Origin of the sequence: Streptomyces sp. NPDC046862 (assembly GCF_040704615.1) — a bacterium.
In the GTDB taxonomy this organism is placed as follows: domain Bacteria; phylum Actinomycetota; class Actinomycetes; order Streptomycetales; family Streptomycetaceae; genus Streptomyces.
The window spans coordinates 1-113358 of the sequence record NZ_JBEYXP010000015.1 but is presented as its reverse complement, the minus strand read 5'-3'; the positions used below and the strand labels follow the sequence as shown (position 1 = coordinate 113358).

General features: G+C 68.5%; 103 protein-coding genes and 17 pseudogenes (1 of these 120 only partly in view). 68 read left to right on the top strand and 52 right to left on the bottom strand.

Translation table 11 applies throughout. The annotated features are described in order from the left end of the window. A pseudogene (locus AB0959_RS18840) lies at nt 1-307 on the bottom strand (GAF and ANTAR domain-containing protein) (its annotated part extends 72 nt beyond the left edge of the window); the annotation flags it as partial. Nucleotides 308-774: 467 nt separating this feature from the next. Between AB0959_RS18840 and AB0959_RS18835 the strand changes: the two are divergent. Beyond that, entirely contained in the window at nt 775-1308 is a 534-nt protein-coding gene (locus AB0959_RS18835; protein WP_366827522.1) for a GNAT family N-acetyltransferase, read from the top strand. A 403-nt stretch (nt 1309-1711) separates the two neighbouring features. On the opposite strand, the gene AB0959_RS18830 is transcribed toward AB0959_RS18835, so the two are convergent. The 3 genes from AB0959_RS18830 to AB0959_RS18820 form a co-directional block, all read right to left on the bottom strand. Beyond that, a complete protein-coding gene (locus AB0959_RS18830; protein ID WP_366827521.1) occupies nt 1712-2548 on the bottom strand; it encodes an undecaprenyl-diphosphate phosphatase in 837 nt (278 codons plus the stop codon). Nucleotides 2549-2656: 108 nt separating this feature from the next. Further along, nucleotides 2657-3874, bottom strand: coding sequence for a glycosyltransferase family 4 protein (locus AB0959_RS18825; protein WP_366827520.1), 1218 nt, complete (start codon nt 3872-3874; stop codon nt 2657-2659). After that, entirely contained in the window at nt 3871-4506 is a 636-nt protein-coding gene (locus AB0959_RS18820) for a DedA family protein (RefSeq protein WP_366827598.1), read from the bottom strand. The genes AB0959_RS18825 and AB0959_RS18820 overlap by 4 nt, the downstream gene beginning before the upstream one ends. A gap of 156 nt (nt 4507-4662) precedes the next feature. Here AB0959_RS18820 and AB0959_RS18815 point away from each other — a divergent pair, with 156 nt between their 5' ends. Next, complete coding sequence (locus AB0959_RS18815) at nt 4663-5040, top strand: BlaI/MecI/CopY family transcriptional regulator (protein WP_366827519.1); 378 nt, start codon at nt 4663-4665, stop codon at nt 5038-5040. Nucleotides 5041-5055: 15 nt separating this feature from the next. Then, entirely contained in the window at nt 5056-5991 is a 936-nt protein-coding gene (locus AB0959_RS18810) for a M56 family metallopeptidase (RefSeq protein ID WP_366827518.1), read from the top strand. Between the two features lie 26 nt (nt 5992-6017). On the opposite strand, the gene AB0959_RS18805 is transcribed toward AB0959_RS18810, so the two are convergent. Next, entirely contained in the window at nt 6018-6818 is an 801-nt protein-coding gene (locus tag AB0959_RS18805; RefSeq protein WP_366827517.1) for a DUF2127 domain-containing protein, read from the bottom strand. Nucleotides 6819-6910: 92 nt separating this feature from the next. Between AB0959_RS18805 and AB0959_RS18800 the strand changes: the two are divergent. After that, nucleotides 6911-7144 (top strand): annotated as a pseudogene (locus tag AB0959_RS18800) (DUF6207 family protein); the annotation flags it as partial. Nucleotides 7145-7189: 45 nt separating this feature from the next. Here the strand turns inward: AB0959_RS18800 and AB0959_RS18795 are convergent. Next, a complete protein-coding gene (locus AB0959_RS18795) occupies nt 7190-8473 on the bottom strand; it encodes an MFS transporter (RefSeq protein ID WP_366827516.1) in 1284 nt (427 codons plus the stop codon). 479 nt (nt 8474-8952) lie between these two features. Between AB0959_RS18795 and AB0959_RS18790 the strand changes: the two are divergent. Next, nucleotides 8953-9306 (top strand): annotated as a pseudogene (locus AB0959_RS18790) (Fe-Mn family superoxide dismutase); the annotation flags it as partial. A gap of 147 nt (nt 9307-9453) precedes the next feature. Here AB0959_RS18790 and AB0959_RS18785 read toward each other — a convergent pair. After that, the gene (locus AB0959_RS18785; protein ID WP_366827515.1) at nt 9454-9903 is read right to left on the bottom strand and encodes a GNAT family N-acetyltransferase; all 450 of its coding nucleotides are present in this window, start codon (nt 9901-9903) and stop codon (nt 9454-9456) included. A gap of 189 nt (nt 9904-10092) precedes the next feature. On the opposite strand from AB0959_RS18785, the gene AB0959_RS18780 reads away from it, so the two are divergent. The 3 genes from AB0959_RS18780 (at nt 10093) to AB0959_RS18770 (ending at nt 14147) form a co-directional block, all read left to right on the top strand. Beyond that, the gene (locus AB0959_RS18780; RefSeq protein WP_366827514.1) at nt 10093-11103 is read left to right on the top strand and encodes an aminoglycoside phosphotransferase family protein; all 1011 of its coding nucleotides are present in this window, start codon (nt 10093-10095) and stop codon (nt 11101-11103) included. Between the two features lie 5 nt (nt 11104-11108). Then, complete coding sequence (locus tag AB0959_RS18775) at nt 11109-12503, top strand: MATE family efflux transporter (RefSeq protein WP_366827513.1); 1395 nt, start codon at nt 11109-11111, stop codon at nt 12501-12503. Between the two features lie 1260 nt (nt 12504-13763). Continuing rightward, complete coding sequence (locus tag AB0959_RS18770; protein WP_366827512.1) at nt 13764-14147, top strand: hypothetical protein; 384 nt, start codon at nt 13764-13766, stop codon at nt 14145-14147. A gap of 450 nt (nt 14148-14597) precedes the next feature. Here AB0959_RS18770 and AB0959_RS18765 read toward each other — a convergent pair. Next, a pseudogene (locus tag AB0959_RS18765) lies at nt 14598-15048 on the bottom strand (TetR/AcrR family transcriptional regulator); the annotation flags it as partial. A 151-nt stretch (nt 15049-15199) separates the two neighbouring features. Between AB0959_RS18765 and AB0959_RS18760 the strand changes: the two are divergent. The 3 genes from AB0959_RS18760 (at nt 15200) to AB0959_RS18750 (ending at nt 17494) form a co-directional block, all read left to right on the top strand. Further along, entirely contained in the window at nt 15200-16171 is a 972-nt protein-coding gene (locus AB0959_RS18760; RefSeq protein ID WP_366827511.1) for a chlorophyllase, read from the top strand. A gap of 189 nt (nt 16172-16360) precedes the next feature. Continuing rightward, nucleotides 16361-16747, top strand: a complete 387-nt coding sequence (locus AB0959_RS18755) for a CPCC family cysteine-rich protein (RefSeq protein ID WP_366827510.1) — start codon at nt 16361-16363, stop codon at nt 16745-16747. Nucleotides 16748-17104: 357 nt separating this feature from the next. Continuing rightward, nucleotides 17105-17494 (top strand): hypothetical protein, encoded by a 390-nt coding sequence (locus AB0959_RS18750; protein ID WP_366827509.1) that lies wholly within the window; start codon nt 17105-17107, stop codon nt 17492-17494. A gap of 30 nt (nt 17495-17524) precedes the next feature. Here AB0959_RS18750 and AB0959_RS18745 read toward each other — a convergent pair. Then, a pseudogene (locus AB0959_RS18745) lies at nt 17525-18010 on the bottom strand (TetR family transcriptional regulator C-terminal domain-containing protein); the annotation flags it as partial. 376 nt (nt 18011-18386) lie between these two features. Between AB0959_RS18745 and AB0959_RS18740 the strand changes: the two are divergent. Beyond that, nucleotides 18387-18560: pseudogene (locus AB0959_RS18740) on the top strand (ISL3 family transposase); the annotation flags it as partial. A gap of 89 nt (nt 18561-18649) precedes the next feature. Here AB0959_RS18740 and AB0959_RS18735 read toward each other — a convergent pair. Further along, nucleotides 18650-19027 (bottom strand): VOC family protein, encoded by a 378-nt coding sequence (locus AB0959_RS18735; RefSeq protein ID WP_366827508.1) that lies wholly within the window; start codon nt 19025-19027, stop codon nt 18650-18652. A 266-nt stretch (nt 19028-19293) separates the two neighbouring features. Between AB0959_RS18735 and AB0959_RS18730 the strand changes: the two are divergent. After that, a pseudogene (locus tag AB0959_RS18730) lies at nt 19294-19415 on the top strand (IS5/IS1182 family transposase); the annotation flags it as partial. Here the strand turns inward: AB0959_RS18730 and AB0959_RS18725 are convergent. Further along, nucleotides 19414-19617 carry a hypothetical protein gene (locus tag AB0959_RS18725; RefSeq protein WP_366827605.1) on the bottom strand — a complete coding sequence of 68 codons (204 nt, stop codon included), beginning with the start codon at nt 19615-19617 and terminating at the stop codon, nt 19414-19416. The pseudogene AB0959_RS18730 and the gene AB0959_RS18725 sit on opposite strands and share 2 nt — an antisense overlap. Before the next feature lie 277 nt (nt 19618-19894). Beyond that, the gene (locus AB0959_RS18720) at nt 19895-21034 is read right to left on the bottom strand and encodes a lipase (RefSeq protein WP_366827507.1); all 1140 of its coding nucleotides are present in this window, start codon (nt 21032-21034) and stop codon (nt 19895-19897) included. A 323-nt stretch (nt 21035-21357) separates the two neighbouring features. Here AB0959_RS18720 and AB0959_RS18715 point away from each other — a divergent pair. Beyond that, nucleotides 21358-21765: pseudogene (locus tag AB0959_RS18715) on the top strand (hypothetical protein). A 248-nt stretch (nt 21766-22013) separates the two neighbouring features. Then, entirely contained in the window at nt 22014-22241 is a 228-nt protein-coding gene (locus AB0959_RS18710; RefSeq protein WP_366827506.1) for a hypothetical protein, read from the top strand. Between the two features lie 46 nt (nt 22242-22287). Here the strand turns inward: AB0959_RS18710 and AB0959_RS18705 are convergent, their stop codons facing one another. Continuing rightward, on the bottom strand, nt 22288-22416 hold the full coding sequence (locus AB0959_RS18705) for a hypothetical protein (RefSeq protein ID WP_366827505.1): 129 nt from the start codon (nt 22414-22416) through the stop codon (nt 22288-22290). 378 nt (nt 22417-22794) lie between these two features. Here AB0959_RS18705 and AB0959_RS18700 point away from each other — a divergent pair, with 378 nt between their 5' ends. The 5 genes from AB0959_RS18700 to AB0959_RS18680 all read left to right on the top strand — a co-directional run bounded on the left by AB0959_RS18700 (nt 22795) and on the right by AB0959_RS18680 (nt 28283). Continuing rightward, nucleotides 22795-23721 carry an ABC transporter ATP-binding protein gene (locus AB0959_RS18700; RefSeq protein WP_366827504.1) on the top strand — a complete coding sequence of 309 codons (927 nt, stop codon included), beginning with the start codon at nt 22795-22797 and terminating at the stop codon, nt 23719-23721. Then, entirely contained in the window at nt 23721-24542 is an 822-nt protein-coding gene (locus tag AB0959_RS18695; RefSeq protein ID WP_366827503.1) for an ABC transporter permease, read from the top strand. The genes AB0959_RS18700 and AB0959_RS18695 overlap by 1 nt, the downstream gene beginning before the upstream one ends. 15 nt (nt 24543-24557) lie before the next feature. Continuing rightward, entirely contained in the window at nt 24558-25895 is a 1338-nt protein-coding gene (locus tag AB0959_RS18690) for a histidine kinase (protein ID WP_366827502.1), read from the top strand. Nucleotides 25896-25900: 5 nt separating this feature from the next. Continuing rightward, on the top strand, nt 25901-26575 hold the full coding sequence (locus tag AB0959_RS18685; protein ID WP_366827501.1) for a response regulator transcription factor: 675 nt from the start codon (nt 25901-25903) through the stop codon (nt 26573-26575). 85 nt (nt 26576-26660) lie between these two features. After that, nucleotides 26661-28283: a CocE/NonD family hydrolase gene (locus AB0959_RS18680; RefSeq protein ID WP_366827500.1), complete on the top strand. Its 1623-nt coding sequence runs from the start codon at nt 26661-26663 to the stop codon at nt 28281-28283. A 7-nt stretch (nt 28284-28290) separates the two neighbouring features. Here AB0959_RS18680 and AB0959_RS18675 read toward each other — a convergent pair whose 3' ends face one another. Then, nucleotides 28291-29721, bottom strand: a complete 1431-nt coding sequence (locus AB0959_RS18675) for an alpha/beta hydrolase domain-containing protein (protein WP_366827499.1) — start codon at nt 29719-29721, stop codon at nt 28291-28293. Nucleotides 29722-29811: 90 nt separating this feature from the next. On the opposite strand from AB0959_RS18675, the gene AB0959_RS18670 reads away from it, so the two are divergent. The 4 genes from AB0959_RS18670 (at nt 29812) to AB0959_RS18655 (ending at nt 32825) form a co-directional block, all read left to right on the top strand. Beyond that, nucleotides 29812-30468, top strand: a complete 657-nt coding sequence (locus tag AB0959_RS18670) for a response regulator transcription factor (protein WP_366827498.1) — start codon at nt 29812-29814, stop codon at nt 30466-30468. Between the two features lie 80 nt (nt 30469-30548). Next, entirely contained in the window at nt 30549-31628 is a 1080-nt protein-coding gene (locus AB0959_RS18665) for a HAMP domain-containing sensor histidine kinase (RefSeq protein WP_366827497.1), read from the top strand. A 134-nt stretch (nt 31629-31762) separates the two neighbouring features. Further along, nucleotides 31763-31945, top strand: coding sequence for a hypothetical protein (locus tag AB0959_RS18660; RefSeq protein WP_366827496.1), 183 nt, complete (start codon nt 31763-31765; stop codon nt 31943-31945). Between the two features lie 79 nt (nt 31946-32024). After that, the gene (locus AB0959_RS18655; RefSeq protein ID WP_366827495.1) at nt 32025-32825 is read left to right on the top strand and encodes a hypothetical protein; all 801 of its coding nucleotides are present in this window, start codon (nt 32025-32027) and stop codon (nt 32823-32825) included. A 103-nt stretch (nt 32826-32928) separates the two neighbouring features. On the opposite strand, the pseudogene AB0959_RS18650 reads toward AB0959_RS18655, so the two are convergent. From AB0959_RS18650 to AB0959_RS18620, 7 genes and pseudogenes are all read right to left on the bottom strand, one after another. After that, nucleotides 32929-33057: pseudogene (locus tag AB0959_RS18650) on the bottom strand (acyl-CoA dehydrogenase); the annotation flags it as partial. Between the two features lie 45 nt (nt 33058-33102). Further along, a pseudogene (locus AB0959_RS18645) lies at nt 33103-33480 on the bottom strand (LLM class flavin-dependent oxidoreductase); the annotation flags it as partial. A gap of 19 nt (nt 33481-33499) precedes the next feature. Next, entirely contained in the window at nt 33500-34057 is a 558-nt protein-coding gene (locus tag AB0959_RS18640; RefSeq protein WP_366827494.1) for a cupin domain-containing protein, read from the bottom strand. Nucleotides 34058-34094: 37 nt separating this feature from the next. Continuing rightward, nucleotides 34095-34880 carry an SDR family oxidoreductase gene (locus AB0959_RS18635; RefSeq protein ID WP_366827493.1) on the bottom strand — a complete coding sequence of 262 codons (786 nt, stop codon included), beginning with the start codon at nt 34878-34880 and terminating at the stop codon, nt 34095-34097. Between the two features lie 54 nt (nt 34881-34934). Then, nucleotides 34935-35615: a GntR family transcriptional regulator gene (locus AB0959_RS18630; protein ID WP_366827492.1), complete on the bottom strand. Its 681-nt coding sequence runs from the start codon at nt 35613-35615 to the stop codon at nt 34935-34937. After that, nucleotides 35615-36289, bottom strand: a complete 675-nt coding sequence (locus tag AB0959_RS18625; RefSeq protein WP_366827491.1) for a polysaccharide deacetylase family protein — start codon at nt 36287-36289, stop codon at nt 35615-35617. Before AB0959_RS18625 ends, AB0959_RS18630 begins: the two co-directional genes overlap by 1 nt. Continuing rightward, nucleotides 36286-36879, bottom strand: coding sequence for a VOC family protein (locus tag AB0959_RS18620; RefSeq protein ID WP_366827490.1), 594 nt, complete (start codon nt 36877-36879; stop codon nt 36286-36288). The genes AB0959_RS18625 and AB0959_RS18620 overlap by 4 nt, the downstream gene beginning before the upstream one ends. Nucleotides 36880-37029: 150 nt before the next feature. Between AB0959_RS18620 and AB0959_RS18615 the strand changes: the two genes are divergently transcribed. Genes AB0959_RS18615 through AB0959_RS18605 form a run of 3 tightly spaced genes read left to right on the top strand, consistent with a single transcriptional unit; the run spans nt 37030 to nt 40006 of the window. Further along, nucleotides 37030-37932 (top strand): LysR substrate-binding domain-containing protein, encoded by a 903-nt coding sequence (locus AB0959_RS18615; RefSeq protein WP_366827489.1) that lies wholly within the window; start codon nt 37030-37032, stop codon nt 37930-37932. Continuing rightward, nucleotides 37929-38870, top strand: coding sequence for a fumarylacetoacetate hydrolase family protein (locus AB0959_RS18610; protein ID WP_366827488.1), 942 nt, complete (start codon nt 37929-37931; stop codon nt 38868-38870). Before AB0959_RS18615 ends, AB0959_RS18610 begins: the two co-directional genes overlap by 4 nt. 29 nt (nt 38871-38899) lie before the next feature. Beyond that, on the top strand, nt 38900-40006 hold the full coding sequence (locus AB0959_RS18605) for an LLM class flavin-dependent oxidoreductase (RefSeq protein ID WP_366827487.1): 1107 nt from the start codon (nt 38900-38902) through the stop codon (nt 40004-40006). Nucleotides 40007-40087: 81 nt separating this feature from the next. On the opposite strand, the gene AB0959_RS18600 is transcribed toward AB0959_RS18605, so the two are convergent. The 3 genes from AB0959_RS18600 to AB0959_RS18590 are packed head-to-tail and all read right to left on the bottom strand — an operon-like array spanning nt 40088 to nt 41749. Continuing rightward, nucleotides 40088-40873 carry a hypothetical protein gene (locus tag AB0959_RS18600; protein ID WP_366827486.1) on the bottom strand — a complete coding sequence of 262 codons (786 nt, stop codon included), beginning with the start codon at nt 40871-40873 and terminating at the stop codon, nt 40088-40090. Beyond that, entirely contained in the window at nt 40870-41580 is a 711-nt protein-coding gene (locus AB0959_RS18595) for a hypothetical protein (RefSeq protein WP_366827485.1), read from the bottom strand. Before AB0959_RS18595 ends, AB0959_RS18600 begins: the two co-directional genes overlap by 4 nt. 22 nt (nt 41581-41602) lie before the next feature. After that, nucleotides 41603-41749 (bottom strand): hypothetical protein, encoded by a 147-nt coding sequence (locus AB0959_RS18590; RefSeq protein ID WP_366827484.1) that lies wholly within the window; start codon nt 41747-41749, stop codon nt 41603-41605. Between the two features lie 354 nt (nt 41750-42103). Between AB0959_RS18590 and AB0959_RS18585 the strand changes: the two genes are divergently transcribed. The 3 genes from AB0959_RS18585 to AB0959_RS18575 all read left to right on the top strand — a co-directional run bounded on the left by AB0959_RS18585 (nt 42104) and on the right by AB0959_RS18575 (nt 44351). Then, a complete protein-coding gene (locus AB0959_RS18585) occupies nt 42104-42724 on the top strand; it encodes a TetR family transcriptional regulator (RefSeq protein ID WP_366827482.1) in 621 nt (206 codons plus the stop codon). Nucleotides 42725-42905: 181 nt separating this feature from the next. Continuing rightward, nucleotides 42906-43331, top strand: coding sequence for a pyridoxamine 5'-phosphate oxidase family protein (locus tag AB0959_RS18580; protein ID WP_366827481.1), 426 nt, complete (start codon nt 42906-42908; stop codon nt 43329-43331). 78 nt (nt 43332-43409) lie between these two features. Further along, on the top strand, nt 43410-44351 hold the full coding sequence (locus AB0959_RS18575) for an NAD(P)-dependent alcohol dehydrogenase (RefSeq protein WP_366827480.1): 942 nt from the start codon (nt 43410-43412) through the stop codon (nt 44349-44351). 138 nt (nt 44352-44489) lie between these two features. Here the strand turns inward: AB0959_RS18575 and AB0959_RS18570 are convergent, their stop codons facing one another. The 6 genes from AB0959_RS18570 to AB0959_RS18545 form a co-directional block, all read right to left on the bottom strand. Then, nucleotides 44490-45938 (bottom strand): aldehyde dehydrogenase family protein, encoded by a 1449-nt coding sequence (locus tag AB0959_RS18570; protein ID WP_366827479.1) that lies wholly within the window; start codon nt 45936-45938, stop codon nt 44490-44492. Between the two features lie 75 nt (nt 45939-46013). Next, entirely contained in the window at nt 46014-47624 is a 1611-nt protein-coding gene (locus AB0959_RS18565) for a thiamine pyrophosphate-binding protein (RefSeq protein WP_366827478.1), read from the bottom strand. A 264-nt stretch (nt 47625-47888) separates the two neighbouring features. After that, the gene (locus tag AB0959_RS18560) at nt 47889-49145 is read right to left on the bottom strand and encodes an MFS transporter (protein WP_366827477.1); all 1257 of its coding nucleotides are present in this window, start codon (nt 49143-49145) and stop codon (nt 47889-47891) included. A gap of 76 nt (nt 49146-49221) precedes the next feature. Then, nucleotides 49222-49452 (bottom strand): hypothetical protein, encoded by a 231-nt coding sequence (locus AB0959_RS18555; RefSeq protein WP_366827476.1) that lies wholly within the window; start codon nt 49450-49452, stop codon nt 49222-49224. A 530-nt stretch (nt 49453-49982) separates the two neighbouring features. Beyond that, nucleotides 49983-50786, bottom strand: coding sequence for an SDR family oxidoreductase (locus AB0959_RS18550; protein ID WP_366827475.1), 804 nt, complete (start codon nt 50784-50786; stop codon nt 49983-49985). A gap of 121 nt (nt 50787-50907) precedes the next feature. Then, nucleotides 50908-52347, bottom strand: coding sequence for an aminotransferase class V-fold PLP-dependent enzyme (locus tag AB0959_RS18545; RefSeq protein WP_366827474.1), 1440 nt, complete (start codon nt 52345-52347; stop codon nt 50908-50910). Nucleotides 52348-52513: 166 nt separating this feature from the next. Here AB0959_RS18545 and AB0959_RS18540 point away from each other — a divergent pair, with 166 nt between their 5' ends. Next, nucleotides 52514-53002, top strand: a complete 489-nt coding sequence (locus AB0959_RS18540) for an Lrp/AsnC family transcriptional regulator (RefSeq protein ID WP_366827473.1) — start codon at nt 52514-52516, stop codon at nt 53000-53002. 654 nt (nt 53003-53656) lie between these two features. Next, nucleotides 53657-54961, top strand: a complete 1305-nt coding sequence (locus AB0959_RS18535) for an aspartate aminotransferase family protein (protein WP_366827472.1) — start codon at nt 53657-53659, stop codon at nt 54959-54961. 78 nt (nt 54962-55039) lie between these two features. Here the strand turns inward: AB0959_RS18535 and AB0959_RS18530 are convergent, their stop codons facing one another. Next, nucleotides 55040-55228, bottom strand: a complete 189-nt coding sequence (locus tag AB0959_RS18530; RefSeq protein ID WP_366827471.1) for a hypothetical protein — start codon at nt 55226-55228, stop codon at nt 55040-55042. A 142-nt stretch (nt 55229-55370) separates the two neighbouring features. Here AB0959_RS18530 and AB0959_RS18525 point away from each other — a divergent pair, with 142 nt between their 5' ends. Continuing rightward, nucleotides 55371-56471: an NAD(P)-dependent alcohol dehydrogenase gene (locus AB0959_RS18525; protein WP_366827470.1), complete on the top strand. Its 1101-nt coding sequence runs from the start codon at nt 55371-55373 to the stop codon at nt 56469-56471. A gap of 426 nt (nt 56472-56897) precedes the next feature. Beyond that, nucleotides 56898-58064, top strand: coding sequence for a helix-turn-helix domain-containing protein (locus AB0959_RS18520; protein WP_366827469.1), 1167 nt, complete (start codon nt 56898-56900; stop codon nt 58062-58064). A gap of 34 nt (nt 58065-58098) precedes the next feature. Here AB0959_RS18520 and AB0959_RS18515 read toward each other — a convergent pair whose 3' ends face one another. The 4 genes from AB0959_RS18515 to AB0959_RS18500 form a co-directional block, all read right to left on the bottom strand. Continuing rightward, nucleotides 58099-58863, bottom strand: a complete 765-nt coding sequence (locus AB0959_RS18515) for an IclR family transcriptional regulator (protein WP_366827468.1) — start codon at nt 58861-58863, stop codon at nt 58099-58101. Between the two features lie 417 nt (nt 58864-59280). After that, nucleotides 59281-60114 (bottom strand): MBL fold metallo-hydrolase, encoded by an 834-nt coding sequence (locus AB0959_RS18510; protein ID WP_366827467.1) that lies wholly within the window; start codon nt 60112-60114, stop codon nt 59281-59283. A gap of 17 nt (nt 60115-60131) precedes the next feature. Continuing rightward, the gene (locus AB0959_RS18505; RefSeq protein WP_366827466.1) at nt 60132-60677 is read right to left on the bottom strand and encodes an ester cyclase; all 546 of its coding nucleotides are present in this window, start codon (nt 60675-60677) and stop codon (nt 60132-60134) included. Next, nucleotides 60677-61774, bottom strand: coding sequence for a hypothetical protein (locus tag AB0959_RS18500; protein WP_366827465.1), 1098 nt, complete (start codon nt 61772-61774; stop codon nt 60677-60679). The genes AB0959_RS18505 and AB0959_RS18500 overlap by 1 nt, the downstream gene beginning before the upstream one ends. A gap of 243 nt (nt 61775-62017) precedes the next feature. Between AB0959_RS18500 and AB0959_RS18495 the strand changes: the two genes are divergently transcribed. Further along, nucleotides 62018-62635 carry a TetR/AcrR family transcriptional regulator C-terminal domain-containing protein gene (locus AB0959_RS18495; protein ID WP_366827597.1) on the top strand — a complete coding sequence of 206 codons (618 nt, stop codon included), beginning with the start codon at nt 62018-62020 and terminating at the stop codon, nt 62633-62635. Between the two features lie 169 nt (nt 62636-62804). Here the strand turns inward: AB0959_RS18495 and AB0959_RS18490 are convergent, their stop codons facing one another. Then, nucleotides 62805-64262: an APC family permease gene (locus AB0959_RS18490; RefSeq protein ID WP_366827464.1), complete on the bottom strand. Its 1458-nt coding sequence runs from the start codon at nt 64260-64262 to the stop codon at nt 62805-62807. Nucleotides 64263-64383: 121 nt separating this feature from the next. Here AB0959_RS18490 and AB0959_RS18485 point away from each other — a divergent pair, with 121 nt between their 5' ends. Beyond that, the gene (locus AB0959_RS18485; protein ID WP_366827596.1) at nt 64384-64740 is read left to right on the top strand and encodes an IclR family transcriptional regulator C-terminal domain-containing protein; all 357 of its coding nucleotides are present in this window, start codon (nt 64384-64386) and stop codon (nt 64738-64740) included. A gap of 575 nt (nt 64741-65315) precedes the next feature. Here the strand turns inward: AB0959_RS18485 and AB0959_RS18480 are convergent. Next, the gene (locus AB0959_RS18480; RefSeq protein WP_366827595.1) at nt 65316-66173 is read right to left on the bottom strand and encodes a LysR substrate-binding domain-containing protein; all 858 of its coding nucleotides are present in this window, start codon (nt 66171-66173) and stop codon (nt 65316-65318) included. Here AB0959_RS18480 and AB0959_RS18475 point away from each other — a divergent pair. From AB0959_RS18475 to AB0959_RS18395, 17 genes and pseudogenes are all read left to right on the top strand, one after another. Continuing rightward, on the top strand, nt 66147-66281 hold the full coding sequence (locus AB0959_RS18475; RefSeq protein ID WP_366827603.1) for a hypothetical protein: 135 nt from the start codon (nt 66147-66149) through the stop codon (nt 66279-66281). The genes AB0959_RS18480 and AB0959_RS18475 overlap by 27 nt on opposite strands. Before the next feature lie 181 nt (nt 66282-66462). Continuing rightward, nucleotides 66463-66780: pseudogene (locus AB0959_RS18470) on the top strand (class II aldolase/adducin family protein); the annotation flags it as partial. 41 nt (nt 66781-66821) lie between these two features. Continuing rightward, nucleotides 66822-68144, top strand: coding sequence for an MFS transporter (locus tag AB0959_RS18465; RefSeq protein ID WP_366827463.1), 1323 nt, complete (start codon nt 66822-66824; stop codon nt 68142-68144). Beyond that, a complete protein-coding gene (locus AB0959_RS18460; protein ID WP_366827594.1) occupies nt 68141-69889 on the top strand; it encodes an FAD-dependent oxidoreductase in 1749 nt (582 codons plus the stop codon). Before AB0959_RS18465 ends, AB0959_RS18460 begins: the two co-directional genes overlap by 4 nt. Nucleotides 69890-70031: 142 nt before the next feature. Beyond that, nucleotides 70032-71465: a fumarylacetoacetate hydrolase family protein gene (locus AB0959_RS18455; protein WP_366827462.1), complete on the top strand. Its 1434-nt coding sequence runs from the start codon at nt 70032-70034 to the stop codon at nt 71463-71465. Continuing rightward, complete coding sequence (dapA, locus tag AB0959_RS18450) at nt 71462-72394, top strand: 4-hydroxy-tetrahydrodipicolinate synthase (RefSeq protein WP_366827461.1); 933 nt, start codon at nt 71462-71464, stop codon at nt 72392-72394. The genes AB0959_RS18455 and dapA overlap by 4 nt, the downstream gene beginning before the upstream one ends. Further along, the gene (gene hpaE / locus AB0959_RS18445; protein ID WP_366827460.1) at nt 72391-73884 is read left to right on the top strand and encodes a 5-carboxymethyl-2-hydroxymuconate semialdehyde dehydrogenase; all 1494 of its coding nucleotides are present in this window, start codon (nt 72391-72393) and stop codon (nt 73882-73884) included. The genes dapA and hpaE overlap by 4 nt, the downstream gene beginning before the upstream one ends. Beyond that, nucleotides 73881-74894, top strand: coding sequence for a 3,4-dihydroxyphenylacetate 2,3-dioxygenase (hpaD, locus tag AB0959_RS18440; protein ID WP_366827459.1), 1014 nt, complete (start codon nt 73881-73883; stop codon nt 74892-74894). The genes hpaE and hpaD overlap by 4 nt, the downstream gene beginning before the upstream one ends. A 195-nt stretch (nt 74895-75089) precedes the next feature. Beyond that, nucleotides 75090-76163 (top strand): histidinol-phosphate transaminase, encoded by a 1074-nt coding sequence (gene hisC / locus AB0959_RS18435; RefSeq protein ID WP_366827458.1) that lies wholly within the window; start codon nt 75090-75092, stop codon nt 76161-76163. Between the two features lie 93 nt (nt 76164-76256). Then, the gene (locus AB0959_RS18430; protein ID WP_366827457.1) at nt 76257-77357 is read left to right on the top strand and encodes an NAD(P)-dependent alcohol dehydrogenase; all 1101 of its coding nucleotides are present in this window, start codon (nt 76257-76259) and stop codon (nt 77355-77357) included. Between the two features lie 104 nt (nt 77358-77461). Further along, entirely contained in the window at nt 77462-78907 is a 1446-nt protein-coding gene (locus AB0959_RS18425; RefSeq protein ID WP_366827456.1) for an aldehyde dehydrogenase, read from the top strand. Nucleotides 78908-79228: 321 nt separating this feature from the next. Beyond that, entirely contained in the window at nt 79229-80656 is a 1428-nt protein-coding gene (locus AB0959_RS18420) for an amino acid permease (protein ID WP_366827455.1), read from the top strand. 169 nt (nt 80657-80825) lie between these two features. Then, entirely contained in the window at nt 80826-82337 is a 1512-nt protein-coding gene (locus AB0959_RS18415) for an aldehyde dehydrogenase family protein (RefSeq protein ID WP_366827454.1), read from the top strand. 216 nt (nt 82338-82553) lie between these two features. Continuing rightward, nucleotides 82554-82975, top strand: a pseudogene (locus tag AB0959_RS18410) (VOC family protein). A 701-nt stretch (nt 82976-83676) separates the two neighbouring features. Then, entirely contained in the window at nt 83677-84162 is a 486-nt protein-coding gene (locus AB0959_RS18405) for a DUF2975 domain-containing protein (RefSeq protein WP_366827453.1), read from the top strand. After that, nucleotides 84162-84251 (top strand): annotated as a pseudogene (locus tag AB0959_RS18400) (transcriptional regulator); the annotation flags it as partial. The gene AB0959_RS18405 and the pseudogene AB0959_RS18400, both read left to right, overlap by 1 nt. Before the next feature lie 81 nt (nt 84252-84332). Further along, nucleotides 84333-84461 (top strand): annotated as a pseudogene (locus AB0959_RS18395) (DUF6207 family protein); the annotation flags it as partial. Between the two features lie 254 nt (nt 84462-84715). On the opposite strand, the gene AB0959_RS18390 reads toward AB0959_RS18395, so the two are convergent. The 3 genes from AB0959_RS18390 to AB0959_RS18380 all read right to left on the bottom strand — a co-directional run bounded on the left by AB0959_RS18390 (nt 84716) and on the right by AB0959_RS18380 (nt 87669). Next, nucleotides 84716-85303, bottom strand: a complete 588-nt coding sequence (locus AB0959_RS18390) for a hypothetical protein (RefSeq protein WP_366827602.1) — start codon at nt 85301-85303, stop codon at nt 84716-84718. A gap of 184 nt (nt 85304-85487) precedes the next feature. Next, nucleotides 85488-86606: an acyl-CoA desaturase gene (locus tag AB0959_RS18385; RefSeq protein ID WP_366827452.1), complete on the bottom strand. Its 1119-nt coding sequence runs from the start codon at nt 86604-86606 to the stop codon at nt 85488-85490. Between the two features lie 7 nt (nt 86607-86613). Next, nucleotides 86614-87669 (bottom strand): ferredoxin reductase, encoded by a 1056-nt coding sequence (locus AB0959_RS18380; protein ID WP_366827451.1) that lies wholly within the window; start codon nt 87667-87669, stop codon nt 86614-86616. 86 nt (nt 87670-87755) lie between these two features. Between AB0959_RS18380 and AB0959_RS18375 the strand changes: the two genes are divergently transcribed. Then, nucleotides 87756-88895, top strand: a complete 1140-nt coding sequence (locus tag AB0959_RS18375) for a helix-turn-helix domain-containing protein (protein WP_366827450.1) — start codon at nt 87756-87758, stop codon at nt 88893-88895. Between the two features lie 563 nt (nt 88896-89458). Then, nucleotides 89459-89797: a thioredoxin domain-containing protein gene (locus tag AB0959_RS18370; RefSeq protein ID WP_366827449.1), complete on the top strand. Its 339-nt coding sequence runs from the start codon at nt 89459-89461 to the stop codon at nt 89795-89797. Nucleotides 89798-90089: 292 nt separating this feature from the next. Here the strand turns inward: AB0959_RS18370 and AB0959_RS18365 are convergent, their stop codons facing one another. After that, nucleotides 90090-91307, bottom strand: coding sequence for a Cmx/CmrA family chloramphenicol efflux MFS transporter (locus tag AB0959_RS18365; RefSeq protein WP_366827448.1), 1218 nt, complete (start codon nt 91305-91307; stop codon nt 90090-90092). A 153-nt stretch (nt 91308-91460) separates the two neighbouring features. On the opposite strand from AB0959_RS18365, the gene AB0959_RS18360 reads away from it, so the two are divergent. Further along, on the top strand, nt 91461-92357 hold the full coding sequence (locus AB0959_RS18360) for a helix-turn-helix transcriptional regulator (RefSeq protein WP_366827447.1): 897 nt from the start codon (nt 91461-91463) through the stop codon (nt 92355-92357). A 154-nt stretch (nt 92358-92511) separates the two neighbouring features. Here AB0959_RS18360 and AB0959_RS18355 read toward each other — a convergent pair. After that, nucleotides 92512-92754: pseudogene (locus AB0959_RS18355) on the bottom strand (IS5/IS1182 family transposase); the annotation flags it as partial. 293 nt (nt 92755-93047) lie between these two features. On the opposite strand from AB0959_RS18355, the gene AB0959_RS18350 reads away from it, so the two are divergent. The 8 genes and pseudogenes from AB0959_RS18350 (at nt 93048) to AB0959_RS18315 (ending at nt 100971) form a co-directional block, all read left to right on the top strand. Then, entirely contained in the window at nt 93048-93206 is a 159-nt protein-coding gene (locus AB0959_RS18350; RefSeq protein WP_366827446.1) for a hypothetical protein, read from the top strand. A gap of 278 nt (nt 93207-93484) precedes the next feature. Then, nucleotides 93485-94069, top strand: coding sequence for a hypothetical protein (locus AB0959_RS18345; RefSeq protein WP_366827445.1), 585 nt, complete (start codon nt 93485-93487; stop codon nt 94067-94069). A gap of 149 nt (nt 94070-94218) precedes the next feature. Then, a complete protein-coding gene (locus tag AB0959_RS18340; protein ID WP_366827444.1) occupies nt 94219-97767 on the top strand; it encodes a SpoIIE family protein phosphatase in 3549 nt (1182 codons plus the stop codon). A 154-nt stretch (nt 97768-97921) separates the two neighbouring features. Next, a pseudogene (locus AB0959_RS18335) lies at nt 97922-98146 on the top strand (ABC transporter ATP-binding protein); the annotation flags it as partial. A gap of 1073 nt (nt 98147-99219) precedes the next feature. After that, the gene (locus AB0959_RS18330; protein WP_366827443.1) at nt 99220-99375 is read left to right on the top strand and encodes a hypothetical protein; all 156 of its coding nucleotides are present in this window, start codon (nt 99220-99222) and stop codon (nt 99373-99375) included. Nucleotides 99376-99441: 66 nt separating this feature from the next. Continuing rightward, nucleotides 99442-99696, top strand: a complete 255-nt coding sequence (locus AB0959_RS18325) for a hypothetical protein (RefSeq protein ID WP_366827442.1) — start codon at nt 99442-99444, stop codon at nt 99694-99696. Further along, nucleotides 99693-100064: a fic family toxin-antitoxin system, toxin component gene (locus AB0959_RS18320; RefSeq protein ID WP_366827441.1), complete on the top strand. Its 372-nt coding sequence runs from the start codon at nt 99693-99695 to the stop codon at nt 100062-100064. The genes AB0959_RS18325 and AB0959_RS18320 overlap by 4 nt, the downstream gene beginning before the upstream one ends. A 171-nt stretch (nt 100065-100235) precedes the next feature. Continuing rightward, a pseudogene (locus tag AB0959_RS18315) lies at nt 100236-100971 on the top strand (A24 family peptidase). Between the two features lie 443 nt (nt 100972-101414). On the opposite strand, the gene AB0959_RS18310 reads toward AB0959_RS18315, so the two are convergent. Both AB0959_RS18310 and AB0959_RS18305 read right to left on the bottom strand, forming a co-directional pair. Then, entirely contained in the window at nt 101415-101858 is a 444-nt protein-coding gene (locus AB0959_RS18310) for an ATP-binding protein (protein ID WP_366827593.1), read from the bottom strand. A 5-nt stretch (nt 101859-101863) separates the two neighbouring features. After that, nucleotides 101864-102124: a hypothetical protein gene (locus AB0959_RS18305; protein WP_366827440.1), complete on the bottom strand. Its 261-nt coding sequence runs from the start codon at nt 102122-102124 to the stop codon at nt 101864-101866. Between AB0959_RS18305 and AB0959_RS18300 the strand changes: the two genes are divergently transcribed. Continuing rightward, nucleotides 102092-102337, top strand: a complete 246-nt coding sequence (locus tag AB0959_RS18300; RefSeq protein ID WP_366827601.1) for a hypothetical protein — start codon at nt 102092-102094, stop codon at nt 102335-102337. The two genes, AB0959_RS18305 and AB0959_RS18300, sit on opposite strands and share 33 nt — an antisense overlap. 455 nt (nt 102338-102792) lie before the next feature. Here the strand turns inward: AB0959_RS18300 and AB0959_RS18295 are convergent, their stop codons facing one another. The 6 genes from AB0959_RS18295 to AB0959_RS18270 all read right to left on the bottom strand — a co-directional run bounded on the left by AB0959_RS18295 (nt 102793) and on the right by AB0959_RS18270 (nt 109449). Next, on the bottom strand, nt 102793-106011 hold the full coding sequence (locus AB0959_RS18295; RefSeq protein WP_366827439.1) for a tetratricopeptide repeat protein: 3219 nt from the start codon (nt 106009-106011) through the stop codon (nt 102793-102795). 49 nt (nt 106012-106060) lie between these two features. Beyond that, on the bottom strand, nt 106061-106390 hold the full coding sequence (locus tag AB0959_RS18290; protein ID WP_366827438.1) for a trypco2 family protein: 330 nt from the start codon (nt 106388-106390) through the stop codon (nt 106061-106063). A gap of 252 nt (nt 106391-106642) precedes the next feature. After that, the gene (locus AB0959_RS18285; protein WP_366827437.1) at nt 106643-107107 is read right to left on the bottom strand and encodes an NUDIX domain-containing protein; all 465 of its coding nucleotides are present in this window, start codon (nt 107105-107107) and stop codon (nt 106643-106645) included. Between the two features lie 35 nt (nt 107108-107142). Then, complete coding sequence (locus AB0959_RS18280; RefSeq protein WP_366827436.1) at nt 107143-107946, bottom strand: site-specific integrase; 804 nt, start codon at nt 107944-107946, stop codon at nt 107143-107145. A gap of 89 nt (nt 107947-108035) precedes the next feature. Beyond that, a complete protein-coding gene (locus tag AB0959_RS18275) occupies nt 108036-108761 on the bottom strand; it encodes a hypothetical protein (RefSeq protein WP_366827434.1) in 726 nt (241 codons plus the stop codon). 295 nt (nt 108762-109056) lie between these two features. Continuing rightward, entirely contained in the window at nt 109057-109449 is a 393-nt protein-coding gene (locus tag AB0959_RS18270) for a nuclear transport factor 2 family protein (protein ID WP_366827592.1), read from the bottom strand. A 131-nt stretch (nt 109450-109580) separates the two neighbouring features. Between AB0959_RS18270 and AB0959_RS18265 the strand changes: the two genes are divergently transcribed. After that, nucleotides 109581-110156, top strand: a complete 576-nt coding sequence (locus AB0959_RS18265; RefSeq protein ID WP_366827433.1) for a PadR family transcriptional regulator — start codon at nt 109581-109583, stop codon at nt 110154-110156. Nucleotides 110157-110378: 222 nt separating this feature from the next. On the opposite strand, the gene AB0959_RS18260 is transcribed toward AB0959_RS18265, so the two are convergent. Further along, nucleotides 110379-110546 (bottom strand): peptidase inhibitor family I36 protein, encoded by a 168-nt coding sequence (locus AB0959_RS18260; RefSeq protein WP_366827432.1) that lies wholly within the window; start codon nt 110544-110546, stop codon nt 110379-110381. A 360-nt stretch (nt 110547-110906) separates the two neighbouring features. Between AB0959_RS18260 and AB0959_RS18255 the strand changes: the two genes are divergently transcribed. Both AB0959_RS18255 and AB0959_RS18250 read left to right on the top strand, forming a co-directional pair. Then, the gene (locus AB0959_RS18255; protein ID WP_366827431.1) at nt 110907-111485 is read left to right on the top strand and encodes a DUF1524 domain-containing protein; all 579 of its coding nucleotides are present in this window, start codon (nt 110907-110909) and stop codon (nt 111483-111485) included. Nucleotides 111486-111645: 160 nt separating this feature from the next. Beyond that, nucleotides 111646-112239: an isochorismatase family protein gene (locus AB0959_RS18250; protein ID WP_366827430.1), complete on the top strand. Its 594-nt coding sequence runs from the start codon at nt 111646-111648 to the stop codon at nt 112237-112239. A 332-nt stretch (nt 112240-112571) separates the two neighbouring features. Here AB0959_RS18250 and AB0959_RS18245 read toward each other — a convergent pair whose 3' ends face one another. Further along, nucleotides 112572-113132 (bottom strand): hypothetical protein, encoded by a 561-nt coding sequence (locus tag AB0959_RS18245; RefSeq protein ID WP_366827429.1) that lies wholly within the window; start codon nt 113130-113132, stop codon nt 112572-112574. Between the last annotated feature and the right edge of the window lie 226 nt (nt 113133-113358).

Genomic DNA, 113358 nt, shown 5'->3' with positions numbered 1-113358 from the left:
GATGCGGCGCAGCACGTTGAAGGTCTCGTCTTCGGTTCAGCCGGTGGCGTTCCATGAGGATGCCCATGGCCTCGCCGATGGCGTGCCGGGTCTGCATGGCGTGTTCGAGCTGGTCGATGGTGCGGGCATCAGCCAGGGCGACGGCGGCGTGGGAGGCGAGCAGCCAGCCGGCGGTCTCGATGCCCTTGCCGAAGGCTCCGGGGCGGCGTGCGTACAGGTTCAGCGCGCCGAAGTCGTCCTTGTCGGTGTAGAGCAGGACACCGGTCATGCTGCCCACGCCGAGCTTGCGGGCCTGAGCGGCGTACCGCTGCGAGGTCGGCTGGCCAGACGAGTGGACACCCGGGCGTACGACCTCTCTCCGCGGTGTCAGTTCTCATCGACATTCTGCGGCGATGAGAACGGAAAGTGCTGCCCAAAGCCCGGTCTGCGGCCCCTTTGGCCGTCCGCGAAGTCCCTGGTTCTTGCTAGCCATCAGGCAGACGTGCCCCCTGGTTGAGCCCGCAACCAAGTGAAGACGAAGAGCAGGCTGGGAATTCTCAAGGCTGTGACCGCGATTCCGTGAACGATCTTGGCGCTGCGGCAGGCTGCCGCCGAATCGGTCGTACCTCTCGACCGCACTGCCGAAGCGGCATGCCATCTGCCCGGCCGTCGGCCCGAAGTTTGATCCGTCACGGTGTGTGGTGCAGGCGACTTGATGCCGTGCGGTCCCGGAGCGACAGCACGGGCGAGCGCCGGATTACCTATGAGGCCTCTGCCTTCGGCAGGATGGGCGCCATGACCGAGATCCGCACACCCCGCCTGCTCCTCCGTCGCTGGCATGATGACGACCTCGCGCCTATGGCGGACATCAACGCGGACCCGCGAGTCATGCGCTGGATCGACGACGGCTCGGTGCGCGACCTGGACTACACGGCAGAGGCCATCGAGCAGTGGGAGGAGGAGTGGGACGAGGAGGGCTTCGGACTCTTCGCCGTCGAGCTGCTGGCCTCGGGCGAACTCGCAGGATTCACGGGTCTGTCCGTGCCCGAGTTCCTGCCGGAGGTACTGCCCGGCGTGGCCATCAGCTGGCGGCTCGGCTCACAGTTTTGGGGCCAGGGATACGCGTCCGAAGCCGCCCACGCCACGCTGGAGTTCGCGCTCCAGGACCGCGGCCTTGACCGCATCATCAGCATCAACCGGGTGGGTGACGACGCCTCCGAGAACGTCATCCGAAAGCTCGGCATGGTGCCCGAGCGAGAGGCGGCGCACCCGGTGTACGCCTATCCGCTGCGCTGTCACACCATCGACCTCACCGAGTTCCAGGCATGAACCGGCCGCGCCATCGATCATCACAAGACAGCCGACCACGGTCCATACGTCCCCGATTGATCGCCACGGAGCGGACACCCCGGCGAAGGATGTTGCATCTCGCCCCTGACCTGCGCCTTCACGGAACTGCGGCCAGAGCCATTTTCAAGGAGATTCAACAAGCCAGGCGCCTCCGATCTCGAACCTTCCAGCGCTGGCGGGTGAGCGGAGGTTCGACGGCGGGAAGCCGGTCAATGGCCGCAGTGGGAGACGTCCACCGCCTCGTCCCACCCAGGCCCAGGTGCGGCACCACGAAGGCGAGCTGCACCGCCGCGTAGGCGGTGGGAACCAACGAGCCAGGGGATTCGCCGTGCCGGGCGGCGCTGGGCAGCGAGGTCCGGCGGGGTGTGGGTGCACGGGTTGGTCATGCGGTGAGGACCCCGCTGCCGAGCAGGCCGAACAGCAGCACGCCGACAGCGATGCGGTAGGCGACGAAGGCGTTGAAGGAGTGCCGGGCGACGAACTTCAACAGCCAGGCGATGGAGGCGTAGGCGACGACGAAGGAGACGGCGGTTGCGACGACGAGCGGCGCGCCGCCGACCCCGGCGCCCGCGGCGTCCTTCAGTTCGTACAGCCCCGAGCCGGTGAGCGCGGGGATACCGAGGAAGAACGACAGGCGGGTGGCCGTGAGCCGGTCCAGGTCCAGGGCGAGTGCGGTGGACATCGTCGCGCCGGAGCGGGAGAAGCCGGGAAAGAGCAGCGCGAGGATCTGCGAGCTGCCGACGAGCATCGAGTCCTTGAAGCCGGTGTCGTCCTCGCCACGCTTGTGCCGGCCCGTCTGGTCGGCCGCCCACATCACACCAGAACCGGCGATCAGCGATCCGGCCACCACCCACAGGGAGGCGAGCGGCCCTTCGATGAGCGGTTTGGCCACCAGGCCCACCGCGACGATCGGGAGGGTGGCGGCTATGACCCACCAGGCGAACTTGTAGTCGTGGTGGTGGCGCTCCTCCCGGTTGACGATGCCGCGGCCCCAGGCGGAGACGATCCGCGCGATGTCCTTGAAGAAGTACACCAGTACCGCGGCGATCGCGCCGACCTGGATCACGGCGGTGAAGCCGACCACCGAGGTGTCGTCGACCGGGATGCCCATCAGCCCCTCGGTGATCTTCAAGTGGCCTGTGGAGGAGACCGGGAGGAACTCCGTGAGACCTTCGACGATTCCGAGAACGGCGGCTTGGCCGACGCTGATGACACTCATCTGGGTCCGTTTCCGCGTGAGTGGATACCTGCTGGGGGCGAGTGTTGGTGTGGGTGGACGCGTCGACGCAGATGGCCCGACTGGCCGTTGACCGAAGTGCGTGCGGGGTCAGCGGCGCAGCCGGCGCAGGGCCCGGCCTGCCCGGCCGCGCCAGCGGGCCCTGCTGCGCTGCCAGGCGCGCACACGCCGGGTGGCGGCGAGGTCGGCGAACAGCTCCTCGTAGGCGTCGGCGATGCGGACGGGATCGAAGCGGGCGGCGCTGGTGCGTGCGGCCTCGCCCATACGACGCCGCAGCGGCTCGTCGGCGATCAGGTCGCACAGCGCGGCGGTCAGCGCCTGCCGGTCGCCCATCGGGACCAGGCGGCCGTCGACGCCGTCGTGGATGATCTCGGCGGGGCCGAGCGGACAATCGGTGGCGACCACCGGCACGCCGCACCGCATCGCCTCCACCAGCGTCATACCGAAGGACTCGGCCTCGGAGGCAGAGGCGACGATCGACGCCTTCGCGAACTCGGCCTCGATCGGGAAGACCGCGCCCATCAGCATCGCCTGCCCGTCCAGGCCCTGCTGGTCGATCAGCTGCTTCAGCCGCCGCTGGTCGGTTCCCGCGCCGTAGATGCGCAGCGTCCAGTCCGGGTACTTGAGGGCGACTTCGGCGAACGCCTCGATGAGCAGGTCGAACCGCTTGGCACGCACCAGTCGCCCGGCTGCGGCGATCACCTTGGGTGTCCCGTCGGCGGGCGGCAGTCCGGGATCGGGAACGCTGTTGGGGATCGCCTGGACGCGAACCCCCGGCAGGCGCATCCTCCTCCGGTACACAGCGGCGTCCGCCTCGGTGGTGGTGACCACCGCGTCCAGTGCGCGGTAGCGGCGGGCCAGGTGGGCGCGCAGCTTCTTGCTGTGGCTGTCGTGGGTCAGGTGCTCCTGGGCGATGCGCAGCGCGCGCGAGGGGCCGAAGCGGGCCAGGTAGACGTTGACGCCCGGCCGGGTGCCGATGAGCACGTCAGCCTCGCAGCCGCGCAGGTACTCCTCGGCCCGCTGGTCGGTGAGGCGGCTGTACTGCTTGTACCGCTTCTCGGCGGCAGGGAAGACCCGGGCGGGCTGGTGCAGCAGCGGATCAGCCGCGTCGCCGGTGTCCGCGCGGATGTCGACCAGGGGCACGACCGTCACCCGTGGATCGATCGCGAAACGCGGGCGGGCGCGATGGCGCAGCACGGAGACGATGGTCATCTCGTGGTCGTCGGCGAGCGCGGCGGCGAGATTGAGCGTGGTGCGGATGGTGCCGCCGATCCCGTAGACGTTGTGGATCAGGAAGGTGATCTTCATGCGGTCAGCTCCCGGGACGGCCCGGCGCCGGCACGGGTGCGGCGGCGCGAGCGCGGCAGCTCCAGGGCTACGGGAAGCAGGAAGAGGACGACGATCGCACCGACCATCGGGAGCAGGTAGCGGTCGACGTTCGGGATGCTCGCGCCCAGGGCGTAGCCGCCGAGCACCAGAGCCACCGTCCACACCAGACCGCCGGCCACCTGCCACACCGCGAAGGTGCGGGCGGGCACGCGGACCATCCCGGCGAGCGGGTTGAGCACGGTCCGCACCACCGGGATGAACCTCGCGACCACGATCGCCTTGCCATGGCCGTAGCGGGCGAGCGGTCCCTGCGCTCGCAGCACGCCGGCGCTCAGATGCCGGCTGCGGGTACGGGCCAGCAGGGCCCGTCCGGCGCGGCGGCCGATCAGACAGCCGCTCTGGGCGCCGAGCAGCGCCCCGGCCGCGGCGGCGAGCAGCACACCGGGCAGCGACAGGCGGGCGCCGCCGCCCGAGGCCGTGCACAGCAGTCCGGCGGCGAACAGCAGGGAGTCGCCGGGCAGGAAGAAGCCGGCCAGTAGCCCGGTCTCGGCGAACAGCACCAGGAAAACGCCCGCCGTGCCGAACGCTGTCAGCAGTGGGGCGGTATCCATCAGGTTGGGCACCGCAGGGTCCTTTCCGGCCGTACACCGCCCAGGGCAGAGTTCTGCCTGGGTACGAGCGCATGGCACACTTGGCCCACAGGGGCTTTTACACCGGTGTAGGAGTCCTACACGAGTGTAGGAGATAGAGGAAGGGAAGCCAAACGCATGGGCACCCGCACGCCAGGACAGGGCCCCAAGCGGCCCAACGGGGCACGCGAGGCCGAGATCCTCGAACTGCTGCAGCAGGCCGACGGCGCGCTGACCCCCCGCGAGGTCACCGAACGCCTCGGCAACGAGCTGGCCTACAACAGCGTGGTGACCATCCTCACCCGCATGCACGCCAAGCAACTGCTCACCCGCACCCCGCGCGGCCGTGCCTACGCCTACGCCCCCGTAACCGACGACCCCGGCTTCGCCGCCCGCCGCATGAACTCGGTCCTGGAAGAGCGATCCGACCGCCAGGACGTCCTCGCCCGATTCGCCGACGGCCTGTCCACCACCGACGCGGACCTGCTGCGCCAACTGCTCGGCCCCGACCAGTAGGGAGAGGCCGCCCAGATGCGCATCGCCGTCTACGTCCCCCTGCTGCTCTGTCTGATCGCCCCCCTGGGAGCACGTCCCCTGTCGGAGCGATGCGAACCCCGCCTGGCGACCTGGCTGCTCACCGCCTCAGCCCTTGTGCTGGGCACAGCGACCACCATCTGCCTGGGCATGCTGGCCGTCACCGGACTGATCCGCTTCCCCCAGCTGGCCGGCCTCGGCCACTGGTCGGCCCACACCGCACAGCTCGACGACCCCGCCGAACTGTCCATCGCCCTGATCGCCGGCCTCCTGCTCGGCGGCGCCGTCCTCATGGCCGCCCGCATGCTCTGGCGGCGCGCCCGCACCCTGGCCGCCGCCGCCCTGCAAGCAGCCTGCATGCCCGCCGAAGACGGCCTGGTCGTCGTCGAGGACGAAGCCCCCGACGCCTTCGCGATCCCCGGCCTGCCCGGCCGCGTCGTCGTCTCCACCGGCATGCTGCGCACCCTGGACGAAACCGAGCGCCACATCCTGCTCGCCCACGAACGTGCTCACCTGACCGCCCACCACTACGCCTTCGTCGCACTCGCCCAGCTGGGAGCCGCCGCCAACCCCCTGCTGCGCCCGCTGGCCACCGCCGTCACCTACACCATCGAACGCTGGGCCGACGAGAATGCCGCCGCCGCCACCGGCGACCGCACCCGCGTCGCCCGCACCGTCGGCAAGGCCGCGCTGGCCACCCACGACACTCATCCCCACACACCGGACGCCGCCCTGGGCATTCGCGGCCACCACCCCCCACTCGGCGGCGCGGGCCCCGTGCCCCGCCGGGTGGCTGCCCTGCTGGCTCCGCCGCTGAGCCGCCACCCCGTCCTCTCCGCCGCGACCGCAGCCGTCCTCACCGCCACCACCCTGTCCACCGCCGAAGCCGCCCACGACCTCCACCGCCTGCTGGAAACCGTCGGCGCCTGGTAGGCCAACCACGAGCCCACCGGCGTCCGTCAGTGCGTGCTCCGGCGCTTCGGACCCAGAGTGTTCCCCGAGGCCGTGTCCGCAGCGAGTTCCACTTCCAGCAACGAGGCGCTGTGCCGCTCGGCCTCGTATGCCGCCCGGCCGCCGCGCAGCCTGAACAGTCGCTTGGACAGCGCGATGTACACCACCACCAGGATGTTGAACACGAAGGTGGCGATCCTGAGCCCGCTGACCTTCTCGGTCAGCTCATAGATCTCCAGTGGCAGGAAGGCGGCCGTGGCCACCACCGCCAGGTACTCGGCCCACCGCTTGAGCATCCACAGCCCCACCCCCTCGACGAGCTCGATGAGCGCGTAGGCCAGCAGCGCGGCGGCCACGGCCAGGAGCGTGGAGTGCCGGTACTGGAAGACCCCGCGGATGGTGTCGACCACCGGGGAGTGATCGAGGTCGTAGTGGAAGTGCCGCGCGACCGGCCGGAACACCGTGAGGTTCTCGTTGAACAGCCGGTGCACGGCCGCCCTGCTGTTGCTGAACCGCCACACCGCGTAGGCGGCCAGGAGGACGAACAGGCCGCGTACAGTTCGCTCCACAGCGATCACACGCATGATGACGACATCGCGCAGCGCCCTGCCGCGGAGCACCAGCGGCGCCTCGGCCGCCGGGCCCGAGCCATGCGCGAGGCCGATGGCGAAGTCACCACAGCGCAGACAGCGCCAGGCCTCACCGACCGCGGTGGTCGCATGCAGCCGCTCCCGCAGCGCCACCTCGTCAGGTACGTAGGTGATGTGCCCTCGGCGCGCACAGGTGCGCCGATCCCAGTCGATCTTCATGCTCAGCGGCCCCAGTTCCTCCTGCGTACGCCCGAGTACCTGACGCCCGGCAGCCTCACACCCGGCTCCGACAGTTCCGCCCCGGCGGGCGGGTGCTGTACGACTCGCGCCGCGGCGACCGGGCTGCTGGGACTGGTCCGGCGACAGCGCCTGATCATCCGCACTCGGTCGGGCTCCGCACTCGGTCGGGTGAAGACACCGTAGCGGCGAACCCGCCCGGCAGCCCGGGCGTGGTGCCGTACTTGGACCCGATCAACGAGACGCACGTGAGCGAGCCGGGCCTGCTCGTCGTCGACGTCGCGGTCGCCGACGACGCCACCGCGCTCGCCTTCCAACAGCTACTCGCCGACCGGTGGGCTCGGACGGGCCCCTCACCCCCGGCGCGCCCCAGCCTCCCCCCACGGCTCGTGCCGTCCGAAACCGTGCATCAGCGCTACTGCCAGAGCGCTGACCATGAGCAGCCCGCTCATGTACAGGACCACCGGCCAGGGCTCTCCACCGGCCGCCTCCAGCAGCGCGGTCGCGACAAGGGGTGCGGTGCCGCCCGCCAGCGCGGCTGCGACCTCCCGGCTGAGAGCCACCCCGGTGAACCGGGTCCTGGTCGTGAACAGGTCCGCCAGGAAGCCCGCCTGGGCGCCGAGCTGAATCCCCAGCAGCATCCCGCTCACGCCGAACGCGAACCACACCAGCCCGACCTCCCTGGTGTCCAGCAACCAGAAGAAGGGGAAAGCGAACGCGGCCGCACAGACCATGGCCCCTCCGAACACGATCCGGCGGTCGACCGCGTCGCCCAGCGCCCCGGCCGGCGGCATGACCGCCGCGCTGCACGCGAAGTAGATCAGCGCACCGACGAGGGTGTCCGTGGGGGAGACACCGAGCTGCTCGGTGAGGTACGCGAGCGCGAACACCACCGGGATGTACGCGGCGACGTTCGGCCCCACACTGCTGACCACCCCGAGGAACAGGGTCCGTGGCGATCTGCGCGCCAGTTCCACGGCGGGCGCCCGCGCGACACCGTGCTCCCGCTTGGCCTCCTCGAACATCGGGCTCTCGGCCACGCTCACGCGGATGTAGAAACCGGTCGCTGTGACCAGGATCGTGACCAGGAACGGGATGCGCCATCCCCAGTCGAGGAAGTCGTCCGCAGGAAGGGTCGACACGGCGGCGACGGCCCCGGCCGAGAGCAGCGCGCCGACCGCCGCGCTCGCCGGGGGGATGGCGGCGTACCGCCCGCGATGCTCCGGCGTCGCGAACTCGGCCAGAGTGAGGGAGGCGCCCGCGTACTCGGCGCCCGCGCCGAACCCCTGGATCACACGCAGCACGACCAACAGCGCCGGGGCCCACGCCCCGGCGGTCGCGTACGTCGGCAGCGCGCCCATCAGGGCGCTGGCCAGGCCCACGGTGACCAATGTGAGGACCAGCATTTTCCTGCGGCCCAGCCGGTCCCCGTAGTGCCCGATGACCAGCGCGCCGAGCGGCCGGACAGCGAACCCGACCGCGAACGTGGCGAAGGACGCCAAGGTCGCCGCGACCGGATCACCGGGCGGGAAGAACAGCCGGTTCAGGACGAGCGTGCTCATGGTGCTGAACAGGATGAAGCCATACCACTCCAGCGCGGTGCCGATGGTCGTCGCCATCACTACCCGCGTCAGCATGGACGGTCTGTCACCGGCCGAGGGTGCTGCTCGTCCGGCGACTGCTCCGATGGGGCCCTTCGCATAAGGCCACTGTGAGCGAGCATCCCTGCCGACTGTCCGAACCTCGCCGAGACCAAGGGGGCGTTCCCGTCCGATGCAGGAACCGGCGCGGGGCCTGGAGACCCTGGGCCATCGCCGACGCGTGCCGGCTGCCGGTCCTCGCCGCCTTGGTCAAGTCGCCGTGTCCGGCAACGCGCTGCTCCAGGCCTGCGCGCTCGGCATCGTCCGCGGCACGCTGGCGGACCCGCGCGCCGGCCCGCGCCTCAGTCGCCCCGGTCCGGTACGAGGCGGGCGGGAACGCCGACGAATGGGACCGGGCGGAGCAGCGGCTCGCCGCGCCGCCCCTGCGGAGATTCGGGCGCCGCGCAGGCGGGACCACCGATCAAAGTCCGCGCGGCGGGGCGGGTGCCGGGGACCGCACGCGATCCCCGGCACCGGTGGGCGACCTGACCGAGGCGATCACCGCGTCCTTCGGCTCCTTCGCCGGCTTCAAGGCCCAGCTGACCAAGGCCGCGGCGACCACGCAGAGTTCGGGCTGGGGCGCGCTCGCCTATGAGCCGCTGAGCGGGCGGCTGGTCGTCGAGCAGGTCTACGACCACCAGGGCAACGTTGGTCAGGGCTCCACGCCGACCCTGGTCTTCGACGCCTCGGAGCATGCCTTCTGCCTGCAGTGCAAGAAGCAGAAGGTCGACTTCATCGACGCCATGTGGGCCGTCGTCAACTGGCAGGACGTGGCCCGGCGCTACGCCGCCGCCAAGGAGCGCGGCGACAGCCTGCTGCTCAAGCCGTGACGCCGTAGCCGCGTCGCACAGTCGTCCTGCTCGTGATCGTCTTCTCACCCTTCACGTAGCAGGCGGTACAACGGAAGACCCCCGCAGGCCCGATGCCTGGGGGAGCCGTCGTGTTGCCAGGCTGGCGTGAGGGGCTGCTGTACGGTCTCAGGCGGTGGTGAACCGCAACTCGGGACGCTCCCAGTCGACCTTGGGCGGTGAGGGGGCGACGGTCCCCACCCGCTCGGCGCCCAGGCGTCGGTAGAACTCCTCGGCCGGGGGATGGGAGACCACCCGCACTTCGGGCAGGCCGGCCGCTCTGGCCTGAGACATCATGCGCTCGATGAGGAGCCGGCCGACACCCCTGCCCTGAACGTCATCCGCCACGAACGCCAGGTCCAGCTCCGGTGGCTCCAGCAGCAGGGCGTAGAAGCCATGGAGCCGTTCGATCTCATCGATGGCCACGAAAACCCGGTGACGGGTGATGTAGTCGGCGGTGACCCGGTAGCCGGAGATGATCGAGGAGTACGGTCCCCGGTAGACGCCGGAGTTCTGGATCAGGTTGGTGAGGCGGTCGGCGTCCTGCGCGACGGCGCGCTTGGTCGTCGTGGACTGCATCCCTTTACGCCCTGACCTCTGTGGCGGTGAGTTTCTTCCAGTGGACGGTGAGGGCGCACCAGCGGTCCAGGAGCACCTGCTGTGGATTGCTGTCCTGAACTACGGTGTGACGCGTCCGGCTGCCTGGGGGGAGAGACGCCAGGTCGTGGCCGAGCTGATCCGTGGAGTCCGCGCACCAAAGGAACGTGTGTGAAAGCCGTGACCGAGAGCATCACCAAGAACAGGCAGTCGCCCCAGACCCTGCGGGCGATGATCGAGCGAGCCTATGGGATCGCTCAGGTACCCGAGGGCGAGGACTTCGCTGAGGAGATCACGCACGGCTGGTTCAACGTGGCCTACCGGATCCGGCTTCGCGACGGACAGCAGGCGGTGCTGAAGATCGCGCCGCCCGCCGACGTGGCGGTACTGACCCGCGAGCACGACATGATGCGGAACGAGCTTGCCGCGATGTCGCTGGTCCGCGAGCACACCAAGGTGCCGATACCCCGGATCGACCACGCCGATCTCTCCCGGGAGCTGGTCGAGACGGACTACTTCTTCATGGAGTACGTCGACGCGGACAACTTCGGCATCGCCACCTCGGAGGGACGCCTCCCGGACGAGGTTGTCGTCGCGGGCGGCCGGCAGCTGGGCGCGCTCAACCGGGAGCTCAACTCGATCGTGGGGCCGCACTTCGGGCCGCTGCGGGGCCCGGGATCGGCGACATGGCGTGCGGCGTTCAGCCAGATGGTCGAGGACACCCTCATGGACGGTGCCCGTGTCAACGTCGATATCGGCTGGAGCCCCGACGAGATCCGCGCCGTGCTCCACGAGAACGCGGGCGTGCTCGACGAGGTGACCGAGCCGCGGTTCGTCGAACTCGATCTCTGGACCAAGAACTCGATGATCAGGGACGGCCAGATCGTCGCGGTTCTCGACCACGAGCGTGCCCTCTACGGAGACCCGCTGATGGAGGCCGGATTCACGGGCATCGACCTGCCGGTGTTCGGGGACCCCACCGACTTCATGCGGGGATACGGGATCGAAGAGCTGTCCGCGTCGCAGCGCGTCCGCCGACGGCTCTACTCCCTCCATCTCGCCGTCCTCATGGTCATCGAGACCAAGTACCGCGGCCACCAGGACCCGGCGACGTACAACTTCGGCCGCGAACAACTCGACCTGCTGATGACCCAGTTCGGCCGTAGCCCCGTGACCCCCTGATGGGAGTGGGCAAAGAGGCCGCGGCTCGCCCCGGCCCGCCCGCACGACCGCTCGACACCGCCCAGCGCGACCACACGGCGGCACTCGGCACCCGGCCGGTCGGGCGGCTGCTGTGGAGCACAAGTGCCCACACCACCATGTCGGTCGCCACCTACGGCATCTACGCCCTGACCAACGCCTGGTTCGTCTCCCGCGGGGCCGGCCCCGACGCGCTGGTGGCCGTGAACGTCGTGGCGCCCGTCCTGCTGATCCTTGGCGCCGTCTCCACCACGGTCGGCGTGGGCGGGGCGTCCATGGTCTCGCGCAGCCTCGGCGCCGGGAACGCGCGCCAGGCAGCGCGGGCCGCCGGCAACACCTTCCTCGTCTACTGGACGACGGCGATCACCATCACCGTCCTCGGCCTGCTCCTCCTCGACCCACTCCTCACTCTGCTGGGAGCCCGGGGCGACATCCGTGACCACGCCCACGCCTACGCCCTGATCATGCTGGCCGGCGCCATCACCGCCACCGGCTTCTCCAGCCTGGTACGCGCCGAGGGACGCCTGCGCTTCTCCACCTTGCTGTGGACACTCCCGGCGCTGTGCCAGATCGTGCTCGACCCACTGCTGATCTTCGGCCTCGGCTGGGGAGTGCGCGGCGCCGCCGTGGGGACGGTGGGCGGCCAGGCCGTCTCCATGGCGATGAGCCTGTGGTTCTTCTTCCTCCAACGCGATCGCCCCTACCGCGTCACCCTCGCCGACCTGCGGCCACACGGCCCCACCCTGCGCGAGCTGGTGGCGGTGGGAGCACCGTCGTTCCTCGCCGGCCTCGGCAACACCCTCATCATGTTCATCGCCAACAACCGCCTGGCGGCCTTCGGCGACCCGGTGGCTCTCGGCGCGTACGCCACTTCCGTCCGCGTCACCACGTTCGTCCTCATGCCCCAGACCGGCATCGCCCAGGGCATGCAACCGCTCATCGGCTACAACGTCGGCCGCGGCCTGACCGCCCGCGCCGAACGCACCCGGGTCCTGGCGCTGCGCGCGACCATGCTCTACGGGGTGGCCGCCTGCCTCGTCCTGCTCGCCGCGGCCGACGCGCTCGCCGCCGCCTTCACCAACGACCCGAGCGCGGCGGAGACGACCGCCGAGGTGATGCGCCTCATCGCGCTCGGCTACCCCTTCGCTGGGGTGACGGCACTGCTCGCCACTTACTTCCAGGCACGTGGCCGGGCCCGCCCATCCTTCGTGATCTCCGTTGGGTCGATCCTCGCCGTCCACATCCCGCTCCTGCTCACCCTCAGCCTGCTGGGGACACCGTGGCTCTGGGGCAGCTTCCCCGCAGCCGCGCTCCTCTCGGCCGCCGCAGCGATGCTCATCCTTCGCCGCGCACGCGTGCCCGGCCCCGCGGCGCCACCGTGAACGCCAATACGGCGCGCCCGCGAAGAACGCGGACGCGCTCGCGGCGGTGCACGCGGTCGTGGAGTGCGAGGGGCGGACGACCGCCCGACCGGCCCGGTCTGGTACGCCACCCCGACCGTCGCGTACGCGCAGGGGCTCGGGTTCGAGGTCGCGCCGATCGAGGCATGGGCGCGCTTGGAGTCCGGCCGCTACCTGGCCCCCCCGGAGGGCCCGTTTTCGAGGGCACGGGACCCCGGAGCCCGGTTCGAGGCCCTGCGTTCAACGAGGACCCCGGTATCCGCGTCACGCTGCGGCCCGCGCTGGAGCTGCCCCCTCCCCCCCCGGCGGCGATGGCCTTTTGCGGGCGGGGGCAATAACAGGAGCGGGCCGGGGGCCGGGCCCTCGGTGCATCCTGGACCACCTATGAAACAGGCGGCGCGCCCTCCTTGAAGCCCAGCTGGCCCCTGGCAGATGTCGGGGGAGGGCTTGTTCTCGCTGGCCGCGGCCACGGTATAGGCCGCAGGGTCCGCCAACAGCCCTGTGAAGCCTTCTTTGCGCGGTTTGCGGACCTTCTCCTACCCCTCTCGCTGCATACCCATAGCCGTCACCTAGGAGTACTGGAGCGCTCAATGGCGTGCGGCAGTCGGTGGCTCCCGTGGCGATGGGAGGAGTGGCTCCATTGGCTATGGGCGTGGAAAGAGCCTGCGGCCCATAGCGCACGGCCCCCAAACGATCGTGCTCAATACCGCGTTCCGAGCTTCGTGCAGCCACCGTCATCGCTCTTGCCCCGGATCAGTTCGTCGGCCGGGACGCAGATGCGGTGGGTGAACGGGTCCGCCGCAAGCTCAAGCGCCTCGGCATGCGGCACACCGATCGTGCCGCCTCGGCCGCCGCTTGGAAGGCGGGCTGCGGGAAGCAGTCGGCCGACTGAAGGTCAACGAGGTGGAGGGCTTCCAGGTCCTGCGCCCCGACTCACGGCTCGCCCACCAGATCGAGGAAGCCGCCGACACCTCCCTAACGCGTCGGTGCCGACGGCTGGCCTGGCGCCTCTGCATTGAGCAGGGGTTTCAAGGTATGCCGAAGGTTGTCGCAAGGTCGGCACTTAAGGATTGCTGAGACAGCCCAAGTACCCGGGTGTGAAGTCTCGGCAATGGAGGTGGCGTTCCTGTCCGTTGAACGCGGACTTGTACGGGGCGTCCCATCGGCTCATGGCTTCGGCTCTCCCGGGAGTTTCTGGCGTCCAACCAGACCCAACCGACCTTTGTCCAAAGAGGAGTCAGCATGTCGAAAGTCACGCAACGTGTAGTACAGACCCTTGCAGCCGCCGCGCTGGCGCTCGGCGGCTCAGTCGCCATGACGCCGCCCGCGTCGGCCGCCGCCCACACGTGCAACGGGTCGGAGGAGTTCGTTTCCTCCACCTCCGGCTCACGGGTCTGCTTCTACGGCGACACGTGGTCATTCAAGGTCTGCGACACTGCCTCCGGCAACCACCCGGCGGCCAAGGTCTACATGAGCGGCGAGACCACGGTGTACCACGAGTACCCCGGCTACAACTCGTGCAGCGAGGAGATCTACCTTCCCTATGGGGTGCCCCTGAACTTCCAGGCCCGCACGTACAGCGGAAGTTCGCTCGTCAGCTCGGGCACCACCATCGGCATCATCTGACCTCGGGCTTCCACGAGACAGCCTGCCCGGCAGATCACCCCCGAGATACGTCGGCGGGGTGCCGGGGTGGTGCTGCGGGGCGGCCAGAGCTGGTCTCAGATGCCGTCTCTCAACCGATCTTGGAACCTGCGAGTCGAACGGAGTTCCTGGTCGGGTGATCTTCCGCCCGTACGCGCATGCAGGCGGGGCCTCCTGGTGGCTCGGGGGTGCGACCCCATTCCGAGCGGTTCCCGGAGGCCCTGTTGTCGTTTCCTCGGGGGCACCCGGCTATGCGCCCGAGGAGGAGATCCGGCAGGCCGGCCGTGCCCGCGCCCGCCGGCTCGGACGGCACAGCCGCGTCCCGGTGTCGTCGGCCGTGGCCACGGCCAGCCGCATTCGGGTCACTCGGTCCCTGTCCGAACGGGCACCGTACGAGTGGCACCGGCACCGGTACCGGCGTCCGCCCAGCCAAGCGTCGAGCAGTTGGGCCGTTATGGGCAGCAGGCGGGTGATGAAGTAGGTGTGCAGCGCGGACGAAGCGTGCGCCGTAGGACTGCAAGGCGTTGGTGAGTCCGTGCTTGGTGACCAGGAAGTCGACGAAGAGGTCGACTCATTGGTGCAGTGCGTCGAACGGCGAATCTGCACCGGCCAGCAGGCTCGGGCCCGCCTCGGCGCATTCCTCGATCTGGTGGTGGTAGACGGCGGTGACGAGATCCGCCCGGGTCGGGAAGTGGCGGTAGATCGTGCCCGTTCCGATGCCCGCCCTGGCCACGATCTGGCGGATCGGCACGTCGACGCCGGGGGTGACGAACCCCTCGGCGGCGGTGAGTACGGCCCGCTGGTTGTGCTGCGCGTCGGCCCGCTTGCTTCGGGTCGAGGGCTTCCCCTGGGGCTCTCGGCGGTCATCACGCGTTCCTTCCAACGCCACTTGACAAAACGGAGCGCCGTTCCGGATATTAATCGGAGCGGCGTTCCACTTCGGATTGGCCGAAGCGGGACGTCCCTGGCCGCCTCGTCAGTCGCCGGTCAACCGAGACGGGCGGCAGGGTGCACAGAAGGGCAACCAACGCATCATGAGCACATCCACATCCACATCCACATCCACCCCCGACACCTTCAGCTCGCCCCTCCCGGTCCTGTCCTACAGCGCGGTGGTGCTGCCCGTACCCGGACGTCCCGTGGATCTCCAGATCCGTGTCTCCGCGCCTGAGACCGGAAGCGGCCTACCCGTCATCCTGCTCTCCCACGGCCAGGGCCCCTCGAACAACCTCTCCTCGCTGAACGGCTACGCGCCGCTCGTCAACTTCTGGGCGGCACACGGATTCGTCGTCATCCAGCCCACCCATCTGACCTCCAGGACGTTGAGCCACCTGGTCGCCGATGCTCCCGGCGCCCCCTTCTTCTGGCGCTCTCGCGCGGAGGACATGAGCCACATCCTCGACCGGCTCGACGTGATCGAGAGGGCCGTGCCACTGCTCGCCGGGCGGATCGACCACACCAAGGTCGCCGTCGCCGGGCACTCCTTCGGCGGCTTCACCTCCAGTCTCCTGCTCGGCGCCCGGGTCATCGACCCCGACACCGGGGAGGAAGTGAGCCTTGGCGAGCCCCGGATCAAGGCGGGCGTGCTGTTGGCCGCGCCCGGCAGGGGCGACGTCCTCAACGGGCCGATGGCCAACGCGCTGCCGGTCCTTGGGACCATCGACTTCTCCACGATGACCACACCCGCGCTGGTCGTTACCGGTGACGAGGACGACTCCCGGCACTTCACGGACATGGGGCCGGACTGGCACGCCGACCCCTACACCCTCGGCCCCAGCCCCAAGTCCCTGCTCACCCTGTTCGGCGCAGGACACGCACTCGGCGGGATCCCCGGATACGACGTCGCCGAGACCACGGACGAGAGCCCCGAGAGAGTCGCCGCCGTCGGCCGGCTCACCGCGGCCTACCTCCGCAGCCGGCTCCACCCCGGTTTCAACGCCTGGCAGGCCGCACGCGAGGCGCTGGCGACCAGCCCAGACCCGGTCGGACGCGTCGAAGCCAAGTAGTCACCCGCGGTCACTTCCTGCACCGGGCGGCCCGCGCCGTCGCCGTCACCGACCGACCCGACTCTCCGCCCCTCGCCGTCGTGAACGTAGCGGACCTTGCCGGTCGGCATCCCTCTAATATGCGGGTCTCCTTGTCAACTCCCTGGAAACCAGTTGGTCCTCGCGGTGCGGTCGGACAGGATGACGGGCGTGATTCTGAAGTACCCCTGCGTGTGTTGCGGCCGTCTGTCCGTGGACGAGCCGCCAGGCTCGTATCAGATCTGTCCGGTCTGCTTCTGGGAGGACGACGCTGTCCAGCTTCGCTGGCCGGACTACTCAGGCGGAGCAAACCGACCTTCGCTGATCGAGGCCCAGGAGAACTACCAGGCTTTCGGAGCGTGTGAGGAACGGTCCGTGGAGCACGTCCGCCCGCCCGAGGATGACGAACCGATGGACCCGAGCTGGCGCCCCATCGATCCCGAGCGTGATCTCTTCGAGCCCAGAGGCATTCAGCTGGCCGAGTGGCCCGACGATCGCACTGTCCTCTACTGGTGGCGCTATCGGAACACGGGTTTCTGGCGTCCCGCCAACGGATGATGCCGTCACCCGGCCTGTTCGTCGGGTCGGGCCTGGAGGCCGTCGAAGAGCTGCTCGCGAGCGATCTGGCCGACCCTTGGCCGCCGCCGCGTCGTCCCGATGCCTCCTCGTACCAGTCGGGGGCGTTCTTCTTGAACTTGCGGCGCGGTGGGGTCACCACGCGTCCGCCGGTCTGCGCGCCCCAGGCCCTGGTATCCGGCATTGGCGAGGATCTCGACCGCATCTGCGCAACAGGCACGTGCAGCACCTGCGCGGCGTCAGCGATCCGGCCCCTGTGCTGCTGGACGACTGGCTGCTGCAACGGCCCGCATCGCCGCACTCCTCGGCCACCGGTCCCTGTCCATGACACGCGTTTATGTGCGGATCACCGACCGGACCGTGGCCGAGGAGTACTTCGCGGTCTCCGAGAAGGGCGAGGCACTTTACGACGCCCCGCGCCAATTGCCGGCCGACGCCGAGGGAACGGAGATGGCCGAGCTCCGCCGGGAGATGCACCGCCGGACAATCGGCAACGGCTACTGCGCCGCCCCGTCGAGATGGACTGCCGCTTCGGATGTACGAGCGCCAGCGCAAAGCGCACGCTTCGCGACGTACCCGAGTCGACACGGCATCGCCCACCTGAAGAACTGGCGATGTCTGGCACGCCACCTCGGCCGCCGCGAGCACATGAGCGACATCGTCCTCGCCATCGCCGGTCCGCTGTCCCATCAGCAGACCGCGAACCTGATCCCGGCACGACAGATGTGAACACCGAGGCCCGCTGGAGTCCTCGACGTCTCACCGCCTACTGTGCGGGTGGCGATCCAGGACTGTGGTCGCGGACTCCGGGCTGCGCTGGCCGACGAGGATGCTGGTGCCGAGTCCCGCAGACATGGCAAGCACGCGGGCTGCCTCCAACCGTGCGTCCTCACCGGGCTCAAGTAGTGCCGCTTCTTGCGCCTGCCGGAGGAGTTCGGTCAGGGCATCTTCGGCGGCATCAGGGTTCTTGATGAAGGGCTGGGCTGCGAGCGTCGGGTCGTTCACGGCCAGAACTGCGTATGAAGTGTAGAGGTGGTGGAAGGTGCGGCTCTCGTCGTCTGTCGGCAGCGCCGCCATCAGCAGCGCCTCGACCATCGCCCGCGGACCTGGACTGTCCCCGGCGGCCCGTACACGGGCGGAGACCTGCTCCCCGAATCTCTCCGCCAGAAGCTAGAGCCCGAAGAGCAGCAAATTTTCCTTGGTCTGGAAGTAGTACTGCACCAACCGCAGCGCTACGCCCGCCTCCCTACCTCGACTGGCGCTGGCAGGAAGGTTGCACCCACGCCTGGAAACTGTGGGAGGAGATCAAGGAGCAGGGTTACCCGGACGGCTACGGCGACGTCCGCAACTACGTCACCAGGATCCTGCGCGACAAGCCCCAGCCGGTCGGGCCCCGGCCACCATCGGCCCGTTCCGTCACCCGCTGGATCCTCACCCACCCCGACGCCCTCCCCGAAACGGACCGGCTCAACCTCAAGGCCGTCCTGGCGCCAACTGCCCCGGCCTGACAGCACTCGCCGAGCAGGTACGCTCCTTGGCACACATGCTCACCCACCTGCAAGGCGACCAACTACCCGAGTGGATCGAAGCGGCCGCCGCCACTGCTGAGCTGTCCAGCCTCCGCCGGTTCGCCCAGCACCTCGAACGCGACCTCGACGCCGTGACCGCCGGCCTCTCCCTCCCTTGGGACTCCGGTGTCGTGGAGGGGCACGTCAACCGGATCAAGATGCTCAGACGCCAGATGTTCGGCCGCGCGGGCTTCGAACTCCTCCGCAAACGCGTCCTGCTTGCCTGACAGAGCGTCACCGCCCCGGTCCTCTCCCGCGTATAGTCCCGCTTTTCCGTAGACATGTATGGCTTGAGCCCACACCCGTCGTGAACTCCTCAATCAGCCTCCTCGACAATGCAAAAGGGGTGCCCAACCGGATCGGTGAGAACGCGCGCCTTGGCGCCATGAGGTTGATGATTGGGTTTGCCCGCACCCAGCGCCAGCAACCGGGCTTCGATCTGGTCCAGTCCCTGCTTGACCTTGAAGCACATGTGAAGCTGCTGAGGAACGGTCTGTTCAGGCCAGCGCGGAGCCCGGTAGCCATCGACCCGTTGAAAACCGATGAAGACCTTGTCCTCGCAGTCGAGACCGGCGAAGTCAGCGTTAGACTTGGGATGGAGTTCCAGACCGGTGGCCTGCTGATAGAACGCTGCCAAAGCCAGCGGGTCCGGGCAGTCGAGGGTTATGGCGCTCAACTTCATCTGCAAGGGCATGACGCCTCCCGGACGATCAATGGACTTCCCTGATGCACACCCTAGAGACGGCTGCCTACGGCTGAGTGAGAACCGACCACCTACATGGTCCGCCCAGGCGTAGGCATCGCAGGTCGGAACCTCACATTGCCTGCAGCCACCTGAGGCAGCTCAGCTCCACAAGAAGTGGACCAGAGCCCGATGAACAACGTCACAGCCAGGACTGGATGGTGAGTTCACGGTGGAGGCGTCTGGCGCCGACACTCTCGTCGGCGGCGGATCAGGCCCTACCGCGTCGCTGGGTCGTGGAGAGGTCGCTCGCGTGTGGATCATGCACGCCCACCGTCGCGCCGGGGACTACCAACGGATCGTCCAGCATTCGGAATCATTGATCATCTGGGCTGCGATCACGCCGAGGAGAAGCGGGTCGGCGAGTACGACCTGCACATTCGTGCGGACAGCCTCGGCATCACGGACACCTCGGGTGTCGACGGGCGTCGGCCCGTCATGGTCTCTCTCATGGGCCCGGTATCGGTGACGAGGCCGTCTTCGAGGCCGAGCACGCCGGCGAAGCCGACCAGGAACCTCTCCTTGGCTTCACTCCGACCCACGCGGTCCCCCGACGCGCGGAGGCCGACCACTTCCTCATCGCCATTCCATTTTTCGTGGCCTCGGCCTCCGCCTGAGTGCTGTCCGACCATCCGCATCGGAAGCCGTTCGAGAACTTCGTGGAACCAACGTCCCGAGACACCACATTTAGTCCAGGATGCGGAGCTCGACGCAGGGCTTCGTCCCGCCGGAGCTCGCACCACGCCGACAGCGGCGGCTCAGGGGCGACGGCGAGCCCGTGCCGAGTTGTTCCTCAGGCGTTTCCTTCGCCAGTACGACTCAACGGAAGGGGCCGCCGTTCGCGAAGGCGTGGGTGGCGAAGTGTTTGCCCATCCGGCGGTATGCGGCGGCGGTGGGGTGGAGGCCGTCGCTCAGATCGTCAGCCTCGTCCGGGCCGAGCAACTCGCGGCCGTCTAGGTAGTGGAGGTGGGGATCGCGTGTCCGGCGGGCCGTCACGGTCCGTTCCAGCTCGGTACGGACGACCGCCAGTGACAACGCTCCACCAGCAACGTCTGCCGGGTCGCCCAGGGCTGTGATCTTCCCGTCCGGGCCTGTCGCGGTCGGGCCGGGGGTCTCCTCGAGTGCAGGGCAGATCACGGGGGAGATCAGCAGGAGCGGGGTGTCCGGGTGCCCGTCCCGGATCGTGTCCAGGAAGCCGTGCACCGCCGGGCCGAACGTCCGCAGCCGAAAGGCGGCCAGGCTCACGATGTTGATGCCCACCTTGAGACTGATCAGATCTGCGGGCATGTCGCGGATTGTCCGGGCGACGTAGGGATCCAGCAGCGCGTTGCCCGCCTGACTGAGGTTGATCACCTCCACTCCGCCCAGTGCCGCCGACACCACCGGCCAGGTGTCGGTCGGGCCGTCGGCCTCGATGCAGTGGCTGATGGAACTGCCGTGGTGCACCCAGCGGCGCCTGTCGTCCGGCAGCGGTGGCAGCACGTCGCCGTCGGCGCGTAGTGCCACAAGTTCCGTGGGTGTCTGCTGCGGCAGCCACAGCTCGACACCCTTCATGCCGGACGGTAGCCCAGTGAACCGCACGGTCCCTGGATCGCCCGGAATGAGTCGCTGCGCGGCCCCGGGGCCCGCCATCCGCAGTACGTTGCCCACCGGCGCTTGGCGACGTCCGGCCAGGGTGCCGTTCACGAGGAGATCCAGCATGCCCGTCGGGCGGGGCTGAGGGTCGGTGTCGAGCTGCCCTGTCGAGGTGAGCACCTCGAATTCCAGCTCACACGCATCGGTGCGGAACACCAGCCGTACGCCCGAAGGCATCACGGTCACCCCGTAGACCGACGGGTCCGGGTACTGCTCTTTGGTCCAGGCGGGCAACCGGCGAGGCATCACCCCGGCTTGTGTGATCTCCAGGTCCAGCGCACCGCGTAACTCCACCAGCCCGCTCACCAGCGAAACCTCCCGCATTGCCACTGTCGCCGCTCCTGCTCCAGATCATCCACGGTCGGGGTTGGTGTACGCGCCCGCGAGTTCCCCCACTGACCCTCGCGCGGCAGCATTCCCTGCCACTCTGACTTCGCCGGCACGAACCCAGTGATCATCGACCTTCGATGACAATCGATCAACCTCGCTGACTCAGGAGGGCGGTTCGATGCGCCTCGGCGGGCTGTTTGGTCGTGGTCATGCTTCCGTGGCGGCCGTCTGAGGGAAGGCCGTCGCGTTCGGAGCGTGTGGTCATCGTTGCGAAAGTCCGTTGAGATGCTGCCGCGTGTTGGGCAGGGTCCAGAGGCATGGAGAACTTCTGTTCCCACCGTGACCGGCCCGGATCCCTCGCGTTACGCGAGGAGTTGGTGGATGAGCACTGGCCTACATGGACCGGTACGCGAAGGCGCTCGCGGCCCGACGTTCGCCGAGGACGGTGAGATGCCGACCGGCAGCGTTTCCCCGGCGGCCGGGCCGGTGGCAACCGGTACCTGGTGCTCGGCCTCGGCTCAGGGGAGGCCGCCGACGTCGACGTACCGCCTCACCGGGAGGAGTTGATCGCGTACGGGCCGCTGGGTTCCGACGACGGTGCTACCTGGCTGGGTACGGCGGTACTGCTCAGGGCCCCGGGCCCGGACACGGCACGCGCCGTCCTGATCGCGGTCCGGTATGCCGACATCGAGGTCCACGACTGGGAATTCGGCGGGCGGCGCTGATGAAACCAAGGACGCACCACGCCGACGGCCCCTGACGGGACTGCCGAGACGGCCCAGGCCCTGCTCCGCAAGCCCTCCCACGGGGGCGTTCGACGACTGCGTATGTTGATGAAGGGCACGGAGTGTTGCGCTGATCGGGGTCATCACCCGACCGAGTGCATCGGGCCCGGAGTGGTCGGCGTGCCCACTATGCAGGTGGTGCCCTCCGGCTGCTCACCCTCCAGATGCTGCAGGGCGGGCCTTCGCGCGTGGACACCGCATTGCCGTCGGCCGAGCGTCTGAGGGCGCGCATCGAGGATGTCGTACGCCGCGGCATCGACCGCGGCGAATTCCGGCCGGTCGACGACGCACTGACCGTCGCCATGATGGCCGGCGTCATCTCGGCTGCGGTTCAGGTACTGGGCCGCAGCGACCGGACTTTGACACATGTGTCGCGCGAGGCCAAAACCGTGATACTCCGCGCCCTCCGCGCCTGACCCGGACGCGGTCGGTCCGAGCGCCGGTCGTCGCTGTAGGCATCCCTCACTCGGCGTCGATGCCGAGTCCCGGTGGGATGCCTGATCCGCGTACACCGTCGGCGCGGTCAAGGGCGATCGATCCCGGGCCATCCGGGCACGCGGTGCGCTGATCGACCTCGATCAGCGCGGCCACGAGAGGGGTAGCGTCCGGCTCGTCGTCGTATGCGGTGGCGGGCTCTCGACCAGCCCTGGCTCGCGTAGAACTTCAGATCGCGTGCCGCTGCCTCGCCGTTCGGACCGCCGGCGTGCCGACCGTCGTGGGGGTCACCAGCGGGCCCGAAACCCTTGAACAAGGGGGGCAGCCGTAGCTGCACACGAGCCAATCCGACCGCCCGGCTCAGGACGGTAGTGGTACCCGAGTACCACCACCCCTCGAAGTGTCGCCCATGGTCCCAGAGACACGGCCGATGCCGGGCCTAGGTTGATGGCGCGGCCGGAAGACGGCCGTGACGCGGCGGCCGGAACGCGCCGGACTCGTGTGCCGACCAGGAGCTCTGGGGGGATCGCACCCATGATCGACGTACGGCAGCTCACCAAGCGCTACGGGGACAGGACCGCCGTCGACGGTCTGACCTTCACCGTGCGGCCCGGGCAGGTGACCGGTTTCCTCGGCCCGAACGGAGCCGGGAAGTCCACGACCATGCGGATGATCATCGGGCTGGACCGGCCCTCGAGTGGTTCGGTGACCGTCAACGGGAAGCGCTACGACCGGCATCGCGCGCCCCTGACGGAGATCGGCTCGCTGCTGGAGGCCCGCTCCGTGCACCCCGGCCGCAGCGCGTTCGCGCACCTGATGGCCCTGGCTCACACCCACGGCATCCCGCGCCGCCGGGTCGACGAGGTCATCGAACTGGCCGGCCTCACGAGCGTGGCCCACAAGCGGGCGGGGGCCTTCTCCCTGGGCATGGGCCAGCGGCTCGGCATCGCCGCCGCCCTGCTCGGCGATCCGCAGATCGTCATGCTGGACGAACCGGTCAACGGCCTCGACCCGGAGGGGGTGCTGTGGGTGCGCACCCTGCTGTCCTCGCTCGCCGCAGAGGGCCGTACGGTCATGCTGTCCTCGCATCTGATGAGCGAGACCGCCCTGATCGCCGACCACCTCGTCGTGATCGGACGCGGCCGGCTCCTCGCCGACACGACGGTCGACGCGTTCGTCCAGGAGGCCGGCGGGCGTGGCGTGCAGGTCGCCACCACGGAGCCGGAGCGGTTGCGCGCCCTGCTCTCCGGACCGGGCATCGCCATCACGTCCACCACGGCCGAGCACCTCGTCGTCGACGGCATGGACAGTCGGCGAATCGGCGCACTGGCCGCACAGCACGGCGTCCCGCTGTACGAACTCACCCCGCAGACCGTGTCGTTGGAAGAGGCTTTCATGGAACTGACCACAGACGCCGTGGAGTACCACAGCGCCACGGCCCCGGCCCTGAAGGCAGCCTGATGAGCACGACGGCCGTCCCGTCCCGTGAGTCCTCTCGCCCGGCTTACAAGGTGACCGCCTTGGGGGTGCTGCGCTCGGAGTGGAGCAAGTTCTGGTCCGTACGGTCGAGCTGGATCACGCTCGGCCTGTCCGCGACCGTCCTCGCCGTCATCGGAGCGCTCGCCTCGGCGGCCTACAGCCCGGACAGCGGCGGCGGGACCGGGCCGCCCCTTGCCGACGGAGCGGTGGGCCTGGCCCTGACCGGCACGACCTTTGCCGCGCTCGCCGTCGGCGTGCTCGGGGTGCTGTTCTCGGCCGGTGAGTACAGTACGGGCATGATCCGCTCCACCCTGGCGGCCGTACCGAAGCGGCTCCCGGTGCTGTGGTCCAAGAGCCTCGTGTACGGCGTGATCGCCACGGTTGTCACCGCGGCCGGCTCGCTGGCCGCCTTCCAGCTCGGGGGCCTCACGCTGAAGGACACGGACATCGCACTGAGCCTCGGGGACGAGGGCGTGCCGCGCGCGCTGGCGGGCGCGGGGATCTATCTGGGCCTGGTCGGCATGTGGGGCGTGGCCCTGGGCGTCCTGCTGCGCTCCACCGTCGGCGGCATCGCGGCCCTGGCAGGCACCTTGTCGATCGTGCCCGGCCTGGCCTCGCTGCTGCCGGATTCGGTCGCCGACGTCGTCACGCCCCTGCTGCCGAGCAAGGCCGGCGAGGCGCTGACCGCGCTGGAGCACTCGGGCAGTCTGCTGTCCCCGGGTGCCGGGCTGGCAGCCCTCGTGGGATGGGTCGTCGTGACATTGGCCGTGGCCTGCCTCCGGCTGACCCGCACGGACGCCTGAACGGACCCCGCGCACATGACCACACCCACCCACAGGCCCCCGGAGCCGACCGACCACCCCCCGGTCGGCCTCGGGCCCCGGCCCGCGTCACCGGGCGTGGAGACGAGCGAGGTTCCGGCCTTCATGGGCTGGCTGCTGCGCACCCTGCGCCGTTTGCGCTGGGTGGACCGGCGCTACCCCTGGCTGCTCGACTCCCTGGTCGTCACCGGCACGGCCACGGCGGGGCTGCTCCACGCGCTGTTGGGTCACGACACCGGGCCGTTCGCCACGACTCGGGCCCGTGCCGACCTGTCCCCGGTGCTGCTGGTCGCCGTCACCGTCGCGTTGGTCGTACCGCTGTGGTGGCGGCGCCGGGCGCCCGAGGCGGTCTTCACAGTCGTCGCGGTCGTCGCCGTGCTGCCCTGGGCACTGCACCTGTGGCTGCTCGCCGCGCTCTGTCTGCTCTCCGCCCTGCACAACCTGGCGCTGCACGGCCCCCTGCGCCGACTGGGCTGGGCCGCCGCGGTGACGCTGGCCGAGATGTGCGCGGCGGTTTTCTTCCTCCTGCCGTCCCAGCAGCCCGCGCTGGGCCTGCTGCTCCTGGTCAGCCAGGGGATTGCCGCCGTCGCCCTGGGCCTTGCCCTGCGCACCCAACGGGTCTACCGGGCGGCGCAGGAGGATCGTGTGAGGCGTCTTGAGGTCGAGCGGGAGCAGCGCGAGCGGCTGACCGCGGCGGCCGAACGCCAGCGGGTGGCCCGGGAGATGCACGACATCGTCGGCCACAACCTGTCCGTGATGGTGGGGCTGGCCGACGGCGCCGCTGTCCTCGCCGCGAGTGAGGGCGAGGAGTCCGCCGAGGCACTGCGCCTCATCGGCGACACCGGCCGCCAGGCGATGAGCGAACTCCGCCGGGTCCTGGGCGTGCTGGGCAACGCGCCAGACGCCACGACGTCGCTCAGCCCGCAGCCCACGCTCACCGATCTGGACCGGTTGCTGACCCGCGTGCGCGCAGCAGGGGTCGGCGTCGCCTACCGCACTGAGGGCGATCTCGCCGCCCTGAGCGGCGGGGTGCAGCTGACCGTCTACCGCATCGTCCAGGAGGCCCTCACCAACACCCTCAAGCACGCGGGCACCGGAGCACGGGCCGAGGTGAGCGTGGGGGTCGACGAGGACGTCATCCGGGTCCGGATCACCGACACCGGACCGCCACGCGGCACTCCATCGCGGCACCCGGGCGGTGACGGCTCCGGGCACGGCCTGGTCGGCATCCGCCAGCGGGCGGCGATGTACGGCGGCACGGTCACCGCCGGCCCGCGCGCTGACCGGTTCGGCTGGATCGTCGACGTCACCCTCGAAGCCGTACAGGAGGCCTGACCCCCATGACCACCGTGCTGATCGCCGACGACCAGCCCCTTCAGCGTCTCGGATTCCGGATGTTGCTGAAGGGCACCCCCGGCCTGGAGTGCGTGGGCGAGGCCGGACACGGCGCCGAGGCCGTCCGGATGGCCGCCGAACTCCGCCCCGACGTCGTGCTGATGGACATCCGCATGCCCGGCATGGACGGCATCGAGGCCACCCGGCGAATCTGCGGTACCGGTCGCCGCACCCGCGTCCTGATCCTGACCACCTTCGACCTCGACGAGTACGCCTACGACGGCCTGCGCGCGGGCGCCTCCGGCTTCCTCCTCAAGGACGCAGGCCCCGAGGAACTCGTCGCCGGCATCCGCGCGGTCGCCAGCGGCGACGCAGTGGTCGCACCCCGCCTCACCCGGCGGCTCCTCGACGCCCACGCACACCGGCTGCTCTCTCTCGGCGACACCGCCGACCCGCGCGCCGATCCCCGGCTCGGCGCGCTCAGCGAGCGTGAGCACGAGGTGCTGCTGGCCATCGCCCAGGGCTGGAACAACACCGAGATCGCCGATCGCCTCGTCCTCACCGAGTCCACGGTGAAGAAGCACGTGGGCCGCGTGCTGGCCAAGCTCGGCGCCCGCGACCGCATCCAGGCCGTGATCATGGCCTACGACGCCGGACTGGTTCGGCCGCGTACCGACTGAACAACACTCCAGAACAAGTGAGTTCGCCGCCCCGGCGCGGCGTAGCCGTGCCCTTTCCCCACCCGAACCTTCCCAGGGACACCCCGTGAACCCGACCAGCCGCATCTTTCAACGCCTCCTCCGGCTCCCCGCGCCCCGCACCCGGGACGTGACCGTCGAACGTGATCTGCGGGTTCCGATGCGCGACGGCGTCGTCCTGCTCGCCGACCGCTGGCAGCCCGGCTCCGGCGGCGACGGCCTGCCCACCGCCCTGCTACGTTCCCCCTACGGCCGTACCGGCATGATCGCCAACCAACTCGCCCGGCCGCTGGCCGAACGTGGCTACCAGGTCGTCGTACAGAGCACCCGCGGCACCTTCGGCTCAGGCGGCGACTTCGACCCGCTGCGCCGCGAACGCGACGACGGCCTCGACACCCTGGACTGGCTCAGCGAACAGCCATGGTGTGGGGACGGGATCGTCCTCTTCGGCGGCAGCTACCTCGGCTTCGTGCAGTGGGCGGTCGCCGACGCCGTACCGCCACGAGTGAAGGCGATCATTCCGTCGGTCTCCGAATCGGCCTTCACCCTGGAGCAGTTGCGGACCGACGGCTTCTCGCTGGAGGCGCCCTTCGGGTGGGGCGTCCAGGTCGCCGGCCAGGAACACCCCCGGTCCCGACTGCGACAATTGCTCGGCGCGGGCAAGGTCCGCCGCGCCATGGAGTCCCTGCCGCTGAACCAGGCCGACGTCACTGTGCTCGGCCGCCCCTCTGCCTACTTCCAGAACGTCCTCGATCACGACGCGGAGGCAGCGTTCTGGCAGCCGGTCGACCACAGCGCCCGGGTTAAGGACATCGCCGTGCCGGTCAGCACGGTCGGCGGTTGGTACGACATCTTCCTGCCCGGGCAGCTGCGCGACTTCCAGACGCTGCAGAAGAATGGCAGAAGGGCCCGGCTCACCGTCGGCCCCTGGTCCCACATCTCCATGGGTGTCGGAGCGACGGCGGCGGAGGAAGCCCTCGAATTCGCCCTCCCGCTCGCACGAGGGGAGGAGCCCGCGGGCCGGGCCGACGTACGCCTGTATGTGATGGGCGAGGAGAAGTGGCGCGACTTCGCCAGTTGGCCACCGCCCGGCTACGAACCCAAGCGCCTGCGCCTCCAGCCGGGCGGCGCCCTGTCCTCCGAGGCCTCCGCCCCCTCCACCCCCGATGGCTACCGCTACGACCCCGCCGACCCCACCCCGGCGGTCGGCGGCGTCCGGATGGCCATGGGAGTGAAGGCAGGCCGGGTGGACAACCGGCGCCTGGAGGCACGGTCCGACGTGCTGACGTACACCACGGCCGAGCTGGAGCGGGACACCGAGGTGATCGGTGAGGTGAGCGCCGAGATCTGGTTCTGCTCCAGCCTGCCGTACGCCGATGTCTTCGTCCGGCTGTGCGACGTGGACACCGAGGGGCGCTCGACCAACGTCTGCGACGGCCTGGTCGGCCTCACCGGTGCCGATGAGATCACCCGGGCCGAGGTCCGGCTGTGGGCGACCGCCTACCGCTTCCGGCGCGGTCACCGCATCCGCGTCCAGATCTCCAGCGGCGCCTTCCCGCGCTACAACCGCAACCCCGGCACCGGCGAGCCGAGAGCGACAGCGGCCACTCTCGAGGCCGCGGACCAGCTGGTCTTCCACGACCCGGACCATCCCTCGACGGTCATTCTCCCCGTCCGGGCCGGAGAATGACGTGGCGTCAGAAGTCAGTGACCGCGTCCGCCTCGCTGCGGATCTCGTCCGCGTCGGCGGGCAGCAGCCAGCCCTGCCGCTCCAGCCGGTCGGCCTGCCGTCCCACCTTCTTCACGTAGGCCTCCTTGCCGCCGTAGAGCTGCTTCAACTCCTTTGCGGACAGCGGCTCCTGGGCTCCGGCGCTGGTGCAGATCGAGTACCGCTGGTCGGTGGTGTTCGCGAAGTAGCGGGCCGTCGGCAGATCGCTGTAGGTGGAACGGACGCCGCCGAGCGGGATGCCGTAGGCGTCGAGCTTCGCGGAGCCGTCGGTGTTCCGTGCGAGCTGTTGCGAGGGTGGCGGGGTGACGCCCCTCGATGCCCAAATGTCGAGGCGGGTGAGCGAAGACTGGAAGAACTGGTTGAAGGGAAAGCGGCTGACGTCGTAGTCGCAGGCGAAGGGGCCGGTGGTGAGGAAGGCCTCGGGAGTCTGGCCGTAGGCGCGAGCCGCGCGCGGGGACGCCGTGGAGGCGCCGGCGACCTCGTAGACACGGTAGGTGGGGCCCTCGGGACGGCGCCGTTGCTCCTCCTGCGGGCCGGTCATCAGGACCATGACCGGGACATCCAGGTTCTGCACCTTCTGCCGCGGGTCGTCCTTCGCGACGGCTGGTGCCGTGGAGTTGATCGGCATGTAGTGCCCGGGGTTGCCCAGGAGGTAGCCGTCGAAGATCGGGCGGCCGTTCGGCAGACGCAGGCGCTGGTGGAAGCCCTCGCCGGTGTATGTCAGCCAGACCGAGGCGGCGAAGGCCCAGCCGTTGGCGTACACCTGCCGAACCTTGTAGCCGCCCAGCGGGTTGTCGGCTGTACGGGTCTTCAACAGCCGTCCCACCTGGGCGAGGATGTCCCAGTTCTGCCCGAACTCCGGGAGGCTCAGGGCGTCGTAACGGACCGGATCGGCCGTCTTCATGCGCTGCGTGGACGACGACAGTGCGTGGGTGAGGACGCCGACCCAGGCGTCGCCGTCGGCGAAGACCTTGTCGGCGGAGCGGGACAGGCCGTCCAGGCCGGAGGGACCAGCCTCCAGGTGCACCTTGCCGCTGAAGTCCTTCGGGTTCTTCGGCATCCGCACCAACACCCGTGTCGTGTATGGCACATCCGCTTCCTTGACCCGTACCTCGCCGTCCGGGCCGTGCTCATAGACGTCTGCCGTGCCCGAGACCAGGACCTCCTTCTCCGCGTAGTCGTCCGGGAGCTGGAGCTTGCCGCTGTAGTCGATGATCGGGTTGTGGTGGAAGGCCCTGCCGTTGCCCGCCGGAGGCTCGGTGACCTCGGTCGGCAGAGCGGCCGAGACCGCCGACGTGACAGCCGACTGAGGGGCGGCGGCCACCGGCGCCACGGGGACGGCAGCCGCCAGACAGGCCAGGCCGATCACTGTACCGAGGTACTTGTTCCGGGTTCGCATGACGTTCCCTTCTCTCCTTGTTCGAGGTCGGACGAAGCCAACACGGACCGCCATAACCCACGCGTAACCACATCAACAGGGAGAGAGCGCATGCGCATCCTCGTGGTGGAGGACGAACAGATACTGGCCGACGCGGTCGCGGAGTGGCTGCGCCGCGAGGCCTTCGCCGTGGACATCGCGCACGACGGGACCGAGGCACTGGACCGGATCGGCGTCCACGCCTACGACGTCGTCGTCCTCGACCGGGACCTGCCCGGCGTGCACGGTGACGACGTCTGCCAGGCTGTGACGAAGGCGGAGTCGTCGGCGCGGGTACTGATGCTCACGGCGGCCGCCGGGATCCGGGACCGGGTGGCGGGGCTGCGGCTGGGCGCGGACGACTACCTGCCCAAACCGTTCGCGTTCGCCGAACTGTCCGCCCGCGTCCACGCGCTGGCCCGCCGCGCCCGCCCCGCCACGCCGCCGCTGCTCCAGCGATCCGGCATCCGGCTCGACCCGGCCCGCCGCCAGGTGTCCCGGGACGGGCGACCGGTCGCGCTGGCCAACAAGGAGTTCGCCGTGCTCACCGAACTCCTCCTGGCCGACGGCGCGTTGGTCTCCGCCGAGCAGCTGCTGGAGAAGGCCTGGGACGAGAACGTCGACCCGTTCACCAACACCGTCCGGGTGACGGTGATGAAACTGCGCAAGAAACTCGGCGAACCGCAGCTGGTCGAGACCGTGACGGGGGCGGGGTACCGGGTGCGATGACACGCCTCTGGACCCTGCGCACCCGTTTGACCGTGCTCCACAGCGCTCTGTTCTTCCTTGCCGGAGCTCTACTGCTTGGCATGACTCACGTCATGGTCGACGGGAGCCTGGACCGCAGAATGGGCTCGGACCCCGCCATCGCGGCCGCATTGCCCTCGAACGCCGGAGAGGCGGCGGAGAACGAGGAACTGGCGGCGGCGATCGAGCAACTCCACGCGGCGCAACGCCGGTTCCGTGCTGAGACGTTAGAAGCCTTACTCACTCAGGGTGGCGCCGCACTGCTCTGGGTGGGGCTTCTGACGGCGCTCTGCAGCGCCGTGGCGACCGGTCGGGCCCTGCGTCCCTTACGGAGGATCACGGCGACCGCGCACCGGATCGCAAGTGTCGGCGGTCGCCAAGGCGCGCTGCGCGAACGCATCGCCCTGACCGGGCCCGGGGACGAGATCAAGCGGCTGGCCGACACCTTCGACGCGATGTTGGAACGGCTCGACCACTCCTTCGATGCCCAACGCCGGTTCACCGCCAACGCCTCCCACGAACTGCGTACCCCACTCGCCCTCAAGCGAGCTCTGGTCGAGGTGGCGGTGACCAGACCGGACGCGTCGGTCGGCACGAAACAGCTGGGGGAGGCGCTGCTGGCCGTCAACGAACGGCACGAACGCCTTATCGAGGCCCTGCTCCTGTTGGCCGAGGCCGAGAACGAACTCACGGAGCGTTCCCCCGTGGACCTCGCCGACACCGTCGCTCACGCCCTGGAGCAGACCGTGGTCAACGGCTTTGTGTTCCGGCGCGCCCTGAAGCCGGCCCTCACCCGCGGCGATCCGATCCTTTTGGAGAGACTGGCACAGAATCTCGTCGAGAACGCCGTGCACCACAACAGGCCTGGCGGGTGGATCTCCGTCACGACCGCCACCGAGTCCGGCCGGGTGGTCCTCACCGTCTCCAACACCGGACCGGCCGTGTCCGGGCCTGAGGCCGAATCCCTCTTCCAGCCGTTCCGCCGGCTGCGCCGTGACCGGAGCGAACGGGCCGATGGCAGTCGCGGCTTCGGGCTCGGCCTGTCGATCGTCCGCGCGATCGCTCACGCACACGGGGGAGAGGTCCGTGCGGTCGCTCGCGAACGCGGGGGGCTCGTCGTGACGGTCACCCTTCCTGCGTGACCGAGCGGGACGACGTCCCTCCTCGGAAGCACTGAACGCAGCAGGAAGGCGCCGCCTGGGGCCGCACACGCTGCGACCGCGACGCGTAGTAGGCATCGCGCTTCGCGCCCCTCACCAAGTCGTATCGTCGCGTCATGAGCCGGATGAACCGGCTGCTGATGGGGAACGAGGCCGGTCCGGACACAGCCGCCCGCGCCGCGACGCTGATCGCCGTGATCAGTGGTGCGGCTGTGCACCCGTTGGTCGCGGACTTCGACGACGACTCCCTACAGGAGCAACTGCTGCCGATCGCGCAGCGCTTCCTTGACGAGAGCTGAGTGGTTACGCGGAGGTTAGGTCGTGTGCCGCAGGCTTCCGGTCCGTACTTACTGCAGCAGGACCCGTTGAGGAGGACCCATGCACTCTGACGACCAGCCATTAGGCCGCGTCCTCAGCAGACGCCAGGCTCTTACCGTTCTTGGCGTCGCAGGCGTCGGCCTGACCATCGGCGAGATCGACGGGGCGTCGGCATCGTCCGCCAGTTCCCAAGGCGCCGTCACCGGACCGGTCGACTGCGTCGCCAAGCCGGAGATGACGGTCGGGCCGTACTTCGTCGATGAAGGGCTCAACCGCTCCGACATCCGCGCGGACCCGTCCGACGGCTCGATCGTCGACGGCACACCGCTGCTCCTGAACCTCAATATCGCCCAGATCACGGGCGGAAAGTGCCTACCCCTGCCGGGTGCCAAGGTGGACATCTGGCAGTGCGACGCCTTCGGCCTCTACTCCGACGTCGAGTACGAAGGCACGGTCGGCCGGAAGTTCCTGCGCGGCTACCAGGTCACCGACCGCCGCGGCGGCACCACCTTCGTCACCATCCTGCCGGGCTGGTACCCGAGCCGGACGATCCACATCCACGTCAAGGTGCGCACGACCGGCACGGACGGCAACCCCTACGAGTTCACGTCCCAGCTCTACTTCGACGAGGCCTTCAAGGCCGCCTACCTCGCCACCGACCCCTACGCCTCGACCGGCACACCGGACACCACCAACGACACCGACATCTGGTACGGCGAAGTCGGCGCCCAGATGCATCTCGCACCCCGCAGGAAGGGCACCGGCTACGAGGCCACCTTCACGATCGGACTCGACCTGTCCGACACTGCGGTGGGCGCACCGGACGTGTTCACTGTGCCCACCGCTCCGCCGTCCACCTGAGCCGCTGAGAACCATGCCCTGGTGCGACGGCCGATCGCCGCACCAGGGCATGGCACTGCTCCGGAAGGGGCTCTGCGGCAGTGGCGGCCCGGTCGGGCCGTGGCTAGCGGAATGCCGCCTGGCCCGTGAGCGCCTGGCCGACAACCAGGGTGTGCATCTCGCTGGTGCCCTCGTAGGTCAGCGCGGACTCCAGGTTGCTGGCGTGGCGCAGCGGCGAGTACTCCAGGTCGACGGGGAGCGAGATGCCGGACCCCGCGCTGTGGAGCAGGGACATCGGCTGCCCATCCAACTCGATCTCGCCCCCTGCCAGGAGCGTCCGCAGCTGCGTGGCGTACCGCTCCACCATGGCCCAGGGGGTGCCGTGCCCGCCCAGCAGGGCCGTACTGCTGAAGCCGGCACCGAGAGCGACGGTGACCCGACCGGGTGCGAGTTCCTCCAGGGTCGCGACGCAGGACGCGACATCGGCCACGTGCCGGAAGTGGGGGACGACCACCGAGACCCCGAGGCCGATGCGCGAGGTGCGTTCGCTCGCGAGGGCGAGCATCATCCAGGGGTCGGCGTAGATGGCCGGCGAGTAGTGGCACCAGGCGCTCACGTAGCCGAGTTCCTCGGCGATGCGGATATGTTCCGGTGTCGCCAGGTGGAGAGGGTGCACCCCAGTTCCATGTCCATGGCTACGCCCCCTGCTCCGGCGTACCGTTCGCGTCCCGCGCGCCGACGAGCACGGCCAGCAGCGTGGCCGGCCGGTCGCTTCTGTTGCGCCAGGCGTGGCGGGTGCCGTGCTGGACGACCACGTCTCCCGCCGACAGGCGCACCTCGCCGTCGTCCAGCTCGAGCCACAGCTCGCCGTCGAGGACGACGTCGTAGTCCAGGGTGGGAGTGGTGTGCATGCCGGGGTTGTCCGGCTCGAAAAGGTCGGCGATGCCGGGGCTGTTGCGGGCCGTCTCGGTGGCGGCCGCGGCCGGGTCGAAGGCAGGGTCGGCGTACACCGTGTCGGGCGGAAAGGTGAGGACGATGCAGCTGGTGCCGCCGTGGCCGGGCAGCAGGGTGGGGGTGGCGATCGTGGGATCGCCGCCGGAGTAGGGCAGTTCGGGGACGGACGGGTGGTGCCAGACGACGGTCTGCTCGAAGCCGGGGGTCTCCACTGCCACGGTGGCACGCGGGGGTTCCCCGTCCTCGACGACGCGGCTCTTCCCGTCGGAGTTCGCTACGAGGACACGGCGGACCTTCATGGGATGCCTCCGGTGGTTCACAAGGGGTGGTGACGACTCAGACGAGTGCCGGGTAGCTGCCGCCGTCGAGGTGGATGTTCTGGCCCGAGATGTAGCCCGCCAGAGGGCTGCACAGGAACGCGCAGGTGGCGCCGAACTCGCGGGGGTCGCCGAGCCGTCCGGCGGCGATGGAACGGACCTGGCGGGCGCGGGCCTCGTCGTAGGTGATGCCGTCGCGCGTGGTGGCGACCTCGGCCATGTAGCGCTGGCGTTCGGTGTCGAGGCGTTCCGGCAGAAGGTTGTTGACGGTGACGTTGAAGCGGGCGACGTCGAGGGAGAGGCCCTTGACGGCGGCTGTGAGGGCGGCGCGGGCCGCGGAGGAGACGGCCATGGTCGGGCGGGGGGTGGTGACCATGGCCGAGGTGATGTTGACGATCCTGCCGAAGCGGCGGTCGCACATGTCGCCGATGACGAGGTTGATGAGTGCGACGTGGGCCAGGAGGTTGGCGTCGAGGCCGTGTTCCCAGTCCGCGCGGGAGGACTTCTGGAAGGGGCCCGGGGGCGGGCCGCCGTTGTTGGTGACCAGGATGTCGGGTGCCGGGCAGGCGTCCAGGAGCCGTTCGTGAGTGGCCGGTTGGGCGATGTCGCCGGGGACGGCCATGACGTCGGCGCGGCCGTCACCGACGGAGCGCACCTCCTCGACGGCGCGGTCGAGGGCTTCCGGGTGGCGCCCGTTGATCACGACGTGCACGCCCTCGGCGTGCAGGGCCTTCGCGCAGGCGAGACCCAGGCCGCCGGACGAGGCGCCGATGATCGCCCGGCGATCGGCGAGTTCAAGATCCATGGCTGTTCCTCGGCCGAGGGTGTCCCGTGGCAGTGCGGCCTATGTCTATGAGGCCTACGTCTGTGCGGCAGTCCATGCGTCGAGGCATGACAGGCGGGTCCTTTCGATGTGGGCGTGCAGCAGTTCGACGGCCCGGTCGGCCTGTCGTGACACCACCGCCTGGGCGAGCTCGGCGTGCTCCCCGGCGACGTCCCGCTGCTTGCCCCGACGCAGTTTGGCCATCTGCCGGATGACCTCGGACTGGTCGTAGAGCTGGGTACGGAAGGCCAGCAGGCGCGGGGAATCACACCCGGCCGCGCACGCCTCGTGGAAGGCCCGGTGGGCGCTCGTCCACTGCTCGTTGGCCTCCGGGTCCTCGTCGAGCGCGGCGTTCGGAGAGACCATCAGCCGATGGTGGGCGGCGACCACACCGGTCTCCCAGTCGATCCCGCCCTGTTCGATCGCCCGGCGCACGGCGATCGCCTCGATCTCTTTGCGGACGAAGGCCACGTCGTTGATCTCGGCATCCGTGAGCTGCGGCACTGAAAAACCCTTGTTGGGCTCAAGCACCACCAGCCCCTGCTCCGCGAGGCGGGTGAGCGCCTCGCGCGCCACGCTCACACTGACGCCAAGTTCGGCGCAGAGCTTGCTCAGCTTGAACCGATGACCTGCCGGGAAGGACCCGCGCAGGAGATTGCGCCTGATCTCCAGGTAGAGCGTGTGGTTGCGGGTCTCGGCGCCATCGGTTCGGGCCACTACTGCTCTCCTGCGATCTTCACGGCTGTACGTGGGGTGACGTAGAGATCCTCGAAATCCGCGCACGCGCGACCGCGCAGAAGGGGCGTGGATTCCGCAGGGAACTCCTGGACGATCTCGACGCCCATGCTAGCGACGGCGTCGAGGAAGCCGGGCAGCTCGTCCATGGCGCCGCTCGGCAGATCGTGGACGACCAGCACATGCCAGTCCCGCTCCGGCAGGCGCAGCAGGGCACGCTCGGCCCAGCCCTCGGGCATCTTGGAGTCGCGTACGAACAACGTCCATAGCACCACCGTGTAGCCGTCGGACACCAGCAGGTCGGCGGCCGTCGGGCTGAGCAGGTGGGGGCCCACCTTGCCGTGCCCGGTGGGCCGGAAGCACCGCTCGGGCGACGTGAGTTCACCGAGCACTGCCTGCGCCTCGGCGATCTCCGCGACCTCGCGCTCCGGGTCCTTCAGGAGGCCGAGGGGTTCTCCGTGGGTCATGGTGTGGTTGCCTAGCCGGTGGCCCTGCGCGTGCGCCCACTCGGCGAGTTCACGGCCGGCCGGGGTGGCCAGCTTCTCGCCGATCACGAAGAACGTGGCCTTCAACTCCCGCTCCGCGAGCGTGTCCAGCACCTGCTCGGTGACACCGGGGGTGGGCCCGTTGTCGAAGGTCAGGGTCAGCTTCGTCATCCGGTGGCCGCCTGACCTGCCGGGTAGTGCGCGACGGAGTGGGTCTCCGGGCGCCAGTCGTTGTTGGTGCGGTGGTCCCCGGCCAGCCAGCGGGCCAGCTCGCTGCGCGCGTCCGCCCGCCGCTTGTCCTTGATCTCCTCGACGTTCGGCGGGTCCACGGCAATCTCGATCTCCAGGCCGTCGGGCGAGACGACGTACAGGGACTTCACATAGCCGTGGTCCTGGATGAGGTGCGGATACTCCTCGGCGAGCAGGCGCTGGTGGATCGCCTCCTGCGTTGCCGCGTCCGCGTGCAGGGCCACGTGGTCGTAGCGGTTGGTGGGGCCGAGCAGGAATTCCCTGTCGTGCGGCTCGGACATCTGGAAGAAGGCCAGCGCGCTTCCGTCGTCGAGCTCGTAGAAGGTGTGGCAGAAGGTCATGCCGGGCGTGGTGACCGACTCCTCGCACCAGGTGGCGGTGAGCGGCAGGCCGATGAGGTCCTCGACGAAGTGCCGGTTGACCCCCTGGTCGGCGACGGGCGTTGCCGAGTGGTGCAGGCGGCCCAGACCGGTGGTCACAGTGGGGCGGGTGGGCGTCGGTGCTTGGATCATCGTCGGGCCTCCGGTGCGTACGCCTCTTCGCGTTCACTCCGAGGCTACGACCGTCATATCGTTTGTCAAGCAAAGAATCGAATCTTTTCAGTGAACTCGATTTAGTGCATGCTGGGGGAGCGGCAGCACTGACGGAAGAGGGCGGTGATCATGGAACTGCGCTGGCTGACGTCCTTCGTGGCGGTCGCAGAGGAACTGCACTTCGGGCGGGCCTCGGACCGGCTGCACCTGGCCCCGTCCGCACTGAGCGCACAGATCAAGGCGCTCGAATCCCATCTCGGGGTGCTGCTGATCGACCGAGGCCGACGCCGCCACCTACGGCTGACGGATGCCGGAGAGCTGTTCTTCGTCGAGGCGCGGCTCACCCTGGAGCAGGCCGAACGGGCGGTGACCGTGGGGCGCCGGGCCGGGCGGGGCGAGGTGGGACGGGCCGAGATCGCCTACGTCGCCTCCGCCGCCTTCTCCGGAGCGCTGACCCGAGTCCTGGCGGCCTGCGCGGAACGGGGAGATCTGACTGTGGGCGTACGGGAGTTGGAGACACCGGCGCAACTGGAGGCCCTCGCGTCGGGAGAGGTGGACGTGGGTTTCCTCCGCGGACGTCCCACCTACCCGCCGGGCTTGACGGCCGTCTGCCTGCTCGAAGAACCCATCGTCCTGGCCCTGCCCGAACGGCACCGGCTCGCCGGCATGGAGGCGGTGCCATCGCCCGAGTTGGGCGCGGATACCTTCGTCGTCCCGCATTTCGACGAGGAGCACGACTTCCGCGACCACGTCCATGAACTCGCGCGAGTCGGCGGCTTCGCGCCCCGACTCGCCCCGCCCGTCAAGGACTTCGTAGCGGCACTGACCCTGGTCGCCGGCGGCCTCGGTGTCGCCCTCGTCCCTGATTCGCTGCGCTGCGTACGGCTGCCCGGAGTCGTCCACCGTCCGCCGGCGGACGCGCGGTTGACCACCCAACTGGTCGGAGTCCACCGACGGCGGGACACCTCGCCGGCCGTACGCCAGGTGATCCGCCTGCTGCGGACGGCCGCCGCGCCACGAGCCGTCGCTTGAACGCCCCCGCACCCTTGGAGATCATCGCCATGGCCTTCTCGCTGACCACCCTCCGCGTCGACGGCAGCCCCACACCGGCCCTTTGCGTCGACGACCGGTACTGGGCCCTGGCCGACATCGCCCCCGAGGTGCTGCAGCCGGAGCCGTCCCGCGGCCTCATGAACGTCTTCGGCCACTGGGAGCACAGTGAACCCCTCCTGGTCGCGGCAGCCGAACGTCTCGCTTCGGCCCCACCGCTCCCGGCGCCCCACTCGCTCGAAGACGTCCTCACTCCTCTCCAGTACCCCCGCAAACTGGTGCTGACGGGCGCCAACTACTACGACCACATGCGCGGCGACGCGGGCCACAGCGACTGGGACAAGGAGTCCAAGGCCCCGCTGTTCTTCCTGAAACCGCCCACGACCACGCTGGTCGGGCCCGGCAGGACCGTGCGCTACCCGGAACAGACCGCGAAGCTGGACTACGAGATCGAACTGGCGCTGGTCATCGGCAGAAAGGCACGCCACCTGACCCTCGCGGACGCCATGGACCACGTCGCCGGATACACGGTGGCCGTCGACCTCTCGGCACGTGACTGGCAGCGCGACCCCAGGCACCTGGTCAAGTTTGACCTCTTCGGAGGCAAGGTCTTCGACGACAGCTGCCCGCTCGGTCCGGGAATCGTGCCGGCCCGCTACGTCGACCACGACGATCTCCGGCTGCGGTTCTGGCTCAACGGCGAACTGAAGCAGGACGCCCACACCCGCGACATGATCTGGTCTATCCCTGAGCAACTCGTCGCCATCACCGAACACCTCACTCTGGAGCCCGGCGACATCGTCTCCACCGGCACCCCCGCCGGCGTCGGCCTCGCCACCGGCCAGTGGATGTGCCCCGGCGACCTGATGGAGGCCGAGATCACCGGCCTGGGCCGGCTGACGGTCGAAATCACCAAGTAGTTCACCAGGTAACCGCACAAGGAGCCGCCATGGACGTCGGTCTTGTACTCATGAGCTACCACGGGTCGTGGGACGACGCGGCCCACGCCGAGCAGCACGGATTCACCAGCGTCGGCTTCGTCGACTCGCCCCTCATCGCCGGCGACGCGTTCGTGGCAATGGCACTGACCGCCGAACGCACCTCCACCCTGCGCGTCGGCACGATGCTGGCCGTACCGGGCACCCGCACCGCCTCTGCCTGTGCCACCGCGATCGCCAGCGTCAACCGGCTCGCGCCCGGACGAGTCTTCCTCGGCGTCGGAGCGGGCAACACGGCGCGGGCGGTGATGGGTCTGAAGAGCGTGCCGGTGTCGCGCCTCGCCGATTACGTCACCGCGTGCCGGGCTCTGCTCGACGGCGAACAGTCCCTCCACCACGAGGGCGACACGAGCAGGGCGGTCCGGCTGTGCCACATGCCGGAGGAACGGTACGTCGATCGCGCGGGCATCCCCGTGTACGTCGCGGCCGACGGCCCGCGCGCACGACGGGTCGCGGGTGAGCTGGGCGACGGCTGGATCACCACGCTCCAGGGCGCCGACGTGATGGTGAACTCTCCCGAGGTCGTGGCCATCTCACTGGAGGCGGTACGGCGGGCAAGGGCCGAGTCCGGCAGAGAACCGGAGGACTTTCCCACCATGTCCTCGCTGGGCCTGTGCGTCCTGGAGGAGGGCGAGTCGCCGATGTCACCCCGCGTCCTCGCACGCGTCGGCCCGATCGCGATGCTCCCCTTCCACGCCTACGCCGACAACCCCGCCATCGCCGACCACCTTCCCGCCCGGATCCAAGACCGTCTGGACCTCTATGAACGCAAAGTGCTCGCACGCTTGGAGGTCCCGCGTGACCGCTTGTACCAGGAGACCCACCGAGGACATCTCTCCCACCTGCTTCCCGGTGAGGAAGAGGTGCTCACCGAGGAGATCATCACCGCGAGCACCCTGACCGGCACGGCCGACGAGATCGTCCACGTGCTGCGCCGCCTTGAGGCGGCCGGCCTGCGCAACGCCGGCCTCACCCCACCACCGCACCTCGTGCGCGAGACGGTCAAGGAGTACGCGGAGAAGATCGCGCCGTTGCTCGGTTCGAGTGTGTCTCCCTGAAGGCCCGGACCGCTGACCGGACCGTCTGCCTGTACGTCTCTTCACGGTCTCGCCCTTCTGGAATGAGCGGATGGGGGGTGTTCAGACGCGAGGCACGTCCAGCGGCTGGAACTGGGCGCCGCCGACGAGCAGATCGGGATAGGGCTTCCACTGCCGGATGAGGGTGCCGCCAAGGCCGTTGGTCAGGGTCTGCCTGCGGCGGTCGGAGTGGGTGAAGGTGCCTTCGACGCGGGGCCAGTCGAGGAGGATGGTCGGAGAGTCGGGGGATTCGCCGACCGAGCTCGCGGCGTGGCTCCCCACCGCGCTGCCGGTGAACTCCAGGACTCCGGCCTCTGTTTCCGTCGTCACCACGTAGCGGGACGGCACGAAGGTGCCGGTGGTGGGGTTGTAGGCCCAGTCGTGGTGGTCGATGCGGAAGTCGCCGGCCTGGACATAGCGCTTCTCCTCGTTGAGGTAGAGAGCCATGTCCTTGTGCTTGCTGAGCTTCATCTCGTCGAGATTTCCGGACAGTTCGTCGAAGTGGAACCACATCCAGGCGTGCCACGCCCCGACTTCGGCCGGGCAGGCGTCGACCGCGTAGTACCGCTCGCGCTGGTCGGCGCCACGGATCGTGACCTCCTTGCCCTGGATGGTGAGGGTGCCTTCGACTTTGCCGGCCCAGATGTAGCCGTAGGAGATGCTGTGCGGGACGTACGTCTGCGGGGTCTCCTTGCCGTACCACATTGGGAAACCGTTGCCGGTGTGGGTCCACTCGCCCGCGATCCCCGAGGCCTTGTCCTCGACGGAGAAGTGCCAGGTTCCGTCAGGTGTGCACCTGATATGGGCGCTCTCCATGTCGACCGCCACCTGCTCGTCGGTCCGGGTCACGGTGAGCGCGCCACGGGTCTGGACGTGCCACTCGGTTGCGAGGCCGGGTGGGAACCGGCCACCCGGTGCACCGATCCGGAGGGCTGCACGACCTGTCCTGGAGTACTGCGGACGCACATCTGCCAGAAGTCGAGGTTGCCCCAGCCCTCCGCCAGGGACATCAACCCGGTGTTGAACCAGTACTGCTTGCCGTCGTCCCCGTGGGCTGCGGCGACCAGATTCCAGCCGATCACCGCTGTGTTGCGGGCTTCCGTGGGGAAGCCGTGCGCTTCCTCGTCGAGCGTGACTTCGGGGTTCGCCACCTTCATCGGGCCGTACTCCTTGTCTGTGACGGGACGTTGCTGGGATGTCAGCCCAAGTGGGCAATAATCTGGGGCAGTTCGAAGGATGTGACGATGCCGGGCGCGGACCGCGCAGACGTACGGGACCGCGTTGACGGGGCGGCTGGCGTTGCCGTAGCCGACGAGGGAGCGCTCCTCCTCGGTGGGCCAGGTGAAGCGGATGGTGGTGTCCAGCGGGACGTCGCCGTCGACCACGACGCGCCAGCCCTGGCCCTTGAAAGGGAATTCCCAGGCCGGGTCGAGGTCGGTGCCGATGTACCAGGTGGGGATCATCCGCAGTACGGGTTCTCCGGCCCGCAGTCCCTGGATCCCGATGCGCCAGGCGGCGACGGTTCCGGCGTCGAAGGTGCCGACGAGGGTGGTCACCGACTGTTTCGACCCCGCCACTTCAGCTGCTTGCCGTGACCTCGTCGAGCGGCATGCCGAGGGTCTTGGCCAGGTGGCGCAGGGAGGCGCCGTAGTGCTCCTTCGTGGACGCGGCGACGCCGGTGACATGGGCGGCCGCGGGGTCGCCGCCGAACAGCATGGACAGCATCTCGGGTGAGTTGCGCTCCGAGATGTCGGCGTACTCGTGGATGGTCAGGCAGTTGAGGCGGCGCTGGAGCGAGGTGAGGGCGATAGGGAGAGCCTCGGTGACGAAGCCCGGGCTGTTCGGATGTCTCCCTGAAGACTCGGACCAACGGCGTACGAGGGACGGGTGAGGATCTTGCGCCCCCGCGGACCGAAGGCGTGCAAGCCCTGCCCTTGAGCGCGGCTTGGTGCGGTTCGAGCGACGAGGCTGTCGCGATAGAGCATTGGCCCTCGCTGGCTCCGCCTTGAACTCCTAAGTTACTACCTGTAAGTTACGGTTGGTAATAACGGTAGGCTCCGGAGGGAGAGGGCGACATACATGGAAAGAGCCAGCTCGGAGAGTCCCGTGAAGCGGCGGCGAGTGTCGGCCGTGGCGCGGAAGGAACTGTTGCTTGAGACCGCTCTGCGCAGGGCCCGGGAGGAGGGAGCAGGTTCCCTTACGCTGGCCCGGCTCGCGGATGCCTGCGGGGTCAGCAAGCCGATCGCCTACCAGCACTTCGGCTCCCTCGCCGGACTTCTGCGCGCCATGTTCCAGCAGGTGGGAGCCGAGTACGAGGACAGGGTCATGGCCGTGATGGCTTCCCACAGGGAGGCCAGGACGGCACACGAGGGAGCGCTGCGCGCGCTGTGCGATGCCTATGTGGCATGCACGCTGGAAAACGGGGCCCTGCACGCGGACATCGGTGCGGCCCTCGTCGCCGAGGGGGAGCCCGTCGCCACCGTGTACGCCGACGACGCCGAACGCTATTGCCCGCTCGTGACCGAGCTGCTCGGGGTTGATCAGCGCACCGCGTACGCCCTGACCATGGCTTTCCTGGGTGCTGCGGACCGCCTGTGCGAAGCGGTGGTTGCCGGGCGCCTGCGCCAAGAAGAGGCCGTGGAGGTGCTCCTGCGGCTCTTTCCGTCGTCGGCCTGCCCAATGGCTCCTCCTGGCCCGTAAGGACTTCCGCTTCGGTGACCCCGCGACCCGCCGATGGGGAGGTGTTCGTGGAGGTCAGAGCCGTCGCTCTTTGCGCAGAGGGGCAGAGCTTCGCCTGAGACGGCGTCCGTCGGGCCCTGTCCGCCAATGAGTAGAACCCCTTTGAGGAGACCCCGTAGCTATGCCGAAGGAAGGACGTCACATGACGCTGTCCCGCAAGGAACGCGAGGAGTTTTTGGCCGAGGCCCACGTGGCCGCGTTGGCGGTGGAAGCTGGGAAGGGGAGGGCCCCCCTGACGGTGCCGATTTGGTACCAGTACGAACCTGGCGGCGACATCTGGGTGATAACCGGGCTGGACAGCCGCAAGAACCGGCTGATCCAGGCAGCCGGCCGCTTCTCTCTGATGATCGACCGACTCGAACCCAGCGTCCGTTACGTCACGGTCGAGGGCCCGGTCACGGAGACGGTCCCCGCAACCTTCGACCAGCTCCGTGAGATTTCCAGCCGTTATCTCCCGGCAGAAAGAGTCGACGAGTACATCGACGTGTCCAGCAGGAACAACGGCGAACAGGTCGTCATCCGCATGCGCCCCGAGCGATGGCTCTCGTCCGACTTGGGCACGGTGTAAGGCCCTCATTCATGATCAAGCTCTCTCCCCGGCCGCAGGGTCACTGATGCTGCCCGACCATTGAACGGAGAACTTCGCATGGAAGCGGTACTGATTGATCCCAGCAAGAAAGGCGCCGAGAAGTTCTACCTTGGCACGGTGCCCACCCCACGGCCCTCCGACGGCGAGGTGCTCGTCGAGGTGAAGGCCGTGGCCTTGAGTGCGTGGGAGAAGGGGTTCGTCCAGAACAACGACCCGCGTTCGCTGGCCCGCAGGACCAGGCGGAGAGCGGTCGGTCTCGGCCTGGAATTCGCTGGCGTGGTCCGCTCGGACAGCCGGTGCTTCACGCGAGGGCAACGTGTCCTGGGCGGCCCGCACCTGACGAAGGGTGAGAAATCCCTAGCCCAGTACGTGGCCGTTCGAGAGGAGTACCTCGCCGAACTACCCGACAGCCTCGGCTTCGCCCAGGCGGCGGCCCTGCCTATCGGCGCTGAGACCGCGCTGACCGGCCTCGACAAGGCCGCCGTCGGCAGCGGGGACCGGGTGCTGGTCGTCGGTGCGAGCGGAGGCGTTGGCGTGTACGCCGTCCAGATCGCTGCTGCCCTCGGCGCTGAAGTCACCGCGATCGGCGGCCGGAACTCAGCACCGCGCCTCAAGGAACTCGGCGCGACGACCGTCCACACCTACCGCGACACGTCCTTCGAGGACCTCACTCACACCTACGACATCGTCCTTGACCTCTCCGGGAGGCTGCGCTTCGGTCAGGTGACGAAGAAGCTCACCCGGACTGGGACTTTCGTCAACGTCAATCCGCACAAGGACCTCACGGGCCTGGCCGCATCCCTATTCGGCAGAAGAAAGGCACCGTTCATCTACGTCCCGCACTCGTCCGCCGCAGCACAGACCCGCATCCTGGACATGGTCGCCCGAGGCGAACTCACGCCCGTCGTGGAAGCGGTCCACGACATCACCCAGTTCCGCGCGGCCTTCACCGACCTGACGCGGAACGAAAGGTTCGGCAAGATCGTCATCTCCTACTGAAGCGCTGGACTAACACCTGCAACACAGACCATCACGACACTCCGCCTCGCTGCCGAAACAGCGGGCGGGCTATCGATCCTCAGACGATCGCTTGTCGGTCCAGCGCTTCTTCTTGCCGGAGTGCCGAGCAACGCAGCGTCAGGCTTTCGTACCTCCACGTTGCAGAGACTTCGCAACTAGGTATTCCTCGACACCATAGACACCGCGCTCGCGCCCGTACCCGGAGTCCTTGACGCCTCCGAACGGAGCGTCCCACGCGGTCGGAGCATCGCTTTGGATCACGCCGCCGACGCGGAGCTGTCGGGCGACCCTCTCGAAGCGCGCATCGTCATCGGTCCACACGCGAGCGATGAGGCCGAACCTTGTTCCTTCGGCGAGCTCGATGGCGTGGCCTTCGTTGTCGGCAGGCTGAATGGCGAGCACGGGCCCAAACACCTCCTCCTGCACGATCGGCGCGCTGGGATCGGCGGCCACGACCACCGTAGGAGCGGCATACCAACCGCGTGTGAGGTGGGAGATGTCCTTCGACGCGACGATACGTACACCCGGGGTCTCGCCGGCCGCACGGATGTGCTCGACTACCGTGTTTCGTTGCCCCTCGTTCGCCAGAGGCCCCACGGTGCTGGCCGAGTCGAAGGGATCTCCCACGACGATCTGCGACATCACCTTGCGAACTTCGTCTTCGACCTCTTCGAGGAGGTGGCGCGGAACAATGAGCCGAGAAAGCGCCGCACACGTCTGACCCGCGTTGGCGTAACAGCTTCCGATGGTATGCCGCACCGCGGCACGCACCTTGTCATCATCGAGGATGATCGCAGCGCTCTTCCCACCCAGCTCGAGCGACGTGCGCGTCCCCTGCCGAGCAGCGGACACGGCAACCTGTCGTCCCGCTTCGATGGAGCCCGTGAAGGAGACGAAGTCCGCGCGCGCATGGCCTGCGATCGCACTGCCCACGCTCCCGCCGCTTCCACAGACGACATTGAGTACGCCTGCGGGGAGTCCGGCCTCAGCGAATGCTTCAGCCACAAGGAACGTCGTAAGCGGGGCGGCGCTCGGCGGCTTGATGACGATGCTGCATCCGGTAGCGATCGCCGGCGCCACCTTCAACGCTGCCTGCATCAGCGGATAGTTCCATGGAGTGATCGCTCCGACGACGCCCGCCGGCTCGCGGACGACGTCCGAGTTTCCGATCGTCTTGCGCTCCGTGACGGCGTCAAGAGCCGAGGCCGCGGTGTGGCGGATGGCCACGAGGCCCAGTGCGACCTGTGTCGCGTGGACCTGGCTCACCACGGTGCCGACTTCCGCCTGCATCGTGGCGGCGAGGTCATCCGCCATGCCGTCCAGGATGTCTGCGGTCTTTTCGACGACAGCAACGCGATCAGCGGGCGAGGTGGCGGCCCACTGCTTCTGCGCGCGTGCGGCGGAGTCGAATGCGCGGTCGACATCCGCGGGGGTGGCTGATCGCACTCGGGCGATCTCCTCACCGGTGGCGGAGTTGTCCACCGACGCGTACGACGTCCCCGACGGGACACCCCGGGCGTTATCCAGCCACAACGAATCATCGACGATACCCCTGGGGGATGCCATGAATCTCATCCTTCCTAAATGTGAATTGGTGAGCTCACGAGGCTTGAGGCCCACACTGGCCCGTCGCGTCATTGCTCAGCCGATGGACGGTTCAGCCAGCAGCTTCCACGGAGAGGGAACGTCACCGAACGGAACTTCGATGAGCACGGGCGCGTCCGTCCCACGGGCGTTGCGGATTGCCTTCCCGAGCCCTTCTGGCGTGGTGACCCGCTCGCCGGCAACTCCGAACTCCTTGGCCAGCGCCACGAAGTCAGGGTTTTTGAGGTCAACGCCGATGTTGCGACCGAAGGTTTCGGTCTGAATGCGCTGCACATTGCCGAACGCATCGTTGCGGAACACCACGGTCACGAGTCCGATGTTGTACTTGGCGGCAGTGGACAGTTCCTGAAGCGCCCACCCGAAACCACCGTCACCGTTGATCGAGACGACCTGTCGGCCCTTGGCACCGACGGCGGCGCCGAGGCCGGTCGGAAAACCGTAGCCGAGCGTCCCCTGGTATCCGGGCGTGACGTACGTTCCCGCCTGGTACACGGGGAACGCCAGACGCGCCGCGTAGCCGACCTGCGTGAGTTCCTCGATGAAGATGCCGTCGTCCGGCAGGGCCCCGCGGATCGCCTGAAGCCACTGCACTTGAGGGGCGATCGCACTCAGGGCATCGCTTTCCCGCTTACGGTATTGGTCGAGCGACGGAGCTTCACGCTTGCCCTCGGGCAGGGAGTTCGCGATCGCTTCCAGCGCGGCCTTGGCTTCGGCGATGACGGCGACATCGAACTCGCGCGGCGCGCCCACATCGGCGCGGTCCGCGTTGATCGCGATGAGGCGGCGGCGGCCCGGCCGGATGACCGGCTGCCCGGTCATGGTGATGAAGCGAGTACCGACGGCGAGTACGACGTCCGCGTTCTCGAGGACGTCCGCGCCGGCCAAGCGGGACAGTGCGAGCGGGTGCCGGTCGCTGATGGCTCCCTTCCCGTTCCGGCTGGTGATGACGGGCGCACCGAGGCGCTCGGCGAGTGCCTGGAGTGCAGCGCTCGACGCCGTATCGCGTACCCCTCCGCCTGCAACGATGACGGGCCGCTCGGCGGCGGCGAGGAGCTCAACGGCACGGTTGACCGATTCCTCGTCGATCTCACTGGTGTGGCCACCGGCAGGGTGCACCACACCGGCAGTCGTTTTCGCCTGGAGTACATCCGGGGGAATCTCGAGGCCGACGGGCCGCGGACGGCCGCTCGAGACCTGCTGGAACGCTTCGCGTACAAGGCCGGCTATCTCCTCAGGAGACCGCGCGATGGCGTTCCACTTGGTGAGCGAACGCAGAAGGTCCGTCTGTCCTTGAATCTCATGGAGCATGCCGAGACCCCGCCCGATGGTCGGTGAAGGAATCTGGCCGGTGATACAGACGACAGGGCTGTTCGTCGCAAACGCAGTCGACAATGCCGCGCCAGCATTCAGAAGACCAGGACCGGGCACGACCATGCAGACACCGGGCCGGTCAGCCACACGTGCATAGCCGTCCGCCATGTACGCGGCCCCCTGCTCGTGCCGCGCCGAGACGAAATCGATCGACTCGCGGTTCTGCGCGAGACCGTCCACGGCGTAGTCCAGCTGGATCCCGGGGACGCCGAAAATCGTCTTGACGCCCTCCGCGATCAGTTGTTCGGTGAGGATTTCTCCACCGGTCTTCGTCATCTCTTGCCTTTCTTCCGCCCCTAGGCGGGTGTAACGGGGCGGGCGCTGCTCGCGAAGTGCCAGCGCCCACACGCGTCTTTCAACTAATGCATCTTGCTGAGGAATCGATAAGCGCGCTCCAACATCCACTGCCTGCGGCGCAACTTCGTTTCCGATACGGCCGCGAAAAGGAGCCGAGGCGATATCCGCCAGCCGCTGGGTGCGAGTAGGCGCAGACGAGGCTCCATGACATTCGAGGGACGGGAGCGAGAGTGCCTCGAACCGCTAGATGGCGCTCAGATCTCGCGTTCGGCTCTCCGATGCGATCAGGATCGTCACGAGGCAGACGGCGAGCACCCCCAGCCACACCCAGCCCAGTACAGCGATACCTCCGGTCGCGGTGACCAGGGAGGTCGCGATGAGGGGCGTGAAGCCCGAGCCCAGTGACGCTGCGGTCTGGAAACACAGCGAAGCGCCGGTGAAACGGAGGCGGGTGGGGAACAACTCCGCAAGGAACGCAGCGAGCGGTCCGAGGATGGTGCCCTGGATGAACTGACCGATGATGACAGCAGTGGCGAAGCTCTCCGCAGTCCCCGTCTGGATCAGGTTGAGCATCGGGAAGACGAAGATCAGCGCGGCGACCGTACCAATGGCGAGGAGCGGACGGCGCCCCCAACGGTCGCTCAGCCGGGCACTGATGAAGGCCGCGATGAAGAGAGCGACCGAGCCGAGGATCTTCAGATTGAGGATGGTCGTACGGTCAGCACCCAGCTCGACGACGTGGTTAACTGCCCACGAGCTGGCGATTCCATCGATGGTCAGTTGGCTGATAGCGACCACGATGCCCAGTACGACAGGCTTCGGGTGGTAGCGCAGGACCTCCAGAACTGGCACCTTTCGCTTCTCCGCTTCCTGATCCAACGATTTGAACAGCGTGCTCTCACTGACTCTCAGGCGGATGAACATCCCAACCAGGACGAGGAGCAAGCTGAGCAGGAAGGGAACGCGCCATCCCCAGGAGAGGAACTGGTGCTGCGGGAGCGTGGAGGCGAGGGAGATGGACCCGGTGGCGAGCATCGCGCCGGCGGGTGCGCCGAGGTTCGCGAACGAGGCTGCGAAGCCACGCTTTGCGCCGGGGGAGTGCTCGAGGGCAATGAGCATCGCGCCGCCCCACTCGCCACCGACGGCCACACCCTGTAGGAGCCGACAGGTGACGAGAAGGATCGGCGCCGTGACTCCGATCAGTTCAGTGGAAGGAATGAGCCCGATCGCCGCTGTCGAGAGGCCCATGATGAGCATGGTGGTGACGAGCACGCCCTTGCGGCCGAGCTTGTCGCCGAAGTGCCCGAAGATCACGCCTCCGAGCGGCCGGGCAACGTACCCGATCGCCAGCGTGACGAAGGATGCGACGGTCGCCATGTTCGGCGACAGGTCGTTGAAGAAGACATGCGGGAAGACGACTGCGGCCGCTATGACGTACAGAACGAAGTCGTAGAACTCGATCACGCTTCCGCTGAAGCTGGACAGCAGAATGCGTCGCATGGGCCCATGCCACAGTGAGTCAGAGCGGTCCTGCCGTATGACTGCGGCGTTTTCGGTGGATACCATCGGAGATCCCTCACATACGGCCGCGACCGGGGAGATCAGCGGCGAAGCTCGGCTCAGGGAAAATCGCTTCGGACTTGGTTTTGACGAGACTCCCGGCGATGTAGCGCAGCATCGCCGGGGATCCCATCGCGCGACCGCAATGCGGTCGGAGGGCCGGCCGACGTGCGCGAGGGAGGGTGTCGCGAAGCTCCACGTACGGCAGGCCCGGGTACCGGTGCGCGTCCTCGAGCGTCTCCTTCATCGCTTCGACGATCGCCGCCTGCGGAGGCCTGGGGGGACCTCGTTCAAGGCAAGGCACGCCTGCCTGGGTGCTTCCCCGCCTGCCGGGCGTTGGCCCGGCACGGACGGAGGCAGCTCCTGAAGCCGGTGGGCGATTCTCAGTGATCCCACGTGCTCTCCTCGAACATCTCTGCTGAACGAGCGATGTCCAGCCGCGCTGCCGGTGCCAAGCAGATTGCGCCACTCACGGGATTACGGCAATCACAAATATCAGGCTAGGTAGTTCAAAAATCCTAAACATCTTGCCCTCGCTCGCGCTCCCGCGACGGGACAGCTCTTGGTCAACTACCGGTTCTTCAGCGTGGTCCGCTGGGTCTTGAGGCTGAGGCATACCTCAGCAACCACGCGTCCGGCGGAGTGAGCAGAGAGCCTCGAACCGTCTCTCGCGGAACGAGGCCCTCCATACCTGCCCCGCGTCCCGGTGGTTCCGCAAGACGGACTTAAGGGCCGTGGCTCCGCCTCTTCCGGCCGACCGTCACAGCGGCCGGGGACTCACTTGTGGGCGGGGCTGTGGTAGCGCGGGGCGAGTGTGCTGGTGGAGGAGGAGCGGAGCTCGAATTCCGCTGCGGCGATGCGGTTCACCGCCTCGCCGTCGACCAGTCCGGGCACGCACACCACCTCGCCGGTTTCCAAGGCCCTGAGCGAGGCGGTCACCACGTCCTCGACGGGCATGCCTCCGTCGTCGTGCACCCGCGCTACATCACCGGCTACCGGGTCCTGGCCCTGCGTGAGATGGAACTCGGTGGCCGTCAGCCCGGGGCACAGCACCTGGACACGAACCGGCGCACCGTCCAACTCTGCGGCGAGGGTTCGGCTGAAGGTGACTACGTACCCCTTGGCCCCTCCATAGACCGCCCGCACCGGCAGAGGGTCCGGCGGAAGCGAACCGGCGAAGGCGAGGGTGGAAGCCACATTCACCACAGCGCCGCGGCCGCGTGCCAGCATGCCCGGCACGGCTGCACGAGCGAGCCGGGTGAGCGCCACCACGTTCACGGCCATCACCTTCTCCAGCAGTGCTGTGTCGGTCTCGGCGAAGGGGCCGTAGCCGTTGATGCCCGCGTTGTTCACCAGCAGCTCGACGTCGTCCTCGGCGGTTCGCCGGGCAACCCGGTCCAGGTCACCGGCATCGCCCAGATCCGCGACGACGGTTTCCACCCGCACGTCGTGCTGCCCGGTCAGCTCTGCGGCAAGTGCTCGGAGACGCTCCGAGCGACGCGCCACCAGCACCAGATCGTGACCATCTGCAGCGAGCCGACGTGCGTAGGCTGCACCGATGCCGGAGGAGGCACCGGTCACGATGGCTGTTCCCCTGGCGGGAAGCGATTCGGGATGGGTAGTCATGAATTCCTCCTTGCATTCGTGATTCCACGGAGGCGTCCCTCAGGTGGACACCACCCGGGTCCAGGGCCGTCGCTGTCTACGCGACGGCGATGTTCCTGGCCTCGGCAGTGATGATCTTCAGTGCCTCGGTGATGCGGTCGTGGTGGGTGCGGTGGGAGACCACGCAGACGCGCAGGGTGTAGCGGCTGTCGACGACCGTGCTGGAGAGCACGATGCGTCGGTGGCCGTTAATCCGCTCCAGTAGACGGCGGCTCGCCTCATCGGCCCGCTCCGCGGCGTCCCGGCTGGCGTCGGCGGGGCGGACACGGAAGATCACAGTGGACAGGTCCGGACGCTGCGGAACCTCCAGCTTCGCGACGCCGGACAGCGCGTCGTGGACCTGTTCGGCCAGGTCGAGCTTCTCGTCCAGAGCCTCGCGGAAGGCGTCCACCCCGTGCAGGTGCAGGGGCAGCCAGGCCCGCACACCGCGGATCTCGTGAGTCAGCTCGGGCCCAAGTTCACCGGAATTCGGCACGCTCCCCGCCGCCCCCATGTCCTGGAGGTAGCTGCCGGTGCCGTCGTGCGCGGCGTGCAGGGCGGAGAGGTCGCGCACGACCAGGGCGCCGGTGCCGAACGGCATGAACAGGGTCTTGTGCGGGTCCAGGGTGATCGAGTCGGCCTGCTCCATACCGGCGAGGCGTTCTGCTCCGCGTGCGGTGAGGCGGAAGAAGCCTCCGTAGGCCGCGTCGACGTGGAACCACACGTCCTCGCGGCGGGCCAGGTCGGCCAGCTGCGGCAGCGGATCGACGGTGCCGGTGTCCGTGGTGCCGGCGGTGGCCACCAGCAGGAACGGCCGCAGTCCGGCGTCCCGGTCGGCGCGGATCATCGCGGCGGCGGCATCGGGGTCCATCCGCAGGTCCGGGGTGTGCGGGACGGCACGTATGTGGGCGGCGCGGATGCCGGCGAGGCGAGCTGCCTTGGCGACGGAGTGGTGGGCGAAGGCGGTGGTGTAGACGGTGCCGTCGACGAGGTCCTCGCCGAGCTTGTGGTGGCGGGCGGCGACCGTCGCGGAGAAGGTGGCCATCGAGCCACCGCTGGTCAGCAGCCCGCCGCTGCCTTCGGGGAGACCGCACACCTCTTGGGCCATCCAGCGGATCACGCTCTCCTCCAGCGCGGCGAGGGCCGGGGCGACGGAGGCCAGGCCGCCGTAGCGGTTGATGGCACGGTTGTAGAACTCGGCGAGCGCGGCCGCGTACAGGCCGCTGCCCGGGATGTAGGCCAGGTGGCCGGGACCGGCCGTCTCCAGTGCGCAGTCGGCGGCCTCGTCCAGGCGTGCGAGCAGGGCCTTCAGGTCACCGCCGCGGGCGGGTGGCGGCGCCAGGAAGGACTCCACCAGGTCGGCTTCGGCCTGCGGGGACAGGGGGTTGGTCGCGGGGCGTGCCGCGAGCTTGTCGGTGCGATCGACGACACGGTCCAGGACGAGACGGCCCATTTCCGCCATCGCGGCGCGGTCGGGTTCCAGGGGGAAGTAGTGCATGAGGCAGTCCGATGTCGTTGAGGGGCTGAGGAGCGGCAGTCCGGCGTAACGGCCGGAGCACGTGACCAGGATGCATCGCCAAGTCCAGCATGCGATGGCGTACGCAGTGCCCAGAAGGCCCTGTGGCGCAGGATTGTTCGCCGATGCGGCCGCTACGCTGCATTTCATGCCACGCCCCCTGTACGACCGCATCGACCGGGCGATCCTGGACCACCTCCAGCGCCACGGCCGCACCCCCAACGTCGACCTCGCCGAGGCCGTACGCCTGTCACCCTCGTCCTGCCTGCGCCGCACCAAGGCGCTGGAGGAGGACGGGGTCCTGGCCGGCTACCGGGCCGATCTGGACCGCGAGCGCCTCGGGCTCGGGCTGACGGTGTTCCTCTCCCTCAAGGTCGAGCACTCCCGCACCACCTCCCAGGTGGTTGAAGAGGCGCTGAAGGCGATCGACCACGTGGTCGCCTGCCATGTGGTATCCGGCGACGCCGACTTCTTCGTCGAGCTCGCCGTGCCGGACCTGCGCACCTTCGAAAAGGTGCTCACGGACCAGATCCTGGCCATCGGTCCCGTTCGGGACGCCCGCAGCACCTTCTGCATCCGCACCGTCATCGACCGAGGCCCGCTCCCCCTCAACTCCTGGCCCGCCCCACGCCCATGACGGCCCAGCAAGCGCCACCGCCTGGCGCAGGACGGCAGCCGCGCGCAGAGGTCGAGGCGGCCGTGATGCGGCCATACCGATGCACCGCATGTCAGACGCGCCCGGTGGGTGGCCTCACAGGTTGACCCGACTACGGGGGTCGGTCGGGAACGTAGTTTGAGCATCGCGACGGAAGTCAGGCGCCGAGGCGGTCCTGGAGCGCATCCCGCGGAGCGCAAGCAAGCTCAAGCGCGAGGCCCGGGTATCCGGACATCGCCGTCCGGCTGCCACCGGCCGTTGTGCCCTTCGGTAACTTGACGCGGACTCCGTGCCCATTGCGGGGTTTACACGTCCATACCAACGCCCTAGTCTCAGTGTCCGTAACGCATGTTGCGTAGACAGTAACGTTGTCTGGCGGGGGTCAGCGTCGGCTGGTCAAACAGCCGGCGCGCGACCGGTCGCCGCCGTCCGTGACCCCGGTCGGGCCGTTCGGGAACCTCGCCGCAGGTTCGACTCCCATCCCTGGCGAGGCCGGAGCCGTATGCGCCGACCCCGCCAGCCGCGCCGGTCTACGCCGGGTGCGCGGCCTGGTCGCCGCCGCCATCGCTCGAGATGGCCACAGAGGCGTTCGGTGAACAAGCCGCACTCAAGACAGCGGATTGAACTGGAGTGACGATGGCAAATACAGCGAGCGAGGCCGCCGGCGTGTCTCAGGCCGCCGAGCTGCGGGCGTTGGACATGGCCCACGTGCTGCACCCACATGCGGTGGTGGGGCAGCCGTCGGTGCCCTTCATCGTGGACAGTGCGCACGGAGCGATCGTGCGCGACATCCACGGTGATGAGTACCTGGACGGGACATGCGGCTTGTGGCAGTGCGCAGTCGGTCACGGCCGCCCGGAACTGGCACGGGTCGCAGCCGAGCAGATGCGGCAGCTGGAGTTCTACGCATCGTTCTGGAACTTTTCCAACCCGCCCGCGATCCGCCTGGCACATCGGCTGGCCCACATCGCGCCTTCAGGCCTGGACTCCGTGTTCCTCACCAACGGCGGTTCCGAGGGAAACGAGACGGCCATCAAGCTGGCCCGACTGGCCTGGCACACTCAGGGGAATCCGGACCGGACCATCATCCTGTCGCGCCAGGGCGGATATCACGGAGTGGCTGCCGGGGCCATGGCCGCGACCGGCCTGCCCGCCTTCCACGAGGGCTTCGGCCCGCTCCCTCCGGGGTTCGTGCACTTGAGCAAGCCGCATGCCCGGCGACTGGGCGAGAACGCAGCGGATGTGCTGATCGACGAACTCGAGCAGACCATCTCGGACATCGGTCCGGAGCGAATCGCTGCGTTCATCGGTGAACCGCTCCTCGGTGTCGGAGGCATGGTGCCACCGCCGCCGCACTACTGGGATCGGCTGCAGAACGTGCTCCGCAAGCACGGCATTCTGCTGATCGTCGATGAGATCGTCACCGCCTTCGGCCGCCTCGGGTACTGGTTCGGCTGCGAGCGGTACGGCATCGAACCGGACATCGTCGTCACCGCGAAGGGCCTGTCCAGCGGGTACGTTCCGATGGGTGCGGTGCTGATCGGTCAACGCGTCATGGGGATGCTGCACGGAGCCCCGTTCCGGCACGGGTTCACCTACAACGGTCATCCGGTCGGTGCGGCCGTGTCGCTCGCCAACCTCGACCTCATCGAGTCCGAAGGGCTTCTGGAGCGCTCCCGCACTCTCGGCGCGCGAATCCTCGAAGCACTCAAGCCGTTGGAGGACGAGCCGACGGTCTTCGAAGTCCGCGGAGAGGGCTTGGCGTTCGGCCTGGAACTCGAACTGGAAGATGCGACCCCGGTCGTCGAAGCCGCCCGCCGGGAGGGGGTCCTTGTACGCGGAACGGGTCCGAACATCGTGATATCGCCGCCCCTGGTGCTGACCGACGCTCAGGCCGATCACCTGGTGACCGCGGTGACCAAGGCGGTGCGATCGCTGTGACCTGTTCGTCGGGGTCGCCGGCGTGCTCATCGCGCCGGCTGCGCTGGTGTTTCGCTTCGTGCCCACGCTGACCAGCGCCTACGTGGCCTCGCCCGTCATGGCATAGCCTTCGGCAGCTCCATGGCCGTCGACTCGCGTACGGCGGACGTCGAGGCCGAACTGTGTCTCTTCGAGGCGACCGGCGCCGGTGTCGGCCGTGACACCCTTCGACCCCGTCGTCGAGCGCAGGTTCGGTTGGTCCAGGAGCTCGGACCCGGCCCGGTTCATGATCGATCCGGCGCTCGCCCACCGGTTCGTGAGAGTCCTATGTCGACGATCCGCGTCACGTCCCACCCGGGCGCGCACGGAATGCGACGCACTCGCAGAAGCCCATTGACCGTCCCAGCGAGAATCCAGAAGGTGACCCCCCATGCAAATCCAGGCGGCGGTGACGGAATACAAGGGTGCGGAGTTCGCTCTTGTCCCACTCCAGCTTGAGGCGCCCCGAGACAACGAGGTGCTCGTTCGTATGATCAGTTCGGGGGTCTGTCAAACCGATCTACACGCACGCGACCAGCTGGACCCGGTGCCGCTCCCGGCAGTGCTGGGACATGAGGGAGCCGGGGTGGTAGAAACCGTCGGCCGAGGCGTTGCGATGATCGAGCCAGGGGATCACGTTGTTCTCACGTTCGGCAGTTGTGGATCCTGTGGCATGTGTGAGCGCGGTCGGCCGTCATATTGCGGCCACTTCTACGCGCACAACTTCTCTGGTGCCCGGCCTGACGGCACGACGCCTCTCAGCCGCGCCGGCCACGCCGTTCAGGGGGCGTTCTTCGGGCAGTCCTCCTTCGCTACCTACGCGGTGGTGCCCGAGCGCAACGTCGTCAAGGTCGATGAGGCCGCGCCCCTCCAACTGCTGGGCCCGCTTGGCTGCGGCATTCAGACCGGCGCCGGCGCAGTCCTCAACGCGCTACGGCCCGAGGTGGGGACAAGCCTCGCGGTTTTCGGGGCCGGATCAGTCGGCCTCAGCGCGGTCATGGCCGCCGTTGTCGCCGGTTGCACCACCATCGCCGTGGTCGACCTCAACGAGAATCGTTTGAAGCTGGCGCGGGAACTCGGCGCGACCCACACTCTCAATGCTCCTCAGGGCGGAACTGTCGAGGGCCTCCGCGATCTGGCGGCGGGCCCTGGGCTCGACTTCGCGCTGGACACGACCGGTATTCCGGCGGTCTTTCGTTCGGCAGTCGACGCCCTCGCCGTCGGCGGTGTATGCGGGCTTATCGGCGGCTCCCCGCCCGGCACCGAGGTGAGTCTCGATATGGAGTCGCTGCTGTTCGGTAGGACCGTCCGGGGGATCGTCGAGGGCGACAGCATCCCGCGCTCTTTTATCCCGAAGCTGGTTCAGCTTCATCGCGAGGGACGGTTCCCGTTCGACAAATTGATCAAGACGTACCCGTTCGCCGACATCAACCAGGCGGTCGAAGACTCGGAGTCCGGAACCACCGTCAAGCCCGTCCTGACCTTCGCCTAGCCGCCAGACTCATCGGGAAGCCAGCACCACTGCGCTACGACAAGTTCTTCGTCGGCGGATCCTGGATTGCGCCCGCAACGAACCGAGTGCTCGCCCTGATCAACCCCAGTACCGAGGAGCAGGTCGGAGAAGGACAGGAGGTGATGCAGGCAGACACCGACGCAGCGGTCGCGGCAGCCCGTCATTCCTTCGCCGACTCCACCGGCTGAGCACACCGGGATCCGTCGGCCCGTGCGGATGCACGGATAGGCTCGCGAATCGATCAACCACCGCGCCGACGGCTTCGCCGGCCTTCGGCAGGGTCAAGGCGAGCGGACTCAAGCGGGAGCTCGGGCCTGAGGGCTCGGCTGCATACCGGCAGATCCAGAGCGTCTTTCTCTGACGCAGGTCTAGGTCGACTAGGGCGTGATCGTTCACATGCATAACATGAATCAGAGAATACGAGCCGCATCTTGCTGCGCGTCCGAGAGGATGGGCGGACCAGATCTGTCGGCCTCTGCTATTTCATTCACCGAGTGGCAGGAACTTGTATCACGTTCATTCGTCCCGCTGGAAATGCACCGCAGTGGTCACGGCCGATTCCATGGTGATTTCCGCAAGCGTGTCCTGTCCGATGTGATGTTCTGCGAGATGAACGCCACAGGCCACAGTTTCGAGCGGACGCCAGAGTTGATCGCTCCCAACGACGACGGTTTCTACAAGATTTGCATCCAGATCGCCGGGGCAGGAATCCTCATCCAGGATGGCCGTGAGGCGATGCTGAGCCCCGGCGATCTGGCGATCTACGACACCGAGCGACCCTACACACGCGAGTTCAGTCAGGATTTTCGATGCCTGGCGGTGATGTTCCCCCGACGTGCCATCGACCTTCATGCGGACGTCGTTCGCCAGGTGACTGCGGTACGGATCGGTGTCGACGTGCCCTTGGGCCGGATAGCGGGTTCGTTCCTCACCCACGTCGCGGAGAACCTGGACCAGGTCTCCGGTCCGAGTGGCGTTCGGTTGACCCACCACCTCCTCGATCTCATCAGTACGTTGCTTTCGGACGAGTTCGGGCCGGGTCGTCGCCTGGTGAGCCCGGCCGAGGACCTGCTTGGGCGGATCAGAGCATTCATCGAGAAGAATCTTCAGGATCCGAACCTGGGTCCGACCATGGTCGCTTCTGCGCACTACATCTCGACGCGGCACCTTCATAACCTCTTTCAGTTGGAAGGGGCGACGATCAGTTCGTTCATTCGGTCTCGTCGTTTGGAGCACTGTCGCCGAGACCTGTCGGACCCGATGCGTCGGAAGTGCTCTGTGGCAGCAATCGCTGCCCATTGGGGTTTCCTCGATGCCGCGCACTTCAGCCGCATCTTCAAGGGCGTATACGGGGTTTCGCCTCGGACGTACCGAGACACAACGCTGAGTGCGGAACCGAACCTGTTGAGTGGTCCCGCACGTGCTGTTCACAACGCTCGCGATACAGCCGGCGGACCGCCGAAGTTCGATCCTGCCGCAACCGTCACTGCTGGCCGTGATCAGACCCACCGGTGGACGTCGAGCGGTCATCTGCCGCCAGGGGTCCGTCCTGATTCGAGTCGCCCGAACTGAAGGAAGAGTGGGTGACCCGGCGCGGGAGGCGTGTCTAGCGAGGCTGAGCGGCAGGGACGTCGTTTTGCTCCATCAAGCGCTGCAGAGACTGGGCTGCAGAAGCGGCAGCCGCCGCGAACTGAGGCGCCCCGTCCTCGTTGATGTCCTGGGCGAGGCCGGTGACTGAGATGACAGCCCGGCACTGGTCGCCTGCGCCGAAGACCGGCACGGCGACGTCGGCGGTGAGCGGATCGAGTTGGCCAGAGGAGTGCGCATAGCCGGAGTCCCGGATCATCTGCAGTTGCTCAGCCCAGTTGTCGATGTCGATCCCTGCGGCAGCTGCAGTGTCGAGGAAGGTGCGTTGTTCGCCTGGAGTGGCGAAGGCCAGGAGGGTCAGACCGCTGGCAGAGCGCCAAGGCTCGAAGAGTTCACCGCTGAAACCGCGGAAGCGCTGGTAGCGCGGAGAGCGCACGGTTTCGATGACCCGGCAGCCGCCGGACTCAAGCACCTCGATCCCCGCGATGCGATCGGTTTCGATGGCCAGCCGGTTCAGTACGGGGCGGGATAGCTCAGCCAGGCTGTGCCTCGCTCCCGGGCTCTGTGTCATCCGCAGGAATGCCCAGCCGAGGATGTACCGGTCATTCTCGTCGCGCAGGACGAAATTGCGATCGGCGAGTTCGGCCAGCGACCGATGGGCGGTGGCCCGGTGGAGTCCGACGCTCTCAGCCAGTTCGGTAAGCCTCTGTGGCCCCTCGGCGTCGGCGAGCGCCTTCAGCAGATCGAGGGCCTTGGCGACTGCGCTTCGGTCCGTCCGTGCCACAGCGGACTCCTTTCCTCTTGTCCGGATCACACATGCTCGAAACGCCTAGTGCAACGTACGTTGCATTCTAAGTAACGGTTTCGCGGCTGGAGAATCCCGCCTGGGGGGTCATCGCCAGTGTCTGTGTGGCATGCCCCGGGCGAGGCGTTCGCTCACTTCGGCGTCGACGACGCACACGTAGCGACGCGGTGATTACCGCTTGCCCTCAGCCGCGGGCACTCTGCCCACCTGCCGTCGTGGAGATGCTTGGCTCCTGTCTCTTCGGCGGCGGGCCACGAGGGGGGCGACGGGGTCGGCGCTGCGGTGTTCGTCCTTGGACCCTGTGGAACTATTGCACCGATTTGAGAAGGATTGCCTACAAGGAGAATGCAGGCGTGGTGCCGGGGTGGGCCGCTTCGAAAAGCGCTACGGCTCAGGTCAGTGGCTAGGCCGTGTAGGCGGGCTGCCGGCCGCGTTCCCCGGGGGGTCTGTCTCGGTGCGCATTTTCTCGTACAGGGCCGGGTCGTGCGCACAAATGATCGCGAGGTCGGGGTCTGCCCGCCGGTACAGCTCGGTGAGGCGGGCGTGGTTGTCCCGCACCTTTTTCAGGTCGTGGGCGATGAGGGTTTCCATGACGCGGAGGCCGACGGGTACTGGGGTGCGGGGATCGAGTGTGCCGCGGTGGTAGAAGGCGTCGCCGGCGTGCAGGATCCAGCGGGCGCCGGTGTCCACCGCGACGCAGGCGTGCCCGCGGGTGTGGCCAGGCAGGGAGATGAGGACGATGCCGGGGGCCACGTCGGTGAGTTCCATGGCCGCGGCGAAGCCGCGCCAGGCCTCTCCGTCAGGGCTGTGTTCGACGAGATTCGGGCCGTGCGCCCATTGGGCGGGACGGAAGCGGAGCCGTTCCCGCCAGGACGGGGAGTGGACGGCCCCTCGTGCCTCGGCCGCGGTGACGTGAACCTGAGCCTGGGGGAAGTCGGACAGACCGCCGATGTGGTCCGCGTCGAAGTGCGTGAGGACGATGTGCCGGACGTCGTCGCGACGGAAACCGAGCCGTTCGACCTGGCGGGCGGCTGCCTCCCGGGGGTCCAGGACCGGCCGGACGTAGTGGCGCGAGGGCCCGACGCGCCGTCCGGGATCCGCGATGTCGTCCAGACCGTAACCGGAGTCCACGAGGACCAGGCCGCTGCCGGTCTCGATCAGGAGTACGTGGCAGACCAGATCGGCGCCTCGCGGGCGCATGGTGCCGCAGTTGAGGTGGTGGACCCTCATGTGGACCTCTTGGGAGTTCAGTCTGCGAGGGCGGGGGGTGTGGTGTTGACGAGGCGGGGGTCCGGCTGACTGCTGGACATCCTGAGAAGGCCCCTGACGCAGCGGGCGATCAGCACCCAGTTCCTGGGATTCTTCATGTTCAGACCGCCGAGGAGTTGCTTCAGCAGGGTAAGGCTGTCGAAGTAGACGCGTTCGCAGACCAGGTTCTCGTCGGAGTCGAAGATGAAGTAGGCGGTCATGCGTATGCGGAAGGGGTTCCCGGTGGGCGGGATGGCGCCGAGCTGGCCGAGGTGGGTGCCCAGCAGCCAGAACTCCACGATCACGGCGTCGTCGCTGTGGCGGAGGGCGATGATCTCGTGGTCCTGGTCGGGGAACGCCACGCGGGTGGCGTGGTAGTAGCCGCGCACCGCCCGGTCGCCGTCGTGGACCTCCATGGTGGGGATGAGCTCGTAGTGAGGGTGCGGGAAGGTGGCCAGGACATCGTCCCAGTCCTGGCGGACCTCGTCGTGGAAGTGGTCCAGGACCACCTTCTGCCGGGCTTTGCGGATGTCGTCGGCGAGCATCAGTGAGTCAGCGCCTTGTGGGTGAACGTGGGCTTGGTGCCCGGGTTGCTCCAGGCCGCGGTCAGTTCGCTGGAGGGGAAGAACTGCAGGAAGCGAGGGTCGGTCTGGGACCGGTCGACCAGGGTCTTCTCGACGATCAGTGAGTTGTACTGCTCGGCGGTGGTCTCGATGGTGTTGGCGTTGAGGACCACTTCCTGCTGCCAGGTGCGCGCCCAGCGGGCTATGCCGGGCATGCGGGAGTGTTCGGGGGTCAGGCACTCTGCGGCGATGGCGTTCTCGCTGCTGGCCCAGACACCGGTCGAGGTGTTGAGTATCAGCGTCTGGTTGCCGAAGACGTGGCCGGGGGTGGCGATGACGGCGATGCCCGGGCCGAGAAGCACGGAGCCGTCGACCGCGAGGAACGCCTCGGGGCGTACGGCCTGGTATGTGTCCGCCTGGTACCAGGGCTGCTGGAGGGGGTGCAGCTGGGACATGGCGAGCAGTTCGTGGCGCTGCACGATGACCCTGGCGTTGGGGAAGGCCGGCTCTGTTATGCCGCCGAGGTCGGCCTGAGGGCTGGTAGTGCCGATCCAGCGGCGCAGGTCCTGGGTGTGCAGGTGGTCGAACATCAGGTAGTCGACGTCCTGGGGCTGGATGCCGAGCCGGGCCAAGTGCCCGAGGACTGTGCCATGTTCGGTGACCATCACAGACTGCAGTGGGCCGGGAGTGCGCCGGGCGAGGGCGGCGAAGTAAGGGGTGTTCCGGCCGAGTTCCACGTCGCTGGGCTCGAAGAGCAGCACGCGCTGCCGTCCGTCGCTGTCCGTCCAGCGGATGACGAGCATGCGGTTGGTGATGGCGAGAAACGGGGTGATGGCCCAGCTCGCCCGGAACAGGCCGAACCTGGTGGGGTAGGGCAGGGTCACCAGGTCGCAGGTGGTGACGCTGTCCGGGGATCCCGTCGCGGTGAACTCGGCGCGCAGTGCCTTCGCCCGCGTACGGGCCCACGCGAGTGCGGCGCCGTAGCCGCCCGGCACCTCGTCCAGGCCGTCGAGGGTGGTGATGCGGGTGCCGGGCCCGGGCATGTCGAGGACATCGGTGTCCTGCCAAGCGAGCTTCATCGGTCCTCCTGAAAGCGGACATGGTCCGGGGCGGCAGGTCGGTGCGGCCGAGTTGCACGGATGAGTGCGCGGCTGGCGCAAGCTGTGTCCGGAGCCAGTAAGACTTGCAGTGCAAGTGTTTGCTGGACGCTAGACTTGCATCGCAAGTGATGTCAAGGGAGAGGCCGAATGACAGCTCGAGGAACTGGCCGCGGCAGGCGGCTCGGTCTGACGCGAGAGAAGGTGATCGCGACAGCAGTGACGATGATCGACCGCGACGGACCCGATGCCTTCTCTCTGCGGAAACTGGCCGTTGAGCTCGACATCGAGAACATGTCGCTCTACAGCCACGTGTCGAACAAGGATGACCTGCTCGACGGTGTCGCCGAGGCCCTGCTCGCCAGCGTCGACTTTCCCGGAGAGGACGCCAGTACATGGCAGGACCGCATCCGGGCCCAGGCCGCCGCCTTCCGGGCCGCCGCGCAACAGCACCCAAAGACGTTTCCCCTGGTGCTCACGAGGCCCACTCAGTCTCGCGCGGCCCTGGATGCCATGCGCTCAACCTTGGCCTGCCTGACCGATCTCGGGCTCGCACCCGAGGAGCTGGTCCTCGTCCTGCGCAGTTACACCGCCTTCGTGGTGGGCTCGATCATGCGGGAGCTGGGCTATGCCATCTACCTGGGCGCCATGGACGAAGGCCAGATCCAGCAACGTATCGACGACATCGCGGGCACGGGCGACCCCCTCCTGTCTGCTACCGCGCCTTTTCTGGCGACCGGCGATCACGACGCCGCATTCCACTATGGACTCGAACTGCTGATCGCCGGACTGGCCGCCCGGACCGGTGTGGCTTACGACGGAGGGCCGCTGAAGGCCGGGTGAAGCTGCTGTCGCCGACGGAGGAGTGGATGCCCGGCGGGCGGATGGACGCTTACCCAACGTACGGTGCTCGGCCCCGTGCGGTTGAGGCGTCGCATCTCTTGCGGACGACGGACAGCCTCAACGAGCACTCGACTGGCGCGACACATCAAGGCGCCGCTGGCGTCATTTCTTAGTCCACTACCAGAGCAGGAGCCTGGCTCTCTGAAACATTGGTGTCTCCACGCCTTCGGCCGACGAGGGCCATGACGACCAGGGCGACCGCCAGCGTTGCGAGGGCGAGGTATGGGGCCCAGACAGTGGGTGCCGAAACCTTGTAGATGGCGCCGAAGACGGCGCTGACGGTGAGCGCTGTGCCGACGCCTGCTGCGATCCAGACCTTGACCCTGCTGCCGGCGTCACGGAGTCCGCGCACAGCGCTGACGGACAGGAGGAGGTAGACCACCATCATCGCGAAGCCGCCGAAGGTGGAGGTCCAGATGAACGTCGAGAAGTAGTCCGGTGCGCTGCCGAGGCGGAACGGACCGGCCGCCACGTTCGAGACCAGGATCCAGATGAACAGAAAAGCGCCCATGAGTACCAGCGCGTTGACCGGAGTGCCGTGCCGTCGGCTGACCTTGTCGAGCCGACGCGGAATCCAGCCGTCACGGGCGAGCGAGAAGATGCCTCGGCTGGCGGCAACCGCTACGCCGATGTACACGGCCAGCATGTCCAGCAGGATGACGAGTTCGAGAATCCGCCGCATGGCCACGGAACCGGCGCCACCGGCACCCGCGGGCCCGCCGAGGAAGATAAGCGGCGTTTCACCGGATCCGAGGGCGGCCTGGATCTTCGCGAGGTCGAGTCCGAAGCCGGCGACCTGTGCGTAGGTGGCGAGCAGGTAGAAAGCGGCGGCGATCAGCAGCGAGGTGAGGACCGCTCGCGGGATGTTCTTGCCGGGGTTGTCCGTCTCCTCGGCGAGATTGGCCGAGGTCTCGAAGCCGGTGAACAGCAGCACGCCGTAGAGGACGCCGAAGAGCACACCGCCCCAGCCGTCCGGGGAACTCGACGGGGAGAAGGCCTTGACGCTGTTCGCGTCACCGGCATGTGCGATGAGGTAGATGAAGAACCCGACGAGGACCAGCATGGACGTCAGGGCCAGTGCCATCTGCGCCTTGATCGACACACGGACACCCACGTGGGCGACCGCGAGCACCAGCGCGAGCAGGAGTACCTGCCAGCCCCAGACGGGAAGGACCCCGTGGTGGAACTCCGCCTGGAGCGTGTCATAGACGTAGCCGCCGATGTAGATGCCGAGGGAGGAGCCGAGCATCAGCATGCCGGCGTAGTAGACGACGCCGGCGGCGGCACCGATCCGCGCGCCGAGTCCGGCGCTGATGTAACTGTAGAGCGACCCGGCCGAGTGGATTCGCTTCGCGTATTCGGCGACGATCCATCCGAGTCCGAGAACGCCGATGGTGGCGATCAGAACGGACAGTGGCGCCGCGGGGCCCGCACTCTTTCCTGATGCGCCTTCGATGAGAAGGATCAGCAGGATCGAAGCCGAGAAGACCGGGCCGAGGAAGCCCACGGACTGGGCGATGGCGTCGACGAGCTTCAGTCTGTGGGGTGTCGCAGACGGCGGGGACATATGAGAACTCCTCGCTTGTTCACGGGTTGTGGGCACGAGCCTCGTGTGCCGTAGACCGTAGGGAAGCTCTGCTCCCGTTTCCTTGGCTCTGGGCGCAGCGTTCTTGTCGCTCAGCGAACTGATGCCGGTCCTTTGTGGGAGTCGATGCTCGCTGCGGGGCGTCTCGGGGATGCGGCGGCTACCCCTGCCGAGCCTGTGTGCACTGCGCGGCGCGAGCGTCCGACTCCTGCTCGCAGGCCTCGACCCAGCTGACTGTGAGCGCTATGTGGATCGGGCGCTGGCGGACGGCGCCCGCCCTCCGGGGAACGGACGTGAGTGGCTCCTGCACGACATCCAGCGTGACAGTGCCCGTGGGTGGGCTGTGTCCAACGATGAGATCGACGAGGGAATCCGGTCGGCCGCCGCCCCCATCACCGATGGCGACCACCGTCGCAACCCGTTCCGCACCGTGTCCCGCGTCCCGACTCGACGATTCTAAACGGGAGAAGATCATCGACCTGGTCCGCAAGACCGCCGCGGACATCCCGCACGCCCTGGGCACCTGACAAACAGCCCGGCGCTCCCACGCCGCCGGGCCGCGTGCTGTGGGCGATGCTGCGTGACAAGAGGCTGAGCCACAGGGTTCGCCGGCCATCGGCGGATCATCTTCTCGGTTCCGGTGGCGCTGGACAATGAAGCCATGACCTCTCGCAGGTTGGGACGGACAGCGCTGTCACCACCCCATGGCGCTCTCGCGGCCCGGAAAACCGCCGACCCAGCCCCATGCGAAGCCATGAGAGTGATCTCGTACGAACACCGGACTGCCGCTGCGGTGTCGAGGTGGACGAGCCGGTGCAACGGGGGCGCGGACTGTGATGGAGGACCCACTGATACCTGAACTGCTCGGGCTGGGCGCTGGGCGGCGAGGCAATCCAGACGTTCGCGCACTCGCCTCAGTCGAGGACGGCGTTGATGCGGCTCGTTGAACTCGGCTCTCTCCGCAGTTCCGTCAATTCCCATCACGAAGCCGTTGATCCCTCCGGCAGAGGTCCGGGCGGATGGGAACGGTTGGCTTCACAGCACCCGCTGCCCCTCTTTGCCGAACTCGTGGCGGCAGAACGCGATGAGCGTGCTCACCTTCGCTGTCGGGATGGTGCCGTCGGGGTAGGCGATCACGACGCTGTTGGGTGGGACATCATCAGCGATTCGGCGGTAGGCCAGCGGGAGGCCGTCGTAGGTGCGATCACCCTGCGGGCGGCCCATGATGATCGTGTAGCCCAGGCCCCTGGCGACCATTGAGCGGATGGTCTCGACGTTGGCGCTGCGCCAGCGCACCTGAGGCTCGAACCCGGCGGAGCGCAGGATGTCCTCCACATGGCTGGTCGCCGGCTGCAGCGCGACCAGGATGGCGGTTTCGTTCTCGAGCTCGCGAAGCGGCACCTCGTCGAACGCCGCGAGACGGTGGGAAGGCGACACCGCCAGCACCAGTCGCACCGGGGCGATCTCCGCACTGTCGATTCCCGGCCCCAGATGGTTGGAGTAGTTGAGCACGACATCGAGCTCCCCCCTGAGCATGCGGTCGTGCAGCACGGCGGACGCGTCTTCGACGAGATGCACTTCGACACCGGGGTGGTTCTCAGCGAAGTGCACGGCGATGCGCGGGAACAGCCAGGGCGACAGGGTGCTGAAGCACCCGATCCGCAAGGGGCCCGTCAGCTCCCCTCGGACGATCCGGGCTGCCGCGCTGATGTCCGCCGACCGGGCGAGCAGGGCGTTTGCGTGCTCGTAGACCCACCGCCCGGCAGGAGTGACGGAAACGCCTTTGCCTCGGCGGCGCAGCGTGAGCTGGACCTTCAGGGATGTCTCGAGTTCCTTCAGCGCGAGCGACACCCCTCCCGGGGAGACGTGGAGGCGCTGCGCGGCCGCCGTCACGGACTCGGCCTCGACGACGGCTACGAAGTACTCGAGCTGGCGGAGAGTGAAGTCAGCCACTTCAAAGATCCTAAACAAGTAGTCGAGATACTTGTGATTGTCGCATGAAGTGGGTCGCGCTCATAGTCAAAGCATCGCTCCGCCAGGACCGAAGTCCCAGCACTAGCGGCATGAGCGACGAGCGAAGGAGCCCACTGTGATGCAGCCGCGAAAGGTCAGGCCCACCGCCTCCTCCGTGGACGAGGAGCGGCTGTGGCGCAAACGCAGCCTTGCCGCGGCGTTCCGGCTCTTCGCCGGATTGGTGTTCGACCCGCAGGAGGGCAAGCGGATCGCGGGAGCGCTCGGCGGCACCAAGGCCGTCATCCTGCGCAACCACGGGCTCCTCACCGTCGGCGGGACAGTGGACGAGGCCGCTTGGTGGTTCATCACGATGGAGCGCTCCTGCCAGGCACAGCTCCTGGCCCGAGCCGCCGGCACCCCGAGGCGCATCCGGTCCGAGGTTGCCCGGCAGACGCGGAACGAGATCGGCACCCCGGCCGCGGGCTGGAACAGCTTCCAGCCGCTGTACGACCGGGCCGTCGCCCCATACCCCGCTCTACTCGACTGATTTCCGCATCCGTGAGCCGCATCACCAGAGGGGTGTAACACGTGGACGTCATCAGAGCCGTGTCAGGACAGGGGCAGGAGCAAAAGCTCAACGCCCCCCACATGCGGAGCATCCTCGCCTCCAGCTTCATAGGAGGCGCCATCGAGTTCTACGACTTCCTGCTGTACGCGACCGCCTCCGCCCTTGTCTTCCCCCGCGTCTTCTTCAACGACCTGACCCCCGGCGTCGCCGCCTTCGCCTCATTCGGGACCCTTGCGGCGGGGTACGTGGCACGCCCGCTGGGCGGGGCGATCTTCGGACACTTCGGCGATCGGATGGGCCGCAAGGGCGCCCTGGTGACCTCGATGCTGATCATGGGGATCGCCACGACGCTGATCGGCCTGCTGCCCGCGACTTCTCAGATTGGCGGCGCCGCGGTCGTGCTCCTGATCGTCCTGCGGATCCTGCAGGGCATCGCGGTGGGTGGCGAGTGGGGCGGGGCCATGCTCATCGCCATCGAGCATGCCCCCGGAGGCAAGCGTGGGCTTGCTGCCTCCTTCGCGAGCCTGGGCGCGCCGGCCGGCTCCATTCTCGCGACGGGTGCCATGTCCGCTGCCACGCTCTTGCCGGACGAGCAGTTCCTCTCGTGGGGCTGGCGCATTCCCTTCCTGCTCAGCATCGTCCTCGTGACCATCGGGTTGTTCATCCGGCTCAAGGTTGCCGAAAGTCCTCTGTTCAAGCGGTTCGAGGAAGAAGCCGAGCGCCGCCGGATCCCGGTCGTCGACGTCTTCACCCGCTACTCGAAGAGGCTCCTGCTGGGCACCGTCGTGGGCATCAGCCAGCTCACCATCTCGGGCATGGCCAGCGTGTGGGCCGTCAACTACGTAGTCGCACACGGGGCGGAGCGGACCGGTGTTCTCAACATGAAGACGTGCGCCGCGGTTGCCATGCTCGTGACGACGCTTGTTTCGGCACGCATGTGCGACCGGCTCGGCCGAAGGCCCGTCCTGATCGCCGGAATCGTCGCGGCGATGCTCTTCGCCTACCCGATGCTCCTGCTGGTCCAGCAGGCAACCGTGGCCGGCTTCGCGGTCGCCGTCATCGTCGGACAGGGCATTCAGGGCATCATCATCGGCCCCCTCGCCGCCTTCCTGGCCGAGCTGTTTCCCACATCCATCCGGTTCACCGGCTCGTCCCTGTGTTTCCAGGGTGCCTCGGCGCTCGGCGCTGGGTTCACGCCCATGGCCGCCGCGGCGCTGGTCTCAGCGGCAGGAGGCGGATTCGTGCTTCTGGGCGGCGTGTGGATCGGCGTGCTCGCCGTGTGCTTCCTGGCCGCGGTGGTCGCCGCTGAAGGACGGCGCAAGGACCTCGCCTCCATCGGCTGAGCCGGGGCCTGTTTTCTGTCCGACTTATCAATGAACTTGGAGAACGCATGACACGCACCGCTGAAGCCGACGTCATCATCGTCGGGGCCGGTCCGGTGGGTCTGACGGCCGCCATGGATCTCAACGCGCGTGGCATCTCGACCATCGTGGTGGAGAAGCGCTCCTATCAGGAGCTGCCGAGCGTCAAGTGCAACCACGTGTCGGCCCGCACCATGGAACGCTTCCGCAGGCTCGGGGTCGCGGCCGAGATCCGAAACTCGGGCCTGCCCGCCGCATACCCGCATGACATCGCGTTCCGCACTGTGTTGACGGGGCAGGAGATCGCGCGGATCCCCATCCCCTCCCGCAGCGACCGCTACACCTCACGCAACGGCCCCGACACCGGCTGGCCGACCCCCGAGCCGCCGCACCGTATCAACCAGACCTACCTCGAGCCCATCCTCGTCGAGCACGTTGCCGCACTGCCGCACGTGACCCTGCTCAACGACACGCAGTTCCTGTCCGTCACACAGACCGACGACCACGTCGAGGCCCTCATCAGCGACGCGGCCGGCGAGAACCTGCGGACGATCAGAGCGAGGTTCCTTATCGGCGCGGACGGCTCCCGTTCGGCGGTGCGCAAGCAGATCGGCGCGAAGCTCACCGGGGACGCCGTACTCCAGCAGGTCCAGTCCACCTGCATTCGTGCTCCGAAGCTGTACGAGCTCATGCCTGGTGCCCCCGCCTGGGGCTACTACACCTTCAACCCCCGGCGCAACGGCCACGTGTACGCGATTGACGGCCGCGAGGTCTTCATCGTCCACAACTACCTCACCGAACAAGAGGCCGCCGACGGCTCCGTCGACCGTGACGAGGCGATCCGCACGATCCTCGGAGTCGACGAGAGCTTCGAGTACGAGATCGTCTCCCGCGAGGACTGGGTCGCGCGGCGGATGGTCGCGGACCGGTTCCGCGATGGCCGCATCTTCATCGCCGGCGACGCCTGCCACCTGTGGGTGCCCTACGCCGGTTACGGCATGAACGCAGGCATCGCCGACGGACTCAACCTCACCTGGCTGCTCGGGGCGCATCTCTCCGGCTGGGCCGACTACGGCATCCTCGACGCCTACGAGGCCGAGCGCCAGCCCATCACCGACCAGGTGTCCCGGTTCGTGATGAACCACCAGCAGAAGATCGCCCGATCCCGCATCCCGAATGTGATCGAGGAGGATTCCGACGAGGGCCGGGAAGCCCGTGAGCGGATCGGCCGTGAGGCATACGAGTTCAATGTCCAGCAGTTCGCTGCCGCCGGCCTCAACTTCGGCTACGTATACGACACATCGCCCATCATCAGCTACGACGGCGAGCAGGCACCCTCCTACTCGATGGGCTCCTTCGTCCCGTCCACGGTCCCGGGTTGCCGAGCCCCGCACTTCTGGCTCGACGACACCACTTCCGTGTACGACGAGTTCGGGCAGGGCTACACACTTTTGAGCTTCGGCGACCGAGGCGACCTGGCCGAACTGATCGACGCCGCAGCCGCTTCAGGAGTGCCGCTCACCGTCATCGATGTCCCGGAAGGCGTAGCGGGCGAGGAACACGACCACGCCTTCCTCGTGTGCAGAGAAGACCAGCACGTCGCGTGGCGAGGCAACTCCGCGCCCGAGAACGTCACCGGCCTGATCGAACTGCTCCGCGGCGCCGTGCCGTCGAAGGCCCCGAGTGCCGAGATCCCGGTGGCCGCGGGCAGCGCCGCCGGCCAGTGAGCAGGTGCGACGAGCCGATGACAGCCTCCCCGAGTCCCCAATCCGATTCCCGGCCGCTGCGAGACGACCTCGCCCGCACGGCCGGCGCTCCGGCCCGTGACCCGTTCCAGGCCGAGCACCGCGCCTTTATGGAGCAGTCCTGATGCCACACCCACTGGGGACGTACCCCTCCAAGATCATCGCCGTCCATCTCAACTACCCCAGCCGTGCCGCCGAACGCGGGCGGGTGCCGTCGCAGCCGTCGTACTTCCTCAAGCCGCCGTCCTCCCTGGCCGGCACCGGTGACGACCTCGTCCGCCCGGCGGGCTGCGAACTCCTCGGCTTCGAGGGAGAGATCGCGCTCGTCATCGGCTCGCGCGCACAACGCGTGAGTCCTGAGGACGGCTGGTCGCACGTCCGCTGGGTCACGGCCGCCAACGACGCGGGCCTCTACGACCTGCGGTACGCCGACCGCGGCTCCAACCTGCGCTCCAAGGGAGCTGACGGTTTCACACCGCTCGGACCGCGGCTGCTGGATGCCCGTCAGATCGATCCGGACGCGCTGCGGCTGCGGACGTGGGTGAACGACGAACTGGTGCAGGACGACACCACCGACGCCCTGCTGTTCCCCTTCGGACAGCTGGTCGCCGACCTGTCGCGACTGGTGACCCTGGAGGCGGGGGACGTCATTCTCACCGGCACTCCGGCAGGCGCCTCTGTGGTCAAGCCCGGCGACATCGTCGAAGTCGAGGTCAGTGCCGATGAACTGTCGAGTGGCCGGTTGCGCAATCCGGTCAGCCAGGGCGGCACGCTCGCTGCGTACGGGGCGATGCCCAAGGCCGACCTGGCCGAGCGCGAGTCCGCCTACGGTTCGGCCTACGTGCCGGAGCCGGTCCTGGATCCCCGCCTGGCCGACGGGCTGCGTTCGGTCGCGGTGGCGACACTCAGCGCACAGATGCGTGCGCGCGGTCTGCCGCACATGTCGATCGACGGCGTCCAGCGCGTGGGACGCGGCGACCAGGCGATGGTCGGTGTGGCGCACACCCTGCGCTACCTGCCGCTGCGGGAGGACCTGTTCAAGCGGTACGGCACGGGGATGAACGCCCAGAAGCGGGCGATCGAGGAGCTGCGGCCCGGACATGTCCTGATGATGGACGCCCGGCGGGATGAGACCGCCGGCACCCTCGGAGACATCCTCGCCCTGCGCGCCCTCAAACGGGGCGCGGCCGGGGTCGTCACCGACGGCGCCGTCCGCGACTCCGCCGCCATCGCCGGCCTGGGCCTGCCGGTCTTCGCGGCAGGTGCCCACCCCTCCGTTCTGGGCCGCCGGCACGTTCCGTGGGACACCGGGGTGCCGATCGCCTGCGGCGGGGCCCTGGTCCAGCCCGGAGACCTGATCGTCGGCGACGCGGACGGAGTGATCGTCGTACCCCCCGACCTCGCCGAGGAACTGATCGTCGACGCGCGGGAGCAGGAGCGGCAGGAGCGGTTCATCACCGAGCAGGTCGCCGCGGGCGAGAGCGTCGACGGCCTGTATCCACTGGGGCCGGCCTGGCAGGACGCATACAAGAACTGGTGCAAGGGAGAATCACAGTGAAGTTCCGCAGCGACCCGTCGGCCATCCGCGGGTCCATCGCCCCGCTCATCACGCCGTTCACGGCGGACGGCGCCGTCGACCACGACAGCCTCCGCTCTCTGATCCGCTTCCAGCTCGAGTCCGGCTCGCACGGCATCTCGCTGGGCGGCTCCACCGGCGAGCCGAGTGCCCAGAGCGCCGCCGAGCGGATCGCCGGCATGCGCACCGCGGCCGAGGAGATCGGCGACCGGGTGCCATTCCTGCCCGGCACCGGCTCCCACAAGCTCGACGAGACCATCGAAATCACGGCTGCCGCACAGGAGTTGGGCGCGGACGCCGCCCTCGTCATCACGCCCTACTACGCGCGGCCCACCCAAGAGGCGCTCTACCAGTGGTACGCGACGGTGGCCCGGGAGTTCCCGGACATGCCGATCGTCGCGTACAACGTGCCCTCGCGCACGGCCGTGGACATCGCACCGGAGACGGTGAAGCGGCTGTTCACCGACTTCGAGAACTTCGTCGGAGTGAAGGAGACGACGAAGGACTTCGAGCACTTCTCGCGCGTGGTGCATGCCTGTGGCCGCTCGCTGCTGGTGTGGTCCGGTATCGAGCTGCTGTGCCTGCCGCTGATGGCGCTGGGTGGGGCCGGGTTCGTGAGCGCGGTTGCCAACCTCGCGCCCGGCGCGGTGGCCCGCATGTACGAGCTGTGGGAGGCCGGCGAGTTCGACGCCGCCCGTGACCTGCACTACCGGCTGCACCCGCTGGTGGACCTGCTGTTCGTGGAGACCAACCCCGCCCCCGCCAAATGGGTGCTGGCCCAGCAGGGACGGATCGCCTCAGCCCACGTCCGCCCGCCGCTGACGACGCCCACCGAGGCGGGTCTGACCAAGATCCGCGCGCTGCTCGCCGAGGGCGGCGACCTCACCGCACAGATCGGAGCCGTCAAGTGAGCACCCCCGAGAAGCCCGAGGGCCTGCCCTCCGCCATCCAGCACTGGATCGCGGGAGAACTCGTCAACGCCGCCGACGGCCGGACATTCGACGTCGCCGATCCCGTCTCCAACACCGCCTACGCCCAGGCCGCGCGCGGATCGGCCGCCGACATGGACCGGGCCGTCACCGCGGCCCAGGCCGCGTTCCCCGAGTGGGCTGCCCTGTCCAGCCGGGCCCGGGCGAACACCCTGTACCGCATCGCCGACGCCGTCGAAGCCCGGCACGACCGGCTCGCCGCCTTCGAGTCCTACGATTCCGGCCTGCCGATCACCCAGGCGAAGGGCCAGGCCCGGCGCGCGGCGGAGAACTTCCGCTACTTCGCCGACGTCATCGTCGCCCTCGGCGAGGAGGCCTTCCGCCAGGGCGAGGAGCAGTTCTCCTACGTCGTACGCCAGCCGGTCGGGATCGCCGGACTGATCACGCCGTGGAACACCCCGTTCATGCTGGAGAGCTGGAAGCTGGCCCCCGCGCTGGCCTCCGGGTGCACCCTGATCCTCAAGCCCGCCGAGTGGACCCCGCTGTCCGCGTCGCTGTGGCCGGAGATCTTCGCCGAGGCCGGGGTCCCGGCCGGCGTGGTCAACATCGTGCACGGCATCGGCGAGGAGGCCGGCCAGGCCCTGGTCGACCACCCGGACGTGCCGCTGATCTCCTTCACCGGCTCCACCGACACCGGCCGGCACATCATCCGCTCCTCCGCCCAGCACCTGAAGACGACCTCGATGGAACTGGGCGGCAAGTCCCCGGCCATCGTCTTCGCCGACGCCGACCTCGACGCCGCCCTCGACTCGGTCGTCTTCGGTGTGTTCTCCCTCAACGGCGAACGCTGCACCGCCGGTTCACGGGTCCTCGTCGAGCGGCCCGTGTACGAGGAGTTCACCCGCCGCCTGGCCGAGCGGGCCGCCAACGTCCGCGTCGGGCTCCCCTCCGACCCGGCCACCGAGGTGGGTGCGCTGGTCCACCCCGAGCACTACGAACGCGTGCTGAACTACGTCGAGATCGGCAAGAAGGAGGCCCGCCTGGTCGCGGGCGGCGAACGGCCGGCGCACCTGTCCGAGGGCAACTACCTCCAGCCGACGGTGTTCGCGGACGTCGAGCGCGATGCCCGGATCTTCCAGGAGGAGATCTTCGGCCCGGTCGTCGCCGTCGCCCCCTTCGATACCGAGGAGGAGGCGATCGAGCTGGCCAACGCCACCCAGTTCGGCCTGGCCGCCTACATCTGGACCTCCAATCTCAAGCTCGGCCACCGCATCGCCCACGCCGTCGAGTCCGGAATGCTCTGGATCAACTCCCACAACGTGCGCGACCTGCGCACCCCCTTCGGCGGGGTCAAGGCCTCCGGCGTCGGCCGTGAGGGCGGCGCCCACTCGATCGACTTCTACACCGAGTCGAAGATCGTCCACGTCGCCCTCGGCGACGTCCACACTCCTCGTTTCGGAGCCAGCTCATGAGCGCCCCCACGAACCCGAATGCTCCTGACGTCATCCGTTCCGCCTATGCGCAGCTCGCTGTCACCGACCTGGGCGCCGCCCGCTGGTTCTGGGTCGACATGCTCGGCTTCTACGTGCAGCACGAGGACAAGGAATCGCTGTACCTGCGCGGCACGGACGAGCTCACCCACCACTCGCTCGTACTGCGCAAGGGTGACATCGCCGCGCTCGACCACCTGTCCTATAGGGTGCGCACCCCGGAGGACGTCGACAAGGCGGAGAAGTTCTTCACCGACCTTGGCCGGCCCGTCAAGCGGGTGAAGAAGGGCGAGGGCACCGTCGGCGTCGGCGACGCCGTCCGCGTCGTCGACCCGCTCGGCTTCCCCGTGGAGTTCTTCCACGAGATCGACCGTGCCGAGCGGCTCATCCAGCGCTACGACATCCGTCACGGCGCCGAGATCGCCCGCCTGGACCACTTCAACATCTGCACCCCCGACATCCCCGCCGCCTACGCCCACTACAAGTCCCTGGGCTTCGGTTGCTCGGAGACCATCGAGGGCGACGAGCACGAGCTGTACGCGGCCTGGATGTACCGCAAGCAGACCGTCCACGACGTCGCCTTCACCGGCGGCGCCGGACCGCGCCTGCACCACCTGGGCGTGGCCACCCACGAGTCGCACCAGGTGCTGCGCTGCGCCGACATCTTCGGCTCGCTGCGCAAGGAGCACCACATCGAACGCGGTCCGGGCCGGCATGGCGTCTCCAACGCCTTCTACCTCTACCTGCGCGACCCCGACGGCCACCGGGTGGAGATCTACACCTCCGACTATTACACCGGCGACCCCGACCACGAGACCTACCGCTGGAACGTGAAGGACGACCGCCGCCGCGACTTCTGGGGCAACGCGGTGATCGAGTCCTGGTACAAGGAGGCCTCCCCGGTCCTTGACCTCGACGGGCGCCCGCAGCCCATCGCTGACGCCGTGCTGGACGAGTCGGCCGTCCAGGTCGGCGCTGACGGACTCGGCTGATCCCCCTGCCCCTGTAACTGAGCAATACGCGGCGGGGCCGCTCGGCCGCCCCGCCGTACCAACCATGAAATGTGCGTCGCACGCTCGACCGTGCTCACGGCCATGGAATTCCGGATGCCGCCGGGAGTCCCGCGACGACGGCGTCCCGCTGCTCAATGTGAGAGGAACGACATGCATCCGACTTCAACAGTGCCGGTGCGCGCACATCTCGAGGCGCTTCCGAAGTACCGGCCCGGCCGCGCTCCCGCGGACGGCGGACAAACCGACTTCGTCCAGCTGGCCTCGAACGAATCGCCCTTCGGGCCGCTGGACAGCGTGCGGGCCGCCATGGCGGCTCAACTGGACGAGGTCAACCGCTACCCGGACTTCGCCGGCACCCAGCTGGTAACCGCTCTGGCCGGCCTCCTGAACGTCCCACAGGACGCGGTCGCGGTCGGTACCGGCTCTTCGGCCCTGATCCGGGACCTCATCTGGGCTTTCGCCGGGCGGGGCGACGAGGTCGTGTTCGCCGATCCGAGCTTCCCGCTCTACCGCAACGTCACCATCGCCACAGGTGCTGTGCCCGTCACTGTGCCACTGAGCGAGCACAGGCACGACCTGGCGGCAATGGCGGCGCGGGTCACCGACCGGACCCGGGTGGTGCTGGTCTGCACCCCCAACAACCCGACCGGCACCGTGGCCGGTGCCGAGGAACTGCGCAGCTTCGTCAACGCCCTGCCCGACCATGTGCTCGTCGTGGTGGACGAGGCGTACCGCGAGTACGTCGACGACCCCACCGCGGCAGACGGTGTCGCCCTCGCCGCCCAGCACCCCAACGTGGTGGCGTTGCGGACGTTCAGCAAGGCATACGGCCTGGCCGGTCTGCGCGTCGGCTATCTCGTGGGCGCTCCGCAGATCGTCGACCTGGTACGCCGGCTGGGCATACCGTTCGGGGTCTCCGCTCTCGCACAGGCTGCCGCGCTTGCCTCGCTGACGTCGACGGCCCGGGAGGAACTGCACGAGCGGGTCACGGCAGTTGTCCGGGAGCGCGAGCGAGTGCACGCGTTCTTGGAGGCGACAGGCTTCTCCCTTCCCAGATCCCACGCCAACTTCCTGTATCTGCCGGTGGGGAGCCTGTCTGCGCGGTTCGCCGCCGCGTGCCAGGAGCGCGGGGTGCTTGTACGCCCCTGCCCTGAGGGCGCGTTGAGAGTCACGATCGGCACCGCGGCAGAAAACGACCAGTTCCTCAAGGCGGCGGTGGACGTGAGCCCGTCCGTCGGCGCGCGATGACAGGCGCCCTCCGCCGACCCCGCGTGCGGCAGTGGCTGCCGGCCACGACCGGCCCCCGTTGAAACCACCCCCCTCTGGCGAAGGAACCGAGAGATGCGCATCACCGCCGCTGTGACGGAGGACCGGGGTGCACCGTTTCGCCTGGTGCCCCTTGAGCTGGACGAACCCCGTGCAGGAGAGGTCGTCGTCCGGCTGGTCGGCGTCGGTATCTGCCACACGGATCTGAATGCCCGCGACCAACTGCGGCCGTTTCCGCTGCCGGCGGTGTTCGGACACGAGGGCGCCGGCGTGGTCGAGGCCGTCGGCGACGGAGTGAGCTACGTCGAACCCGGTGACCACGTCGTGCTCACCTTCAACTCGTGCGGCGCCTGCCGCATGTGCGTCCAGGGGCGCCCCGCATACTGCGACCAGCTCGCAGCCCGCAATTTCGCAGGTACCCGCGCCGACGGCAGCACAGCGCTGCACCGCGCGGAGGGGGACGTGCACGGCGGCTTCTTCGGTCAGTCGTCCTTCGCCACCCACGCCCTGGCCACCGAGCGCAATGTGGTCAAGATCGACCGGGCTGCGCCCCTGGAGTTGCTGGCCCCGCTGGGCTGCGGCATACAGACCGGCGCGGGCGGAGTCCTCAACTCCCTGCGCCCGGAGGCCGGCAGCAGTATCGCCGTCTTCGGCGCGGGCGGGGTCGGCATCAGCTCCCTGATGGCCGCGGTGATCACGGGCTGCACCACCATCGCCGTCGTCGACATCAACGGAGCCCGTCTGGAGTTGGCCAAGGAACTGGGCGCCACGCACGTGGTCAACGCAGCCGACGGCGACGTCGTCGCCGGCCTTCGGGAGATCACCGGCGGTCTGGGACTCGACTACACGGTGGAGACCACGGGCGTGCCCAGTGTGCTGCGCCAGTGCGTCGACGTCCTCAACCAAGGCGGCATCTGCGGTCTGATCGGCGCGGATGGACCCGCTTCCGAGGTCACCTTCAACGTGTCCACCTTGCTGTTCGGACGGACGGTGCGGGGCATCCACCAGGGCGACAGCGTGCCGCGCACCTTCATCTCCAAGCTCGTCGACCTCTACCAGCAAGGCCGCCTCCCCATCGACCGGGTCATCAAGACCTACCCCTTCGCAGACATCAACCAGGCCGCGGAGGACATGGCGAAGGGCCTGACCATCAAACCCGTCCTGACGTTCGCCTGAGCGGCAGGACCGGACGCCCGGCGCCCACGAAGGAGTCGGCCCCACTTCAGGCCACCGCTCGCCGAGCAACGTCATGGAACACCGAAGGAAGAAGGAGACTCATCGTGGAAACGCGCTACGACGCCCTCTACATCGGCGGCGCCTGGGTATCGCCCAGCACCGACCGGTTGATCACGCCCGTCAACGCCAGCACCGAGCAGCCCCTGGGCCAGGTGCCGGACGGTGCCGAGGCCGACATCGACGCCGCCGTCACCGCGGCACGCAAGGCCTTCGACACGCCGGGAGGCTGGGCCGACTGGGAGCCGCACCGCCGTGCCGAGGTCATGGAACGCTTCGCCGACGCGATCGACGAGCGATCCGAGGGGTTCGCCCAGCGGGTCAGCAGCCAGAACGGCATGCCGATCGCCGTCTCCCGCACGCGCGAGGGCCACGTCCCGTCGATCGTGCTGCGCTACTACGCCAAGCTGGCCAGGGAGACCGCGTTCGATGAGATCCGTCCTGGGTTCTTCGGCGGTTCCACCCAGGTACGCAGGGTGCCCGTCGGTGTGGTCGCGGCCATCGTGCCGTGGAACTACCCGCAGATGCTGAGCATGTTCAAGCTCGCGCCCGCGATGGCCACCGGCTGCACTGTCGTGCTCAAGCCGTCGCCCGAGACCGTGCTCGACGCGTTCCTGCTCGCCGAGGCCGCGGAGGCGGCGGGGGTGCCGGCCGGCGTGATCAGCATCGTCCCGGCGGGCCGCGAGGTCAGTGCGTACCTGGTCGCCCACCCGGGCGTCGACAAGGTCGCCTTCACTGGCTCGACGGCCGCCGGGCGGGCCATCGCCGAGACCTGTGGGCGGCTGCTGCGTCCGGTCACCCTGGAACTCGGCGGCAAGTCCGCGGCGATCATCCTGGACGACGCCGATCTCGACCTGGAGAAGATCGGTGAAAACCTCTTCACCGCCACCATGATCAACAGCGGTCAGACCTGTCACCTCGGTACCCGGGTGCTCGCCCCGCGAAGCCGCTACACCGAGGTGGTCGACGCCTTCACCGAGCTGGTGCGCTCCCAGCGCATCGGCGACGCCCTGGACCCCGAAACCCGGGTCGGACCGCTCGCCACCGCCGTCCAGCGCGACCGGGTGGAGGCGTACATCGCCAAGGGCCTGGCCGAGGGCGGCCGGGTGACGACCGGCGGCGGCCGCCCGAAGGGACAGGAAAAGGGCTGGTTCGTCGAGCCGACCATCTTCGCCGACGTGGACAACAACGCGACCATCGCCCGCGAGGAGATCTTCGGCCCGGTGCTCTCCCTCATCGCCTACGACGACACCGACGAAGCCGTCCGCATCGCCAACGACTCCGACTACGGACTCGGCGGCAGCGTCTGGACAGCCGACCCGGAGCGTGGAGCCGCGGTGGCCCGCCGAGTGCGCACCGGCGCCGTCGGCATCAACCGCTTCCGCGCCGACCCCGGCTCGCCGTTGGGCGGCTTCAAGAACAGCGGGCTCGGCCGAGAGCTCGGCCCCGAAGGCATGGCCGCCTACCTGCAGTACCAGTCCATCTACCTGTGATCCGTCCCCGTCGTTTCCGGGCCGCCGACCAGCCCGGAAACGACGTCGGATCCGCATACCAGACCACCGGTGCACCGGAAGCACGACCTGCGACCCGGGCGACGTAGTTCTCCACCGCTTGGCCTGGCAGTCCTGGGCCGCATCCTGCCCCGCCTCATCGACATCGGCGTCGGAAGACCCCGCACCGCCGCCGGAAGGCGAGGACACCGCCTCCGTGCACTCCCTCACCAACGCCCCAGCGACTGCCCCACGGAGTCGTCCTCCTGGACCCCACCGCACCCGTGCCCCCGACAGACGCGGTGGAAAGAAAGGTGCGCCATCATGACCGCAGCACAGACCGAGCAGGACCACGGTGACAGCCAGACCGCAACCCAGACCACGCCCGAAGAGGGCTACCGCCGTGGGCTTGGATCCCGCCAGATCCAGATGATCGCCATCGGCGGAGCCCTCGGAACGGGCCTCTTCTACGGATCCAGCCAAGGCATCGCAGCCATCGGGCCCAGCCTGATCGCCTGTTACGCCGTAGGCGGCATCATCGTCTTCTTCATCATGCGGGCCCTGGGCGAGATGCTCACCTACCGCCCGACCTCCGGCAGTTTCGCCGACCACGCCCGTGAGTTCCTGGGCCCCTTCGCGGGTTTCACCACCGGCTGGAGCTACTGGGCCCTGTGGACCGCCGTGTGCATGGCCGAGGTGACCGCCGCAGGCGCGTACATCAACTACTGGTGGCCCGCGATTCCCACCTGGACCACTGCCGCCGTCGCGCTGGTGGTGCTCTTCGTCACCAATCTGGTCTCCGTGAAGCTCTTCGGCGAACTGGAGTTCTGGTTCTCCGCAATCAAGGTCATCGCCATTCTCGCCCTGATCGTCATCGGTGTCGGTGTCCTCACCTTCGGATTCTCCACCGCCGGTGACAGCGCCTCGATCAGCCACCTGTGGCAGGACGGTGGCTTCGCACCGCATGGTGCGTGGCAGTCCATGATCGCCATGCAGGGCGTCATCTTCGCCTACGGCGGCATCGAGCTCATCGGCATCACCGCAGGCGAGGCAGAAAACCCCAGGGAAAGCATCCGCAAGGCAATCAACTCCGTGCCCGTCCGCATAGGGATCTTCTACCTCGGCGCGCTGATCGTCCTGCTGTCGGTCTTCAGCTGGACGCAATACACCCCGGGAGTCAGCCCCTTCGTGCAGGTCTTCGCCAAGGTCGGCATCCCCGGCGCGGCCGGAATCATGAACTTCGTCATCCTCAGCGCTGCCCTGTCCTCCTGCAACTCCGGCATGTACTCCACCGGCCGGATGCTGCGCGGACTGGCCGTCAACGGGGAGGCCCCGGCTTCGCTGAAGAAGCTCAGCGGGCGCCGGCTGCCCCTGCCCGCCCTGGCCCTCTCGGCGCTGGTGATGGGCACCGGCGTTGTCGTCAACGCCGTCGCTCCGCACAAGGCATTCATCTACATCACCTCGATCGCCACGTGTGCCGGGCTGTGGACCTGGATCGTGATCCTTGCCGCACACCTGCGCTACCGCTCCCGGGTACGTGCCGGACTGCTGCCCGCCTCCGACTTCCGGATGCCGGGTGCCCCGGTCACCAACTGGGTCGCCATGGCCGCGCTGCTCTTCATCATCGGCCTGATGGCCAGCGACGCCGACACCCGCCTCGGCCTGTACGTGTGGGCGGTGTGGTCGGCCATCCTCGGCATCGGCTATCTGCTCATCAAGCACACCCGGTCCAAGACGAACCAGGCGGCCTGACAAGCCAGTGGGTGCATAGCCTGGTGCGTCGCAGCAGGCCGTTTCCGATCGATCGACTCGTCAGGGCTTACCGTTCGACCAGATCGACCAGGCATTTCGAGGACGCCCGCACCGGGGCCGCCATCCCGAGCCAGACCGTCAAGCTCGCCCTAGTCATGGAAGGAATGTGATGACCGGTATTCCCGAGGTCTCGCCCGAGGTTGCGAAGTTCGTCTCCTCTGAGCGCGGGATGCTCATCGACGGAAAATGGCAGCCCGCCCAGGACGGCCGCAGCTTCGCGACGTACGACCCCGCGACCGCACAACGGCTCGCGTCGGTGGCGCGCGGGGGAGCGGCCGACATCGACCTTGCGGTTGAGGCGGCTGAGCGCGCCATGCGCTCCGTCGCATGGCGCCGAATGACACCCGCCAAGCGCCAGAAGCTTCTGTGGAATCTGGCCGACCTCCTTGAACAGCACGCTGAGGAGTTCGCTGAGCTCGAAGTGCGGAACCAAGGACAACCCATCTGGCTTGCCCGCGACCTCAACGTCCAGGGTTCGGTGGAATCCCTCCGCTACTACGCCGGATGGGCAACCAAGATCGAGGGAACGACAGCGACTCTCAGCGTGCCGGACGAACGGCCCCTGGGCGAGTTCGGCCCGGCGTTTCACGGCTATGGCGTCCGGCAACCGGTCGGCGTGGTCGGATTGATCACGCCGTGGAACATGCCGCTTCTCATGGCCGCGCAGAAGTTGGCGCCGGCGTTGGCCGCGGGATGCACCGTCGTGCTCAAGCCGGCAGAAGAGACTCCGCTGTCGGCGCTGCGACTTGGCGAGCTGGTCTGTGAGGCGGGATTCCCGCCAGGTGTCGTCAACATTGTTCCCGGCCTGGGGCACGAGGCTGGTGCCGCCCTCGTCGCGCACCCCAAGGTTCGCAAGATCTCCTTCACGGGATCGACCGAGGTGGGCAAGAAGATCGTCGAAGCCTCCGCCAACGACCTCAAGCGGGTGTCGCTCGAGTTGGGTGGCAAATCGCCGGTGATCGTGTTCGACGACGCCGACTTGGACCGAGCGGCTGAGACGACGGCGTTCTCGATCTTCGTGAATGCGGGTCAGATGTGTTTCGCCGGCTCTCGCCTGCTGGTGCAGCGGACAGTCCTCGACGAGCTCTCATCGAGGGTGGTCGATGCCGCGCGGGAGTGGACGGTGGGCCACGGCCTCCTGGAGTCGACTCGTCTCGGTCCGCTGATCAGTGAGAAGCAGCGAGCACGGGTCCTCGACTACGTTGAAGGCGGAGTCGTCGAGGGCGCAGAAGTATTGGTGGGTGGCCGGGCGGTCGACCGGGAAGGCTTCTACTTCGAGCCGACGGTCTGTGTAGCGAGCGATCCGAGCGTTCGGATCGCTCGAGAGGAGATCTTCGGTCCCGTCCTGGTGCTCACGCCGTTCGACACCGTCGAGGAGGCGCTCGAGATTGCCAATGGGACCTCCTACGGGCTGGCCGCCACCGTCTGGACCAAGGATGTCTCGCGAGCACACCGTGTGGCAGCGGAGCTCGATGCCGGCTTCGTCTGGGTCAACACGAACTTGTCATTCGATGACACCTTGCCGTTCGGTGGCTTCAAGCAGTCGGGGCTCGGGCGTGAATCGGGGTTCGAGGGCATCGCGCAGTTCTTGGAGTGGAAGTCCGTCGTGCTCGGTCTGTGACCCGACTGGAGAGGACCCGTGCAAGGCCCGGAAGGAGTGGATGGAGAGGGCCCGCTTCGGTGAAGTGTACGGCAACGAGGGTTGCCGACTGTCCGCTCTCGAACTCCCGCCGGTGCCGTTGAAACCTCGGGGTTGGGTGCGCTGAACTGCGGTTATGGCCCTGAACTGGGCAGCCACATGAGGGAGAAGGGGAAACCGGCAGCGGCGGTTCAGCGGATGGACGGCGTGGGCATCGTGGTGGAGGACATGGATGCCGCCATCGCGTTCTTCGTGGAGCTCGGCATGGGGCTGGAGGGCAGGGGGGTGAGGGTCTCTTCGCTGACCGGTGCAACGGTCTTGACGGCGTCCGCTGTGACATCGCGATGGTCCGGACCCCGGACGGCCACAGTAGGCTCGAGCTGGCGAAGTACCGCAGCCCCGCGGCGATCAGCGCCGGGCCGCGCGACCGGCCGCACAACATTCTGGGCATGCACCGCGTCGTGTTCGCCGTCGACGACATCGAGGACGTCGTTGCCCGCTTGCGCCCTTACGGCGCTGAACTCGTCGGTGAGGTTGCCCGGTTCGAGGACAGTTGTCTGCTCTGTTGTCTCCGCAGTCCGGAGGGCATCATCGTCGGACTGCCCGAGCAATTGCGCTGAGAAGGAGGAGCCGAATCACGCAGCGGAACGAGATCATCAGTGTTCTGAACTGCTCGATCGCCAGGAGTTGCTGGCTCGTGACGTGACCCGTCTGGCCTACGTTGCCAAGGATGGAACGCCGCGCAACGTCAGGAACGTGAGAGACCGGTAGCCGTCTGCCTTCTGCTGCAGGAGCAGACCCGGAACCTCGCCGGGGCGCGGCAGGATGTCTCGGGCCTGCGCCGGCGTCGGCTCGATCGGTGGTGTCAGCACATGGTCACCCTCGCGCACAGGCTCCTTACGGCGGCGGCATTAGTAGGTGAGGCACATCTGTGTGTCTGGATGACCGTCCCGCTTCAGCTGGCTGGCTCGCCCCGGCAGCAGGGCTGGATCAGTCACGGGGTGGCCGGCATCGGCTTCGGCAGCGTCCACGTCGCCCTCGATGCCCTCCATCCGGGCCGTCGGCTGCCTGGGTATCCGCCATGGCCCGCTCGGCGACAACCTCCACAGAGGCTGGTGCAGGCAGCTCACTGTCTCGGCCCGTGTTCGAGCGATGATCTCGTCATCGGTCACGGTGAAGGCTTGCGAGAACTCCATGTCACGGGAGGGGGCGATCGCGTCCCGCCGCGGTGCGGAACTGCCGCCCACCCTGCGTCCCAGCCCTTGTTTAACCTATCGAATTTCGATAGATTTCTATCGCGATTCGATGGAAGGGGTGAGGCGTGGGAAAGCTGGCAGTGCGTGCGCTGCGCACCGTGCTTGTGGTGGTGCTCGCCGGCACGGTGTTCGTCCAGGCATTGATGGTGTGGGCGTTGGCCACCGACCCGGAGGACGGGTCGCTCCCGCTGACCCCGCTGCGTGTGATCACGATCCTGGGCATGGTGTCGGCCCAGGCTGCCCTGATCTGTGTATGGCGGCTGGTGACGATGGTGCGGCGCGGAACCGTGTTCTCCCATGCCGCCTTCCGGTACGTGGACGTCGTGATCGGGGCGATCGTGGCGGCTGCCCTCCTGTGGTTCGCGGTCACGGTCCTCAACGCGCCGGGGCAGCGGGCCGACCCGGGCGTCACCGTCATCATGGGCGGGGTTGGCGTGGCCATCCTGGGGGTCGCGCTCATCGTGCTCCTGCTGCGGATGCTGCTTGCCCAGGCCGTCGCGCGTGACGTCGAAGCGGCGCAGATTCAGGCCGAGCTGGACGAGGTGATCTGATGCCGGTCGACGTCGATATCGATGTGATGCCGGCCTGGCGGAAGATGTCCGTGGGCGAGCTTGCGGACCGCGTAGGGGGCACGCCGGCCCCCCCGGGCCCGATCCACTCGGTCGGGTGATGCCCCCGGATCAGCGCAACCCTCCAGAGGCACCCGGGCTCAGTGCCGTACATGGACCCGATCAACCAGACGCACGTAAGCCGGCCGGGCCTGGTCGACGTCGAGGCCGCCGACGACGCCACGGCCCTGGCCTTCCAGCAGCTGCTCGCCGACCGGTGGGCGACGGCCACAGCAGGGCACACGACGCGGGATGCCGGTCAGCCCGGTGTTCGGCTGCGCTGCTACCTGGAGCTGCGGCCGGAAGCTCACCCCCGCCGACGTGGTCGGCCCGCCCATCGAGCCGACCACGGCCCGGCCCTGACTCATGGCAAAGCGCCGCCGTCGCCGGACAGCGTCACCTCCTGGACGTCGACGTCCGCGCGGATGTGGTGGGGGGCGGGCCGGGTGCCGCCACCGTCCGGCGCTGTCGCGGGCGACGTCGGCGTCGACTTCCGTCACGGCATCGGGCTGCACCAGGACGGCATCGAGGGGGCGCTGCGTTCCCCGCCCTGCCGAAATGTCCAGCCCGTCCACGGGTGCGCGCCGTGCGGCCGGGCCAGTTGGTCGGCCACAGCGCGGCCGGCGGCCCGGGACAGAGTGGTGCTGCGGCCGACGTACTGCAGGCGGCCCGACGGGTCGTGGCGGCCCAGCAGCGTGCGGGGCGCGGCAATCGACCCGGTGACCGCGCCGATCATGGCTTCGGTGGTGACCCGTACCTTGTACTTCCGCCACGACGGCACGCCCTTGCGGTAGGACTCGTCCAGCGGCTTGAAGCGCAGTCCCTCCACCCCGGCCGCCGCGACGCCAGCCACTCCCGCGCCGCAGCCTTGCGCCGGCCGCTCCCGTGCCGCCTGAGCGCCAGGTGCCCTGCGCCGCGGGAGCCGCTGCTGTGGCTGCTCGAACGCCAGCCGGTCCCGCTCCCACACCATCAGCTCGCCGTCCAGTGTCGTCGCGTCCAGCGGCTGGCTGTTTCCGGGTTCGGTCTGCGGGAGTGAAGCCGCCGGGCTCGTGCCCTGCCGTGAGTGCAGCGCTACCCGGCTCACGTCGACGGGGGCCGGGGTGTGTGCTGAGCTTGTGGCGCAGGTCTGGGCGGCGTGGCCGGACGCCGGGCTGCCCGGATCCCGTGTCGTACGATCTGCTGTCGCGGCCGCCCACCGTCCGCAACGGATCTCACCGAGCCCAGCGGTGCCGCCGGTACGGCCGAGAGATCTGAAGCGATACCGGGATTCAGGCCGCGACGAGTTCCTGCTCGCGGTCCGGCGTCTTGATCTTGGGTTTGCTGTTCGGGAGCGAGAGCCGGAAGACTTTGCGCCACGCGGAGAACACCTGCTTGGGCAGCGGCCCGGTGACGTACTCCAGCTCGTACTTTTCGAACAGCGCGCGTACCTTCACCGCGACCTCGGCGTACCGGTTGCTCGGCAGGTCCGGGAACAGGTGGTGCTCGATCTGGTGCGACAGGTTGCCGGTCATGAAGTGCATGGCCCTGCTGCCGCTGATGTTCGCCGAGCCCATCATCTGGCGCAGGTACCACTGGCCGCGCGTCTCGCCCTTGATCGACCGACGCTCGAAGACCTGCACTCCCTCGGGGAAGTGCCCGCACATGATCACTGAGTGGGACCAGATGTTGCGGACCAGGTTCGCGGTGAACGTGGCGGCGAGCGTGGGGAGGAACGACGGGCCCGACAGCAGCGGGTGGATCACGTAGTCCTTGAGTACCTGCTTGCGGATCTTGCGGCCCACGGCCTTGGCCCGCGCGCGGAACTCCGGGTTCTTGCGGCGGCGCTTGTGCAGGTTCTTGCCGAGTTCAAGGTCGTACGCTGCGATGCCGTACTCGAAGAAGCAGGCGTTGATGAAGTTCCACAGCGGCTGGCCGAGGTGGAACGGGTGCCACTTCTGGTCCTCGTCGACGCGCATGATGCCGTAGCCGAGGTCGTTGTCCTTGCCGATCACGTTGGTGTACGTGTGGTGCAGCTCGTTGTGCGAGTGCTTCCACTGGTCGGCCGGCGAGACGTGGTCCCATTCCCAGGTGGTGGAGTGGATCTTCGGGTCGCGCATCCAGTCCCACTGGCCGTGCAGGATGTTGTGGCCGATCTCCATGTTGTCCATGATCTTCGCCACGGACAGACCGGCGGTGCCGATCAGCCACGCGGGCGGGAAGAGCGAGAACAGCAGCACGCCCCGGCTGACCAGCTCGAGCTTGCGTTGTGCCGAGATGACCTTGCGGATGTAGGCGGCGTCTTTCTCGCCGCGGCCGGCGATCACCTCGTCGCGGATCGCGTCCAGCTCGCGGCCGAGCTCCTCGATCTGCTCCGCGGTCAGGTGGGCGGTGGGGTCGATGGCGGTCAAGGTGCTCCTACCGTTCGATGTCACAGGGGCCCGCGGCGGCGGACACGCAGGTCTGGATGAGGACGCCCGGTTCGGCCTCGGTGATCTCGCCGGTGCGCAGGTCGCGGACGGCGCCCGCCTTGAGCGGCGTGACGCAGCCGAAGCAGATGCCCATGCGGCACCCGGAGGGCATGAGCACGCCGGCCTCTTCGCCGACGTCCAGCAACGGCGTGGCGCCGTCCGCGTCGACACTCTTGCCGGTGGCGCTGAACGTGACCTCGCCGCCGTCGCCGGCGGCGACGATGCTGGGGCGGAAGCGTTCGGTGTGCAGGCGCTCTTGGACGCCGTGCTCGCTCCAGTGCTCTTCGGCGGCGTCGAGCAGGCCCGCGGGCCCGCACGCCCAGGTCTCCCGCTCGGCCCAGTCGGGCACGAGTTCGCCGAGACGGGCGATGTCGAGCATGCCGTCTGTGTCGGTGTGCACCTCGGTGAGCCGCAGCTTCTTGTCCGCGACCAGGTCGTGCAGTTCGTCGCGGAAGATCACGTCGTGCGGCTGTGGCGCGCAGTGGACCATGACGACGTCGTCGAACTCGGTGTCGCGCAGCATGCCCATCACGGGCGTGATGCCGCTGCCGGCCGTCAGGTAGAGCACCTTGGCGGGCTTGGTCTGCGGCAGCACGAAGTCACCGGTCGCCTGGTCGAGCTGGATCAGCGTGCCCGGTGTCGCCCTGCGGACCAGGTGGTTGCTGACCTTGCCATCCTCGATCGCCTTCACGGTGATCGTGACGCGGCCGTCCTGGCGGTTAGCCGGTGAGGTGATGGAGTAGGCACGCCACAGGCGCACCCCGTCGACGTCGACACCGATCCGCACGTACTGACCGGCCGTGTGGCCGCGCCAGCCCCGTCCCGGTCTGATCACGATGGTCGCGGCCTCACCCGTCTCGGGGTGCACGGCCTCGATGCGCCCCCGCAGGTCAGCGCCCGCGCGCAGCGGGCTGACCAGGTCGAGGTAGTCAGACGGCAGCAGCGGCGTCGTGACCATCTCCAGTAGTTTCCACGCCCTGCTGCGGAGGGCTGTACTCGTCATGGCTCCAGCTTGCTGCGTCTCAGGGCGTAAAGTCCTGACCGTAGGACGTAAATCTGGTCGGTGGAATTGTTCGCAGGGAATAAAACGTGAGCCATGTTATCCGGAGGGCCAGCGAACTGGCCCTGGATGAGACGACGGTCACCGTACTTCGGGCCGCGCTGAAGGCCACCGCCGACGAGGTCGTCCAGGCGATCATCGACGAGGTCCCTCCCTACGCCAACGCCCTCTCGGGCCACATGGGCGCCACCATCCGCCGGGCCGTCCGCACCGCCCTGGGGCACTACCTGGACCTCGCGAGCGGGAACGCCACGGGCGGCGACGGCGGTGACGCGGCCTACGAGCTGGGCCGCGGCGAGGTCCGCGACGGCCGTTCGATGGACGCCCTGCTCAGCGCCTACCGCGTCGGTGCCCGCGTGGCCTGGAGATGCCTGGCAGCGGGTGCCGTACCCGCGGGTCTGCCCGCCGCCGAGGTCGCCAAGTTCGCCGAGCTGACCTTCGCCTACATCGACGAGCTCTCCGCGGCGAGCGCCGCGGGCCACGCCGACGAACTGGCCGCCCGGGGCAGGGATCACGAGCGCCACCTGGAGCACCTGGCTCGCGACCTCCTCGCCGGCGCGAGCCCGGACGTGCTGCTGGTCTCTGCTCAACGGGCCGGGTGGCAGCCTCCCCTTTCGCTGACCGCGGTCCTGCTGCCCGCCGCCCAGGCCCGGCCTGCCTACCGCGCGCTCGACGCGAGCACCCTCGTCCTCGACGATCTGCCGGACGCCACCGGTGTGCTGCTCGTCCCCGACGCCGACCGATCACATCTCTTGCGGCAGCTGACCGACCGCACCGCCGTGGTCGGCCCGGCCCGGCCATGGACTCGAGCGTCCGCCTCATACGCACGCGCCGCACGCGCCCGCTTGCTCTCCTCCGATATTCGCGACACTGAGGATCACCTGCCCGAACTGGTGCTGAGCGCCGACGCGGACGCGTTCGCAGACCTGCGTGACCGAGCCCTCGCACCGTTGCGGACCTTGCCTGTCGCGACCGCACGGCGGCTGGAGGAGACGTTGCGGGCGTGGTTGCTGCACCAGGGCAGGCGGGAGGAGGTGGCGGCTGCGTTGTTCGTCCATCCTCAGACAGTCCGGTACCGGATGTCGCAGCTGCGGGAGCTGTTTCCGGATCTCGCATCGCCGCACCGGGTCCTTGAACTGACGCTGGCGGTCGGACTTCGGGCCGGCTGACGCGTACTTCGACCGTCCACGACCGCGTCCGCGAGCGGTCCAGGAATCGTGCCTCGTTCTCGGTGCCATCAGCCGGCTCCTGCGGCCCGGGCAAGAGCGGTATGAGCCAGCTGAGACCGGGGGTTGATGGGAAGACCGGACAAGGCCTCGGGAAGCCCGTCGGGGGCGCTGTCTCTGACAAGCGCGGTGGCGGACACGGCTCGACTGGATCCGCTGGACGATGCGCACCGGCCCGCTCGTCGACGCGCTCATCGAGCATCTGGCCGCTGATCTGGGCCGCCATGCCCTGGGAATGGGCTTTCATGTCGTCGTGGAGGGCGCTGTCCTGGCACGAGCTGACCCACGGGCGCGCGGCGGGCTGCAGCTGGGTGACCGGCGGGGCGGCCAGGCCGGGTCACCAGGGGCGGGGGCCGGGCCGCTCGCGCCGGGGACCACCGTGGTTCTGCGACGGCCCCGTGCCTGCCTTCCGACAGGTCAACCGGACGACCGACCGGGCCGGCCTGGCACACCGCGCGAGGGATGATGGGGATAAAGAATGACGGAACGTGAGGTCAGGAGCTGCCATGGCGAAGCGGGTTCACCGACCCCGTGAGGACGCGGAGTTCAATTTCATCCTCAAGATGAGCGGAGTTCCGGTCCTCGCCTACTTCATCGGGACATGGCCCAAGGCGATCGAGCCCTGCCGGGTGATGGACCTCGTCGTGGGCGGCATCGCGGACGACTACACGGGCCGCCTGACGGCCGTCCGCGCCGACATCACGCGTTGTCCGGCCGCAACGAAGCGGTACGGGATCACCGCAGCTCCGTCCTACGTCCTGCTGAAGGAGGCAGAGGCGGTGGCGCACGGCACGGGGCCTATGACCATCGCCGAGGTACGGAAGTTACTGGACGGCCACCTCTGAGCGGCCGCTGAGGCACGCGGCCGCGACGCCCTCACGTCTCGTCCATGGGAGCCGCGCCGCCTGAGCCACCTTGGGGCTGAGACACCCTGACAGGTCCATAACGCCGTCCAGCGCCGTCGCATCCGGCAACTGCCTGCTGCCGGACATGAGTTCCGGGAACGACGGCATCATGCCCGTGTCCCGTCGCGAGCGCAGAACCACCCGTCCGGCATGCTCAGGCACCAGGGCCCGAAAGCCACGGGTAGTGAGTATTGAGCAGGCGCCGAGGGCGGGCTACGCCATCGCGGCCGACTCACCTGGAGGTGGTGGTGGACCGCGGGACTGCGGGGTCGTCCGGGGCCGGGGCGGGTGTCGCGCGCCGGTCGCGGTGAGTGAGGCGCCGGTCCAGCAGCGTGCTCGCGACCGCCGCCAGGGCGAAGGCCGCGCCGACCCAGCCGATGCCCGACAGGCCCGGGGCCGCGTCGATGACTAGGCCGGACACCCAAGGGGCAACGGTGATGCCGACGTTGAAGGCGGCGATGTTCATCGCGCCGCCCAGCGTCCTGGTCTCGCCCAGGATGCCGAACACCCGGGTGTTCACAGCCGGGTTGGTCGCGAAGCCTCCGGCTGCGAGGAGCACCGTGAGCGGAATCACCAGCGAGGGGATGCTTGCGGCCGGCGTGATGGCGGCGGCCACGACCGCGGCAGTGCCCATACCGGTCACCAGCACACCGAACGGCGCCCGGTCGGCACTGCGGCCGCCCACCGTGAGGCCGACCAGAGCCCCCACCCCGTACAGCCCGAGCACCACCGGGACGAGCCTTTCGGAGAGACCCGTGACGTCCTGGAGGAGGGCTCCCAGGTAGGAGAAGACCGCGATGGTGGTGGAGACGGTCAGCGAGGTGGTGGCGTAGGCGACCCACAGCCGGGGCACGGCCAGGGAGCGCAGCTCGACGCGCAGCCTCAGCCGCTCAGCTGTGGTGTCGCGTCCGGCGGGCAGAGCGAACAGCACCGTGACGGCGGACAGCGCCGTCATCACGGCCACCGCCCAGAACGTTCCCCGCCAGTCCGCGTGCTGGGCCAGCAGCGCCCCGGCCGGCACTCCGAGGATCATGGACAGGCTCAGCCCGGACATGACCACGGACATGGCCTTGCCACGCCGGTCGGCGGAGACCAGGGAGACCGCGGCGACCGAGGCCAACGCCCAGAACCCCGCGTACGCCATCCCCGTGACCACCCGCAGGACCATCAGGAAGCCGAAGTGGGGCACGAGCGCGGCAGCCACGTGCCCGGCGACGAACACCGCTTGAAAACCGACCAGCGCTTCGCGGCGGGGCAGCCTCAAGGTGGCCAGGGCCAGCAGCGGCGCGCCGGCCACCATCCCGGCGGCGAACGCCGAGACCAGCAGACCCGCCTCGGAAAGGGAGACGTCCAGATCGCCGGCCATGGACGGCAACAGCCCGGAGAGCATGAACTCCGAGGTGCCCTGGGCGAAGGCGCCGAACCCGAGGACGTACGCGATGAAGGGCATGGTGGGGGTGCTCCCTACGTCGGGACTGCCTTGCTCTCCAGGTTCACGCCGTCGCGGGGCGGGTCGGCCCGCGAAAGTGGCTCAGCCGAGCCCGGGTCCGGCTGGGCCACCCTGGGCCGGGTGATCGGCGCGGCGCGGGCGAATACTGAACTGATGGAGCAGAACGCTGAACTGGGAGACTTCCTTCGCGCACGCCGGGCGCGCCTGAGCCCGGCCGACGTGGGCGTGGCCCCGGGCGGCGGTGTGCGCAGGGTGCCGGGCCTGCGGCGTGAGGAGGTCGCGCACCGGGCCGGCGTGAGTACGGACTACTACACACGGCTCGAACAGGGCCGCCACCCCAACGTCTCCGAGGCCGTCCTGGACGCCGTGGCCCGTGCTCTGCGTCTGGACGACGACGAATGCGCACACCTCCTCGATCTCGCCCGGTCCCGCACCGCGCGCCCCCGGCGCCCGGAGCGTGTGCAGCGAACACGGCCCGAGGTCCATCGGATGCTGGACGTTCTCAACGGCGTCACGCCCGCCTTCGTCGCGAACCACCGGCAGGACGTGCTGGCCGCCAACCAGCTGGCCCGCGCCCTGATCACCGACTGGGACGCAATTCCGTACCGCGAACGCAACTTCGCCCGCTACGTCCTCCTCGACCCCGCCGCCCGCGAGCTGTACACGAACTGGGACGAGGTGGCGGAACGCGTCGTCGCCGATCTGCGACTGGTGACCGGGCGCCACCCCGACGACGCCCGGCTGAACGAACTCATCGGTGAGGCGATCGTCAAAGTCCCGGAGGTCGCCACCTGGTGGCACAGCCACCGAGTGGCCCTGTGCGCCCACGGAACACAGCGCTTCCACCACCCGGTGGTCGGCGAACTCACCCTGCACCACGAGACGCTCGCCCTGCCGTCCGATCCGCACCAGACCGTGTGCGTGTACACCGCCGAACCCGGCTCCGCCCAGGCCCTCGCCCTCCTCGCCAGCTGGAGCGCCCCCGACGCCACCTGCGGCCACGACGCGTCCCGCGCCCTCGGGGCGGACGACGTCGTCCGCCCGGAGTGACGCGCGCGGCTGTGCCCGGTCAGCCGGGCGTGTACTCGAACCGGCGCGCGTGCGCCTCGCCGGCGTCAGCAGGAAACGGCACTGATGACAAGGGCGATGGTGAGGGAGATCCAGGGGATGCCGTACTTCAGAGGTCGCGCGGATAGGCGGATGGTCATGGTCGGCGTTGGGGGCGTGCATCCCAGCGGTGGCTGGTCCATGCCCGTCGGATCAGGCTACGAACAGTGATGACGGTGTCGGCGAGGTCGAAGAAGGCTTCGATCACGCTGGTCCGACGTGAGTAGCAGCGGGCGAGCCGGTGGAAGGCGTTTTGCCAGGCGTAGCCCTCGGTCATGCCTGAGCGCTTTATGCCCTGCTTGCCCCGGTCGACCGGTGAGCGCCCGGCCGCTTGGCCGCCCAACCAACGCCCGGCCTTGAACGTGACCCGAAGCCGCCTCGGACGCCTCACCCGCCAAGACTTCCTCACCCAACCCGGACGAGGCATCTACCAGAAACGGACCTAACGCCCCCTCGGGGGCTTTTCGAGCATTGCCCTGAACTGGACCGCACCCACGATCTGGTCCGTCAGTTCGCTGCCATGCCCGACGCCCGCGACGCCGCCCCGCTGCCGGACTGGCTCGATCGACTTACAGTCGCTCGCCTCCCGGCCCTGGCCAGCCCACCCACGCGATCCGTGAGGACCAGCCCGCAGTGGTGGAGGGCACCACCACCCCGTTCAACTCCGGTGTCAACGAAGGCTGCATCACCGACCTGAAACTCCAGAAACGGATCACGGCCAGACGCGCAGGGATGCCGCTGCTACGCCAGCGCGTCATCCTCATGGTCTTGCTCCGACGCCGCTACCCGTGACGGAGCGCCAGAGGCACACGGTGGCACATTCCAGCTTCACGAAAATCTTGCCAGGGCGACATCAACGTGTACGCCGACGGGAAGTTCAACCGCGCGGGCCGAGCGCCTGAACCGTGCGCTGAAGAGGGTCATCCGAAAGGTGGCCACGTCGTCCTGCTGGACGGCACCCTGATCCGCACCCGGCGCCGCACCGGGAAAGACCATCGGCGCCACTACAGCGGGAAACACAAGGTCCACGGTGCGGGCGAGATGGGTCTGCTCAATGAAGAGGAGTAACAGTGCTGAGAGACGAGAACCTTGGGCTCTTGGAGGAGCTTGAGCTGTCGCCCGCCGAGCGAATGCTGTGCCAGGCATATCGCAGCGGCACCGCCTTCGACGGTGGATACGGCGGCCGGACCTCCACGGCAGTGGTGGGAGAGGAGCAGCAGGGGCAGGAGGTGCGGGGGCTTGTGATTTCTTCCCTGCTGGTGGCTCCGCCGCCCGCCCTGCCTGGGAAGGCCGCAGCACTTCGTATGGTCGGAGTCCGAGTGAGTGGGGATGTCAACCTGTCCAACGCCTCCATCGCTGTACCTGTGGAGTTCCGGGACTGCCGCTTCGACCAGCCGATGAGTCTCGTTGACTGCGCAGCACGCGCACTGATCCTGGACGGCTGCCAGCTGCCGCTGGTGGACGGCCGTCGGCTCACTGTCCAGCAAGCCCAGGCAGTCCACGACCTGCCCTTCGCGGCCCGCCACATTCTTCCCGCCGTCCCGGCCGACACCGTCGGGGCCGACGGTGTCGGCCGCCCACAGCGACTGCGAGTCGACGATCGCCGCCGTCCGCGGGCGGCTGCAGGCGTACACTGCTGGCAAATCACCTTTTAAATTATTTTAACCTTGTAATTCTGGCAGGGGCGTAGCCAGAACCGTCGGATCCGGCGTCCGATCTGCCCGCAAGGTCCGCAGTGAGTGGCCGTCGGCAACCTTAGGAGGGCGCGCGCGGATGAGATAGGCGCCAGGAGGAAGATTTCTCGATGACCCGGCCTGATGACCCGCGTACCGCGGCGGCCCGGATGTTCGCCGAGGCCGGCGCGTTCGGCGAACTCCTGGCCGGGATCGACTGGGCGGCGACACCGCTCGGGCCCTCCGAGTCCTGGCCGGGGCCCCTGGTGGACACCCTGCGCCTCATGCTCACCTCTGAGCACGGGATGGCTCTGTACTGGGGCGCCGAATTCGTCACGCTGTACAACCTGGGCGCCGCACCCATTCCCGGCGCCAAACACCCCTGGGCGCTCGGCAAACCCTACAAGGAGGTGTTCCCCGAGGTCTGGGCCCCTGTGAGTTCCCACTTCCACTATGTGACCGACACCCGCAAGCCCCTGCTGATCCCGGATGAGCCGCTCATCATGGAGCGCCACGGCTTTTTGGAGCAGTGCTACTTCGACTCCTCCTTCCAGCCCGTGCTGCTGGACGACGGCACCGCCGGTGGCGTGCTGCAGATCCTCACCGAGACCACCGGCCGGGTGCTGGGCGAGCGCCGGCTGCGCCTGCTGAGCGAGACCGGCGCCCGCACCGCCGGGCTGCCCACCCCGGACGAGGTCGCCCGCGTAGTCGCGGAGGTGCTGGGCTCCTATCCCGAGGAGATCCCGTTTCTGGGCCTGTACCTGGCCTCCGGGCCGGGGATGCTGCGGTCGGCGGCCTCCGCCGGGCTCCGGCCGGCGCCCGAGGCTGTCTCGCTGAGTGCGGCCGACGGGTCAAAGATCGCGACCCGGCTGGCGCAGGTCGTCGCCGACGGCGCCCCTGCCACGCTGCCGGCTGCCGCGCTCACCGGCGGCAACACCGCCGGGCAGCACGCCGCGGCCTCCCGGCTCCCGGTCGAGCAGGCGCTGGCTCTGCCCCTGGACTGTGCGGGGCAGGTGGGAGGCGTCCTGGTGGTGGGCGTCAACCCCTGCTACCCACCGGCCGGGGCCTACCGGGACTTCTTGGAGGTGCTCGCCGCCGCCGTGGCCGGGGCGCTGACGGCCGCGCTCGCCCACGACGAGCAGCGGCGGCGGGCGGAGGCGCTGGCCGAGCTGGACCGGGCCAAGACCACCTTCTTCGCCAACGTCAGCCACGAGTTGCGCACCCCGCTCACCCTGCTCCTGGGCCCGCTCCAGCAGGCCCTGGCCGACGAGGACCGGCCCGAGCGGCGCGAGCAGCTGGAGCTGGCCGAACGCGGCGCCCTGCGCCTACTGAAGCAGGTCAACACCCTCCTGGACGTCGCCAGGGCCGAGGCCGGGCAGATGCACCCGGCCTTCGAGCCGGTCGACCTCGCCGGTGCCACGGCCGAGCTGGCCGGGGTGTTCCGCTCCGCCTTCGAAGCGGCCGGGCTGACGCTGGAGGTGGACTGCCCGCCGCTGCCCAAGCCGGTGTCCCTGGACCGGGAGATGTGGGAGAAGATCATCCTCAACCTGCTCAGTAACGCCCTGAAGTTCACCTTCACCGGCGGCGCCCGGGTGCAGGTGGCCGCGGCCGGCGACCGGGCCCGGCTGACCCTGACCGACACCGGCACCGGCATTCCCACTGACGAGCTGCCGCGCCTGTTCGAGCGCTTCCACCGGATCCGCGGCGCCCGCTCCCGCTCCCACGAGGGCAGCGGCCTCGGCCTGGTGCTGGTGAAGGACCTGGTGGAAGCGCACGGCGGCACCGTCAGCGTGGACAGCCGGCCCGCTCAGGGCACCACCGTCACCGTGGACCTCCCCTTCGCCGCCGGGCCCCGCCCGGCCCCGCCCGCGGCCGGCGCAGGATCCCCCAGCGAAGGCGGAGGCGGCCGGCCCGGTCGCGCAGCGGCCTATGTGGACGAGGCGCTGGGCTGGCTGGCGGCCGACCCCGTCCCCGCCGCCACCCCCGCGGCAAGCACCCCGCACGCCCCCGCGACCCACGATGCCCCCCACGGCCCCGGCCCGCACGAAACCGACCGCCTCCACCCGGCCCGCCTGCTGGTCGTCGACGACAACGCCGACATGCGCGCCTACCTCACCCAGCTCCTGCAGCCCGACTACGACGTGCTGCTCGCCGCCGACGGCCAAGCCGCCCTGGACTTGGCCGTGGCGCAGCCGGTGGAACTGGTGCTCAGCGACGTGATGATGCCCGGCATGGACGGCTTCGAGTTGGTCCGGGCGCTGCGCGCCGACCCGCGCACCGCCCGTCTGCCCATCGTCCTGCTCACCGCCCGCGCCGGCGAGGAGGAAGCCGTGCAGGGCCGACAGGCCGGCGCCGACGACTATCTGGCCAAACCCTTCTCCGCGCGCCAGCTGCTGGCGCGCGTCCGCACCGGGTTGGAACTGTCCCAGCTGCGTGAACAGGTCCTGACCGAGACCCGCAACCAGCTGGCCGTGCTGGCCACTCTGGCCGACACGGGCCTGCGGCTGTCCGCCACCCTCGACCCGGACCAGATACTGCAGACTGCCGGACAGATCCTGCTGCCCGACTTCGCCGACCAGATCAGCATCCACCTCGCCGCCGCGGCACCCGCCCCGGCGCAGTCGCCCCCGACGTACATCGCAGGCACCCCTCTTCTTGCCCGCGAGGCCCTGGCCACCGCCGCCACCCACGCGATCAACGGCACTGCCCCAGCCCCAGCCGTCCCGCACCCGGCGCCCGCCGCCGTGCTGGCCCTGCCGCTGCACGCCCACGACCAGACACTGGGGGCCCTGGTACTGGTCCGGCACACCGGCTACTCCGCGGTCGAGCACAAGTATCTGGAGAACCTCGCCCACCGCCTGGCCCTCGCCTACGACAACGCCACCCGGTACCACAACGAGCGCCGCCTCGCCCTGACCCTGCAGCGCGCCCTGCTGCCCCACAGCCTGCCCCAGGTGCCCGGGGTGCGCCTGGCCACCCACTACCGGGCCAGCAACCGCGGCGCCGAGGTCGGCGGCGATTGGTACGACGTGCTCGCGCTGCCCGATGGTGCCGTGGGGCTGGCCATCGGCGACGTCATGGGCCACGACGTGGAAGCCGCCACCGTGATGGGCCAACTCCGCTCCGCCCTGCACAGCCTCGCGATGGAGGGCGCCAGCCCGGCCCAGGTGCTGGCCAGGCTGGACGCCTACCTGCAGTCGCTCGCCACAGACCGCTTCGCCACCTGCCTGTACGCGGTCTACAACCCACACCGCCACGGCCTGCGCTACGCCGCCAGCGGGCACCTGCCGCCCCTGCTGGTAGCCGCCGACACCGCCTACCTGGAGCTGTCCCCGGCGCTGCCGCTGGGACTGGGCGGCACCCCAGTCGACCGCGAGGTGGCGTTCCCGCCCGGCACCAGTTTGCTGCTATACACCGATGGCCTGGTGGAAAACCGGGCGCTGTCCCTGGACGATTGCCTGGCGGCCCTGCGCCAAACCTGCGGCGCACTGCCCGCCGCCGCCCGCACCGACCCCCAGCAGATCACCGAACGGGCCCTGGAGCTGCTGGACACCCCCGACCGGGTCGACGACGACAGCGCCCTCCTCGCCGCCACCGCCGAACCAGCGTGTCGAACCGGCGACCCGCAGGCTGACGGAAGTGCCAAACAAGCGACCGCTACTGCTCGTAGTCATTGCTAAGGAAGCTGCGGATTTGCCAATCCACTGCTGACGAACCGTCTTCATTGCTCTGGGGCCAGCAAGTTCCTCGGGGGGCCCGTGCTGAGAACGTGCCTCACGTGCCTGGAGACAACCATGCTGTCCCACTCGGACCGACACTTGACAGCTATAGATAAAGATGGACGCCCGCGGGGAACACCAGATCTTCCACCAGCTCAGACAGCACGCGGCCGACCGGATCACCATCGTCGTGACCCACCGCCTCGACAACGTCCGCATGGCCGACCGCGTCATCGTGCTCGAACACGGGCGGATCCGCGAACAAGGCACCTTCGACGAGCTCATCGTCACCGAAGGCAGCCTTCTCGGCGAACTCCACGCACTCTCCAAAGACCGCTGACCATCCCCTCCCACCACGGGGTGCCGTGCCGTCGCCAGGCAACGACACCCCGCCCCGCCGCTGATCCTGCGGCGACTGACCTGCCTCACCGTGCGCCCGTCGGGCGGTACTGGACGCGGCCGCCCGCGACCGCGCCTTCCCCGATTTCGCCAGGGCCATCGAGGTCGACCGCGCCTCCGACCTCGCAGCCCGCGTCGTGGCCGCCGCATCCGCCGACGCCACCTGGCTGCCCTGCGCGTCCTGCCCGGCGGCCAACGCAAACCTGGAGGCGAGATCACCTGAGCCTCAGGCTTCGTCTGGCAACGGCCCAAGCCGATATGCCTGTCTGATCAAGTCGCCCAGTTGTCGACGTGCATCGCGCAGTGCAGCCAGGGTTGTCTCCAACTCCCTGGCTAGCCTCTCCACGACCTCCGTGGGCGTGTCCGGGCTGGACAGCGTGGCCGGCAGGTTCCTGGATTCTCCAAGATCCATCGAGCTCGCCCATCGACAGCCGACTCAAAGGAATCCAGAAGTCCTGGACAGTACAGCTTCATCATGTTCCGCGGGCTTCGGCGCGCGCCTTGATGGCGGCGGGACCCTTGCCATCGCTGCCACCAGGGCGCCTGGTTCTGCAGAATCTCGTCCGTGTCACGCCTCATGGCGTCAACGAAGAGGACGTGCTGGTCACGGCCTGCTTGATACACGGTGCCCCTGGGGAACGCCACACGCCCAATCGGATTGAAACGGCTAGGGCGCACCACACGTGGCCGATCACCATCAAGAGTCCGCCGAACAACGGCGTTGGTCTCCTCTGCGACCTCACACCACTCATCGAGAATGACATGCAGTTCCATGAGTGCTTCCCGGGCATCCGGCCACACAGGCGACGAACCAGAGAGGCCGCGGAGTGCTGACACCACTCCTGTGCTGGTCCCCCGGTTTCTGCCTGCCGCTCCGGCGCTGCCAGAATGCCGGGTCACCGCTCCGCGCGGAAGAGAACGGGTCTTCGAAGCTGTCAGCTACGCGAAGCATCAGTGCGGGCCAGCCTCCATCTGCTCACATTGGTGGTCGGTAAACAGGACCACGATGTTCTGATGCCGTTCGACAACTCCCTCGATGGCATCGAGGACGGCGACAGCCAGGTCAATCAGGCGCTCGGCATGGTCAACCTCGCGGCGCAGGGGGAGTGGTTCGACGCCCCTGATCCTGAGCAGGCCCGAGATCCCGCCCCCGGTTTCTGTCACGAGTGATGAGACGCCGCCATTGACCGCTCCTGGGCACAGCCCACGCCTGCTACCACCCTGCTACCATGAGGTGTGACCACGAAAAAGCAGACGCAGGTCCGGCTGGACGAGGACGTACTGGAGGCCGGCAAAGCCGCCGCGCGCTCTCGTTCGCTGGACTTCAACAGGTACGTGGAGCGGCTCATCATCGAGGACACCACCGGCGCCCGCGCCGCCGGCATGGCGGCCGCCCAGCGGCTCATCGATGAGCATGGCGGCTTCCTCGATGATCTGGAGCAACAGCTCGACGCCCCGTACGCCGAGCCGCAGCGGGGCGCCGCCGCGTGATCCTGCACGTCGACGAATCCTGGATCCTGGAAGTAGCGGAGCGGGCCGGGCACCGCGATCCGGCCGCCGACGACTACGGCGTGCCCATCGCAGCCGTCGCCCGTCACCGCGGCGAACTCCTCGACACTCCCGTCTACGACGGAGCCTTCGCCCGCGCCGCCGCCCTGGTGCACACCCTGGGCCGCTGCCGCTGGCTGGAACGCTCGAACCTCACCGTCGCCTGTGCCGTTGCCGTCATGTATCTCGAGGCCAGCAACATCCCCGTCGACCCCACCCGCGAACAGCTCACCGCACTCGCCCACGAGCTGAACAATCCGCGCTGCACCGCCGACCGGATCGCCTCCTTCCTGCGCACCTGGAAACCCTGATCCCGGACGAGCGTTGATCGCCTTCAGGCCCGGCCTACTGGTGAGCAGGACGAGAGGCATGATGACCTTGTGCCCTGTCGTTCGTGGAACCGCCCCGGTGGCGGTCCACCCCGCTCTGGCACGGCCACCGGTCTGGCTGTCGAATATCACCTCGGCCTCAGGGTCCCTCTGGTGAAGACGTTCTGGATCACCGCGGCGGCAGTCCTGTGGGGTGCTGGTACCGGCCTGCTCATACCCCGCGCCGTGCACCGGCTTTCCGTGCCGCCCGACGAGCCATGGCGATCCGCGTGTCCCTGCCGGACACCTCTTCACCGGGGCCGGGAGGGAAAGGCTGGGGCGGGCCCGATGCGCTGACGGTGACGCCTACGGGCCGAGCGCACTCACCATCTCCGCTGTCACGGCTGCGGTCTGCGCCGTCCTGGCGGCCGCCACCGGCGCCCGCCCCGAACTGCTGGTCTGGCTGCTGATCGCCCCGTTCGGTATGTTGCTCGCCATCGTGGACTTCACGGTGGAGCGGTTGCCCGACGTTCTCACGCTGCCGCTCGCCGCGATCACGCTGAGTCTGCTTGGCCTGGCGGCGCTGATGCCGGGCACCGACGGAAGCTGGACGACCGCGCTGCTCGGCTCCCTCACGCTCGGCGCCTGCCATGTGCTGCTGTTCCTCATCAGCCCCAGGGGCTTCGGCTTCGGCGATGTGAAGCTCGCCCCGGCGCTCGGAGCCGTCCTCGGCTGGTACGGCTGGGGAGCCCTGCTCATCGGCACGTTCGCTGCATACCTGCTTGGTGCGCTGTACGGCGTCGGTCTCGCCCTTGCGCGCCGCGCCGACCGCAAGGCGATGATCCCGTTCGGCCCGTTCCTCATCGCCGGAGCGTCCGCCGGAGTGCTCCTGGGCTCCCTCGTTCTGTGAACGAGGTTGCCTCACATCACCGCCTGCGCGCTCTCGGCGTGCTTCACGGAGAAGGGACGCCTGCTTATCGACGTCGAGGATCCCTCTCCTGGTTTCCCCGACGCGCAGGCGGCCCTGCGCGGAGAGAAGGGCAGCGGTTTGCGCGACGTACGGCGGCTCGGCGCGGGGCTTGCCTGGTTCCTCGCGGCCGACGGGCGTACCAAGACGGCGCCTACTCGCCACCGGGGCAGGGAATCGCATGACCTGCCAATGTCAAAAGTTGGCGTAGTTCGATGCACCGTTGAGTTCGGGTTGAGGCGGTTCAGACAGAGCCGCCGGGGGAGTGTTGGATCGCCTGGATCCCGACGAGATGCGTTGTTTCGCAGTCACAAGGAGTTGGGGGAGGTCAGCGAGAGCGGGACATGGCCCGGGGCCGGGCCGTCGCAGGGTTCACGGTGTCGCCTTCAGCTCTGCCCACACGCTTTTGGCGGAGGGCTGGTGGCTGGGGCGGGAGCGGAGGAGGTCGAAGCCCCACCGGTTGGCGAGGGCGTCGATGAGGAGGAGCCCGCGTCCGCAGAGGGCGTCCTCCGAGGGGTAAGCAGTGCCGGATGCCGGTCGGGGGAGCGGTCGGTGACAGCGAGGTACACCCGGTCGAGGGCCGGGCGGTTCACCGTCAGGCGGATCCTGGGGCCGTGGGCGTGGCGCACGGCGTTCGCCACGAGTTCGGACATCACCAGGGCGGCCGTCTCGGCCTCGTTGTCCAGGCCCCACATCGCCAGAGCGACGCGCGCAAGCCGCCGAGCCTCCTCGGCCGTCTCCGGGGCGTGGTCGGCGGTCAGCCGGTAGCCGGGATACCCCTTCATCCGGGGCCGGGGCCGGGGCCGGGGCCGGGACCGGGGCACGGTCATGGTCGTCACGACCGCCCACCAGCGATGGGCCGCCCACGCAGAAGGCCGGGATACTCATGGAGGGTGAGCAGGGCCCGGCACTGGATGGCGAGGTCCCAGACGCCCCGAGGTGAGCCGGCGATCGGCTCCTTCAGTATGTGGCGGGTGCGGGTGAGGACGCGCCTGGCAATGCGCTGCTGTGCACCGCTCATGCGGGGCTCCATCCCGGCGAGTTCGGGCACCAGGAGCTCGATGTGCCCGCGGAGCAGACCACCGAGCCTCTCCACGTCGTCTCCCGCCGGGAACCGCGAGGCCGACAGAACCGCTTCGTACGACTGCCGGATGGTGTCGGAATCGACGGGAACGTTGCAGCCGGCGCCCGCGCCATCGTCCTGGACGCCGATGACCGCGTCCTGCTGCTGCGCTATGACGAGAACGGCGGCTTCTTCTCTGCACCAGTCAAGCCAGCCAGCGCACCGGTGACCTTCGGAACGCGCTGAGAAGCTGTGTCATCCTCTTTGTGCAGGTCAGGGTGGCGAGGTGTGGCGGGGTTGACGACGGCACCGTTCGGGGCTTCGAGCTGGCTCGCCAGCTCCTGGCGGGCGGTCGACGTCCTCGCCTTACCCGATGCGTACCGGTCGCTCCGTGCGGGGCGCGGGCACGACGGCGAGCGCTGGACCCTGCTTCCACGCGCGGCCGGGGAGCCGGTCGGCGGGGACGGGGATCTCCAGGTCCTCGCGGAGGGCGGGGACGAGGACGAATGCGCGGGGTGTGGTACTTCGCGGCGGTCTTCCCGCCCCACGGGTGCGGCAGGTGCTACCGGCGGGCACGTCACAGTTCGGGCAGTCGTAACCTTCTACCACCAATAGTGCCTGATCGGGCGTGAGGTCCACGATCGGAGGCGTCGCGAATTTACGGGTTGCTTCCGGGGCTCTCGCAGAACTCTCACAGATGGTCAATTATGAGAATCGGGCGGGAGTCGATTCCCCCTGAGCCAGCGTCGGACTGCCTCCGCCTCCTCCTCACGCCCGAGCCTCTCCAGCAGATCCGCCTGGAGGCCCAGCACAGCATGAAGCCGCGGGAGTATGGACGGCATCGTGGCAACGTGACGGCGGAAAAGCTCCACAGCCTCTCCCGTCGCGCGTAGCGCCCTGGAACGATCCCCCTCCATCGCCAGAAGTCTCGCGTAGACAGTCAGCGAGTGCGCGAGGTTGGGTTCGTAGGCGGCAGGGTTACCCGCCGCCAGACGGTCGTGAATCCTAACTGCCTCCTGGGCCACGGTGAGGGCCTCGTCCCGTCGCCCCATCTCCGCCAGATGAGCGCCGAAGCCGGACAGGGAGTACGCGAGGTCGGGTTCGTAGGCGGCTGGGTTGCCTGCCGCGAGCCGATATCGGATCTTCACAGCCTGCTGGGCCACGGCGAGGGCCTCAGCCCGGTGTCCCTCCCCGGCCAGCCGGTAGCCGTAGTTGGACAGGGAGCGTGCCAGGTCGGGCTCGAAGGCGTCCGGGTTGTCCACCGCCAGCTGGGTGTGGATCTGCACCGCTCGCTCAGCGGCGGCCAATGCCTCACCTCCGCGCCCCGCGCCCGCCAGCCGGTTGCCGAGGTTGGACAGCGAAATGCCGAGGTAGGGCTCGAAGACGGCCGGGTTGCCTACCGCCAGCCGGTCGTAGATCTGCACCGCCCGCTCGGCGACGGCCAATGCCTCGTCCCGTCGCCCCATGTCCGCCAGATGAGTGCCGTAGTTGGACAGCGCGTGTGCGAAGGCGGACTCGGAGACGCCAGGGGTGCCCGCCGCTAGCCGGTCGTAAATCTCAATCGCCTCCCGGGCCACTGAAAGGGCCTCGTCCCGTCGCCCCATGTCCGCCAGATGCGTGCCGTAGTTGGACAGCGAGACCGCGAGGGCAGACTCGCAGACGGCCGAGTTGCCAACCGCGAGCCGACGTCGGATCTCCACCGCCTGCTCGGCGGCGGCCAGGGCCGCACCTCGGCGCCCCTCGTCCGCCAGAAGGTTGCCGAGGTTGGACAGGTAGAGCGCGAGGTTGGGCCCGTAGGCGGGCGGGTCGCCCGCCGCGAGTTGCTGGTTGGCATCAACCATGGCGGCGGTGAGCTGAAGGGCGAGGGGGCCGATGATGCGGGACGGGTAAGGGAATGCGTCTGTCGCGGTCTGGAGGGCTTGGTAGGCGAGGGGGGCAGTTTCCAAGGCCTCGCCCAGGGTGCGTAGGACATGGGCGCTGTCGGTGGGACGGTCGGCGTTGTAGTGGGCGATGGCGGCACGGGCCAGGACGGTGATGAGTTGAGCCTGTTGGCCGGGTGCTGCCGCGCCGAGAAGAATGGGCAGGGTAGGCAGCGTGATGTTGTGGTTGGTGAGGGTGTGGGAGGCGTGGAACTCGGCGATGCGGTCGGGTTGGAGGGAGCCCCAGTAGCGGTCGCCGTCGGGCGGGTACAGGGAGGCGAGCCACTCGGCGGCGGACTGCGTCAGATGGGCGGGCAAACCGGGCAGGGTTGTGATGACGCGCAGGGCCTCTTTCTGCGTGCCGGCTCCGCACAGGGCGGCCACTGCCACGGCGGCGCCCAGGGTGGGGGCGGGCAGGTTGAGTTCGTAGGCGGGCACCTTCGCACTGGTTTTCCAGAAGCGCTTCTCGTGTAGGAGGAGAATGCTCTCCAGCGGGGTACCGGGGGCTGCCTCGACAGGCTGCGGTCCGTGCTGCAGGAGGCCGACCAAGGCGGTCATCTGCAGGGTGAGGACATTGTCGTAGCGGTAGTCGTGCAGGTCCGCGGGGGGCCGGAGCGCGGCGGCCAGGGATATCCAGTCGTGTGCGGGCAGGTCAAGCAGCGGGAGCAGGCGGGCGAGGTCGTGGGCGGCGCGGTGGAAAGCGTCGTACCGGTCCCGGGCGGGCTGGCTGGTGGGGATGAGCGGGGCGAGCGGGATGGGCGGGGCACTTTCGAGGAGTTCCCGCACAGCGGGGACCGCCTCGGCGGAACCGGTGCGCCATAGGCCGTCGGAGCGGGCGAGCAGCAGCACGCGCACGCGATGGCGGGAGCGGTGCAGGTGGGCGATGAGGCTGGAGACCAGGCGGGGGCGGGTCTCGGCATAGTCGACGACCAGGAGCAGGTCCAGAGATGTGGCCAGGGTCGTGAAATCGGGTGGGACGGCGCCCGGGGCGAGGTCGTCGGTGAGGTCGGAGCGCAGATGCCCGGTGACCCAGCCGCGCCAGCCGAGGGTGTCGGTGAGGCGGCGGGCGAGGCGGGTCTTGCCCTGTCCTCCAGGTCCGGTCAGCACACGTACCTGAATGGCGGGCGGGCCGTTCTCGCACCACGCTTGCAGGTCGGCGAGTTCACTGCCGCGGCCCTGGAAGTCGACGGCTTCGGCGTCGGCGCGCAGAAGAGCGGCGGGGGAGGGGAGGCTGCGGTCGACGGCGGCATCCTTGAGCAGGTGGGCAGGTTCGACCGGTTCGAGGACGGGTTTCCAGCCCGTGTGCTCGGTGATGAGCGTGCGGAAGGCTTCGTCGGCGAGGAGATGGGCTGCGGGGGTGGCGGTCAGGCGGGTGCCGCCGAGGTCGGCCTGGCGGTCGCGGCGCACGACGCCGCACAGCAGGTCCTCGCCGTAGCCTTCGTCGGCGAGGACTGCGGCACCCGAGATGCCCGACCAGCGGCTCCCGCCACCAGTGATTTCGGCCGCGGCGAAAGTGGGGTCGGTGCCGATGAGTTCGTAGCGGCCCGCCAAGGAACCAGTCCCTGGGGCGATATCGCCGAAGAACTGCTCGTCCCACCGTCGGCCGTCTGTGGCGTCCTTCTGCATACGGGGGAAGCCGGTCGCGGCGACCTGCCGGGGGCGGGTTCCGATGATGAGGCCGTAGCGCTGGGGCGGCCGGGTGAGCAGATCACCGAGGGACTGCGGTACCTGCCAGCCATGGTCGTCGGCGATCTCGACCAGCGCGGCGTCCACGGCGTCGTCCGTGCGCTGCCAGCGCACAACCGCAGGGAACTCCTGCTCACCGGCGTCGGGCAGGGTTACCGTCACCGGGCTGTCGGCATGCGGGTCCAGGTGGTCCAGGACGTGGCCGGCGGTCAGCACCAGCCGCGACGCGACCAGGTAGCCCGAGCCGAACCCCCTCTTCCGTTTCCCCTTCTCCAGCCGGTCCACCCGGATCTGCACCCGCCGGTCGATCTCCACCAGCCGCCCCAGCTTCCTTGTCGGTGTCTGCGGTACGTGTCCGGAGGGTCTACTCCTCGTCGCTGACGTCGAGGTCGCCGCCGCCGGGCCGGTGCGGGGTCAGTTTCACGGTCACCGTGTGGGTGGCCTTGCTGCCGCTCTCCTTCTTCCCGCCCAGGCTGATCACGCTCCACCGCAGTCCGCCGTCGACGCCCTTGGTATCGGTCAGCTCCAGGCCGAGTTCCAGCGTGATCTCCCCCAGCGTGAACAGCACCGCCCGGTGGCCGATGCCCGCAGGGCTGGCGATCCGGTCCTGTGCCTCGGCGATCTGATCCCGGAGCAGCGTGATCGCGTCCGCCAGGTCCATCCACTCCTGATCCGAACCGCTTGCGTCGCCCACCACAATCCCCCTCTTGTTCACCCCGCCTGCTGCCGTACGGCAGCAGGCGTATCCGGCTACACGCATTCTCCCGGCACGAACCAGCGGAAACCATGACGAGAGCGTCGTATTTTCGAGAACCTGACACGGCCCCGGACCGAGGGGTGAGCCGTTGTTCCTACACGCCGTGCTCCGTCTCTGCGTCGGCATCAGCCGGATCAGCCGGGTCGCAGAACTCGGCATGGCCGAGATAGCGCCAAGCTGAGTGAGCGCTTACCCGGCCAGTTCGATCGGTGTGGTGGGCGGGCCGCTTCGGAGGTAGTTGATGATGAGTTTCGCGAGGCCGAGCGGATAGATCGTCTGAGCCGTCTCCTGCATCTCGTGCAGACTCCACCACTGCCAAGCGCGGATGTCGTCAGGCTGGCTGGCCCGGGCCGGGTCGATCGCTACAGCATCCACGACGGCCACGAAGTATTTCTCCACCTGCCGGGCCGCCTCGCCTCCGACAAGGTGGTCCTTGATCCGGACCGCCACCTCGGGCCCGACCTTCACGTCGATCACCCCGAGCTCTTCCTGCAATTCCCGGTGGGCAGCATCGAGGTGGGTCTCTCCCCGCTCCAAGGACCCACCAGGCACCGCCCAAAAGCCCCCGTTCCCCTCGTATCGAAGGAGAAGGACGCGATCTTCACGATCCAGGACGATGACGCGGGCCGCCTCTCGAAGGCGTGGTGTGGACATGCCTCCAGCTTCACAGAGAGCACCGCCGACTGTGGTCAGTCTCGGCGAGCGGCCGCAGGGCTCGGTAGGCCGAGGTCGACATGCTGGCCGAGTCGCTGGGACCTCAGGCCCTCGATCCGTTTCGCCTGTAGAAACGACATGGTCAGATCAATGCCTTCGATCTCGCCGCGCCAGCCTTCGCGCTCGGCCCGCTCGCGACGCTGCTGAAGATCTATTTCTATTTCATCAAGCCGAGGAATCATTTTTGGGCTAATTTGCAACATTGGACAACGAATACAAGCATGCTCATGCGCACACGGTGTCCCGTATGGTCGGCCGCAGGATCCGAGCTCAACCTTTCTCTTGTCGAAATGCTCTTCGAACTCGTCCCATTCCTCTCCCGTCGCGGCTCGGTACTCTTCTTGAGGCCGAAGGGTGCGGCGACGCAGGAGGAATTCTTGATAGTGCCGCACGACGTCCTCGTTGAAGACGGTGACGTATCCGCGTGTCGTTTGAAGATTGAGATGTCCGAGTAGAGCTGCGCCGATGTGGATGGGTAGGCCGCTGTTCACGAGTTCCGTCGCGAACAGCCTTCGAAAGTCATGCGGCGTGAAGACCAACCCATGGAACCCGACATGCTGCTCAGCCAGGGCTTCGCACCGTCGGCTCAGGAGTCTGAGGACCCGCTGAGGGCTGATGACCGCCCTGGTGCCGCCCCTCTGTCGCTGGAACAGGAAGGGCATGGGTGCGGACCAGGTCTTTTCATGCTGGTCGTAGCGGCTGAGTAGAGGGATTTTCCTGCTGTGGCGGGTGAGCCGCCGGATAATCGCGGCGATGACATGGAACAGCTCCGCTGACATCGGTATGACGCGTTCACGATCGGTCTTTGACGGGGCTATCACCAAGAGTGCGATGAACTCGCCGTTAGGTCGTTGGTACTGACGTACGCTTAATTGTGAGAGTTCGACGAGTCCTTCTCAGTTCGTTCCTGGAGACGACGACAGCGAGCGCCGAACCCGCGCAGGTCGCCGCGCGAGATGGGGCACGGGGCCGCCCAGGCGGCCCACCGCTCGGGCTCTTCCACGGCCCAGCTGTGCAGGTCCAGGTAGAAGGAGCGGACCTGCAACAGGATGTGCTCGGCGTCGGTGCGGGGCTTACCGTTCTCACGGAGTCGCAGCTCGGCCTTCCACTGGGCGTAGACGGCCTGATCGATGTGAAGATCGTGCTGGCCCGGGTTGATCGCTTCGATCTTCCGCCAGAAGGTGTGGGCGATGGTCCTGGCGAGGTTCTTCAAGGTGCTGTAGTCGACTTCGCTCGCCCGGCGAGTGAGGTAGTCGATGATCAGTTGCCGTACCGGCCCGCTGGCGATCGGTCGGAACGCCACCAACTCTTCGATACTGCGCTGGCCAGGCAGGAGGAGCTCCTTCATCCTCGGAGGAGTGCCATCGGGGAAGTGCTCCATCCGGTGCAGCACCTGCCATGCCACTTGGCCCTGGTGGCGGCGTGGATCGCCGATGTTCGCGGTCGTGAGGCCGAGCCGGCGGCATTCCTGGGAGTGATACAGCATCGCTTCGGGGCTCAGGTCGGCGAAGGTGAGCCCGTGGCAGGTCAGGGCGAAGGCCACGTCGAACAGGGCGTGGTCGCGGTGGACCTGGCTCACCTCGTGCCGGCTCACGGCAGCGACGAACTGGCTGCACAAGCCGCTGCGCTCGGCGGCGCCCTGGCCACGCGGTAGCGGGCGGGGCTCGTTGGCGGAGGAAGGTCACCTCGCCGAGGCCGTGGAGAAGACCGTCGGGTCGCACCACCGTGCATCCGATCCGCCTTCGCGACAACCACGATCACCGAGCCGGCCCCGGCCGACCGCGCGCTGGTGGGCCTATGGAGATCGTGACTCTGCGTGGCCTGGCATCAGATCCGGACGCTACCGAGGTCCTGATCGGTTTCCATCGCCTTGAGGCCGGTCGTCGCGGTCACTGTTCGGCGGCCTCCCGGGCGATCTGCTCGAACTGGGCGCCCATGGCGTCGGCCAGCGCCTGGGCGGCGGAGAGGGGGCGGACCATCACCGTGAAGTCGTCGATCTTGCCGTTCTCGTCGAAGTGCAGGAAGTCGCAGCCCTGGAGCTTCTTGCCGGCGACAGTGGCGGTGAAGACGAAGGCGTGGTCGCGGCCGTCGGGGTTGGCGATCTCACGGATGTAGGTGAGGTCCTCGAAGACGCGGGACACTCCGCGCAGAATCGCGGCGGTGATCGCCTTGCCCGCGTACGGCTTGAAGGCCACGGGGCTGGTGAAGACGACGTCGTCGGCCAGCAGAGCGGCCACGGCGTCCATGTCATCGTTCTCGACGGCTTTGCGGAAGGGGTGCATCAACTCGCCTCGATATTAAACGAATTTAGTAGGTGCCATGGAGGCTAGAGGACGCATCTGTGCCATGTCCACAGGTGAGTGCGGCCATCGTTCACCTCGTTGACTACTCACTGCGGTGCTAGCGTGCGGCCATGGCTTTGCGGAACGCGGTGATGGCCGCTCTGTTGGAGGGTGAGGCGTCCGGCTACGACCTCGCGAAGGGGTTTGACGCGACGGTCGCCAACTTCTGGATGTCGACGCCCCAGCAGCTCTATCGGGAGCTGGAGCGCATGGAGGCCGAAGGACTCGTCACGGCCCGCGTCGTCGAACAGGAACGCCGTCCCAACAAGCGGCTGTTCTCACTGACGGCGGCCGGGAGGGAGGCAGTGCGTGCCTATACCGCCGAGCCCTTGGGTAGACCGGCCGTGATCCGGGACGAGTTGCTGGTCAAGGTGCAGTGCCTGGACGCTGGCGACAGGGAGGCCGTCCGTACGGCCATCACCGAGCGCATGGAATGGGCGACCGCCAAGCTCGCCCGATACGAACGACTCCGGCAGCGTCTGCTTGACGGGCGCTCGGAGGAGGCGTACTTCGCCGAGGCCGCACGTATCGGCCCGTACCTCACCCTGCTGCGCGGGATGTCCTTCGAACGGGAAAACCTCCGGTGGGGCGACATGGCACTGCGGATGCTCGACCAGCGCGCGACCTCGCTCCGGGTGGACAGCTGACCCGCGAGACGGCCCGCGGAAGATCCCCGTCTGATGTGATTATCAACCACCTGCGATGCGGCCACCCCGGCCCGAACGGGGCCGCAACCCCGTACCCGGAGTGCGGCCCCGTTCGGAGCGCGTGACCAGCCTGCTGAGGCCGAATGCGGTCGCCACCCGCAGGTCGTGGATGGAGCCGCCGCTGGCGGTGACGCACACTCAGCGGTCGCTGTAGTCGCGTTTCTACGGCTGACCGCCGAAGTTGATCTCGGGGTAGATGCACACGTAGCCGGACGGGCAGTCGATTGCGGCTTGCATCCGGCTGGGCGTGCTGGAAGCGGAGGCCGGAACAGCCATGGGGCAGAGGGCCAGGGCGGCGATGGCCGCGGCACGCATCACATTTTTGATCACGCACTACACATACTGGCGCCGCGGGCTGGAGCGGCAGGTTGCCCCGCCAGTTCACTCCACCGGAGGAACGGAGCTGTGGATCGAGTGACGCGTCACGGCGGCGCAGACCTCACCACCCTTTGCTGTAGCAGGCGGACCGCGGTGACGACCGCGTATCGGGTTGTGGTGGCCAGGCGTTTCGTTTCGCCAGTACGACTGATGCGCACGGCCGGGTGATTCTGCGACTGCTCACCCCTACGGCGGGGCTGGTGGCGGTTATCAAGGGTGGGTGATCAGAACCGTTGCGCGCGCCTTCGCGGCTGTCGCTCTCGCTGTCCTGCCCACCTTCAACGCCGTCCCGTCGCTCAGGCCGCCAGCCTCGTGGCGCCTGCCTACACCCTGCCACTGGCCAACGCGGTGAACACGCTTCCCGTCGCCGCGGAGGACCGCGCGGGCTACGACGGGGAGCAGTCCTTCGGCGGTTGGATCGACGCCGACCGGGATGGCTGCAACACGAGGGCCGAGGTGCTCCTGGCCGAAGCCATAGAGCCGCCGCCGAGGACCGGACGCTGCACCCTCACCGGAGGCCTCTGGTACTCCTGGTACGACAACACCGACGTCACCAAGACCGACATCGACCACGCGGTGCCGCTCGCTGAGGCCTTCGACTCCGGCGCCTCGCAGTGGACCAAGCAGCGCCGCGTCGACTACGCCAACTACCTGGGCGATGACCGTCATCTGGTGGCGGTCAGCCAGCGTTCCATCCGGCAGAAGTCCGACCAGGACGTGAGCACCTGGATCGTGCCCGACAACCCCTCCCAGCGCTGCCGCTACCTCTCCGACCAGGTCGGCATCAAGCTCGCCTGGGAGCTGACCGTGGACCCGGCAGAGCAGGCGGCAATGCGCCATATCGCCGCGGAGTGCCCGGACACTGACGTCACCGTCAACCCCGTCCCCTGACCAAGGTGGTGCGCGGGGCCCGCGCCCGCAGTGAGCGGGCCCCAGGGGGCCGACTCGTTGGGAGGGTCGGGCGGGGCAGTTGGCCCAGCGCTGGCAACAGCCATCTGGGCTGTGGACATCAATTCTGCGGACTGGCATCGCGTGAGAGAGAGGACGAGCCGTGCGGCGTGGACTGATCGTGGTGGATGTGCAGAAGGACTTCTGCGAGGGCGGCAGCATCCCGGTGAAGGGCGGCGCGGACCGCGCGGCGGCCATCGCCGACCTAGTTCGGCGGTCGGCGGGCAGCGCGTACGCGCAGGTGGTCGCCACACGCGACCACCACATCGACCCGGGCGGGCACTTCTCCGACCGTCCGGACTTCTCGACCTCGTTCCCGGTCCACTGCGTGGTGGGAACCGAGGGAGGCGACTTCCACCCCCACTTCGCGCCCGTCACCGCGGACGGCACCGTCGACGAGGTGTTCTACAAGGGTGCCCACTCGGCCTCGAAGAGCGGCTTCGAAGGATCGACCGAGGGCGGAATCCCGCTTGCCGACTGGCTGCACGACCGCAAGATCGCAGCGGTGGACGTCGTGGGCATCGCCACCGACCACTGCGTGAAGGCCACCGCGCTGGACGGCGTCCGTGCCGGCTTCGCCGTCCGTGTCCTGCTCGGCTACACCGCCGGCGTCGCTGCCGACACGACCCGCGCGGCCGTCGACGAGATGAAGCGAGCGGGGGTGCATCTGACCGGCCATCCGGTCGTACTCTCCTGATCGACGAGCACCGCGCGCCGCCTGGCAGGCGGTGTTTAAGCTGCCTGCCAGGCGGGTTCGGTGGTTCTGTCACCCCGGCCGGTGCGCCCAGTGTCCTCGAGGACGCCGTGCAGGCGGGTGCATTCCGCGCAGTCTTTGGTGCCGTGGGCTTCTTCGCGGGCGTGGTCGGTGCCCGCCGCTGCCGCCTGTCGGCCGGAGCGCGGACGCGAAGAAGCACGGGCAGCACCGTTGCAACGGCGGCGGAGTGGGCGAGTTCCCGCCCGTGCCGTGGGTGTTCACCGCAGCGGCCCCGACCCGCCAGGGGCGCCACACTCACCGCGGTGTTCGTGCTGTCAGAGACTGGAGAGGCTGCCGAGGAGTGGGTTCCAGCCGGGGGCCCAGGCGGTCCGGCTGGGCTGCCGTTTGTTGTACGTCTCGGTGCTGAAGCTGATGTGGAAGGTGTCCAGGTGACCGTCCGCGTTGCGGCCGAGGACGGCATCGCTGCTGAGGCCGCTGCCCAGAGTGGTCCAGGCGCTCCAGGTGCTGTTGGGGGCGTCCTGCTGGATGCTCTCGCAGGTGTTGTCGGTCGCACGGATGGTGACCACGAGCCGCTTGTCCTGGCCCCAGTGGATGTGGGGTCTGCTGAAGACTTTGCCGCCGAGGGAGGCCCAGTCGTCCCAGCCGCCGTTGGGGCTGGTCTGCCAGATGTGCTGAAGGCTGCCGTCCATGCCGGGGGCGAAGACTTCCAAGCGTCCGTCGGCGTTGGCGAAGACGCCGGGTTCGCCCTGCATGTATCCGCCCAGGGAGGCCCAGTCGCTCCAGGTGCCGCCCGGGCTCTGCTGCCGGATGCGGCGCACGCTTCTGTCGGGGCCGAGGATGAAGACTTCCAGGCGTCCGTCGGCGTTGGCGAACACCGAGGGACAGCCGCTGACGGCGCCGCCGAGGGAGTTCCACCCCGCCCACCCGCCGTTGGGGCTGGTCTGCCAGGTGTGTTCCAGGCCGCTGGTGCCCGTGACGAAGGCTTCCAGCCGCCCGTCGGCGTTGGCTTAGAGGTCCTAACAAAGGCGTTTGACGTGGCGGTGGGTGATGAGGCAGGTAGCGAGGCCGAGGAAGGCTTCGTGGATGTCGTCGCGTCGTTCC

Excerpts from the sequence above, each read along its gene's own strand:
- AB0959_RS18380 (WP_366827451.1), bottom strand. The coding sequence starts at position 87,669 with ATGACGAGTACAGCCCTCCGCAGCAGGGCGTGGAAACTACTGGAGATG.
- AB0959_RS18530 (WP_366827471.1), bottom strand. The coding sequence starts at position 55,228 with ATGAACCGGGCCGGGTCCGAGCTCCTGGACCAACCGAACCTGCGCTCG.
- AB0959_RS18505 (WP_366827466.1), bottom strand. The coding sequence starts at position 60,677 with ATGCTCGCCGACGACATCCGCAAAGCCCGGCAGAAGGTGGTCCTGGAC.
- AB0959_RS18625 (WP_366827491.1), bottom strand. The coding sequence starts at position 36,289 with ATGACGAAGCTGACCCTGACCTTCGACAACGGGCCCACCCCCGGTGTC.
- AB0959_RS18760 (WP_366827511.1), top strand. The coding sequence starts at position 15,200 with ATGAGCACATCCACATCCACATCCACATCCACCCCCGACACCTTCAGC.
- AB0959_RS18420 (WP_366827455.1), top strand. The coding sequence starts at position 79,229 with ATGACCGCAGCACAGACCGAGCAGGACCACGGTGACAGCCAGACCGCA.
- AB0959_RS18340 (WP_366827444.1), top strand. The coding sequence starts at position 94,219 with ATGACCCGGCCTGATGACCCGCGTACCGCGGCGGCCCGGATGTTCGCC.
- AB0959_RS18635 (WP_366827493.1), bottom strand. The coding sequence starts at position 34,880 with ATGGATCTTGAACTCGCCGATCGCCGGGCGATCATCGGCGCCTCGTCC.
- AB0959_RS18360 (WP_366827447.1), top strand. The coding sequence starts at position 91,461 with ATGGAGCAGAACGCTGAACTGGGAGACTTCCTTCGCGCACGCCGGGCG.
- AB0959_RS18695 (WP_366827503.1), top strand. The coding sequence starts at position 23,721 with ATGAGCACGACGGCCGTCCCGTCCCGTGAGTCCTCTCGCCCGGCTTAC.
- AB0959_RS18455 (WP_366827462.1), top strand. The coding sequence starts at position 70,032 with ATGCCACACCCACTGGGGACGTACCCCTCCAAGATCATCGCCGTCCAT.
- AB0959_RS18485 (WP_366827596.1), top strand. The coding sequence starts at position 64,384 with ATGCCGGTCCTTTGTGGGAGTCGATGCTCGCTGCGGGGCGTCTCGGGG.
- AB0959_RS18570 (WP_366827479.1), bottom strand. The coding sequence starts at position 45,938 with ATGGCATCCCCCAGGGGTATCGTCGATGATTCGTTGTGGCTGGATAAC.
- AB0959_RS18510 (WP_366827467.1), bottom strand. The coding sequence starts at position 60,114 with ATGAGGGTCCACCACCTCAACTGCGGCACCATGCGCCCGCGAGGCGCC.
- AB0959_RS18265 (WP_366827433.1), top strand. The coding sequence starts at position 109,581 with ATGGCTTTGCGGAACGCGGTGATGGCCGCTCTGTTGGAGGGTGAGGCG.
- AB0959_RS18525 (WP_366827470.1), top strand. The coding sequence starts at position 55,371 with ATGCAAATCCAGGCGGCGGTGACGGAATACAAGGGTGCGGAGTTCGCT.
- AB0959_RS18805 (WP_366827517.1), bottom strand. The coding sequence starts at position 6,818 with ATGAAGATCGACTGGGATCGGCGCACCTGTGCGCGCCGAGGGCACATC.
- AB0959_RS18685 (WP_366827501.1), top strand. The coding sequence starts at position 25,901 with ATGACCACCGTGCTGATCGCCGACGACCAGCCCCTTCAGCGTCTCGGA.
- AB0959_RS18665 (WP_366827497.1), top strand. The coding sequence starts at position 30,549 with ATGACTCACGTCATGGTCGACGGGAGCCTGGACCGCAGAATGGGCTCG.
- AB0959_RS18555 (WP_366827476.1), bottom strand. The coding sequence starts at position 49,452 with ATGAAGGAGACGCTCGAGGACGCGCACCGGTACCCGGGCCTGCCGTAC.
- AB0959_RS18795 (WP_366827516.1), bottom strand. The coding sequence starts at position 8,473 with ATGCTGACGCGGGTAGTGATGGCGACGACCATCGGCACCGCGCTGGAG.
- AB0959_RS18675 (WP_366827499.1), bottom strand. The coding sequence starts at position 29,721 with ATGCGAACCCGGAACAAGTACCTCGGTACAGTGATCGGCCTGGCCTGT.
- AB0959_RS18655 (WP_366827495.1), top strand. The coding sequence starts at position 32,025 with ATGCACTCTGACGACCAGCCATTAGGCCGCGTCCTCAGCAGACGCCAG.
- AB0959_RS18720 (WP_366827507.1), bottom strand. The coding sequence starts at position 21,034 with ATGCGGGAGGTTTCGCTGGTGAGCGGGCTGGTGGAGTTACGCGGTGCG.
- AB0959_RS18495 (WP_366827597.1), top strand. The coding sequence starts at position 62,018 with ATGATCGACCGCGACGGACCCGATGCCTTCTCTCTGCGGAAACTGGCC.
- AB0959_RS18500 (WP_366827465.1), bottom strand. The coding sequence starts at position 61,774 with ATGAAGCTCGCTTGGCAGGACACCGATGTCCTCGACATGCCCGGGCCC.
- AB0959_RS18825 (WP_366827520.1), bottom strand. The coding sequence starts at position 3,874 with ATGAAGATCACCTTCCTGATCCACAACGTCTACGGGATCGGCGGCACC.
- AB0959_RS18285 (WP_366827437.1), bottom strand. The coding sequence starts at position 107,107 with ATGTCCACACCACGCCTTCGAGAGGCGGCCCGCGTCATCGTCCTGGAT.
- AB0959_RS18660 (WP_366827496.1), top strand. The coding sequence starts at position 31,763 with ATGAGCCGGATGAACCGGCTGCTGATGGGGAACGAGGCCGGTCCGGAC.
- AB0959_RS18545 (WP_366827474.1), bottom strand. The coding sequence starts at position 52,347 with ATGCACTACTTCCCCCTGGAACCCGACCGCGCCGCGATGGCGGAAATG.
- AB0959_RS18585 (WP_366827482.1), top strand. The coding sequence starts at position 42,104 with ATGGAAAGAGCCAGCTCGGAGAGTCCCGTGAAGCGGCGGCGAGTGTCG.
- AB0959_RS18670 (WP_366827498.1), top strand. The coding sequence starts at position 29,812 with ATGCGCATCCTCGTGGTGGAGGACGAACAGATACTGGCCGACGCGGTC.
- AB0959_RS18370 (WP_366827449.1), top strand. The coding sequence starts at position 89,459 with ATGGCGAAGCGGGTTCACCGACCCCGTGAGGACGCGGAGTTCAATTTC.
- AB0959_RS18620 (WP_366827490.1), bottom strand. The coding sequence starts at position 36,879 with ATGATCCAAGCACCGACGCCCACCCGCCCCACTGTGACCACCGGTCTG.
- AB0959_RS18640 (WP_366827494.1), bottom strand. The coding sequence starts at position 34,057 with ATGAAGGTCCGCCGTGTCCTCGTAGCGAACTCCGACGGGAAGAGCCGC.
- AB0959_RS18810 (WP_366827518.1), top strand. The coding sequence starts at position 5,056 with ATGCGCATCGCCGTCTACGTCCCCCTGCTGCTCTGTCTGATCGCCCCC.
- AB0959_RS18615 (WP_366827489.1), top strand. The coding sequence starts at position 37,030 with ATGGAACTGCGCTGGCTGACGTCCTTCGTGGCGGTCGCAGAGGAACTG.
- AB0959_RS18310 (WP_366827593.1), bottom strand. The coding sequence starts at position 101,858 with ATGACCGTGCCCCGGTCCCGGCCCCGGCCCCGGCCCCGGCCCCGGATG.
- hpaD (WP_366827459.1), top strand. The coding sequence starts at position 73,881 with ATGAGCGCCCCCACGAACCCGAATGCTCCTGACGTCATCCGTTCCGCC.
- AB0959_RS18430 (WP_366827457.1), top strand. The coding sequence starts at position 76,257 with ATGCGCATCACCGCCGCTGTGACGGAGGACCGGGGTGCACCGTTTCGC.
- AB0959_RS18770 (WP_366827512.1), top strand. The coding sequence starts at position 13,764 with ATGTCGAAAGTCACGCAACGTGTAGTACAGACCCTTGCAGCCGCCGCG.
- AB0959_RS18415 (WP_366827454.1), top strand. The coding sequence starts at position 80,826 with ATGACCGGTATTCCCGAGGTCTCGCCCGAGGTTGCGAAGTTCGTCTCC.
- AB0959_RS18540 (WP_366827473.1), top strand. The coding sequence starts at position 52,514 with ATGCCACGCCCCCTGTACGACCGCATCGACCGGGCGATCCTGGACCAC.
- AB0959_RS18735 (WP_366827508.1), bottom strand. The coding sequence starts at position 19,027 with ATGCCCTTGCAGATGAAGTTGAGCGCCATAACCCTCGACTGCCCGGAC.
- AB0959_RS18700 (WP_366827504.1), top strand. The coding sequence starts at position 22,795 with ATGATCGACGTACGGCAGCTCACCAAGCGCTACGGGGACAGGACCGCC.
- AB0959_RS18365 (WP_366827448.1), bottom strand. The coding sequence starts at position 91,307 with ATGCCCTTCATCGCGTACGTCCTCGGGTTCGGCGCCTTCGCCCAGGGC.
- AB0959_RS18560 (WP_366827477.1), bottom strand. The coding sequence starts at position 49,145 with ATGCGACGCATTCTGCTGTCCAGCTTCAGCGGAAGCGTGATCGAGTTC.
- AB0959_RS18280 (WP_366827436.1), bottom strand. The coding sequence starts at position 107,946 with ATGTCAGCGGAGCTGTTCCATGTCATCGCCGCGATTATCCGGCGGCTC.
- AB0959_RS18690 (WP_366827502.1), top strand. The coding sequence starts at position 24,558 with ATGACCACACCCACCCACAGGCCCCCGGAGCCGACCGACCACCCCCCG.
- AB0959_RS18820 (WP_366827598.1), bottom strand. The coding sequence starts at position 4,506 with ATGGATACCGCCCCACTGCTGACAGCGTTCGGCACGGCGGGCGTTTTC.
- AB0959_RS18785 (WP_366827515.1), bottom strand. The coding sequence starts at position 9,903 with ATGCAGTCCACGACGACCAAGCGCGCCGTCGCGCAGGACGCCGACCGC.
- AB0959_RS18580 (WP_366827481.1), top strand. The coding sequence starts at position 42,906 with ATGACGCTGTCCCGCAAGGAACGCGAGGAGTTTTTGGCCGAGGCCCAC.
- AB0959_RS18330 (WP_366827443.1), top strand. The coding sequence starts at position 99,220 with ATGCCGTTCGACAACTCCCTCGATGGCATCGAGGACGGCGACAGCCAG.
- AB0959_RS18565 (WP_366827478.1), bottom strand. The coding sequence starts at position 47,624 with ATGACGAAGACCGGTGGAGAAATCCTCACCGAACAACTGATCGCGGAG.
- AB0959_RS18605 (WP_366827487.1), top strand. The coding sequence starts at position 38,900 with ATGGACGTCGGTCTTGTACTCATGAGCTACCACGGGTCGTGGGACGAC.
- AB0959_RS18535 (WP_366827472.1), top strand. The coding sequence starts at position 53,657 with ATGGCAAATACAGCGAGCGAGGCCGCCGGCGTGTCTCAGGCCGCCGAG.
- AB0959_RS18575 (WP_366827480.1), top strand. The coding sequence starts at position 43,410 with ATGGAAGCGGTACTGATTGATCCCAGCAAGAAAGGCGCCGAGAAGTTC.
- AB0959_RS18520 (WP_366827469.1), top strand. The coding sequence starts at position 56,898 with ATGAATCAGAGAATACGAGCCGCATCTTGCTGCGCGTCCGAGAGGATG.
- AB0959_RS18830 (WP_366827521.1), bottom strand. The coding sequence starts at position 2,548 with ATGAGTGTCATCAGCGTCGGCCAAGCCGCCGTTCTCGGAATCGTCGAA.
- AB0959_RS18835 (WP_366827522.1), top strand. The coding sequence starts at position 775 with ATGACCGAGATCCGCACACCCCGCCTGCTCCTCCGTCGCTGGCATGAT.
- AB0959_RS18590 (WP_366827484.1), bottom strand. The coding sequence starts at position 41,749 with ATGCTGTCCATGCTGTTCGGCGGCGACCCCGCGGCCGCCCATGTCACC.
- AB0959_RS18490 (WP_366827464.1), bottom strand. The coding sequence starts at position 64,262 with ATGTCCCCGCCGTCTGCGACACCCCACAGACTGAAGCTCGTCGACGCC.
- AB0959_RS18815 (WP_366827519.1), top strand. The coding sequence starts at position 4,663 with ATGGGCACCCGCACGCCAGGACAGGGCCCCAAGCGGCCCAACGGGGCA.
- AB0959_RS18270 (WP_366827592.1), bottom strand. The coding sequence starts at position 109,449 with ATGCACCCCTTCCGCAAAGCCGTCGAGAACGATGACATGGACGCCGTG.